This is a genomic window from bacterium SCSIO 12741, assembly GCA_024398055.1.
Classification (GTDB): domain Bacteria; phylum Bacteroidota; class Bacteroidia; order Flavobacteriales_G; family Salibacteraceae; genus SCSIO-12741.
Genome location: CP073749.1, coordinates 3171931 through 3287273, shown reverse-complemented (window position 1 = coordinate 3287273; position 115343 = coordinate 3171931). Strand labels below are relative to the sequence as shown.

General features: G+C 44.3%; 96 protein-coding genes and 1 tRNA gene (2 of these 97 only partly in view). 51 read left to right on the top strand and 46 right to left on the bottom strand.

Going from position 1 to position 115343, the window contains the following annotated elements; translation table 11 throughout:
* On the bottom strand, window positions 1–3159 hold the 5' portion of the coding sequence (locus KFE98_13990; protein UTW61121.1) for a PKD domain-containing protein. Its footprint begins 726 nt before the window's first position; the window shows 3159 of its 3885 coding nt (coding positions 1–3159); its start codon is at window positions 3157–3159; its stop codon lies beyond the left edge, outside the window.
* Between the two features lie 113 nt (window positions 3160–3272).
* Window positions 3273–7625 carry a PKD domain-containing protein gene (locus tag KFE98_13985; protein ID UTW61120.1) on the bottom strand — a complete coding sequence of 1451 codons (4353 nt, stop codon included), beginning with the start codon at window positions 7623–7625 and terminating at the stop codon, window positions 3273–3275.
* A 67-nt stretch (window positions 7626–7692) separates the two neighbouring features.
* Between KFE98_13985 and KFE98_13980 the strand changes: the two genes are divergently transcribed.
* From KFE98_13980 to KFE98_13935, 10 genes are all read left to right on the top strand, one after another.
* Complete coding sequence (locus KFE98_13980; protein UTW61119.1) at window positions 7693–8790, top strand: PorP/SprF family type IX secretion system membrane protein; 1098 nt, start codon at window positions 7693–7695, stop codon at window positions 8788–8790.
* A complete protein-coding gene (locus KFE98_13975; protein UTW61118.1) occupies window positions 8777–10828 on the top strand; it encodes an OmpA family protein in 2052 nt (683 codons plus the stop codon). The genes KFE98_13980 and KFE98_13975 overlap by 14 nt, the downstream gene beginning before the upstream one ends.
* A 59-nt stretch (window positions 10829–10887) precedes the next feature.
* Window positions 10888–11847 carry a PCMD domain-containing protein gene (locus tag KFE98_13970; protein ID UTW61117.1) on the top strand — a complete coding sequence of 320 codons (960 nt, stop codon included), beginning with the start codon at window positions 10888–10890 and terminating at the stop codon, window positions 11845–11847.
* The gene (locus KFE98_13965) at window positions 11844–12602 is read left to right on the top strand and encodes a PorT family protein (protein ID UTW61116.1); all 759 of its coding nucleotides are present in this window, start codon (window positions 11844–11846) and stop codon (window positions 12600–12602) included. The genes KFE98_13970 and KFE98_13965 overlap by 4 nt, the downstream gene beginning before the upstream one ends.
* Window positions 12599–13939, top strand: a complete 1341-nt coding sequence (locus KFE98_13960) for an MATE family efflux transporter (protein ID UTW61115.1) — start codon at window positions 12599–12601, stop codon at window positions 13937–13939. Before KFE98_13965 ends, KFE98_13960 begins: the two co-directional genes overlap by 4 nt.
* Window positions 13940–13967: 28 nt before the next feature.
* A complete protein-coding gene (locus KFE98_13955) occupies window positions 13968–17060 on the top strand; it encodes a hypothetical protein (protein ID UTW61114.1) in 3093 nt (1030 codons plus the stop codon).
* 48 nt (window positions 17061–17108) lie between these two features.
* Window positions 17109–18062, top strand: a complete 954-nt coding sequence (gene fmt, locus KFE98_13950) for a methionyl-tRNA formyltransferase (GenBank protein UTW61113.1) — start codon at window positions 17109–17111, stop codon at window positions 18060–18062.
* Between the two features lie 4 nt (window positions 18063–18066).
* On the top strand, window positions 18067–18474 hold the full coding sequence (locus KFE98_13945; protein UTW61112.1) for a cupin domain-containing protein: 408 nt from the start codon (window positions 18067–18069) through the stop codon (window positions 18472–18474).
* Between the two features lie 213 nt (window positions 18475–18687).
* The gene (locus KFE98_13940; GenBank protein ID UTW61111.1) at window positions 18688–18960 is read left to right on the top strand and encodes an HU family DNA-binding protein; all 273 of its coding nucleotides are present in this window, start codon (window positions 18688–18690) and stop codon (window positions 18958–18960) included.
* 160 nt (window positions 18961–19120) lie between these two features.
* Complete coding sequence (locus KFE98_13935) at window positions 19121–19342, top strand: 30S ribosomal protein THX (protein UTW61110.1); 222 nt, start codon at window positions 19121–19123, stop codon at window positions 19340–19342.
* Window positions 19343–19420: 78 nt separating this feature from the next.
* Here the strand turns inward: KFE98_13935 and KFE98_13930 are convergent, their stop codons facing one another.
* On the bottom strand, window positions 19421–21385 hold the full coding sequence (locus tag KFE98_13930) for a T9SS type A sorting domain-containing protein (GenBank protein ID UTW61109.1): 1965 nt from the start codon (window positions 21383–21385) through the stop codon (window positions 19421–19423).
* A 531-nt stretch (window positions 21386–21916) separates the two neighbouring features.
* Here KFE98_13930 and KFE98_13925 point away from each other — a divergent pair.
* Entirely contained in the window at window positions 21917–22357 is a 441-nt protein-coding gene (locus KFE98_13925; GenBank protein UTW61108.1) for a carboxypeptidase regulatory-like domain-containing protein, read from the top strand.
* Between the two features lie 49 nt (window positions 22358–22406).
* On the opposite strand, the gene KFE98_13920 is transcribed toward KFE98_13925, so the two are convergent.
* The gene (locus tag KFE98_13920) at window positions 22407–24470 is read right to left on the bottom strand and encodes a tetratricopeptide repeat protein (protein UTW61107.1); all 2064 of its coding nucleotides are present in this window, start codon (window positions 24468–24470) and stop codon (window positions 22407–22409) included.
* Between the two features lie 49 nt (window positions 24471–24519).
* Here KFE98_13920 and KFE98_13915 point away from each other — a divergent pair, with 49 nt between their 5' ends.
* The 3 genes from KFE98_13915 to KFE98_13905 all read left to right on the top strand — a co-directional run bounded on the left by KFE98_13915 (window position 24520) and on the right by KFE98_13905 (window position 26036).
* Window positions 24520–25260, top strand: a complete 741-nt coding sequence (locus KFE98_13915) for a response regulator (protein ID UTW61106.1) — start codon at window positions 24520–24522, stop codon at window positions 25258–25260.
* A gap of 121 nt (window positions 25261–25381) precedes the next feature.
* Window positions 25382–25597: a hypothetical protein gene (locus tag KFE98_13910; protein ID UTW61105.1), complete on the top strand. Its 216-nt coding sequence runs from the start codon at window positions 25382–25384 to the stop codon at window positions 25595–25597.
* A 34-nt stretch (window positions 25598–25631) separates the two neighbouring features.
* Window positions 25632–26036 (top strand): hypothetical protein, encoded by a 405-nt coding sequence (locus tag KFE98_13905; GenBank protein ID UTW61104.1) that lies wholly within the window; start codon window positions 25632–25634, stop codon window positions 26034–26036.
* Here the strand turns inward: KFE98_13905 and KFE98_13900 are convergent.
* Genes KFE98_13900 through KFE98_13890 form a run of 3 tightly spaced genes read right to left on the bottom strand, consistent with a single transcriptional unit; the run spans window position 25949 to window position 29257 of the window.
* Complete coding sequence (locus tag KFE98_13900; GenBank protein ID UTW61103.1) at window positions 25949–27202, bottom strand: glycosyltransferase family 2 protein; 1254 nt, start codon at window positions 27200–27202, stop codon at window positions 25949–25951. The two genes, KFE98_13905 and KFE98_13900, sit on opposite strands and share 88 nt — an antisense overlap.
* Window positions 27203–27205: 3 nt before the next feature.
* Window positions 27206–27850 (bottom strand): pyridoxamine 5'-phosphate oxidase, encoded by a 645-nt coding sequence (gene pdxH / locus KFE98_13895; protein UTW64714.1) that lies wholly within the window; start codon window positions 27848–27850, stop codon window positions 27206–27208.
* A gap of 6 nt (window positions 27851–27856) precedes the next feature.
* Window positions 27857–29257 (bottom strand): methyltransferase domain-containing protein, encoded by a 1401-nt coding sequence (locus KFE98_13890; protein ID UTW61102.1) that lies wholly within the window; start codon window positions 29255–29257, stop codon window positions 27857–27859.
* Window positions 29258–29824: 567 nt separating this feature from the next.
* Here KFE98_13890 and KFE98_13885 point away from each other — a divergent pair.
* From KFE98_13885 to KFE98_13850, 8 genes are all read left to right on the top strand, one after another.
* Entirely contained in the window at window positions 29825–34795 is a 4971-nt protein-coding gene (locus KFE98_13885; GenBank protein ID UTW61101.1) for a gliding motility-associated C-terminal domain-containing protein, read from the top strand.
* Between the two features lie 383 nt (window positions 34796–35178).
* Window positions 35179–35478 carry a hypothetical protein gene (locus tag KFE98_13880; protein UTW61100.1) on the top strand — a complete coding sequence of 100 codons (300 nt, stop codon included), beginning with the start codon at window positions 35179–35181 and terminating at the stop codon, window positions 35476–35478.
* The gene (gene mutL / locus KFE98_13875; protein UTW61099.1) at window positions 35478–37349 is read left to right on the top strand and encodes a DNA mismatch repair endonuclease MutL; all 1872 of its coding nucleotides are present in this window, start codon (window positions 35478–35480) and stop codon (window positions 37347–37349) included. The genes KFE98_13880 and mutL overlap by 1 nt, the downstream gene beginning before the upstream one ends.
* Before the next feature lie 17 nt (window positions 37350–37366).
* Window positions 37367–38080 (top strand): rhomboid family intramembrane serine protease, encoded by a 714-nt coding sequence (locus KFE98_13870; protein ID UTW64713.1) that lies wholly within the window; start codon window positions 37367–37369, stop codon window positions 38078–38080.
* A gap of 1 nt (window position 38081) precedes the next feature.
* A complete protein-coding gene (locus KFE98_13865; protein UTW61098.1) occupies window positions 38082–38963 on the top strand; it encodes a rhomboid family intramembrane serine protease in 882 nt (293 codons plus the stop codon).
* Window positions 38964–38972: 9 nt separating this feature from the next.
* Entirely contained in the window at window positions 38973–40058 is a 1086-nt protein-coding gene (locus KFE98_13860; GenBank protein ID UTW61097.1) for an endonuclease/exonuclease/phosphatase family protein, read from the top strand.
* 16 nt (window positions 40059–40074) lie between these two features.
* Window positions 40075–40728, top strand: coding sequence for an ABC transporter ATP-binding protein (locus KFE98_13855; protein ID UTW61096.1), 654 nt, complete (start codon window positions 40075–40077; stop codon window positions 40726–40728).
* Window positions 40729–41496: a TIGR02757 family protein gene (locus tag KFE98_13850; GenBank protein UTW61095.1), complete on the top strand. Its 768-nt coding sequence runs from the start codon at window positions 40729–40731 to the stop codon at window positions 41494–41496.
* 3 nt (window positions 41497–41499) lie between these two features.
* On the opposite strand, the gene KFE98_13845 is transcribed toward KFE98_13850, so the two are convergent.
* Window positions 41500–42924, bottom strand: a complete 1425-nt coding sequence (locus tag KFE98_13845; GenBank protein UTW61094.1) for a toxin-antitoxin system YwqK family antitoxin — start codon at window positions 42922–42924, stop codon at window positions 41500–41502.
* Between the two features lie 92 nt (window positions 42925–43016).
* Here KFE98_13845 and KFE98_13840 point away from each other — a divergent pair, with 92 nt between their 5' ends.
* The 5 genes from KFE98_13840 to KFE98_13820 all read left to right on the top strand — a co-directional run bounded on the left by KFE98_13840 (window position 43017) and on the right by KFE98_13820 (window position 45967).
* Entirely contained in the window at window positions 43017–43601 is a 585-nt protein-coding gene (locus KFE98_13840) for a DUF479 domain-containing protein (protein ID UTW61093.1), read from the top strand.
* A gap of 83 nt (window positions 43602–43684) precedes the next feature.
* Window positions 43685–44356 carry a tRNA (5-methylaminomethyl-2-thiouridine)(34)-methyltransferase MnmD gene (mnmD, locus tag KFE98_13835; GenBank protein ID UTW61092.1) on the top strand — a complete coding sequence of 224 codons (672 nt, stop codon included), beginning with the start codon at window positions 43685–43687 and terminating at the stop codon, window positions 44354–44356.
* 1 nt (window position 44357) lies between these two features.
* Window positions 44358–44816, top strand: coding sequence for an NUDIX domain-containing protein (locus KFE98_13830; protein UTW61091.1), 459 nt, complete (start codon window positions 44358–44360; stop codon window positions 44814–44816).
* 3 nt (window positions 44817–44819) lie between these two features.
* A complete protein-coding gene (locus KFE98_13825) occupies window positions 44820–45230 on the top strand; it encodes a hypothetical protein (protein UTW61090.1) in 411 nt (136 codons plus the stop codon).
* Between the two features lie 128 nt (window positions 45231–45358).
* Entirely contained in the window at window positions 45359–45967 is a 609-nt protein-coding gene (locus KFE98_13820; protein ID UTW61089.1) for a BamA/TamA family outer membrane protein, read from the top strand.
* Here KFE98_13820 and KFE98_13815 read toward each other — a convergent pair.
* Window positions 45964–47502, bottom strand: coding sequence for a glycosyl hydrolase (locus KFE98_13815; GenBank protein UTW61088.1), 1539 nt, complete (start codon window positions 47500–47502; stop codon window positions 45964–45966). The two genes, KFE98_13820 and KFE98_13815, sit on opposite strands and share 4 nt — an antisense overlap.
* Window positions 47503–47511: 9 nt before the next feature.
* Window positions 47512–48081, bottom strand: a complete 570-nt coding sequence (locus tag KFE98_13810; GenBank protein UTW61087.1) for a hypothetical protein — start codon at window positions 48079–48081, stop codon at window positions 47512–47514.
* A 178-nt stretch (window positions 48082–48259) separates the two neighbouring features.
* Between KFE98_13810 and KFE98_13805 the strand changes: the two genes are divergently transcribed.
* The gene (locus KFE98_13805) at window positions 48260–53308 is read left to right on the top strand and encodes a tetratricopeptide repeat protein (protein UTW61086.1); all 5049 of its coding nucleotides are present in this window, start codon (window positions 48260–48262) and stop codon (window positions 53306–53308) included.
* A gap of 4 nt (window positions 53309–53312) precedes the next feature.
* Here the strand turns inward: KFE98_13805 and pepE are convergent, their stop codons facing one another.
* Window positions 53313–54026: a dipeptidase PepE gene (gene pepE, locus KFE98_13800; protein UTW61085.1), complete on the bottom strand. Its 714-nt coding sequence runs from the start codon at window positions 54024–54026 to the stop codon at window positions 53313–53315.
* Window positions 54027–54176: 150 nt separating this feature from the next.
* Between pepE and htpG the strand changes: the two genes are divergently transcribed.
* The 14 genes from htpG (at window position 54177) to KFE98_13730 (ending at window position 67360) form a co-directional block, all read left to right on the top strand.
* Window positions 54177–56069, top strand: a complete 1893-nt coding sequence (gene htpG / locus KFE98_13795) for a molecular chaperone HtpG (protein ID UTW61084.1) — start codon at window positions 54177–54179, stop codon at window positions 56067–56069.
* Between the two features lie 107 nt (window positions 56070–56176).
* Complete coding sequence (locus KFE98_13790) at window positions 56177–56902, top strand: aminotransferase class I/II-fold pyridoxal phosphate-dependent enzyme (protein ID UTW61083.1); 726 nt, start codon at window positions 56177–56179, stop codon at window positions 56900–56902.
* Window positions 56875–57285, top strand: coding sequence for a hypothetical protein (locus KFE98_13785; GenBank protein ID UTW61082.1), 411 nt, complete (start codon window positions 56875–56877; stop codon window positions 57283–57285). The genes KFE98_13790 and KFE98_13785 overlap by 28 nt, the downstream gene beginning before the upstream one ends.
* Window positions 57282–57923, top strand: coding sequence for a dethiobiotin synthase (bioD, locus tag KFE98_13780; GenBank protein ID UTW61081.1), 642 nt, complete (start codon window positions 57282–57284; stop codon window positions 57921–57923). Before KFE98_13785 ends, bioD begins: the two co-directional genes overlap by 4 nt.
* On the top strand, window positions 57916–59190 hold the full coding sequence (bioA, locus tag KFE98_13775) for an adenosylmethionine--8-amino-7-oxononanoate transaminase (protein UTW61080.1): 1275 nt from the start codon (window positions 57916–57918) through the stop codon (window positions 59188–59190). The genes bioD and bioA overlap by 8 nt, the downstream gene beginning before the upstream one ends.
* A 14-nt stretch (window positions 59191–59204) precedes the next feature.
* A complete protein-coding gene (locus tag KFE98_13770) occupies window positions 59205–60401 on the top strand; it encodes a beta-ketoacyl synthase (GenBank protein UTW61079.1) in 1197 nt (398 codons plus the stop codon).
* Window positions 60391–61506, top strand: a complete 1116-nt coding sequence (gene bioB, locus KFE98_13765) for a biotin synthase BioB (protein UTW61078.1) — start codon at window positions 60391–60393, stop codon at window positions 61504–61506. Before KFE98_13770 ends, bioB begins: the two co-directional genes overlap by 11 nt.
* A gap of 3 nt (window positions 61507–61509) precedes the next feature.
* Window positions 61510–62076, top strand: a complete 567-nt coding sequence (locus tag KFE98_13760) for a DUF4178 domain-containing protein (protein UTW61077.1) — start codon at window positions 61510–61512, stop codon at window positions 62074–62076.
* Entirely contained in the window at window positions 62073–62807 is a 735-nt protein-coding gene (locus tag KFE98_13755; GenBank protein ID UTW61076.1) for a hypothetical protein, read from the top strand. The genes KFE98_13760 and KFE98_13755 overlap by 4 nt, the downstream gene beginning before the upstream one ends.
* A 26-nt stretch (window positions 62808–62833) precedes the next feature.
* Complete coding sequence (locus KFE98_13750) at window positions 62834–64375, top strand: polyamine aminopropyltransferase (protein ID UTW61075.1); 1542 nt, start codon at window positions 62834–62836, stop codon at window positions 64373–64375.
* 71 nt (window positions 64376–64446) lie between these two features.
* A complete protein-coding gene (locus KFE98_13745; GenBank protein ID UTW61074.1) occupies window positions 64447–65178 on the top strand; it encodes a TerB family tellurite resistance protein in 732 nt (243 codons plus the stop codon).
* A gap of 194 nt (window positions 65179–65372) precedes the next feature.
* Window positions 65373–66056, top strand: a complete 684-nt coding sequence (locus tag KFE98_13740; protein UTW64712.1) for an FKBP-type peptidyl-prolyl cis-trans isomerase — start codon at window positions 65373–65375, stop codon at window positions 66054–66056.
* A 14-nt stretch (window positions 66057–66070) separates the two neighbouring features.
* Complete coding sequence (locus tag KFE98_13735; protein UTW64711.1) at window positions 66071–66775, top strand: FKBP-type peptidyl-prolyl cis-trans isomerase; 705 nt, start codon at window positions 66071–66073, stop codon at window positions 66773–66775.
* Window positions 66776–66859: 84 nt separating this feature from the next.
* Entirely contained in the window at window positions 66860–67360 is a 501-nt protein-coding gene (locus KFE98_13730; protein UTW61073.1) for a hypothetical protein, read from the top strand.
* A gap of 101 nt (window positions 67361–67461) precedes the next feature.
* Here the strand turns inward: KFE98_13730 and KFE98_13725 are convergent, their stop codons facing one another.
* From KFE98_13725 to KFE98_13680, 10 genes are all read right to left on the bottom strand, one after another.
* Window positions 67462–68859: an NAD(P)H-hydrate dehydratase gene (locus KFE98_13725; protein ID UTW61072.1), complete on the bottom strand. Its 1398-nt coding sequence runs from the start codon at window positions 68857–68859 to the stop codon at window positions 67462–67464.
* Window positions 68856–69440: a dephospho-CoA kinase gene (gene coaE, locus KFE98_13720; protein ID UTW61071.1), complete on the bottom strand. Its 585-nt coding sequence runs from the start codon at window positions 69438–69440 to the stop codon at window positions 68856–68858. The genes KFE98_13725 and coaE overlap by 4 nt, the downstream gene beginning before the upstream one ends.
* 26 nt (window positions 69441–69466) lie before the next feature.
* Complete coding sequence (locus KFE98_13715) at window positions 69467–70426, bottom strand: YbbR-like domain-containing protein (protein UTW61070.1); 960 nt, start codon at window positions 70424–70426, stop codon at window positions 69467–69469.
* A 9-nt stretch (window positions 70427–70435) separates the two neighbouring features.
* Entirely contained in the window at window positions 70436–70771 is a 336-nt protein-coding gene (yajC, locus tag KFE98_13710; protein ID UTW61069.1) for a preprotein translocase subunit YajC, read from the bottom strand.
* 3 nt (window positions 70772–70774) lie between these two features.
* On the bottom strand, window positions 70775–71239 hold the full coding sequence (locus KFE98_13705) for a DUF1573 domain-containing protein (GenBank protein ID UTW61068.1): 465 nt from the start codon (window positions 71237–71239) through the stop codon (window positions 70775–70777).
* A gap of 71 nt (window positions 71240–71310) precedes the next feature.
* The gene (locus KFE98_13700; protein ID UTW61067.1) at window positions 71311–72195 is read right to left on the bottom strand and encodes a GNAT family N-acetyltransferase; all 885 of its coding nucleotides are present in this window, start codon (window positions 72193–72195) and stop codon (window positions 71311–71313) included.
* Window positions 72195–73517 (bottom strand): polysaccharide deacetylase family protein, encoded by a 1323-nt coding sequence (locus KFE98_13695; GenBank protein ID UTW61066.1) that lies wholly within the window; start codon window positions 73515–73517, stop codon window positions 72195–72197. Before KFE98_13695 ends, KFE98_13700 begins: the two co-directional genes overlap by 1 nt.
* A 74-nt stretch (window positions 73518–73591) precedes the next feature.
* Entirely contained in the window at window positions 73592–74275 is a 684-nt protein-coding gene (gene radC / locus KFE98_13690) for a DNA repair protein RadC (GenBank protein ID UTW61065.1), read from the bottom strand.
* A 102-nt stretch (window positions 74276–74377) separates the two neighbouring features.
* Window positions 74378–74629 (bottom strand): 30S ribosomal protein S20, encoded by a 252-nt coding sequence (gene rpsT, locus KFE98_13685; protein UTW61064.1) that lies wholly within the window; start codon window positions 74627–74629, stop codon window positions 74378–74380.
* 24 nt (window positions 74630–74653) lie between these two features.
* A tRNA-Glu gene (locus KFE98_13680) sits at window positions 74654–74725 on the bottom strand.
* Window positions 74726–74946: 221 nt separating this feature from the next.
* Here KFE98_13680 and KFE98_13675 point away from each other — a divergent pair.
* A complete protein-coding gene (locus KFE98_13675; protein ID UTW61063.1) occupies window positions 74947–75147 on the top strand; it encodes a membrane or secreted protein in 201 nt (66 codons plus the stop codon).
* Window positions 75148–75153: 6 nt separating this feature from the next.
* Here the strand turns inward: KFE98_13675 and KFE98_13670 are convergent, their stop codons facing one another.
* The 8 genes from KFE98_13670 to sucC form a co-directional block, all read right to left on the bottom strand.
* Window positions 75154–76230: an FAD:protein FMN transferase gene (locus KFE98_13670; protein ID UTW61062.1), complete on the bottom strand. Its 1077-nt coding sequence runs from the start codon at window positions 76228–76230 to the stop codon at window positions 75154–75156.
* A gap of 67 nt (window positions 76231–76297) precedes the next feature.
* Complete coding sequence (gene nqrF / locus KFE98_13665; GenBank protein ID UTW61061.1) at window positions 76298–77596, bottom strand: NADH:ubiquinone reductase (Na(+)-transporting) subunit F; 1299 nt, start codon at window positions 77594–77596, stop codon at window positions 76298–76300.
* A gap of 22 nt (window positions 77597–77618) precedes the next feature.
* Complete coding sequence (gene nqrE / locus KFE98_13660; protein UTW61060.1) at window positions 77619–78230, bottom strand: NADH:ubiquinone reductase (Na(+)-transporting) subunit E; 612 nt, start codon at window positions 78228–78230, stop codon at window positions 77619–77621.
* Between the two features lie 16 nt (window positions 78231–78246).
* Window positions 78247–78930 carry an NADH:ubiquinone reductase (Na(+)-transporting) subunit D gene (locus tag KFE98_13655; GenBank protein UTW61059.1) on the bottom strand — a complete coding sequence of 228 codons (684 nt, stop codon included), beginning with the start codon at window positions 78928–78930 and terminating at the stop codon, window positions 78247–78249.
* Window positions 78931–78932: 2 nt separating this feature from the next.
* Window positions 78933–79652, bottom strand: a complete 720-nt coding sequence (gene nqrC, locus KFE98_13650; GenBank protein ID UTW64710.1) for an NADH:ubiquinone reductase (Na(+)-transporting) subunit C — start codon at window positions 79650–79652, stop codon at window positions 78933–78935.
* Window positions 79653–79668: 16 nt separating this feature from the next.
* Window positions 79669–80823, bottom strand: a complete 1155-nt coding sequence (locus KFE98_13645; protein ID UTW61058.1) for an NADH:ubiquinone reductase (Na(+)-transporting) subunit B — start codon at window positions 80821–80823, stop codon at window positions 79669–79671.
* Between the two features lie 10 nt (window positions 80824–80833).
* The gene (locus KFE98_13640; GenBank protein UTW61057.1) at window positions 80834–82177 is read right to left on the bottom strand and encodes a Na(+)-translocating NADH-quinone reductase subunit A; all 1344 of its coding nucleotides are present in this window, start codon (window positions 82175–82177) and stop codon (window positions 80834–80836) included.
* A 314-nt stretch (window positions 82178–82491) separates the two neighbouring features.
* Window positions 82492–83682: an ADP-forming succinate--CoA ligase subunit beta gene (sucC, locus tag KFE98_13635; protein ID UTW61056.1), complete on the bottom strand. Its 1191-nt coding sequence runs from the start codon at window positions 83680–83682 to the stop codon at window positions 82492–82494.
* Window positions 83683–83875: 193 nt separating this feature from the next.
* On the opposite strand from sucC, the gene KFE98_13630 reads away from it, so the two are divergent.
* The gene (locus tag KFE98_13630; GenBank protein UTW61055.1) at window positions 83876–85138 is read left to right on the top strand and encodes a gliding motility-associated C-terminal domain-containing protein; all 1263 of its coding nucleotides are present in this window, start codon (window positions 83876–83878) and stop codon (window positions 85136–85138) included.
* A 358-nt stretch (window positions 85139–85496) separates the two neighbouring features.
* Here KFE98_13630 and KFE98_13625 read toward each other — a convergent pair whose 3' ends face one another.
* The 8 genes from KFE98_13625 to bamD all read right to left on the bottom strand — a co-directional run bounded on the left by KFE98_13625 (window position 85497) and on the right by bamD (window position 93686).
* A complete protein-coding gene (locus tag KFE98_13625; GenBank protein UTW61054.1) occupies window positions 85497–86285 on the bottom strand; it encodes a class I SAM-dependent methyltransferase in 789 nt (262 codons plus the stop codon).
* An 82-nt stretch (window positions 86286–86367) separates the two neighbouring features.
* Complete coding sequence (locus KFE98_13620) at window positions 86368–87171, bottom strand: SDR family oxidoreductase (protein UTW61053.1); 804 nt, start codon at window positions 87169–87171, stop codon at window positions 86368–86370.
* A gap of 40 nt (window positions 87172–87211) precedes the next feature.
* Window positions 87212–88867, bottom strand: a complete 1656-nt coding sequence (gene recN, locus KFE98_13615) for a DNA repair protein RecN (protein ID UTW61052.1) — start codon at window positions 88865–88867, stop codon at window positions 87212–87214.
* Between the two features lie 99 nt (window positions 88868–88966).
* Complete coding sequence (locus tag KFE98_13610) at window positions 88967–90376, bottom strand: hypothetical protein (GenBank protein ID UTW61051.1); 1410 nt, start codon at window positions 90374–90376, stop codon at window positions 88967–88969.
* A gap of 65 nt (window positions 90377–90441) precedes the next feature.
* Window positions 90442–91335, bottom strand: a complete 894-nt coding sequence (locus KFE98_13605) for a DUF4835 family protein (GenBank protein UTW61050.1) — start codon at window positions 91333–91335, stop codon at window positions 90442–90444.
* Complete coding sequence (gene coaBC, locus KFE98_13600) at window positions 91332–92534, bottom strand: bifunctional phosphopantothenoylcysteine decarboxylase/phosphopantothenate--cysteine ligase CoaBC (protein UTW61049.1); 1203 nt, start codon at window positions 92532–92534, stop codon at window positions 91332–91334. The genes KFE98_13605 and coaBC overlap by 4 nt, the downstream gene beginning before the upstream one ends.
* Window positions 92535–92550: 16 nt before the next feature.
* Window positions 92551–92886 carry a DNA-directed RNA polymerase subunit omega gene (locus KFE98_13595; GenBank protein ID UTW61048.1) on the bottom strand — a complete coding sequence of 112 codons (336 nt, stop codon included), beginning with the start codon at window positions 92884–92886 and terminating at the stop codon, window positions 92551–92553.
* 2 nt (window positions 92887–92888) lie between these two features.
* Window positions 92889–93686: an outer membrane protein assembly factor BamD gene (gene bamD, locus KFE98_13590; GenBank protein ID UTW61047.1), complete on the bottom strand. Its 798-nt coding sequence runs from the start codon at window positions 93684–93686 to the stop codon at window positions 92889–92891.
* Window positions 93687–93793: 107 nt separating this feature from the next.
* Here bamD and KFE98_13585 point away from each other — a divergent pair, with 107 nt between their 5' ends.
* Window positions 93794–95071, top strand: a complete 1278-nt coding sequence (locus KFE98_13585) for a pyridoxal phosphate-dependent aminotransferase family protein (protein ID UTW61046.1) — start codon at window positions 93794–93796, stop codon at window positions 95069–95071.
* An 84-nt stretch (window positions 95072–95155) separates the two neighbouring features.
* On the opposite strand, the gene KFE98_13580 is transcribed toward KFE98_13585, so the two are convergent.
* The 9 genes from KFE98_13580 to ychF all read right to left on the bottom strand — a co-directional run bounded on the left by KFE98_13580 (window position 95156) and on the right by ychF (window position 107247).
* Window positions 95156–95587, bottom strand: a complete 432-nt coding sequence (locus KFE98_13580) for a VOC family protein (protein UTW61045.1) — start codon at window positions 95585–95587, stop codon at window positions 95156–95158.
* Between the two features lie 70 nt (window positions 95588–95657).
* A complete protein-coding gene (locus tag KFE98_13575) occupies window positions 95658–97202 on the bottom strand; it encodes an OmpA family protein (protein ID UTW61044.1) in 1545 nt (514 codons plus the stop codon).
* Window positions 97203–97211: 9 nt separating this feature from the next.
* Window positions 97212–98741 carry a hypothetical protein gene (locus KFE98_13570; GenBank protein UTW61043.1) on the bottom strand — a complete coding sequence of 510 codons (1530 nt, stop codon included), beginning with the start codon at window positions 98739–98741 and terminating at the stop codon, window positions 97212–97214.
* 78 nt (window positions 98742–98819) lie between these two features.
* Window positions 98820–101849: a DNA gyrase/topoisomerase IV subunit A gene (locus KFE98_13565; GenBank protein UTW61042.1), complete on the bottom strand. Its 3030-nt coding sequence runs from the start codon at window positions 101847–101849 to the stop codon at window positions 98820–98822.
* A 19-nt stretch (window positions 101850–101868) separates the two neighbouring features.
* Window positions 101869–102798: a TonB family protein gene (locus tag KFE98_13560; GenBank protein UTW61041.1), complete on the bottom strand. Its 930-nt coding sequence runs from the start codon at window positions 102796–102798 to the stop codon at window positions 101869–101871.
* Entirely contained in the window at window positions 102795–103496 is a 702-nt protein-coding gene (locus KFE98_13555) for a hypothetical protein (protein UTW61040.1), read from the bottom strand. The genes KFE98_13560 and KFE98_13555 overlap by 4 nt, the downstream gene beginning before the upstream one ends.
* Window positions 103493–103987, bottom strand: a complete 495-nt coding sequence (locus KFE98_13550) for an META domain-containing protein (GenBank protein UTW61039.1) — start codon at window positions 103985–103987, stop codon at window positions 103493–103495. The genes KFE98_13555 and KFE98_13550 overlap by 4 nt, the downstream gene beginning before the upstream one ends.
* Window positions 103977–105830: a type IIA DNA topoisomerase subunit B gene (locus KFE98_13545; GenBank protein UTW61038.1), complete on the bottom strand. Its 1854-nt coding sequence runs from the start codon at window positions 105828–105830 to the stop codon at window positions 103977–103979. Before KFE98_13545 ends, KFE98_13550 begins: the two co-directional genes overlap by 11 nt.
* 319 nt (window positions 105831–106149) lie before the next feature.
* Window positions 106150–107247: a redox-regulated ATPase YchF gene (ychF, locus tag KFE98_13540; protein UTW61037.1), complete on the bottom strand. Its 1098-nt coding sequence runs from the start codon at window positions 107245–107247 to the stop codon at window positions 106150–106152.
* A gap of 249 nt (window positions 107248–107496) precedes the next feature.
* On the opposite strand from ychF, the gene KFE98_13535 reads away from it, so the two are divergent.
* From KFE98_13535 to KFE98_13510, 6 genes are all read left to right on the top strand, one after another.
* A complete protein-coding gene (locus KFE98_13535; protein ID UTW61036.1) occupies window positions 107497–108117 on the top strand; it encodes a hypothetical protein in 621 nt (206 codons plus the stop codon).
* A 68-nt stretch (window positions 108118–108185) separates the two neighbouring features.
* Window positions 108186–108836 (top strand): hypothetical protein, encoded by a 651-nt coding sequence (locus tag KFE98_13530; GenBank protein UTW61035.1) that lies wholly within the window; start codon window positions 108186–108188, stop codon window positions 108834–108836.
* 719 nt (window positions 108837–109555) lie between these two features.
* Entirely contained in the window at window positions 109556–110284 is a 729-nt protein-coding gene (locus KFE98_13525) for a T9SS type A sorting domain-containing protein (GenBank protein UTW61034.1), read from the top strand.
* A 379-nt stretch (window positions 110285–110663) separates the two neighbouring features.
* Complete coding sequence (locus KFE98_13520) at window positions 110664–111422, top strand: response regulator transcription factor (GenBank protein ID UTW61033.1); 759 nt, start codon at window positions 110664–110666, stop codon at window positions 111420–111422.
* A 19-nt stretch (window positions 111423–111441) separates the two neighbouring features.
* Window positions 111442–114363 carry a histidine kinase gene (locus KFE98_13515; protein ID UTW61032.1) on the top strand — a complete coding sequence of 974 codons (2922 nt, stop codon included), beginning with the start codon at window positions 111442–111444 and terminating at the stop codon, window positions 114361–114363.
* Between the two features lie 225 nt (window positions 114364–114588).
* On the top strand, window positions 114589–115343 hold the 5' portion of the coding sequence (locus KFE98_13510; protein ID UTW61031.1) for a transketolase. 91 nt of this gene lie beyond the right edge of the window; 755 of the gene's 846 nt are visible here — the first part of the coding sequence; it begins with the start codon at window positions 114589–114591; the stop codon falls past the right edge of the window.

Here is a 115343-nt window from a genome sequence, read left to right as displayed (position 1 = left end):
AACGGAATCAGGAACAATTGAGTAAGAAGCCCATGGCCCTGTGATGCGAATGTATTGCGGCACCGTAGCAGAGTCTTTACAACCATTGGAGGTTTCTACAATCAGCTTAACATCAAAAATACCGGGTTCTGTGTATACCTTGTTCAATGAATCACGCTGCTGGGTTCTGATGGGCACTTTACCATCTCCAAAATCCCAGGTAAACCACTTCAGCGAATCTCCCACCGATTGATCAAAGAATAACATCGGAGCCGGGTAGCAATTGGTATCTCTAAGATTGGAGTAAAAAGCAACCGTATCAATTCCCTGAACGGTCAAATTCTTGACCATCGTATCGCTACATTGACCATGGGAAACGACATATTTGGTCTGGTACTTACCTGATGTGGGATAACTGTATTTGGGTGAAATAGCCGTCGAGCTATCCCCTGTTCCAAAATACCATTTTATACTCCCTCCATTAGGAATGAGTAAATCTTGAAAGAGAACGCTATCTCCTCTACATATGGTGGAATCGTCGATCGTGTAATTAGCTCGAGGATAGGAAATAAAAATGGGCATGATGAGCGAATCGGCACAACCGCCGTAGAAAGTCTCAATTCGGAGTTTTAATTGATGCGTATCTGCCGTAATCCGATAACCGAACGTAGTATCCGCCTTTAACGGCCATCTTCGCGGCAAAATAGAGTCTTTTGATAAAGAAACGGTATCCAGAAACCATTCATAAGTAGCTCGACTGGAATCGGTGTAAGAAGTACTGCTAAAAACGAGGCTATCACCGGCGCAAATTACGGGCCCCACAAAATCCATAGAAGCCATGGGATCGTGAACGTAAACCGGTTTAATAACCGTGTCAAAACAGCTGTCTTGAGACATTACAATCAATTGGGCATTGTAGATACCTTCCTGGTTGTATTTCACACTTTGCTTGGGATTTAAAATGGGTTTGTATCCATTCCCAAAATCCCAGAAATAATTGATTCCAATATTTCCAATGGAGGACGTGGCATCAAACTCAGCCGTTTCACCTGCACACAAATGACCTTTGTAAGTGAAAGATGCCGCCAACGGTGCAGCCGTCAAATGATGAAAGAAGGTATCTGCACAACCACTGGCATCGTTGTAGGCATAAAACTTGGTCAAGTAAAAACCTTGAGAACCATAGGTATGTACCGGAGTTAAGGTCGTGGAATCCAAGGGTGAACCATCTCCAAAATCCCAGTAATATCTGGTATATCCTCCTTTAATGTGTCCTACAAATGCTTGTTCCAATGGATTGGCGCATCGCGGACTCTGGGTAACACTCACCTTCGGGCCACTTACATAAACGGCCTTGTTGATAGTGGTATCGTCCTTACAGCCATGATCGGAGACCTCCAGTTTCACATCGATCCAGCCAGGTGTATTTCCAAAGGCATATTTGGTTCTCTTTCCAACGCTACCGCCACCAGGAGTAAATGTCCAATCGTAGTCGGTGATTTTGTTGCTATCGGTAGAAAGACTAATGAAATCCACATTTTCTCCCAAACAAACTGTATCGGGATTCCAGGTAAAATTGGCTTGCGGTTTCTCTCCAAATTCAAGGGGCAGGGCCGCAGAGTGCTTACATCCCATTGAATCCGTTACCTGCAAAGTAATATTGAACTTACCACGCTGATTAAACCGAATGGTATCGGCAGGTTGTGGAACGGTACTTCCGTTCGGAGGCGTTCCTGAATTAAAGGTCCATTGCCAGGTAAGAGGTTTAAACCTAAAACAGCTGTTGGAAGTAAAGTGGGCCCAGGAAGGCACACAGGGTCCACCGGATGTATAACCAATTCCAATAAAATCATTCAAAATGGTCACGGTATCTTTAACCATAACGGAATCCTTACAGCCAGCCGTAGTCAAAAACCATTGCTCTACATCATAGGTTTTCTTGGCACAGCTGCTTGGCGGATAAGTGTGGGTGTACTCAAAAAATGGGCGGTAATCTGATCCTTGTGGCAAATAGGGATGCCGGTACATCATCGAATCCAACGATTGAGGTGTCGTGTTCTTGAAACGAACCTTGTTGGGCTGGCAAATGGAATCGTAGTGAACTGTGAATGAAGGATTAACCACCTGTACATACACGGTTTTGGTCACGGAATCCAAACATCCTGGCCCCGAGGAGGCGACCAATTTTACCTGATGATTTCCTGAAGTTGAAAATTTAAAATGAGGATCTCTTAAGGTGGAGGAACCTTGCGTTCCGAAGGTCCATTGAAAGGTATTTGCCCCTACTGACTGATTTACGAATGTATCGAGCATCCCTTTACAGAGTGTATCCGGAAAGGAAAAATCCGCTAAGGTTTGAGCAATGGTGATGTACTTGGTTTGCTTCAAGGTGTCCTTGCATCCATTCGCATCGGTTACGATAAGGGTTACGTCATAAAATCCGGCCGCAGTGTAGGTATGCGTTGGCGAAGTGGCGGAAGATGAATTTCCATCGCCAAAGTCCCAGGCATAGGTTACCGGTGCTGCTCCTCCTACCGAAGAGTTGTTAAATGTAGTGGTAAGTGGTGGGTTACAATCAGAGCGTTTGCTTGCAGAAAAACGGGCCTCTGGAGGATCAACAACAATAATGTTGAGTTTCTGCTCATCTGAAATACAACCGTTGGTATCCGTTACTTGGAGGGACACTGAAAAGGTTCCGCGATTGTTGTATAAATGGGTTGGATTCTGCGTTGTTCCCGGGGTGGTCAGGTCTCCATAATCCCATTTCCAGGTTTTTATGGGAGCGCTTCCTACGGTGGTATTATCGGTAAAATCGACTCGTACAGGCTTACACTTGGTGACCAGGTTGTAGGAAAAATCGGCCACAGGGTTTTGGTGTACGGTGATGTATTGAGTCACTGTTTTAGTTACGGTATCCACTCCATCAGAAACCGTCAGTCGTACAGTATACTGACCTGGATTGCTATAAACTCTGGATGGATTTGCCTGAGAAGAAAAACCGCTGTTTCCAAAATCCCAATCGTAATAGATGATGGGTCTCGGTCCATTCGACAAACTGGTAAAGTTGACCTGAATGGGGGCACAACCTCGGGTTGTATCTGCGGTAAAATCACAGACCAATTGAGCTTGGCCGTAAACAGTAAATAGGCTGAATAAGAGTATAAAAGCGGATCGGAGCATAGTGGATATTGGCCCGGTGAAATTAGCGCAAACCAAGTTGAGAGGCAAACGCTTTTTTGGAGAAACTGGTTTCGGGCATTTAAGTAGCTGTTTTAACTTATTGGGTCATCGGATTAAACTGAACACCCTTGCTTCGTCCTGAGTATGTCGTCATAAGTTCTGGCACTGACCAGATAAATGTAGGTTTCCGCATTTTGCAATTTTCCTTTGTAATATCCATCCCATCCTGGGTCTGCAGGTGTGGCTTCAAATACCTGCTCTCCCCAGCGGTTGAACACCCGAAATTCAACAATATCTTTTATTCCCCAGCCATCAGGATAAATCACATCATTTACGCCGTCTCCGTTGGGTGTAAATGCCTCAGGCACATCCAGTGAGTACTTTTCTTCCACTTCAATACGTAAAGATCGAGTGGTTTCAAAACACCCCATAGAATCTTTCACTGTGAGCTGGTATACGGTATTGACTAAGGGTTGAGCTATAGGGTTGGGGCAATCTGTACACGACAGCCCTGTAATGGGCGTCCAAGACCAGAAGTAGGCATCAAATCCTACCGGGCTCAATTCTATCTGCTCCCCAACTATGATAACCGTATCGGGCGGCATGGTCAACTGAGAAGGTAGCTGCACCCTAATCCAGACGGAATCGGTACCACTGCACCAATTGGAATCACGTCCAATCACCTGGTAATAACTGCTCTGCCTTGGCCAAACATCGGGATTACTCTTTTGTGCGTCGTTAATGTTCTCATTCGGTAACCATTCGTAGGTAATCGCACCCGAGGCTTCTATCCTCAGCGTATCATCCCGACATATTTGTCGATCGGGTGACGCAGTCACTTCCGGACTTGGGTGTACCCTAACCTGTCGAACTACGGTATCCTTACAACCATTGCGACTGTTTTCATAAATCAAGGTGACCGTATGATCACCGGGAGATTGAATCACATAAGTGGGTACCGAATCCGTGGTGGATCCTCCATCGCTGAATTTGTAATTCCAGGTGTCTCCCAACCGGGATTGATTGGTCAATTTCAATTCAAAAGGTTCACACCCCGCGGAGTCTGGATCAAATCCAAATCCAGCAATTACTTCTTCAATGACCACTTCCTGGGTGGTGAATACCTGACAATGGCGGGATGAATCAGTTAAAACCATAACCGCCACCAAATTCCCAGTCTGATTATAGGAATGATTTAAGGTTGTGGTCGATCGATTGGTACTGTCCACTCGACCATCTCCAAAGTCCCAAACAAAGGTCCAGGCCAAATCATTCATACTATCCACCCTCAAAACCACGGGTTCGTTGATGCACAATGAGTCCGGAACGAGTGAAAACTCGGCATAAGGTCCTTTTACATCAATGTAATGACTCCGGGTAGCGGTGGCAGTACAACCAAATGAGGTTTCTACGGTAAGCGTAATATTAAATTCACCGGGGCTAATAAACGTTTTGGTCAAAGAGTCTTTGAGGTCCGTGCGGATTGGGACATTACCATCGCCAAAGTCCCAGGTATACCAGCTTAGAGAATCCCCCTTGGATTGATCAAAAAAGAAAGTAGTTGCGGGATAGCAATTGGTATCCGTTAGCGTAGCAAAAAAGGCTACCGTATCTACACCTTGCACCTCAAGCGGAAGTGCAAATGTATCTGAGCATGGACCGTAGGTGACGGCATATTGGGTTTTGTAAACTCCAGAAGAATCGTAAATGTATTTGGGTGAAGTCAAGCTGGAAGAATTACCATCACCAAAGGACCAATAAACCGATCCTGTATTGTGGTTCAGCGTATCTTCAAAAACCAAGGTATCGCCTCGACAAGCAGTAACATCACTAATCTGATACCTCGCTCTGGGTTTCGCTACAAAAAGGTCTTTGACCAAGGTATCGGCACAGCCAAACACATCTTCTACCCGCAACATGAGTTGGTGGGTATCAATCAATACCCGGTTGTTACCAGAATCAAGATGTTGAATCCAGTGGCTGTAGAAATTATTGGTATCCGGCATTTGAACGGAGTCGAGGTACCACTCAAAGGTCTTAAACACGTAATCGGTAGTGGACTGATTGATGATGACCAAACTATCGTTATCACATACTACGGGCCCAGTAAAATTGTGCGCTGCCACCGGCATGTGTGCCCAAATATCGAGGTGAGCCGTATCCCAACAACTGTCCAACGACATCACTATAAGTTGTGCCGTGTAACGGCCACTGGTATCGTATTTTGTGGTGACCTTGGACAACCGAGATTCGGTTTTACCATTGCCAAAATCCCACCAATAATTGAGTCCGATATTCCCGATGGAACCTCGACCATTTAATATGACTTCCCGATCTACACATACATGCTTAGGTGGATTGGTATGCCTGAATTTGGCTTGCAGAGGCGTTGGAAATACATTGAACTTGACAGAATCCACACAACCCGTGGTATCATTTTGGGCCCAAAATCGAATCTTGAAGAGCTGGGTTGAAGAATAGGTATGCGTGGGGCTTAGGTTGACGGAATCGAGCGGACTACCATCTCCAAAGTCCCAATAAAACTTGGTGTAACCACCGGCAATATTTCCTTTAAATTCTCGGGTTAATGGGTTGGAACAATCTGGTTTTTCTCCTGGAGTAACTACAGGTCCACTCACGTATACGGCCGGAAACAGCGTGTCATGCTCACAGGCGTATTGCCTAACCTTTAGCCGAACAATTTTGGTACCGAGGGAATAGTAGCGGTAGTTAGGGTGAATTTGATTGTCCACTCCCCCATCTCCAAAATCCCAGCTGTGCCCCGTAATCTTGGTCATGTCGGTAGATAAGTTGGTAAATTTGATGGAGTCGCCGTAACAAACCGTGTCATCGCTCACTACAAAATTGGCCTTCTGCTTACTTCCCAGATCAAAGGAGGACGTTTGTTTAAAAACACAACCAGCTGAATCCACTACGGTTACCGTTACAGGATATTTCCCCGGTTGAGTAAAGAGAAAGGTATCGATTGGGTTCTCAAGTATGCTGGTGTCAGCGGGGTTTCCGGTTCCAAAATCCCAAAACCAATTCACCGGCTTATTCTTCAAACAATGGGTCGGTGAATAGGAGGCCAAAGAAGGCGCACAGGGACTGGAATAAGCAATGTTTATGTCCAGGTGATTGGACTCAATCCTAATCGCTGGTCTTCGCACAGAATCCACGCACCCCATAGGCGTGGTAATCGTATGAGTAACATTGTAAGTAGTGGTTCGGCAGACACTCGGTGGAAATTGGATACTGGCCGTCATCCCATTATGAGTGTTGTTGTATTGGATCAAAAAGACCCTAAAACTGGATTTTTGAGGAATACCATTACTATTATCAGCCAGGGTAACAAATTCAGGACGACAGGCCGAGTCGTAGTTAACCGTAAATTCCGGATAAACCGAATCCACTCGAATGTTGTAAGTAACCGAATCTTTACAATTGGCTCCCGCCGATGCAATCAGCGTAACAGGCACAGTTCCTCCCTGGGTAAATGTAAAGGACGGATCCCACTGTGTGGAAGTACCCTGGTTACCAAATCTCCATAAAAAGGTATGAGCACCTACCGATTGATTGGTGAACTGATAGGAAGCATTTCGGCAAAGTGAATCCTGAAAGACAAAATCGGCAACGGTTTGCCCAATGGTAATAAAACGCTTTTCGACCAAGGTATCGTGACAACCGTTGGCATCAGAAATAATGAGCGTTACGTCATAAACTCCCGAATTGGAATAGGTATGACTTGGAGATACCGCAGATGACGTGGTGCCATCACCAAAATCCCATTGATAAGTAAATGGCGCCTGACCACCGGCACTTTGATTAGTAAAGACCGTATTTAATGGCGGTTTACAATCCGATCGACTGGTAGCTGTAAAGGCGGCTTCTGGTGGATCGACCACCACAATATTCTTTTTCTGCACATCGCTTCGGCAACCGTTTGCATCAATTACCGAAAGAATGACCGAATAAGTCCCCCGGTTCAAATAGTCATGGACTGGATTAGACTGCTTAGAGGGAGTAGTTAGGTCTCCAAAATCCCAGGTCCAATCCACAATGGCTGCTCCGCCCTGGCTGGAATTATCCTGAAAGGCGACTTGCACCGGTTTGCACAAAGTCAATTTGGTAAAGGAAAAATCAGCAGATGGATTTTGGTAAACTTCGATGTATTGCTGAATGGTTTTCTTGGCGGTATCAATTCCGTCAGAAACTGTTAGCGTTACAGTATACAGCCCTGGATTGGCGTAGATTCTCGAAGGATTGGACAAGAAGGATGTACCTCCATTGCCAAATTCCCACTTGTGGTAGGTAATTGGGTTGGGGCCGGTGGATAGATCTGTGAACGAAATTTGGATGGGGGAACAACCACGGGTGGTGTCCGCTGTAAAATCACATACCAATTGCCCGAAGGCAGAACCATTCAGCCCCAAAAATAGTACAATTGCAAGCAGTAGTCGCACCATAATTAAGGACCATTAAAGAGGTAAATATCACCATTTTATAGGTAAAACCCAATGCATTTTGTAAGGTTTGGCTATATTTTTACAAACCTTTGTAAGAGATCAAGGTATATCCCTATACTTGTACTACGACATGCTGAACCGATACCTAAATACCTTTTCCACCGTCTGCCTGCTTGTTGGATTGTCTTGTCTTGCCTTATTTCCGGCACAAGCTCAAGATGTGCACTTTAGCCAATTTTACCTCAGCCCTCTCACCACCAATCCGGCCAATACCGGGCATTTTGATGGCGATTGGCGAATTGCGGCTAACCACAGAAATCAATGGAGATCGCTTGGAAATCCGTACACCACTACTTCGCTTAGTTACGACCAAAATGTTTTCGTTTACTCGGAACAAATGGCCTTTGGCCTGCTTTATTTACACGATGAATCAGGCACGGTAGGACTCAAATTTGACAAAATCATGTTGAGCGGAGCCTACCACAAGCAACTGGGTCGCCATAAGTTACGACTCGGCATTCAACCGGGAGTGGTCATCAAGGCAGTAAACCTCAACGGAGTTTCCTTACCCGAGCAGTACGACAGAAGTACGGGTACCTTTAATAGCAGCCTGCCGTCAAGCGAGCCTGCTTATCAAGATCAGCTGACTTATTTTGACTTTAATGCGGGTATTTCCTACTCGGTGAATTTAGGAACCTTTAGGCCGGAAGCTGGACTATCCTTCTTTCACATCAATCAGCCTAATGAGTCGTTTTATGCGCAAACCAACAAACTACCCATGCGGGCTATGTTGACCATCAGAGCCGATATCGACCTGGGTAAAAAACTGGTATTCACCCCCAACTACCTGCACATGATTCACCAAAAAGCATCCGAAATTTTGGTGGGAGCTAATGTGATGGTTCGTTTGAATGACAATAAGATTAAGGCCTCTGGAATATATGGCGGAATGCTCTTTAGAAACGGTATCAATCGAAATACTGATGCTGCCATTGCGGTCGTGGGCATGAAGTTTAAACACCTCGAGGTGGGCTTCAACTATGACTTTACCGTTTCTGACTTACAGGCGGCCAACAACAGCCAAGGAGCCTATGAAATTTCTATCGTGTATACGAGTTTGAGTACCCTTTTGCAAAAAACCACAGTACCTTGTGAACGTTATTAATCGACTACTTCCTATTTCCTTGTTAGCGCTAATTCTTTGGGTTCCCGGAAAGGCCCAAAACCAGAGCTATTTTGCAGATGCGAAAACGGGAATTTTGAAAAGAAACCTTCAAGACGCCTATCGGAAAAACGATTATTACACCCAAATTGACATTCTTGAAGAACTTCTAAAACGCAAACCCGAAAAGGTAAATTGGCAGTTTAAACTGGCTCGAGCCTACGATGAGTCGCGAAACTACCAGCCGGCCATGGATCACTACTCCAAAACCTACTACGCCGATCCTAAGAAGTACGCCGTATGCCTGTTTCACATGGGGCGAATCATGAAAACCCGGGAACAGTACCAAATGGCCGGCGTTTATTTTGACCGATTTATAAAAGAATACCGGGAGCAAAAAGATTCGAAATACTACCGCAATTGGGCCAAAGCAGAATTAGGCGGAATTGAACTGGCGATGGCTGAAGACACCAGCAAACGTCAAGCCAATGTGGTACCCTTGGCCGGAAATATCAATAAGGCGCACATCGAATTTTCTCCGGTGATTCTCGACTCTACCACTTTTTGGTACACCTCTCTCCCATCGGATACGATAGTATACCGGTACGAGAACACCCTTGATCCTCCTGAAGTTCCCTTGCAGCAGGTGTTTCTCGCCCAAAAGCAGGGACAAGAATGGGAAAATGCGGGTTTGGCTCCAATCCCCTTGAATGAGTTGGGGGACAACATTGGTTCTTTGGCCTTATCGCCAGACAAACAGCGCCTTTATTTTACGCGATGTTCCTACAATTGGCAACGAAAAATCAGTTGTAAACTATACGTCTGCCACATGGAAGGTGGTCAATGGGGAGAACCCGAGTTGTTGGATGGCCAGATCAATTTGGACAATTACACAAGCACCCATCCAACGGTAGGACCTTCTTCCAAACCCGATCGGGATGTGATCTATTTTACTTCCGATCGTCCAGGTGGAAAAGGGGGCAATGACATCTGGTATTTCCGCTACCGCATTTCCAAAAACAAATACGAGAAACCACGTAATTGTGGGAATAAGGTGAATACGCCTCAAGACGAAATCACTCCCCATTTTGATGTACCCAGTCACCGCTTGTATTTCAGTAGTGAGGGGCGTCAATCGATAGGTGGGTTTGATGTTTTTTATACCGTTGGTGAACGATCCAAGTGGCTGGGCAAGGCCGAAAATGCCGGAACTCAATTGAATTCACCCCTCGATGACTTGTACTACATGCTATTCGATGATCGGGAGACGGGGCTTTTGGTTTCTAACCGGGATGGAAGTATCGCCCTAAAGCACCCTCATTGTTGCGACGACTTATTTTATGTACAATGGAAAAACCTGATTCGCCTGGCTATCGAAGGGGAAATTACCGACAAAAAAGACAACAAGCTGGCAGGAGTTGAACTGGTTCTCTATTCTCAGGACAGTATTGATGGTGAAGAATTGATCCTAAACCGTGTGACGGCGGATGAAAATGGAAACTTCAACGTTCGCCTGGAAGAAAACATCGACTACCGTATTCAGTTTGAAAAAGAAGGATACTTCTCAGAAGAGGTTAAAGTAAGCACCATTGGCAAAACAGAGTCTGACACACTCTTTCGGAACGTAAAATTGGCTCGCATTCCAGATGAGGAAATTATCATTCCCAACATTCTGTATGACTTTGATGATGCCTCCCTAACCTCTCAGGCCAAAACGGCTATTGACACTTCGATTTATCAAATCTTAATTCATAATCCTCAAATTATCGTAGAGATTAGTTCTCATACCGATTCAAAAGGTACCCATGCCTACAACGAGCACTTGTCTCAACAACGTGCTGAATCAGTCGTGAAATACCTGCGCTCCAAAGGAATTGACAAGGAAAGAATGCAACCCAAAGGGTACGGTGAAACTCAGCCGATAGCCCCCAACGTATTCACCGATGGTTCTGATAATCCAGCCGGGCGAGCCAAAAACCGCCGAACAGCCTTCCGCGTAATCGGGCAAATGCCTGTGGACGTGGAATACGAAGATTTTTAGCTTTCGTCAGAAAGACAAGACTGTTTCTACTTTGAAATTGTTTTGGTAAATTGGCTCCTATGAAAACTTTCTGGAACACCCTACTTTGTTTAGTATGCCTATCTCCCGTTTATGCTCAAGACTATTTGGATAATGGTTTCTTTTGGGACTGGGAGCATTTCGATGAAGTAACCGTAGGAAGTCAAACCTACCCTGCTTTTGATCAGCCCCTTCCCAGTAATTTCTGGACCACCAGCAATATGGGAACAAGGACGATTGCCTTTTCACCAACATGCCTAAAAACCACAGATGCTTATGATGCACCTTATGCCTGCTTGTTACAGTCCACCAGCTTTCCCTTTGGAATTGCTGCGGGTAGTTTAATGGCAGGAGACTACAAGGGTGGTACCGATCCGGCAAAAGCCGTGCACATGGGTAAACCCTGGAATGGTCGCCCAGAACGATTCGTGGGTTTCTACAAATACATTCCTGTAGGTAACGACTATTGTAAAATTGAAGCAACACTTACCCGATGGAATTCAAGTACCAAAAAACAGGAAATCATTGCCACCGCCGCACTACCAACCGCCGATCAAACCAAAACGGTAACGGATTACACCAAGTTCAACCTCTTCTTCGATTACAAATCGAACGATGCCCCTGACTCGATCCAAATAATTTTCACTTCGAGTGGAGATGGAGCCAATTTTCAAGGAGGTAACGGCTCAGCCTTATACATCGATCATGTCAAAATTTTGTACGCCGGTGAAACCGGTATAGCACTCAATGATCAAACCTCTGTTCGCGTGGCAGCCTATCCAAATCCTGCATCAGACTTTGTTTACTTCAATATAGATGGGCTTCACCAAGAAGTCTTTCCCCTGGTGGTTAGAGACCTTCAAGGACGTGAAGTTATGCGAACTGAACTTACCCGAGATCTCTCCAAGATTGAGGTAAGCCATCTGGATCCGGGAATCTACCTCTACGAAATCACGCAGCAGCAAATACCGGTGGGTTCCGGTAGAATTGTCGTTCAATGAAACTTTTAAAGCTTGCTGTACTTCTTCTTTGTTTCTCGTTTTCGGGAAATGACTTAGCTGCCCAAAAAGGTAAATTGACCTTTGGCCCTAAATTGGGCACCATGGTTGGCTTTCCCTTACCCACCGGTGAAATTCCGGATAGCAGTAAGGGAAGTCCGTTGATGGGACCTAATGTAGGAGTCTTCTTTATGTATCAGTTTTCGCCAAAATGGTCCATTTGGATTGAGGGGAATTTTAACCGCAAGGCAGCCGAGTTCAGCTCAAAACTGATCGACTTTGAATACCAGGATGAAGAGACCATTACCACACCCAATGGTACCGTTATCACGGCCACCATTGAAACTGTGTTTAATGGAGAAACCTGGGGCAAATTTGACAACTACTATTTCGAAACGCCGATCATGGCCCGGTATTCCTTCAACAAAAAGTGGCATTTGATGGCTGGTATGTACTATGCCAGTTTGGCCGTGAGCAATTCTGAGGCATACATCAGAGGAAATGTCGGTGCTTCTCAAGAAATAACAGAAGAAGAACGAGATTTGGCCAAGGAAATGAACCTTCATGACTACGGCAGCTTACTCGGATTCCAATACCAATACAAACCTCTTCTGGTAGATTTTAGAATGTCTTATGGCTTCACGTCCATCGTAAAAGAAGACTACACGGCCATTGAATCTCCCTTGCACAATTTGTTTGCTCAACTTTCGGTCAATTTTCAGATATTGCGCCTCCATGCTGAGGAACCGAAACCATGAGTGAATCTCCTGCAAACATTAGTTATAATAACATCTTACGAATTGCTGCACCGATTATGGTCAGTGGTTTGTCGATGACGCTGGTCAACCTCACCGATACTTTATTTCTCAGTAAGTTAGGAGAAAAAGAATTGGGCGGCGTGGGAAACGCAGGACTCATTTTCTTTCTTCTGGTTTTTATTGGAATGGGGTTCAACACCGGATCTCAAATCATGATTTCCCGGCGCAACGGAGAACGGAATTATGCATCCATCGGATCCCTTTATCAGCACGTTTCCTTCTTTTTACTGCTTTGGGGTATACTCATCTTTACCTTTTTGCACACCGGTTTATCCGAAGTATTGCAGTACCTCGTAGAAAGTGATGACATCCGTGATATCAATGTTCGCTTCCTGGAGTCACGAAGTTTTGGGGTCTTCTTTAACTTCATCAACATCACCTTTTTTGCGGTTTACATAGGAACCACCAAGACCAAAATCATTGGCATTGTAACCCCCATAACAGCCTTGATCAACGTAGCCCTGGACTACTGCTTAATTTTTGGAAAATTTGGCTTTCCCGCCTGGGGTGTTGAAGGAGCTGCCTGGGCCTCCAACTTAGCGGAGTTAACGGCAACGCTCATTCTGATCAGTTACACCATTTGGGGCTTGGATCACCGGAAATACAGACTCTTTCAGTGGCAAGGTCTTGATCGCGATCGTTTTATGCGGATGTTCAAAATCAGTACCCCACTGATGATTCAAAACACCATTTCCTTCTCCGCCTGGCTGGGATTCTTTATGATCATTGAGCATTTGGGGACGGATGAACTGGCCGTTTCGCACATGGTAAGAAGCCTCTATATGGTATTGATTATTCCAGTTTTAGGATTAGGCGACACAGCCAATACACTTACCGGAAATCTCATGGGCCAAGGATTATCTAACCACGTGTATACTCTCCTGAAAAGAACCAATGTGGTGGGACTGGCTATTGCCGCCGGACTGCTCCCACTTTACTTCATTTTCGGTGGCAACTTGCTGGCCCCCTTTACCGATCGACCGGAATTGATCGAAATGGGCAAACCGGTATTGAGCATTATTTTTTCGGTGCTGTTTGTATTCGTTGTTGTCATTGTTGGTTTCAGAACCCTATCGGGAACTGGAAAAACCCTGGTTGGTTTAGGGATTGAGAGTATCTCTGTATTCATCTACCTCATCACGGCCTGGTATTTCGCCCATTTTGACAGTGTTGAATTGTATCATCCGTGGTTATCCGAATACGTCTATTTCGGCTTCTTTGCCTCCTTGGTTTACCTCTACCTCTGGAAAGGTAAATGGCAAGATACCAAGGTCTGATCCAATCGTTTCTGTATTTTGGCTCTTGATGAAAAGGGCAGCTCAGGTATTTGGGATCATCATATGGTTGCTATTGAGCAGTTGGTGCGAAGCTCAAAATCACTCGATTCCGTCTAATTATCTCGGTATGAAGGAGGGGCTTTCTTTCCGCCATGTAACCTGTCTTACCCAAGATCATCAAGGAATTATGTGGATTGGAACCCGAGATGGGCTAAATCGTTTTGACGGCTATCAATTCACCCCCTACCTGGAAGAGCCAGAAGGATTGCTCAACAGCTATATTCATGATCTGGAATGCGATACTTCAGGTATCCTATGGATTGCCAATGAAGGTGGACTCAATCTGCTCGATCCTCAAACCGGGGAATTTCAATCTTTCTCGGCTGCCGAAGTTTTTCCCGGGCTCGACGATGTTATAGGTGTTTATGAAATTACTCCAACAGCCTATTCCAGGACTATTTTCCTTCAATCCCGCACTCGCCCCGACCAGGAGTTTTTGTACGACTATGCCATCTATCGCGGTGGAGGAAAATTTGAACGTTTTTTAGTCACCGATGATCAAAACGACACCACCTATCGCTACCTCGCCAATGTATTTGAAGATCGTCAAAGAAGAATTTGGATCCGACCAACGAATACGTTGGAGTTTCTTCAGGTAAATGACCAAGGAAAGGTTATAGACCGAATACAGATTCCTGATGTGGTTGCTGACTTTCGCTTAGCCGATGCCTTACCTGGCAAAACTGAGGAAGCCTATCAAGTCCATGGACCGTATCGGCGCAACCAGGAATTCATTCAGGACACTTCCGTCCAAGACTTTGTGCTCAACGGCTGCTTCTGTGAATCGGAGTCCACGGTAATGTTTGAATGTAACCTGAGTCAACAGGTGTATACCAAAAGAACCCAGCCACGGCTGCTTGGAAAACACATGCCCGTTAATCAGATTTATGATCATCGTGGAAGTTTATGGTATCAACAAGGCTCTTGGGTCAAGATTGAAAGAACATCGGGTACAGACTCCCTGAAAATAGATCAACTCGAAGAAGGCACCAATGTCACCACCTACTTTTACGAGAGTCGAGATCGGACCATGTGGATGGGAACCAATTTTGGGCTTTTTAGACTGTTGGACGATCCCTCACCATTTCAGCTGTCTTTCGTGGGCAAATTGAACCGAAATGGATTTGGAAACAGCATTCGAAGCTTGGAAGAAGGAAGCTCAGGTGAATTATACGCCGGTTTAGTTCATCAGGGAATCTATGTACTGGATCATACAGGTAAAGAATCGCAACTCTTACCTTATAGTTACTTCAGTTCAGGCAAGATATACCAGATCCTTCCCTATGGTATGCACCAACGTGACTCCCTGCTCTGGATTTCGAATTGGTTTGATCCGGGAATATTGGTTTACAACTTGAGCTCTGGTGAAATGGATCACCTTATCCCCTCTGGAAATTCCACGGGTTATGGTTCCTGCCTCTTGCCTTTGAAGGATGGACGAATACTTCAAGGGACCGATCGAGGAATCAATGAAATAAGTCCTGGCGAACAGAGCATTCGTTCCTTGCCCTTTTCCGATTCTGTCATCAACCTTTCCACCCTTCACATCACCGCCTTATGCCAAGATCCGAATGAGATCATTTGGGTGGGCACCAATCAATCGGGGCTTATGGCCATCAATCCACCATCGGGTCAAAAAAGAATGTGGAACAAAAATTCGGGGCTAAGCAGCAATTCCATCCGATGTGTTTTATCCTGGAACGGTTTCCTTTGGATTGGTTCACCAACCGGTATGCATCGCTTAGATCCGGAGTCAGGCGAAATTCAACATTATACCACGCGAAACGGATTACCCAATAACCAGGTACATGCCATACAAGCCCAGGACGATCATTTATGGATTAGCACCAACCAAGGATTGAGTCGTTTCAATCCCGAGGAAGAGAGCTTTAAGAATTTCACCACCCTTCAGGGGCTTCCTCACAATGAGTTTAATTATCGCGCATTTACCGCTGGTTCAAAAGGATTATTTTTTGGAGGTATGAATGGCGTCGTTCATCTTTCAAAATCCAAAAATGAATCCACCCGAAACAACTTCCCGGTTGTACTTTCCGGATTTGAAAAATTCGATGGTGATAAGGGACAAATAAAATCTATCTCTCCTCAAATGGGGGAAATGCTCCACCTCTATCCAGGCGATAAATTTTTCACCTTCCGCTTTGCCTCCACCGATTATTTTAGCGCCGACAACAACCGATATGCCTATCGGTTAAAGGGTCTGGACAATGAATGGACTCCTTTGGGGCCCGATCATCAGGTTCGCTTCAACCGACTTCCTCCAGGAAACTATCAATTTGAAGTAAAGACTCAGGGGCGAGATGGCTTTTGGAGTCAGGCCGAGATTTCACTTCCCTTAAAGGTTCACCAAATCTTCTACAAGACCTGGTGGTTTATATCCTTGGTCATTCTCAGTTCACTGGCCATCGTATATGGTGTATATCGTTATCGGATCAATCAATTTCAAAAACTGGATCGACTTCGCCTAAAAATTGCCAGCGACCTACACGATGATGTCGGCAGTCTTCTCACCCGCATTTCTCTAAAAACGGATCTCATTGGTGAAGGAATCTATAATGAAGAAGAGACTCAAAAAGAGATGGACTCCATCAAAACCACCAGTCGACATGCCGTCAAATCGATGCGTGACATCGTTTGGTCCATTGATTCTCGTAAAGACCGGGCGGAAGATCTCACCGATCGAATGAAAGATTTTGCGGCAGAAATGCTGGGCCCACTCGACATCCAATTTCACTTTGATGAATCCCAATTGAGAAGTCAGCAACGACTATCGCTGGAGTTTAGGCACAACTGCTACCTGCTGTTTAAGGAAGCCATCCACAACATTGCCAAGCATTCGAATGCCACAGAAGTTCATATCTCCATTAGCCAGGAAAAAGGTCAGTTCAAACTGGTCGTTCAGGATAATGGTTCAGCTGCAGAACCAACCAAATCCGATGGGCAAGGATTGAGCAACATGAAAATGCGGGCTAAACAACTCAGTGGTCAACTAAGTATCACTACCGATGCCGGATATCGCTTAGAATTGACTGCTCGCTTGTAGGCGTCCCTGTTCTTATCCGCTATATTTGCCCGCCTAAAAAGTAGACTAATGCGCATTGTATTTCTTGGTACACCCGATTTTGCGGTAGCTTCCCTAAGAGCTTTGGTGGAAGCTAAAAAGAATGTGGTGGGAGTCATAACCGCTCCCGATAGACCAGCTGGTCGAGGACATAAACTTAGACCTTCTGCCGTAAAGGAATACGCCCAATCTGTTGGACTGCCCCTACTTCAACCCACCAACCTCAAGGATCCAGAATTTCAACAAGCCCTTAAAGATTGGCAGGCCGATCTACAAATTGTGGTCGCTTTTCGAATGCTTCCAGAATCCGTTTGGAACATGCCCGCCATGGGTACCTTTAATCTGCACGCCAGTTTGCTGCCCCAATACCGAGGCGCTGCTCCCATCAATAGAGCGGTTATGAACGGAGAATCGGAAAGCGGAGTAACCACCTTTCTTTTACAACATGCCATCGATACTGGAAATATCCTGTTTCGGGAAAAGGAAAATATAAGTCCCGATGATACCGCTGGAGATCTTCATGATCGCCTGATGGATTTGGGCGCTTCTTTGGTGGTAAAAACCGTGGATGCCCTGGAAAACGGAAAAGTAACTCCCAGACACCAGGATGAGTTCCAAAGTGAAGGCGAAGTTCTTCGTGAAGCCCCAAAGTTGTTTAAAGAGGATTGCCAGATCGATTGGAATCGATCCGCTCAGGATATACACAATCATATTCGGGGACTGGCTCCATTTCCAGGTGCGTTTACCCGGGTAAAAGTGGGTGACACCGAAAAACAATTGAAGGTGTACTCAAGCATCTTCGAAGCTCAGGATGACGATACTTCAATAGACCTGCCTCAACAGTTATCTGAAAAAGACCGATTGGGCGTCCGGTTATCAGGAGGAATTCTTTGGCTGACTCAAATACAGTTGGAAGGCAAGAAGCGAATGCCTGTGGCCGATCTGCTTCGTGGTCTCAATGATCAACCCGAATTGCTATTTTAGTAAGATGAAGGCTGTTACACTACTATTCTTATCCTTGGGATTTGTTGCCACCGGTTGGGCACAAGAGGCGATTCATTTACCCACCTCCACTCCAGAAGTCTTTAAAGACAACATCACGGTAGAAAAACTGAGCACCGATGCCAATCAGTCTTCATTTTTGATTTGGGTAAAGGATACCGTACGACCTCATCACCATGCCGAGCACACCGAGTGCATTTATGTTTTGGAAGGCGAAGGCACCTTTTACCTGGGTACCAATAAGATGGAACTAAAGCCCGGCGATTATGTGCGAATCCCCCAAGGGGTGGTACATTCCTTTAAAACCCGATCCCCTGTACCTGCTAAGGTTTTATCCATTCAAACCCCAGAGTTTTTAGGCGAAGATCGAATTTGGTCTGATCACCAACATTGATTTTGTCCCGATTTGGGAATATCGTTGAACGTTCCAAAAAGGGGTTAAAATTGCCCTAAACCCGCATGGACGCTGGCGATTCCGGTAGTTTATTAACAAAATATCCGATTTTTCAACAAAATGGTGCATTTCACCCGGCAACCCTTGACCCGTGTACATTTTCGTATAAATTTGGTATCGAATTATTATTATTAACTAAAAACAAATTACACGATGAACAAGTCGGAATTGGTAGAGGCAATGGCTAATGGAGCTGGGATCTCTAAAGCTGACGCTAAAAAAGCCCTAGATGCTTTGATTGACTCTACTTCAAGCGCACTTAAGAAAGGCGACAGAGTTGCTTTGGTAGGATTCGGTTCTTTCTCCGTGTCCAAAAGATCGGCTAGAACTGGCCGTAATCCTCAAACAGGAAAAGAAATTAAAATTGCCGCTAAAAATGTGGTGAAGTTTAAAGCAGGTGCTGAACTTTCTACTGCGGTAAATTAATCGCCACAATGATTGCATAAAAAAGGCCTCCGCCATTGCGGAGGCTTTTTTTTTGCCCTATACCAAGCTCCTTCCTCCTCATAATCAACCCAATAACCTTGACCCTTTCCTTCAAATTCTTTATATTAGACGTTCGCCTAATTGAAAAATTCAATGATATATGGGAAAAGGAGATAAAAAAACTGCCAAGGGAAAACGTTTTAGAGGTTCCGCTGGCAAAACCCGTCAACCTAACCGTAAGAACCTAAGCTTAGCTGAAATTGAAACCTTGAAACAAGGAAAGAAAAAGAAAAAAGCCCCCGCAAAGAGCTCAGCCAAAAAAGAGCCAGCAAAGGCCAGTGCGAAAAAAACCGCCAAAGAAGAAAAAGAAACTGCCGATTAACGAGAGCGAGCTTTCAGTATAAAAAATCCCCTTCCAAACAGGTTGAAAGGGGATTTTTTTATGCCGTGCCGATTCTGCTTAGTGAATCAGGCTAATTTTCTTTTGAAAGTACTCTTGAGGGGTATTGGCCTCCAAAATGTACATACCGGCCTTCTGATCGCTTAAATCGATCATCTCGCCATAGTTCAACGCTTCCTGAACTTCCTTTTCAAAAACTACCTTACCCTCTAAGTTGTAAATACGAACCGTAAGAGGCGTAGGCTCTGGAGAACTAAAATTGATCAAGAAACTACCTTCCGTTGGATTAGGATACAAAACCAAAGATTGCTCGTTATTAGAGGAGAAGAAACTGTGGCTTTCACCATTATCCGTTCCCAAAGACAAGCAAACCGAATCAGATGCTACAGCCACGTTATCTGGCTTTTTGGTAATACCTGCTCCTACTGAAAAGTTGATGGTCTCAGAACAACCAAAATTGGGGTTAAAAGGGTGAATGATTGTCAAGTCTTTGTTGTGTAGACGAAGAGTACCACTACCTTGCGATTGATTACCAAAGAAGCTCAATCCGTCGCAACGGGTATCGGTAATACGCAATTGGTAACATCCATCCGTCAAGGTTACATTGTCCTGAAAAGATTGACCTGCTCCCATATTTTCCCATCTACGAACTTCTGATCCGTCAGAAGCAGAGAGGATAATTACGTTTTCGCTTGGAGAGTTGTTCATGGTTCCCCATACTACAACCTCGGTGGAATTCGCCTTTTTAACGTGCTCTACTACCGTTGTTTTGCGGTTGTTGTATTCGTACTCATCTACTCCGTTATTTGGGCAAGAAGCCATGGCTACGAATTCAGTTTTGGAAACATCGTTGAACAACCATCCCGCATCTGGCAAGGTGATATCCGTTTCTTCCAGGGCATATAGCTTACCCGTCCATTCGTACACCAACAGGTCTTTTCCTGTTACACCGTAAATGATCTTTACAGACTCCAGGGTTTCGCTTCCGCGGTTACGAATGCGTACCACAGGATTTCCACAAATTGGATTTAAGCGACCATAATCTTCGTAGCTGTTTGGTGCTTTAATATCCAAAAGCTCCACGTCCTTTTCAAAATTGAAATCACCGTAGTTGAAAAGCATTCCAGTAAAAATGTAAGAAGCTCCTCCCGAAGTGGTGTAGCTTTCAAAATCTACATCCAGGGTATGAGTTTGTCCGGGAGTCACCACTCCTCTCAAGTCATAGTCATGTGTTGGAACTTTATCACCGGGACACCAGTTGGCTCGGTTGTACACCCAGGTACCTGTTTGAGGCCAGTAACCGTTTTCACCACAATCGTCTTTCCAAACCGATTTGGTCCAGGTAGGAGTACCATCAATTTTTACTTCATAGGTCTTCGGACAAAATTCCGAGCAATTGGATTGCTGATCAGCTCCGTGTCCAGTTGGAATAAGACGAAGCATAGATGTTTTGTCCTCCGCTTTAAAATCATAACTAATGGGGGTCAACTTATCGTTGATTTCATTGTTTCCATGGCCATATCCGTAGCTCCCCATCCAGAGTTTTTCAACCGAGTTTACATCCCTTGGAGGCGTACCCTCTATGAAAAGAAAATCGAGCGTTACGGTAAATCCATCTTGCCATCCCCCATAACGAGCATTAATCTCTACAGAATCGTGTAGAAGAGGCTCAAAATCGGTGATATCAAAGTACCAATCACGGAACCATCCATTTTGACGGTCTCCCGCATAGGGCGTGATAAAGCGAGCCAATTCGACCAATCTAACTTTCCCCGTATCCATCAAGAAAACCTGTCCGGTATAGTCCCATCCGCTGCAACCTTGGGATGGACAACCGAGTCTAAATCTCAAAACAATCTTCTCGTAAGTCTTGGAATCGTCCGGGAGCAGCCCCTTTTCGTAGAAGTTACCGTTCCAATCCCAATGGGTTTGATCGTGGATCGTTACTTTGGTTGTGTCACCAGTTTTGCTGAATACCTGAGCCAGTGATCCCAGGAATAGCAGGGTAAAAAGGACCTTTTTCATAGCGAATAAAAAAATTTCGTCGAATATACTCATTTTATGAAGTCATTCTTCGAATGACTGGAATGCCAGGATAGCGATTTCTGGCCATAGGGAGAGTTCTGTTTCCCGTTTGACGAAAAATATATTCTTTTGCCGAAAAGCGAGTAACCAGATAATCAAATTACAAAACAATTTATTTAAGTCATGTCGTACAAAAGAAGTTAATATCAAAAGCAAAACTTTTGCAGGCCTTAGACTATAAATAAATAATTCTGCCACCAGCAGAGAAAATCAAGAATTCATAAGGACAATGAAATTGCTGAGCAGTTTCGGAATCAAGTCCAGGGAGCAGGATCTACTGCCCAAATCGTAATTTGAGGAAACAGCCGCTTTGTTGTTTTCACCTTCATGAGATCTCACTCCACTCTGGTCCAATAAATGAGCCCAACTCACAAGGGACTTACTATGCCCCATTTCATCCTGTCTGCTTGAATAAGAGAAACTAAGTCAAAAAAATTAATTATTCGGTATAACTATTTAAAAATTAGAAAGATGAAAAAGGTAATCACAAAATTCGGGTACGTATTCACAATTGTTTCAATCGCTACAATGGCATTCACTTCATGCTCCAAAGAACAAGAGGAATTTACACCTCAGAGCAGCGCCAATGTGGATTCTCAGGAATTGCCTGTTCCTCCGACTATTAATAAAGAAATAAGAACCGGCGTAGATGACGACTTGATGGCAGCAAAAATCAACGTTGGTAAGAATGGATCGGTTATGGTTGGTGTCGAAATCGGAATGCGCTCTGAACCGCAGGGAATTTACAGCGAAGTAAGAACATCAGATTCGTTCGGAGAATGTGTTTTTTCAAATATGCCACAAGGTCAATATGTATTGCAAATTGAAAAGAATGGATTTGATCCAATCGTTGACACATTGATTGTATCAGACAGTCTGGAACTCGTATACAATATGATTGAATCACTTTAAAGAAATACCACACTAGTGAAGCTCTGATTTAATTTGAACAATCGGAGTTTCACTTGGGTGGAATTCTAATAATAAGTTCATTAGGGGAAACTTGACTGATATCACCATTCAATTGTTTAACTTGGAGCTTCACTAACCGCAACCCAAATGATTTTTTACTGCTTTCTTCCCAATAATACCCTGGACCATTGTCTGAAATTTTTAATACAATCTGACTGGAATCGTCTTTATAAATCGAGAGATTCATTTCTGCATTTGAAGTGTTCGGTACCACATGTTTGTAGCAGTTACTGAGCAACTCTGTTAAGATTAACCCGAGCGAAACACCAGCGTCTGCATCCAATTCTATGGGTTCAACTTGATAAACCAAATTAGACTGTGAAGACCATTTGTGGTAGGATATCTTTATCTCTTCAACCATTTCAGTAACGTATTCTTGTAAACTAATTGTTACTGTTTTCGGCTTAGAATATAGCTGTTGATGAAGTAAATTCATGGCCCTTACTCGATTTTCACTATCCACAAGGGCCTCTTTCGCTTCCCCATCTTCCAATTTACCTAACTGCAAACTGAAAAGGCTGGATAACACTTGAAGATTATTCTTTACTCTATGATGCATATCCCTGAGAAGAGTTTCATTCTTTTTACTCAATAGATTCTTATTTACAAATAACCGGTAAATCAGCACCAACAGTCCCAGGAGGATAATCATTCCAACTATTAGCGCTGTATTAAAAGCAATTTGGAGTTTTAATTGCTCATCCTTTTCCTCTTCAATCTGTTTTAGATAATTGATTTCTTTTTGTTTTTGCCTTACATCGAAGCGCGCTTCCAATTCCATAACCGCCCTTTGTTTATCAGCATTAAGCAAAGTGTCACTGATGTTACGCAATAATTCAGAATACATGAAAGCGCTTCCATGCTCATTTCGATTTTGATAGAGCTCGGTCAATAATTCATAAATTGTTCGAAGTTCTTTTAAAGCCTCTTGTTTCTGGGCAAACTTTTCAGATCGAATCAGAGCTTCTTCCGCAACATCATATCTCGCAGTTTTAACCAAAACTCGAGCAAGATTGATATCGCTGACCAAGAGTCCAACACTATCCTGATTTTCTTGACGATATGTATATGATTCCTTATAAAAGTCTTTGGCACTTATAAATTCTCCTTGGAGCAGATGGATATCTCCAATGTTGTCAAGAGTCGAGGTCATATACCTTCCATTTCCAATCTTTCTCTTTATGTTCAATGATTTGCCATAATAATATAGAGCACTATCTAGAATTCCCATATCCTGATAGGTCCGACCTAAGTTATTGAGAGAACCAGCAATTCCCCAATCTTCACCCTCGGCCCTTCTAAGTTCTAATGCTATCCGATGGTATTTAAGTGCTTGATCGAACTGCTTATTTTTAATAAAGATGTTCCCTAATGTATTATAAGAGGAGGCCATTTTCCCATTCAAACCAAGCTCATCAAAAATGTCAATAGCCGTAAACAACACCTTCTGTGCCTCTTCATCGAAGTGAATTCTCTTGTAAATTACACCGATATTGTGAAGCCCGCCAGCATATTGTTCACGGTCACCTAATTCCTCAAAAATTTTCGCCGCATTTTTAAAGGAATTAAGGCTCTCTGAGAAATCACCTTTTAGGGAATAACTCATGGCTATATTGTTATAAATACTTGATATCTCTGCTGAATCCAATGACGCTTTTGATACCTTCAAAGCCTTCTGAAAATAAAAAATTGAAGTGTCAAGCTCTTCAATGACTTGATAACTATAGCCCAACAGTTGATATGAAGTAGATTTATAGGTTTTATTCGCCTCCCAATTTGAAAATTGTAAAGCAGATTTATAACAAATTATTCCCAAAAAATGCTCACCTTCCGATTGATATTGCTGTCCCAATTGAAGCAAGCAAAGAACCTTATCCTCGGAAGAAATATCCTGACTCAAACAATTAATTAACTTTAAACGGAGTTCTTTAGGTAATTCGTTGTTTATAAAAGTATTATCCCCTTCTCGAATAAGGGGATTACCTCTAAATTCTTGACCAAATACCGTCAGTGCGGAAAAAAGAATTAGAAAATTGAGGAAATACTTCTTCATTTGTTGTGTTACCTTCGTATAGGTCTCGCAATTTAGTTATAGTAGGAAGATGAGCAAAATTAAAATATTGATCGTTGAGGATGATTTTTTGATCCAGGAAGATCTTGCTTTGAAACTGGAATCCTCCGGCTACGAGGTGCTCGATAAACTGGATCGCGGTGAAGATGCTATTGTATCGGTGAGCCAGAATGAACCGGATATTATTTTGATGGATATTCAACTGGCTGGCGAAATGGATGGTATTCAAACGGCCAGCACTATCCTGGCAAACCATTCACTTCCGTTGATCTATTTGACGGATTATTCGGACAAGAAAACCATCGATCGGGCGGGAAAAACTAAACCTTCGTCGTACATCTTGAAGCCTTTTAATACGCGTCAATTACTAATCTCGATCGAGATTGCTCTTCAAAATTTTGAAGCAGATCGGGTATTTGAACCGGAGCGTAAATACGAAGACCTGGATGCTCCCAAGGTGTTTAAGGATTCCATCTTTATCAAGGGGAACCTTGTGCATGAGCGTATTCGTATCAAAGACATCTTGTATCTGGAAGCAGACCGCTCCTACTCTATTCTGGTTACTGAAAAACGTTCGTATCAGTTCTCCTATCCGCTTAAGGCCTTACTGGATAAGTTTCCTTCTCAATCCCTTACCCGGGTAAGCAAAAAACATGCGGTAAACCTCAATCAGGTGGATGGTATTAAAGGGAACAATCTAATGCTACGCGAACACGAAATTCCAGTGGCCAAATCCCACAAAGAAATCATCAAAAACCTCTACTTGGTTTAACATTTCCCGTATTTATCCCGGTTTTCAGGATAAGTATTTTTACCCATACGGAAATACCTGGTTTGGCATCGGAAGATAATTTTCCATAAGCCCTTATTCTGTTGTTCCTTTATCTCTGATTATGCAAGAAGCGAACTATAGAATTACCATTTTTCTGTTCCTGTCACTACTGATTGGCATCTCCTTGTTGGGCGATGCTAAAGCTATGGTAGCCAGTTCTGAAATCTCCAATTCATCGGTTAGCTTGCAGCCTCAATCCACCGATTTGTTGAGCACAAGTTTCTCATCAAATCACGTGGACAACACACCTTATACCACTTTTAAGCCGGGTTGCTAACAACGGCCCTGCGGTTGAACTAAACTGTATTACGATGATCTGGGACGAGTCAGATGAACGGGACTGGAGAATTACCGGTACCTGGAAATGGACCCTGAAAGAAGATTGCCTTCAGGTGCCAAATCACCACGGAGTATTCCTATTTGCGGATTCGAAACACCGCATCAAATACATCGGTCTGGTGCAAACGGAAAATTTGGGACAAGAACTGAAAGGTCTTTTTAAGAAGTCACAAGGCTACGGATCCTCCCGATTCAAAATCCTCTTTACTTCAGACGAAGAACAGGCCTATTCCCTAAAACTATCTTTGGAAGGCAAATACGACCCTCCCAATAATCAGGATTTAAAAACTCAACGATTGCGGTCCAGCTTGCGTAAATACAGCAGCCACTCTGAAAACTGGTTGGCTCCTTTGTATTTCAAAACGCCCATTAAGTGAGGTAAGGCCTCTTCCAAGGATTGCTCACCATAATAATGGTCCCGGGCAAAATGAACATATTTCATCGCTCGAAAGGCATTGAACCAGCTGAAAAACCGCTTGGAGAAAGTAAGCTCGGAAGTACCATGGCGCAACCAATCGGCTTTGCGTTGTTCGTAATCAGTGCTCTTTAAAAAGGCCTGAATCGATTCGGGTTGATGATTCATAAAGGCTTCCTTGAAGCCTCCATGATTTCGGTATTCGAGGATAACCGATTGTAGAACCCCCTTTAAATCTTCATAAGCCTGCCAGGGATAAGTCGAGGCAACTTGGCCTGAATTGAGGGTATCGTTCACTGCTTTTCCGGTACCAAAAGGAACCCGATGCGATCCTCGCGGCGAAGGTATCACCTGGGTATCGGTAATCTCACCAAAGGGACTTGCCTGAATGATTTTTTGTAAAAAGTAAAAATCCTCACCAGCCTTTCTGCGGTTCATTCCCCCTTCTTTCTGATAGGTAGTGCTACGAACTGCCATGCTCGATCCAATGGTATGGTAGGCCTGAGGGTGATCAGCATAACGCAATCCATTGAGGTGATAGCGCAAATGAAGCTCGTAGGCCGTGATCGCATCATAAATATCCGAAGGAAACGCACCTCCTTGCAGGGGATGCTCAAAGTGGATGGATGCCCCACCCCATTTCGGATGCTGATCAAAAGCGGTTTCCAGGACCTGAAAATAATTGCTCTCACACCGTGAATCAGCATCAAAGCATACAATAACTCCTTCCGGATTATCCACTTGATCCAATCGATCAACAGCTTCATCCATTCCTATCTTCCGGGCCAAGCCCACTCCAGCATGTTTTCGGGGCAACTCGTTTTGTAAGATGAAATGATACGCCAAACCTTCTTTTTGATGATCCTTAGCCCAGGATTGAGCTTGATTCAGAGATGCCAGATTTCTTTCCTTTAGAAGTGGATCATCGGCCTCTGAAGCATTTATGACCACTATAACCTCCACCGAGCCTTCGGGCAAGGTACAATCTGAAAGGCTGGTAAGTGATCCAATCAAATCCGGCTCGTCATGCGAGGGAATGACCACCACTAAGCTCAAATCAGAAGCCGGCGTACTTGATATTTGTCGGGAAAGGAAACGATTGCGCTCCAGGTATGGATTGAGTCCCATGAATTAGGGAGCTAAGCGCTTAAGGGTCCAGTTGGAAGCTTCTTCCAAGGTATACACCATCCGATCATGCAAGCGAGCAGGACGTCCCTGCCAAAACTCCATTCGATGAGGAACAACGAGATAACCTCCCCAATGTGGCGGACGAGGAACATCGTCACTAAACTTCTGACGAAATTCTTCAAGCCTATTCTTTAAGGTTTGTCGGGAAGCAATTTCCTGGCTTTGTTCAGAAGCCCAAGCTCCCAGCTTACTTTCTACAGGGCGAGCGTTGAAATAGGCATCTGATTCTTCCTCACTCAGTTTTTCAATTCTTCCGTTGACCCGAACCTGGCGCTCAAGCTCAGCATGAAAAAATAAAAGCGCAACCTGATGGTGCGACTCAACATCTTGCCCTTTCCGACTCAGGTAATTCGTATAAAAGCGAAGCCCTTTGTCATCCAATCCTCTTAAGTAAACCACCCTTGAAGTAGGTTCACCATTTGTTGACACCGTACTTACCGACATCGCATTGGGTTCCAACAATTGAGAATCCACCGCTTCGGTTATCCATTTCTCCAATTGGTTGATGGGATTATCCTCCACCGATTCAAGATCCAGACTTTGAGAGGCAAATTCGTGTCGAATTTGATTCAGGTAATTGTTAACCATTCCCATTTACTTCGGCTTTATTGCTTTAACAAACAAAGATCCTTCATTTTTGGTTTCGAGAACCATGCCTGATTTTTTGGCGTATCCAATATGCTTGATCCAGGCCACTTCAAATCCAACATCCTCTAAAGCACTACGAACTTCTTCTTCGGTAAAGTAATGCAGAAAGGCAACAGCCTCTCCTCCGGATTTCTTATAGAACACATCTCCACGCTCATATCCAAAGCGATGAAGGCTCTGCTCCCGGTAATAGGTATTAGCCCTACCGCCCCATTCATTTTTGTCTTCCAGATTGAAAACATCGAAGAAAACGGGTGCCCCTGGACGAATGGAGTTAAGTACTTTTTTCAGCGATCGCCTTCTCACTTCTGAGGATTCCAAATGACCAAAGGCATAAAGAAAAGTTGCGCCGTCGTATAATTCGCCGTTTAGATCTACTTCCAGCCAATCACCAACAAGAGTCTCAATACCCCGATTTTTTGCCACGTTGGCCATCTCGGCACTCAAGTCAACTCCAAGAACAGAGAAGTGAAATCCAACCTGTTCTCTTATCTCCGTAATTCGTCGGCCCGTGCCACATGCCAGGGCTAAGAAGTTTTGGGTATCAGAATGATTGATTCTAATTTCTCGGGCAATGAGTTCATTGATCTTTTCAGTGTACTTCCGGCGCATTTCATGTTGCAGATCAAAAAAGTCATACTGGTGAGCCTGTTCCGAATAATAGGCACTCAACCCCTTTCGAATGGCTTCGGATGCTGGCTTGGGAATTACCGGATGAATGTAGTGTGAAGAGGTTCTATACTCATCGAGAGCCAAAAACTTAAAGGCCTGTTCGGTGATCTTTTTAAAAGAACTCTCTGGTTCCACCCAGGAAGCCGTATTCGCCTGATCGTTTAATATACCTAAACGACAGTTTTCGAGGTCAAAGATTTTCATTCCCTCATAACTCTCCAGCGGAGGATAATAGAAATGAATGGTAACCGCACTTTCAGTAGAACTCGGATTGACCAATTTGTGGATTACTCCATCAGGTTCTTGAAGAAGCGCCCCGGGAATTCCTTCCGTCACCCTCCATTCCTTAAGCTGCCGATTTTCCAGGTGGTATTCATAGTTCTCCAACTTTCCTTGGACGACAGCTACAAAACCCCAAAAGCCTTGGTGCAGGTGGACCGCTGATTCCATTCCCGCCGGCCAATGAATTAGAACCGCCTCAAAGGGATTCATTTGAATGACTCGTTTGGAATAATTATCAGCCGCAGGATCGGGAGGTTCATACCCGGTAATATCTACTTGTGCGAAATCGATTTCCGTCAGCCAATCAAATACTTGATCGTACCCTTCTTGATAGGGCATCTCCTTGAGGGGGAGCTTATTAATTTTTTCTAATGCCTGAAGTACTCTTTTCATAGGTCCGGTATCGCTGCTAAACTAAAAAAATGCCTTCGGGTAGAAGGGATAAGTGAATTTTTTCTTGGTGCTCCCAAAAATTCGGGTTTTGTAAAAAACCGATCTCGTGCCATAAGAAAGCTCTTTCAATGGACGAAAAAACCAAACCCTTGCAATTACTTGATTTTCAGTTAATTACATTTCACAAAACGAGAACTCAAAATAATACATTCACCTCCCGGTTTGAGCAATTGGCCGTCTTCTACCCCTATTGTATAGCGTAGCTTTATCTCCGGAAAGCCAATAAACGAATCGTACTATGTCATTATCATCACCCATTAATTACAGGCGACCCTTGCTGTCGCTTTTTCTATTCATTGCTGGGACGCTGGCTTTTCAAAGCGCCCATGCTACTCACGTTTCTGGGGTAGTATTAAATTTAAGTATGTTGGTCCAGATACCGTTCCGGGAAGATACCTGTATTATATAGAAACAGCCGTTTTCCGCGATTGTTCTGGAGCCTCATATAACTACGCTACCGAAACGGTAACCTACCAATGTTCAAGCGGTGGCCCGTCTAACAATTTCGTGCTTAACCACCTACCCTTTGTAGCTCCCACACCCGTTCCTTTTGCAGGTCCATACCCAGGAGTACAATCTACCACTACCGGTGGAGTACAACTTGTAGCCGAGGAAGTATCGGATTTGTGTGACAATGTGCTAAATCCAGCCACTACGCCACGATCCAACTGCCGAAATGGTACCGCTCAAGGATACCTTCGATTCAAATATTTTGGTATTATTTCTTTAACTCAGTGTAATTACTGGGTGTTCGGCTATAAACCTCGTTGTTGTCGGAATACGGCTAACTCAAACACCAACTCGGGTAATATGTATGTAGAAACCCGATTTGACAACTTGAACTTCCCCCAAAACAGTGCACCTGATTTTGCGGATGAAGTAAAACCTATTCCTTCGGCTTGTGTGGGTAAACGCGTACTTTACGGTTTAGGAACAATTGATGGTGAGGGAGACAGCTTGGTTTATGAACTAACCTGCGCTATGCAAAACGAAACCACCTGTGTAAACTATACCGGTGCATTCACTGCCCAGGCCCCAGGCGCCAACTTTAGTCTAAACACCAGAACCGGATTGATCGATTTCACGCCTGCCTCCGCCGGAAAACGGGTGGTCGCCTTTTGGGTAAAAGAATACGAACGTTGTACGGGTCGCTGGAAGGCTCAAACCTTACGTGATGTTCAGTTCCGGGTGACGGCTTGTGCAAACAACATCCCAATTGATGTTTCGGGTGTCACCAATGTTACCGGTAAAACTGCTCAAAGGCTGTCCAAGTTTACGGTCCAGGTGTGTAATGGTGATACTATCACCTTTGAAGATACCATTGTTGATGCGGATGCAGCGGACACCCTTATTTTCGAATCCAACTACGATAAGGTAATGCCGAATTCCACCATGACAGTTACCCACTTGGCTCGAAACAAGGCCGTGGTCAAATTCAGCTGGGTGGCGAGCATAGGCCTGAATCCTGTAAAAACCTTCTATCTCGTATACAATGATGACCGATGTACCTATCCAGGTAATGGATTTTCGGTATTTGAAGTTCAAGTTCGAAATTCCACCTATGCAGGACCTGATTTAGCCGTATGTATGAATTTTGATACCGTAACCCTTGAGGCTTCGGGCGGCTATAGTTATAAATGGAATACCGTTTATGGAGATACCCTTGAATGGGGGGTCAATGCCTGGGGTGATACCAATGCGAGGGACACGAATAAAATCATACGATTCTTCCCGAAAAAGACAACCTACCTCGAAGTATGGTCAGATATGAAAGAGGGCTGTGTAAAGGCTTCGGCCTGTAAGGATCGAGATTCTGTTAAGATCGTTGCGGCCAAGAATTACAATGTGATCAAAACTTCGGATACCCTGATATGTTTTAGTGATAGCATAGCTAATCTGTTTATTGGTACCGATTCAACCCACTTCTCTTATACCTATGAATGGGATACGAATTCTACCCTGTCTGACGACACCATTCAAAATCCGATAGCCACTCCAATAACGAGTCAGTACTATCCATTTACCATTGTTTCGGATTCTGGATGTACCAAACGAGATTCGATATTCGTGGCCGTTACTCCACCTATGCCGGATAGTATTCTGGTCTCTGCCATGCCGAATCCAGCGTGTCCTGGTACACCTACGCAGATTTCACTATCCCTGGGGGCCATGCCATCCTCTTGTGGTACGACAACGAACTACTGTACCAGTTCTTTCTTGTACAGCACCAGTAACTCGACCGCAAACTCAACTGGTTCGGGTAGCACCGGTGCTTCAAACTGGCCTTGTCCTTATGGAGCTGGTCAGGTTAAGGCACGTCAACAGTTCCTATATACAGCTGCTGAATTGAATGCCATGGGAGTTACCGCCGGAATCATTGAATCCATCGGATTTAATGTGGTGAGCACCAATGGTGCCGGTTCCATTGCAGGGTACACCATCAAGCTCAAATGTTTGCCTGCTACCAAGACAACCTTGACCTCTTGGGAGCAAAATGCAGTAACGGTTTTCAACCCAAAAACGGTAAGTCCCGTTGCTGGTTGGAATACGCACCAGTTAGACAACAACTACAACTACGATGGAAACAGTTCTCTCTTGGTAGAAATCTGCTGGGACAACTCCTCGGGTGCTGCTTCTTCCAATGCGTCAGTGGCCTACGTTTCTACATTGGCACCAACTTGTTTGTCCGATTATGGAACCTTGTCTTCCTGTACCTCTCAAATGTTGAGTTTGAGTAACAACCTGAACCGCCCTACTCTTCAGGTGAACTATTGTGGATCTCGTGACCCCAAAGAGTTTACCTATAAGTGGACGCCTTCAGCAGGGTTGAACTTTGATACCTTGCAAAATCCAGAGGCTACCATCAACACTACTCAGACTTACAACGTATTGGTTACCGATACTTTCGATAAGTGTAGCGATACAGCTTCTATCAAAATCCTGGTTGCGGAATTGGAAATCGGAAACGATACTGCCATCTGTGCCGGAGATAGCTTCCAGCTTAATCCGACCTATTTCACAGGTTGTGGACAAAGTACCTTTAGCTGGACTCCAGCCTCTGCGTTTAGCGATCCAAGTATTCCAAATCCAAAGGTTTCTTTGACGCAAACTACGGTGCTCAAATTGACCTATACAGATACTTGTAGCTGTACCATCGTAGATAGTATTACGGTATTTGCCGATTCGGTTAAGGCCAATGGAGTGCTTACTGACCCGAATTGTCAAACCGGTCAGGGATCAATTGCCTTCTCTCCAACGGGTGGCGTTAAGCCCTACCAGTTTACCATTAATGGTGGTACCAGCTGGTCAACAGACAGCAACTTCACCAATCTTCCTATCGGAACCTACACCCTACAGGTAAAGGACAGCATGGGATGTGTAAGTGATACTTCGGTAGATGTACTGTACAACCAAGGAGCTCCTGTGATCGACTCTATCAATCTTCAAAACTTAGGCTGTTTCAACGACAGCTCAGGTCAAATCACAGTTCATGCTTCAGGTGGTGTTCAACCGTTGTCCTTCAGCATCGACTCTGGAGCGACATGGAGTAACTCTCCAAACTTTACCGGATTGAAAGCAGGCACCTACATCATTTTTGCTCGAGGTGCCAATGGTTGTAAGGCCTTCCCAGAGTTTGATACACTGACTCAACCCAACGCGATGCAATACTCCTTCTCTACTTTCATCGACAGCTGTTACAAGCAAGGTGATGGCTGGGCTGTAGCATCTGCTTCAGGTGGCACCGGACCATATAACTACAATTGGCAAGGTTCCTGGTCGGGTGCAACTCACCCACCTCAAGTAGTTCAGGATTCTGCTTTCACCAAGTTGTTTGCCTACAACGGTTACTCCATGGAAGTAAGCGATGCGAACGGATGTAAATTGGATACCACGTTTACCATTACGGAGGTCCCAGAACTGATTGTGGATTCCCTGGATTATGTAGCTCCAACTTGTTATGGATACGGAGATGCAGAACTACACATCAAGGGTAAAGGTGGAAACGGAATGTTCTTCTTTAGCCTGGATTCAGGATCCAATTACTACCCTCCAACTTCAGGTGCAGATTCTACCTACGCCATGTTGGATAGCTCGGTAACTAAGACCCATGTAGGTGCTAAAACTTACCAGGTGTTTGTACGTGACCAAAAGGGTTGTAAAGGAAACAAAGCCATTACGGTAACTGAACCACCATTGATGGTGTTGACTACTCCACAAGATTCTACAACGGTTTGTGTGTCTACTTGTGCTAAGTTGGAAGTGTTCTCCACCGGAGGAAACAGTCCACAGCACCAGTACCACTGGACTCCATCTGTGAGTTCAACCAATGTGGCTAATGTGTGTCCGGATGCAAATTCGATCTACTCGGTATATGCAACTGACAACCGCGGTTGTGCATCGAACGGACTTTTGATGAAGGTTAACTTGTTTGATTCCTTGTCCATCGAAATGCCAAATGACACCGCTATCTGTAAAGGATCCAACACTAAGCTCAAGGCTAAGGCCCTGGGTGGAAAAGGAGACGGATACAAATACTTGTGGCAACCATTCGTTGGCTTGTCTAATGCCTTCATTGCACAGCCGAATGCTTCTCCTGAGAAAACCACTACTTACTACTTGATGTTAAGCGATGAGTGTGGTACACCAGAAGTAATGGATAGTGTGACTATCGCTGTTATGCCACAACCGGTGGTTGACTTTAGCTCTGATACAGCCGCTGGATGTCCTCCACTTACAGTAGGGTTCCAGAACCTGACCAATGCATCAGCAAAATGTGAATGGTCCTTCGGTGATGAAACCAGTGCTACTACCTGTAGAAGTGTTGACAAGACCTATACCCAGAGTGGTAAGTACGACGTGAAATTGGTGGTAACCAGTACCGATGGTTGTGTGGATTCCTTGGTAAGAAAGAACTACATGGACGTATACGAAGTGCCTACAGCATCCTTCAGCATGAGTCCTCAGCCTACTACTCTACTTGACACCAAAATCAAGTTTAAAGACGAATCTGATGGAAAACTCGTAGAATGGCGCTGGAACTTCGCAGGATTGGATACTTCCATGACTCAGAACGCACGTTTCACTTTCCCTGAAGAGGAAGCAGGCAAATACCCTGTTCGCTTGGATGTGGTCAACAATCTGGGTTGTGAAGATGACACCATCATGTACATCACCATTAGACCTGACTTTACCATCTATGTGCCAACGAGCTTCACGCCTAATGGCGATGGTAAAAACGATACCTGGAAACCGGTTGGTACAGGATTTGAATTGGATTTCTACCACGTAATGGTTTATGACCGTTGGGGTGGATTGGTATTCGAATCCAGAGACTACAATGAATCTTGGGATGGAACCGTTGGTAAGTCCGGCGAGTCTGCTCCAGTAGGCGTTTACACCTGGAAATTAATCACAGGTGATGCCAAAAACGAAAAGAATCGACACGAAGAGCTCGGTTCTCTTTCGATCCTGAAATAGTAAAGTAACCCCCCAGTTCGGATCTCCCACATCCGATATAACAAGTGCTCCCCTTTTTCCTGACGGAGGAAATTGGGGAGCCTTTTTTTGATAAGGCTTCAAGGTTCAATCCTCAAAATCAATCTTGAATCTTCAAAATTCAGAATTCAGAATTCAAGATTCCCTTCTTCTCCCCTCTCTCTCCTCGCTTCTCACTACTCGTTTCTCGCCACTCCCTTCTCACTACTCGCTTCTCGCTACTCACTACTCGCCCCTAAATCTGGTACGGTTCTTGAATTTTTTAAAGACGGGATACGGAGATTATCATTTTTAAACGTTTATTCCCTTCTCCGGTAAGCCCCCTGTGAATTCAAAGTATTTATTTTTGTAAAACTATTTGAGCTATGCGACATCGTTTTCCATCATTACTCAAAACTCCACGGCACCGAAGGTTTAATTACAAACCGATGTACTTCGACGAAGAACAAGAAGAAATTCGTCAACGTATCGAAGAAGCCAAAAGAAGGGTTGCTGCCGAAAATCGGCCTGCCGGGGATGTAGACTCGGAAACCGTTCGATTGAAACTGTCGGATGAATGGAGAAGAAAAAGCCGAAAATCGGCATCCCAGCAGTCAAACATGCGAGTGGCCATGATTGCCGGGTTATTGTTTATCCTGTTCTACTTCTACCTTTTTGTCCTTTAATGAATGACGTGATTAAACTCCTTCCCGATGCAGTCGCCAACCAAATTGCAGCGGGTGAAGTAGTTCAAAGACCAGCCTCGGTGGTAAAAGAATTAATGGAAAATGCCATCGATGCGGGTGCCGACCAGATTACCGTGGTCATTAAAAATGCCGGTAAAAACCTCATCCAGGTTATTGACAATGGCTCGGGTATGTCTCCAACGGACCTTAGAATGTCTATTGAGCGCCACGCCACCTCCAAAATCAATGATGCTCAAGACCTGTTTCGAATTAGAACTATGGGATTTAGAGGCGAGGCTCTCGCTTCGATTACGGCTGTAGCCCAGTGCGAAATCAAATCCCGGCAAGCGGATACAGATATAGGAACCTGCCTGATGATTGATGGATCAGAAATCAAAAGCCAGGAACCCTGCAGCCACAATCAAGGAACATCGATCGCCGTTAAAAATCTTTTCTTCAACATACCGGCAAGGAGAAAGTTCCTCAAATCAAATAGTGTAGAAAGCAAACACATCATTGATCAATTTGAGCGGATTGCCCTGATCTATCCCGCTGTTCAATTCAGACTGTTTTCTGACGACAATGAACTTTTTCACCTCAACAAGGGAAACTACCGTCAACGGATCGTAGCCATTTTCGGAAAAAACTACAACGATCGTTTGGTACCCATGGCCGAGGAATCGAATATCATATCACTCGAAGGATTTATTGGAAAACCCGAGAATGCCCGAAAAACAAGAGGAGAGCAGTACTTTTTTGTGAACGATCGTTTCATCAAAAACAACTACCTGCATCACGCCGTAACTGCCGCATTCGACGAGTTGATACCCGAAAAATACCATCCCTCCTACTTCATCCGGTTTACCTGCGATCCGTCGTTCGTGGATATCAATATTCACCCAACCAAGACCGAGGTAAAATTTGAGGATGACAAATCGGTGTACGCCATTTTGCGATCATCGGTCAAGAAGGCATTGGGAGAACATAACATTGCCCCTACTCTCGACTTTAACCGGGAAACGGCCTTCGACGATTTGACCAATCGTACGGAAGTGGTACCTCCATCTATCACGGTTAATCCTGAATTTAATCCCTTTGAATCCAAATCTGCCAACACAAGTTTCGGTGGATCAAGTGGAGGTGGGTCGATGAGTATGCCCAAAAAGCAATCCATCGATAACTGGGAAACGCTTTACCCCGAAACCACCTTAACTCAGCAAGAGGTAGCTGGGATGCCTATGGAGGAAGAGGAAACTCGAATTACTCAAAAAGAGATTTCAGGGTTGGACCAAGAGAATCCTTTACAAACCGACAAAAAGTTTTTTCAGCTTCACAACCGGTACATTCTTTCGCAAATCAAATCGGGCGTTATGATCATTGATCAGCAACGGGCCCACGAAAGAATTCTGTTTGAACAATTTTTACACGCCCTGGCCCACCGTCAAGGCACTTCGCAGCAAAGCCTATTTCCTGTAACCCTGGAATACGCAGCTGGCGAAAGTGAATTAATCCGAGGATTTCTTCCTGAACTCAACCAATTGGGTTTTGACCTGGAAGAATTTGGAAAGAACACCTTTATCGTACGTGGAGTTCCCGCCGAACTCAGCGATCAGGATGCTCAGGAATTGCTGGATGGTATTTTGGAGAACTACCAACTCAATGCTCAGGAGCTTAAACTGGATGCCCGTGTAAATGTGGCATTTTCGTTAGCCCAAAAAGGTGCCATCAAACGAAACCGTCCTTTGGAGCCTACCGAAATTCAAAATCTTATTGACTCTCTGTTCGCCTGCGAGAATCCCTATGCCACCCCATCGGGTAAATTAGTGATTACTACGCTCTATATGGATGAACTCAACAAACGATTCGATTAATGTTTAATGTTGGAAGAATACCCCAAGTGGTTAAGAACCTGCTCATCATTAATGGCTTGTTTTTCCTTGCCACTTACGTCGTGCAACAGGTATATCATGAGAACCTGAATCAGGTTTTGGGTATGTACTATTTTGAATCTGAGTCTTTCCGCCCTTATCAGTTGGTGACGTATATGTTTATGCATGGAGGTCTCTATCACATTTTGACCAACATGTTTATGCTTTGGATGTTTGGAAGCAACATTGAAAACGTGTGGGGACCAAAACGATTTCTTACCTACTATTTGATCACCGGTGTTGGAGCTTCCCTATTTCATTTTGGAATTGATTTTTACCAGGTGAGCTCGGTTATGTCCAACTTGACCCCGGATATGATTGAGATCGTTAAATCGGAAGGAGCTAATGTTCTTCAGCAAGGCATGAATTATAACAATCCCGATATGGCTGAATTGAACCAGTTGCTCAATGTACCTCTGGTAGGAGCTTCAGGAGCTGTTTTTGGTATTCTACTTGCCTTTGGAATGCTTTTCCCAAATTTGAGAATCATTCCTCTATTTTTCCCCATCCCCATCAAGGCCAAGTACATGGTGATGTTTTTCGGAGCTTTCGAATTGTACGTTGCTTTCCAAAACTCACCTGGCGATAACATTGCTCACTTTGCGCACCTGGGAGGAATGTTATTCGGATATTTGTTGATTAAATACTGGAAGGCGGATACGCCGATCTATTAGTATGGCAAACTTTATATTGGATGACTTAAAGAGTATTGTTCAGGCGAGAAATCCTCTGCATCGCGTCATTCTATATACCACCATCATCTTTTTGGTCCAACGGCTTATCCAGGACTTTGTACCTGTGGTAGAATGGTTGGCCCTGCCCGGAAACATTGGCACCTACATCACTCGTCCCTGGACCTTGGTCACCTACATGTTTCTTCATGGTAGTTTTACCCATTGGTTCTTCAACATGTTGGTCCTTTACATATTTGGTAGGATCATGCTGGAGTTTCAAGGATCGAGAAGATTTGTAGCCGTCTACTTCATGAGTGGAATTGCGGGCGGATTGTTCTTTCTCGTCGCCTATGGATTGATGGTAGTGACCGATAGCAACCTCATGGGTTCCTGGCTACTGGGAGCTTCTGCCGGAGTTACAGGCGTTATGGTTGCCATTACTTTTTTGGTTCCGAATTACCCCGTAAGACTGCTCTTATTTGGCGAAGTTCCAATCAAATACATTGCCCTTGTCCTATTTATCACATCCACGGTTATGGATTTCTCCATCAACACGGGAGGGAAGCTGGCCCATATTGGTGGTGCAGTAATGGGTTATGTCTTTATTAGAAACCTGCAACGAGGTACTGATCTAACCCTAACCTTCAATTCGGTGATCGATCGTTTTATGGGACTATTTACCAAGCGACGCCGAATGCGTGTGGTCAAAAATGATGGCCGCGCACAACGCCGAACTCCCCCTCGTCAAAGAGCGGCGGAACCAGATGCTGGATTTGACCAAAAACGTGTAGATTCGATCCTTGATAAAATTTTGCAGTCAGGGTACGATTCTTTGACTGAAGAGGAAAAAGAATTTCTGTTTAAATCCAGTAACAAAAAGTAATACTCGATTTTGAAAACCCTTGACCGCGTTGCGTATGTTCTGAACTATGTCTTTGCCATAGCTCTGGTCCTTTCCTACATATCTCCTTACGTACGTCCGGGAGATCTTTGGTTCATTTCTCTGTTTGGTTTGCTCTACCCGGTGTGGTTGGCAATCAATATCATCTTTATCATTTACTGGGCTTTTCGATTGAAAAACCGCTTCTTTCTATCCATTTTGGTGATCGCTGCGGGCTACTTTCATTTCAACAAATTCTTTCAGTTTCAGGAACAACCAGAATACCCTCCGGTAGAGTCCATCCGTTTTTATTCGCACAACCTCAAAGCCTTTGGTCTAAACGGACCTGAATTTCAAACCGAGGATGGCGAAAAGATTTTCCGCTACCTGGATCAACATCTATTTGATGTTTACTGCTTTCAGGAATTCTTCGATACGGATAGAAAAGACTTCTCGCCTTACGATTCCATCAAAAAGGTGACCCATGCCAAATATCGCCATGTAGAATACCTGCCCGAATTCCGCGGCAATAAGTTTGGTCTGGCCACTTTGAGTCAGTACCCCATTGTGGAGAAGGGCATGGTGGAATTTGAACGAGAGGGCACCAACATGTGCATCTACACGGATATCGATTTTGATGGTACGGTAGTCCGTGTTTACAACATGCACTTGCAGTCCGTTCACCTTAAACCAGATGACTACGAGTTTCTTCGAAACCCTCAGAATTCAGAAAGCCCAACGGAAGAAACCAAAGGATTAATATCCCGATTGGTTAAAGCCTACGAAAAACGCGAAGAACAAACCTACACGATCGAAGAGCACATGGAACAGTGTCCCTACCCCATCATTGTATGCGGTGATTTTAACGACACTCCCCTATCTCATGCCTACGAAATGATTCGGGCGGGCGGAAACCTAAAAGATGCTTTTCAGGAAAATGGCAGCGGTTTAGGTAGTACCTACAATGGTATGCTTCCCATTCTTCGCATCGACTACATGTTCTACAGTCCTCAAATTGAAAACCACTATTTCGAAATCGTACATGAAGACCTTTCCGATCACTATCCATTGATTGGCTATTTTAGTCTTCCTGAATAAATCCATTTCCCCGCTCTTGATCACAGCTAAAAAAATTACCAAGTCCTACGGAAACCTTCAAGTATTGAAGGGTATTGACCTGCATATTGATCAAGGAGAAGTGGTGAGTATTGTTGGAGCATCGGGAGCCGGAAAAACAACTTTACTTCAGATTCTTGGCACATTGGATTTACCCGATACGGGGGTACTTCAAATAAACCAGGCAGAAGTTAATCGTTTGGATCCAAATGCCCTTTCACGGTTTCGGAACAAGCATATTGGTTTTGTTTTTCAGTTTCATCAATTGTTACCCGAGTTTACTGCATTGGAGAATGTTTGCATCCCCGCTTATATAGCCGGAACGGGTAAAGCCGAAGCCCGTGAACAAGCGCTCAAGCATCTTGAATTTTTAGGGCTTTCACACCGCCTCGATCACAAACCGGCAGAACTATCCGGGGGAGAACAACAGCGGGTTGCTGTAGCACGAGCTCTGGTCAATCAGCCGGCTGTCATCCTGGCCGATGAACCCTCTGGAAACTTGGATTCGAAAAGCAGTGAAGAATTGCACCAATTATTCTTTGACCTGAGAAAAGCTTACAACCAAACCTTCGTCATCGTTACCCACAACCGCGAATTGGCCGACATGGCAGATCGAAAGCTCACCTTGTCTGACGGAATGATCGTGGAATAAATGGGAAGCAGCCTATCCACCCAAGACCTTCGGGAATTTCTGGACGAAAAGTACGATCTGTACAACCGAAACAGCTTTATTGAAACGGACCCCATTAGCATTCCCCATCAGTTTTCGAAAAAGGAAGACATTGAAATTGCCGGATTCCTGGCCGCCTCATTGGCTTGGGGACAGCGCAAAACCATCATCCAAAAATCCAATTTGTTGATCGACTTGATGGATCGTACTCCCTACGACTTTGTCCTGCATGCCGAAGACCGTGACTTACTCCAATTCGAAAAGTTTGTTCACCGTACTTTTCAGGGAGAAGATGCCGTAACCTTTGTTCGTGCCTTGCAACACATTTACCAGAATCACGGTGGATTGGAATCCGTTTTCAGTGCTCGACAAGGAGCCTATGAGGCCATCAATCATTTTCGGGAAGTATTTTTGGGTCCACCTCACCCCAAAAGAAGTGAAAAGCACTTGAGTTCACCAGCCAAGGGTTCTTCTTCCAAAAGACTCAATATGTACCTACGCTGGATGGTTAGGAACGACAAACGCGGAGTTGATTTTGGAATTTGGCCTTCCTTCGATACCGCTGAATTGATGCTCCCCTTAGATGTTCACACGGGAAATGTAGGAAGGAAATTGGGACTACTTCAACGGAAAGCAAACGATTGGAAAGCCGTGGCAGAAATCACAGATAACTTAAGAAAACTGGATGCTAAAGATCCAGTCAAGTACGACTTCGCTCTATTTGGACTGGGAGCTTTCGAGGGATTCTAAATCCTACTTAATCCTACCAATAGGCTCCGGAAGAATACAAAGCCCCTTGTAGCAGCCTTGGCTTTTATCATGAACAAAGCGGATAACAAAATCGGCACGGCAATCATCCATTGCTCCTTGCTCCACCTGCTTGTACACTTCCCCGTTCATAAAGTCATCTTGAAGAAATCCACATAGCACTTCCTCTAAGTACATTTGGTAGGTCCATTCCGAAGCAATCATTCCATTAAGAAAACGTCCTTTTAGCCTGGAGGTACCATCTTCGTTGTATTGATTGTAAACACCATGCGGCCGTCCATTCTCCACAAACCAAGTGCTGTGCAACTGACCCGTTGTGTAGTACTGAGATTGCTTCTCGTTTTGCTTACCGTTTTTAAAGTTTCTTTCACTCTTGAGATTACCATCCGGATAGTAGGCCTTGCATACCCCTTCCTTGACTCCCTTTTTAAACGTTCCCTTTTCGCGTAACGAACCGTCTTCAAAATATAAGGAGTACGAGCCGTCGGGTATTCCTTTGCTGTACGAAAACTCCGCCAAAACCTTTCCTTTTTTGCTATAGGTCCAAGTGCCATTTCGCTCACCATTCTTGTAGGAGCCATTAACCAGCTTAGATTTTACACGGTTCTTTTTTACCGGAAGGTTTTGCCCTCTCATTTCAATAAGGGTTCGGTAAATTGGGGCATCCATTTCGTTGTGAAAAGGATCGTTGATACGAATGTCTGGGTAACCACTCGGCATTACCAAAACCTCACTTCGTTCCAGATCCCAACTTCTCAACCATTTATCGATGGATACAAAGCCGTCTCCTTTCTTCACCTGAAAGCGATTGATTAACTTAGGGTCCATGGTTACGATATCGACCCAAATCGCTGGTCTATCTGCCTTGGGATCGTTGGCATCATAAATTCCATAAGAACGAATAAAAGAACGCAACTGATAATTGGTTGTATCCATATACCACCATTCATACAGGACCATCTTACGGCTGTTTAGCAAGTCGCAGGTATCCTTAATGCTATCCCTTTCGTTTAAGGTTAGGGCTCGAATTCGGCGATGATCTTTGTAATAAGCGCCATAGTTATCACCCAGATAGAGCAAGGCTTCCATCAGATTTACCGTATCGCCGGCTTCAAAAATCAATTCGTATTTGGATTGATTGATCGGATCATCAAAATCGATTACACTAAATGTTTCAACGTTGTAACTGCGTGCATCATGAAACACAGCATCGTTGAATCGAAGAGCGTCGTCTACGTAGTATTCATCGATCCCCACTTTGAGCGCGCCACCGATTCCACTCCACAAAAAAGAGTTCAGGCCATTGTTGTAATAAGCCCATAATTCGTCTTCATACTGTTTTTCAAGCAGCTGTGATTGCCCTTGAAAAGCAATCAAAAAGGCCGCCATCGTCATTACCCATTTAATCATACCGCAAATGTAAGAGTCGATTTGCAAAAGTTAAGCCGCAATTTGACAGATCGGAAACATATTTACCAAACTGGAACCGTATCTTAGCAAAAGTGAATCACCTTGCCCATATATACTTGTCAGGAGATGACGACGATATCATCGTTGGCAATTACATCGCTGATTTTGTAAAAGGCAAAAAGATTTATGACTACTCTTCGGGCGTTCAGAAGGGCATAGTACTTCACCGCGCCATTGATTCCTATACCGACAGTCATCCATTGGTGAAGAACAGCGTGAGCCGCGTAAGAAACTCGCTTGGCAAGTTTGCAGGAATCGCGGTTGACGTCTACTACGATCATTTTTTAGCGATCCATTGGTCCGATTATCACAAAGAAAATTTGGAGGATTATGCCCAGGACATTTATGCCCTGTTACAAGCGAGATACCCCGAGCTTCCCCAATACGCACAAAGGTTCTTTCAGTTCATGATCCAACACAACATCTTGGTCAATTACGGTCGGAAGGATGCCTTACGCAACGTCTTTTATGGATTATCTCAACGTACTCGATTTCCTTCTCAATTGGCCAACTCCGTAGATTATCTAAATGAAAACTACGAAGGGCTTTATGAAGATTTCAAAGCTTTCTTTCAAGATCTAATTCAATTTTCGGAAGAACGAAGACTGGAGCTTTAGGCGGTAAAATGGGTTTCATGTAATTACTTTGCAGCACTTTTGTGCCGATCAAAAATTTATCGTCTTAATACACCCCACTGAATATGCCCTTGGAAATCATTGAATCAGGTGATGGCTCTCATTCACTCTACCACACAGAGTTGGACGAAACCTACCATTCCAGGCACGGATCTATTCAGGAAGCCCTTCACGTTTTCCTAAAAAGCGGGTTAGATGAATTGGCCTCGTTGAAGGAGGTTCGAATTTTTGAAATGGGCTTTGGCACCGGACTCAATGCCCTACTCACTGCCAGAGAAGCTCCTAAGAGGGATCAGCAAATTACCTACTTTGGCTTAGAGCGGTACCCCGTGGAAGAATCGATTTGGCAAAAGCTGAATTACACCGAACAACTGGAAGAACCAGAATTAAGTTCGGTGTTTGAAAACCTACACCAATCGAGTTGGGAGCAACCCGAAAGAATCAATAGCCACTTTATCCTTCAAAAGATGGAAGGTGATATTCGATCCATCTCTTTACCGGAACCAGGACACCTGATCTATTTTGATGCATTTGGTCCCCGGGTTCAACCGGAATTGTGGGATGCCACGGTGTTTGAAAGACTACTGGATTGGTTATTACCGGGTGGAATATTGGTGACCTACAGTTGTAAAGGAGATGTGAAACGAGCCTTAAAACAAGTAGGATTTGAAGTAGAAAAAATACCAGGACCTCCTGGGAAACGTGAAATGCTAAGAGCTCGTAAGCCCCAAAACTAACATGGAAGCACTCAGAGAATTCAACGTTCGTGTTTACGCTTTGTTTATCAATGATCAAAACCAGGTATTGGTATCGGATGAAATCATTCGAGGCAAGTACTTTACCAAATTTCCGGGCGGTGGATTGGAACTTGGAGAATCGCCCGTTGAATGCCTGCACCGCGAATGCCAGGAAGAAATGAACCAACCCATCGAAGTGCTGAATCATTTCCATACAACAGATCAGTTTGTCAGGTCTGCTTTTCGTCCATGGGAACAAGTTATCAGTATCTACCACCGCTGCAAAATCAAAGGGGATAACAAGTTCAAAACGAGTACCAAGCGATTCGATTTTGACCGGGCTATAACTGGGGATCAAGAAGCCTTTCGCTGGGCTGATATTTCAACCCTGGATGCTAAGGAATTTGAATTTCTCATTGACGCTCATGTGGTGGGATTGATCAAAAAACAATTCAGCTGATCCATGCGATTTTGGAGTATAGTATGGGTTCTTTGGATGGGCTTAACTCTCCTTCAAGTGGAAGGGTCTGCTCAATCTCCTACTTCTCCCCAAAATCAGAATAATCAAACCAGCGCTCTGTCCATAGATACGAGCCGGTTTAAACTCAATAAACCCAGAAAGTGGATTCTGCTTCCGTCGGTATATTACACTCCGGAAACAAGGTGGGCATTCGGCGCTATTGGCTTGGGATTTTTCCGGTTCAGCAAGGAGGATACCCTCTCTCCTATTTCCAATGTTGGCCTGTCCTTGGCTTACACCTTAAATGATCAAATTCTATTTTCCCTTCCCTTTAATCTATTCTTGAAGGGAGACCGTTACCGCATTCGGGGGAGTTTTCCTACTACCGCTACCCCTATTTCTTTGCTGGTGTAGGTAACGAATTTCCGCAAGGTTACAGCGAATTGTATCAAGCCAGTTTCCCTCGATTGGCACTCACCGCCACCCATCGGATTAAGAAACATTGGTACACGGGACCCCGGCTTTTTATTCAAAACACCACCATGGATGAAACCGAAGAAGGGGGTTGGCTCAGCTCCGGATTGATTCCGGGAGGAGAAGGTGGCGTTACCTCAGGCCTGGGTTGGGAGTTTCAGTGGGATCATCGCGACAAGGTATATGCTCCCTATAAGGGTCATTTTGTTCGATTGAGCATGCTCTTTTTCGATCCGGCCTTTGCCAGTGACTTTGCCTTCAATCACTTTACCCTGGATATGCGCAAATACTTCAACCTGGGCAACAATCATGTTTTGGCCTTTCAAGCTTATGGGGAATACAATTTTGGAGAAACCCCATTCAACCGAATGGCTCAGCTGGGTGGACAGATTATTATGCGTGGTTATAAAATTGGAACTTACCGCGATCAACACTTGATGGCCGGGCAAATAGAATACCGTACACCGATCTGGTATTTTGTAGGATTTACCGCTTTTTTAGGAAGTGGTGCTGTAGCTCGGAACTTTAATGATTTCCAAACCTCCAATTTTCGACCTACCTATGGTATGGGACTTCGATTGGCACTCAATCGCAAGGAACGCATCAACCTTAGACTTGATTACGCCCGTGGTGAATACGATGGTGAATTCTACCTCACTTTGATGGAATCTTTTTAGCGCTTCAGATGTAAGCTGCTACACTTGCTACCCTTTGCTGTTACCAACTCCAGGCGATATTTGCCTTCTGCCAATTCCATGGTTGGATTAAATGTCAATTCATGAACACCGGCCTCCAAGGACAAGCCCTGGTATACGGTGGAAACCCGATTCCCTTTTTTGTCTTTAATGTAGAGCGATACTTCTCCGGCTTCTTTGAGTTTTACTTTCACGGTATGAGCGGCATATACGGGTTCCTGATCATCAGGTACCTGTGCCGTTTTGGGCGACTGCGAATTCGGTTTGGCCGCCTCTTCATAAAGTGCTGTCCAAACACTGGTTTTCTTTTGATCCATCCGGGCCCAAATAGGTCTTACTCTTCCGTTGTGGGCAACCAGGTTATTGTAATCCCCAAAAAACACCCCATCCTCTGGAGTAAAAGGCTCCTGACTGATTCTTAGGTTTTGAAAGGTGTCTCCACCATCCTTGGATACGGCCAGGTAAACATCGGTTTGATGATCATCGTAATTCCTGCGGTCGTAAAAAACGCAATACACAAAACCGGTTACTTGATCTACCGCTAACCAAGTGAGAAACTGATGGCGTTCGGTCTGGTCGTCATTCACTTTTTTCAAAGCACTCCAGGTGTCACCGCCGTCATCGGAATACTTGAGCCAAATGTCTGTGTTGTTCAATCCATTGCGTTGATCACTCCAGTTGACATAAATACGACCCTGGTATTTTCCTCCGCTCAAATCACTGGTGGTGACAGGTAAACCATTGCAACGAGACAAACCCGGGACTTCATAATCCCAACCCGCCTTATACTCATCCACCAATATATCCTGATCCAGCCAGGTTTCTCCTCCGTCCAACGAACGATCGAATCGCAAACCAGCCGGTCCTGCCCAGGCTACATAAACCTCTCCGTTGGGCCCCATTGTGGGAACTGCTCCTTCGGTTGTTTCCGAACTATCCAGGCAATTTCCAGCTACCTGATTGATGCGCATTGGCTTACTCCAGGTCTCGCCTCTATCGTTGGATTTGGAAAATAGAATGACCGAAGAATCTTGAGGTGCTCTTGAATTGTAGCGATCGAATTGAGTCCAGGTAAGGTAAATGGCATTGGTGTTACGGTCCACAACTGCCCAATGTTTATCCTGAGCTCTTTTTTCATTCAATCCTGTAAAAGTTCCATTGGACCAAGTCTTTCCCTGATCATCAGATCGCTGGCATACAATACGATCAATCCAGGTTCCAAAAGGCGGGTTGGACAGGTGGAAATAATAAAAACTTCCTGCTGTATCCACCACAATTACCGGATCCCCCCAAACACCGAAGCTGGATTGCAAGTGCCCCATGGTCCAGGTTTTCCCACCGTCTCGACTGGTGTACAACTCATCCAAAACGGCCCCTGCTACCAAAACATCCGGATTATTGGGATCTAGGCAAATGGAGGGTTCTACCGACCGTTTGATTTGGCCGATCTTAACATTAGTGACTTGGGCCGAAAGCTGCGAGGCGAGCATCAGTCCCAGAAAAATCAGGATACGCATAGGGCAAATTTATATGCCTATTCGTTTCATCACCAGCTGATCAACCAGATTAAAGACCGTTAGTGGAAGTCTTGTGCGCCAAGCCATATCATTGAGCGAGCCGCCCATGAGGAAATATTGGTCGATGTTTTCCCGAGCAAATTCTTCTTGAACGTGCTCCCTAAAGTTGAGCATTGCGATCCATCCGTCCTCTAAATCCTCATACCACTCCTCGTAGTAGCAATCGTCGGAGGAATGAAAGTTGAGCACGTTTTCTCCGATCAGGATGAACTTGTTGATGCCCTCATACACCATGTGATCGATGATGTTTCGTTTGAGCGTCATAATATCGTTGTACAAGGTATCGTTCCACTCGCCCATCAATTCGAGAATGCAAAAACCCTTGTCATAATCGGCATAAAGAATCTTCATAAAAAGGGTGGTCGACCCCATGTTATCCCATTGAGGATGAATAACATGATCATAGATCCTATCCGTGAAGAAAAACTCCGAATACTCCTTCCCGTAGAAAGGCGAACGTTCATCCTCTTCAGCCGTGTAATAGCTGCGCCAGTTGTAATAGGGTTCCAGGTTATGCATAGACTTTACAAAATTACGGTTATCCACCTTGAATTCGTGTGTTCAATGAGGTATAATTTTTGGACGGCACCAGCGTTTAACACCTCTTGAGGATTGCTTTTCAGATAGCCGGAAGCGAGGGTAGATAATTCGTATATTCGTGGCGCTCGGAAAACCCTTAACAACAAGTTTTTTTTAAATGTCAGCAGAATGGAGGCGATGGATAATGGCAATGGCTTCGGTCTTTTTGATCGCGATAGCCCCAGCAGCCTATGCCCAAGATGACATTTTAGATGAAATTGAAGCTGAACTTCGCAAGGAAGAAGAGGCCAAAAAAGCGGCAGCAAAGGCCGCCAAAAACGAGGAAAAGTATGCCCTCAACTACCGCAAGGCGGTTTCCAAAGGAGATGCTCTCATCAAGTCCAAAAAGTTTGATGAAGCCATAGCAGCCTACCAAGAGGCTAAAAAATGGGGACCTACTGAAAAGTACCCAGACGAGAAGATTACTGAAGCCAAGGAAATGAAGGCCAAGGCAGCCGAAGAAGCTAAACAGGCCGAAATTGACGAAAAATACAAGGCAGTTATAGTCAAGGCCGATGCGTTTTTCGAAAGCAAAAAGTACAAGGAATCGATCCCGCTGTATCAGGAAGCCGTTAAACTCAAACCTGATGAGGCATGGGCACAGGATCAAATAACCGAAGCCAAAAAACTCCAAGCCCAACTGGAAGAAGAAAAACGCAAAGCGGAGGAAGCGGCTAAACTGGAGGCCGAATTTAAGGCTGCCATGAAATCGGGAGATGACAAACTGGCCTCCCAGGATTTTGACGGAGCCATTGCCTCCTACGAGCAAGCTGCCAAACTCAAGCCTGGAGAAGCTGCTCCGAAAACCAAAATTGCCGAAGCCAAAAAGGCCAAAGAAGAGGCTGCTAAACTGGCAGCCCAGCAAAAATTAGACGCTGAATACCAAGCTGCAGTAGGCAAAGCAGATGACCTGTTCAAGCAGAAAAAATGGGATGAATCCGTCACCGCTTACCAAGAAGCCTTAAAGATTAAGCCTGGGGAGACTCATCCCAAAACCCAAATTACCGAAGCTGGTAGACTCAAAGAAGAAGAGAAACAAGCCGCCATTCGTGAAAAGTATGACGCAGTGATCGCTGAAGCTGATGGTTTGCTCAAGTCCAGTGAATTTGATCAGGCCAAGGCTAAGTATGAAGAAGCGTCTAAAATCCTGCCATCTGAAACCTACCCGGGCACGAAGATGAAGGAGTGCGACGATTTGAAATTGCAAGCCGAAAAAGCCAAAATCAAATCTCAATATGACGAACTGGTCAAGGCTGCTGACGCTCTTTTGGAACAAGAAAAATTTGACGAGGCCAAAGCCAAATACCAGGAAGCGCAGAACGTGATGCCTCATGAGTCTCACCCGGCGACCATGATCGCCGAGGCGGACCGAAGAAAGGAAGACAAGGCCAAACAAGCAACCCGAGCCGAATACGATGCTGCTGTTGCCCAAGGAAACGACCTGCTGGCAAACGAAAAGTTTGATGAGGCGATTGCCCAATACAAAGCCGCTGAAAAGATTCTCCCTTCTGAATCAAAGACAACTGAATTGATCGCTGAAGCGGAAAAACTCAAAAGTCAAAAGGCACAAGCTGAAACCCGCTCTCAATACGATGCTGCCATTGCCTCGGCAGAAGCTTTGCTCAAAGAAGAAAAATTTGACGAAGCTATCACCGGATTTGAAGCTGCCGGAAAAATTCTACCCAACGAAAGCAAAACCGCCGAACTCATTGCCGAAGCCAAAAGACTAAAAGAGGCTAAAGCTGAAGGAGAAAAACTGGCTCAGTTTGAATCGATGTTGGCGGAAGGAGAAAAACTTATTGCCGACAAGCAGTATGACGCGGGAATCAAAAAGCTGGAAGAAGCCCATGCCTTTTACCCAAAAGAAAACCGCACTCCGGAGCTCATTGCTGAAGCCAAGAAAATGATTGAGGCGGACAAACAAGCCGAAATTCAAGCTCAATTTGATGCTAAGGTGAAGGAAGGTGAAACCCAAATGCAGGATGGTCAATATGATGTAGCCATAAGTACTTTTAGAGCCGCCGAAGACATCCTTCCAACTAACTCAAAAACCACCGAGCTAATTGCTGAAGCCAACCGCTTGAAGGAAGAAGAGCAAAAGAAAAAAGACGACGATCAATTTGACAGTTACCTGGCTCAGGGCTCTACGCTGATGGCCGAAGAGAAATTTTCGGAAGCCCGTGAGCAATTCAAAATGGCCAAAGAGCTCGTTCCCGGTCGTGCCCTTGAAGCGGATAAGAAAATTGAAGAAGCTACTCGGTTGGAAAAGGAAAAAACCGAGAAAGAACTGGCCGCAGCCGAAGCGGCTGAAAAAGAGGCTAAAGTGACCGCTCTGCTGGGTGAGGCCAAATCCTTGGAAGAGGGCCAGAACTACTCAGGTGCCAAAGACAAACTTGCTGCTGCCCTCCTCATTGATCCTGAGAACGGAGAGGTTAAAACCTCCATGGCTCGGGTTTCTGGATTGCTGGACGAACAAGAAAAGCAACAGCGCGAACAGGAAGAAGCAGAAAAAGCGGCTAAACTCAAGGCTGAACAAGAAGGAAAAGCAGATGCCCTACTCGCTCAAGCCACCACTCAAGCATCGGGAGGTAATCATCGTGAAGCCCTGAATTTGGTAGATGAAGCTTTAGGTCTCGTTCCAAACTACACTCCGGCTTTAGAGAAAAAATCGGAATACCAAACTGCCTTGGATGCGGCCGTGAAAGCGGAAAAAGAAAAAGCGGCTGAGGAAGCCGAGCAACAAGCCGCTCAAGAAGAAAAAGAACGCAAACTGGCTCAGCTAATCGCCCAGGGAGAGCAGTTTGAAAGTGAAGGAAAACTTACCGATGCCAAAGGCAAGTACCAGGAAGCATTGAATTTGGATTCAGGTTCCAGCGAAGCTCAACAAAAACTACAATCGGTTACGGATAAGATGGCCGCTCAGGAAAAAGAAAAAGCTGCTGCCGCCTTAGCCGCTCAACAAGCGGCGGATAAAGCCGAATTGCAGGAAAAAGTTCAGGCTTTCATCGATCAAGGAAACGAAGCCCTGGCTGCTGAAAACTGGGCTGCTGCCAAAAGTGCTTATCAACAAGCCTTGAGCATAGACGATGGAAATAGTACAGCTCAATCTCAAATCGCTCTGGTCGATCAGAAAATGGCGGAACAAGAAGCAGCCGAACAAGCTCGCCTGAAAGCGGAACAAGAAAAGCAGGCTGCTGCTGCCAAGGCACAGGAAGAAGAAGAACTTAAGAAGCAGATTGAGTCGTTGATGAGCGAAGGTGATGCAGCCTTGAACAGTGGAGATTTAACTACGGCAAAAGGCAAGTTTAACCAAGTTCTGACCTTGGATGCGTCTCATGCCTTAGCCGGAACTCGCCTTCAACAAATTAAAGATCGAGAGGCCAAGGAAGAGCAGGATCGTCTGGCTCAAGAAGAAGCTGAAAAGGCTCGACTTCAAGCGGAAAAAGAAAAACAGGAAGCCGCGGCTCTTGCCCAAGCTGCTGAAGAGCGCAAAAAACAAATTCAGACGCTCGTAGATGAAGCTGATGCCGCCTTCAACGGTGGAGATTTAACCACAGCTAAAAGTAAGTTCAACGAAGTTTTGACTTTGGAAGCCGGTCACACTTTGGCAACTACCCGTATCCAACAGATTACAGAACGTGAAGCCAAGGAAGAGCAGGAACGTTTAGCTCAGGAAGAAGCCGAACGAGCCAGACTTCAGGCTGAAAAAGAAAAGCAAGCCGCCGCTGCTCGTGCACAGGCTGCCGAAGAGCGTAAAAAACAAATTCAGACCCTGGTGGACGAAGCTGATGCGGCCTTCAATAGCGGAGATTTAACCACGGCTAAAAGCAAGTTTAATGAGGTCCTTGCCTTAGATGCTGGTCATACTTTGGCCAACACCCGAATTCAACAAATCTCAGAGCGTCAGGCCAAGGAAGAGCAAGAGCGCTTAGCACAGGAAGAGGCTGAAAAGGCCCGATTGCAAGCGGAACGTGATAAGCAGGCGGCAGCTGCACGTGCCGAAGCTGAAGAGAAGAAAAAACAAGAAATTCAAACCCTCGTTGGCGAAGCGGATGCGGCTTTCAACAGCGGAGATTTGGCCACGGCAAAAACTAAGTTTGATCAGGTATTGGCCATGGATGCGGCTCATGCCTTGGCGGGCACCCGAATCAAACAAATTGCTGAGAGACAAGCCAAAGAAGAAAAAGATCGGTTGGCCAAAGAAGAAGCTGCTCGAAAAAAGCAAGCAGACGCCGATCGTGCCAAAGCGGAACAGGAGAAAAAGAATCAAATTGCCAGTTACCTCGATTTGGGTGACCAACAACTGGCGGATAAGAAATTTTCGGAAGCTCTTGATTCCTATGAACAGGCATTGGATCTGGATCCAGCCAGCGCCGTGGTTAAGAGCCGTATTGCCAATGCCAATAAGTTGAAGTCGGCGCACGATCGATTGACCGCCGATCAAAAAGAAAAACTGCGCCAGGAAGAGATTTCAAATTACATGGCTCAAGGCAAGATGCAGGCTATTAAAAAAGAATTCCTGGCGGCCAAGGCGAGCTATGAAAAGGTGCTTAACCTCGAACCTGGACATGCGGGTGCTAAAGAAGCGCTGGCCAGTATTCAAAAAGATGTAGCGCTATTGGAAGCTCAGCAAGCCGAGGAAGAAGAACGTCGTAAAGCTCGTGAAGCCTTGTTGGCCAAAGTGGAAACCATTCTCGATGCAGGAGACAACTACTTTGCAGGAGGCCAATACGCGGAAGCTATTCAGGAATACCAGAAAGGTTTGGAACTGGATCCACTGAATACCGAATTGAAGGAATCGATCCGCAACTGCCGTAAAATGGAAGAGCGGGCCAAACAAATTCACATTGCCAAAACACACCACTTGCCAAGACCTAAACCTGAAGGATTTAAAACCGAGCAGCTCTCTGAATCCTCGGTGCGTAAGGACAAGATCAAATTCCAAAATGAGTTGGGCCGGGCCTATCCAGAAGGGGTAACAGAAGAAATCAGAAAAGGACACCGAAAAAGCCTAACCTACCGCATTGTAGTGTTGGAAGGAATCGGAACGGAGTATGTACAAGCCCGCCACGACTGGGGAGGGGTATACTACTTCAAAAATGGTCACCCGATTACCCCTTATATCTGGCAATTGGAAACCCGTGATCCAGTAAAAGCGACTAACTAATTCCTTACCAGTTCGAAGGGTCAAAAATCCCAGGAGCTACCTCCATTGCCTCTTTTTGTCCAGGCAACCATACCTTCATAGGAAACGCACCCACCAAATTGTATAGGTTTCCTTTAACTTCGATTAAATCACCTTCAGGTAATCCGATCAAGGGTAAATTAGGATGAAGTACGCGGTATTCTGCCAAACGAGTATCTCGGGATTCTCCTCCATGGCCTTCCAGGGTTTTATCGGTGTAATGTACGTTGATTTGAAAGGGCAACAGATTTAAGCCCTCAAAGCTTTCCGGTTGAATAATGGGCATATCGTTGGTCGTATGCAAAAACGGGCAAGCCGTATTAGATCCTGCACTCCATCCGATGTAGGGTACTCCACGATGGCACGCCGCCTGAATCTCACTCATCAAGTTTAGCCGGTGTAACTCATGGAAAAGGTGGAAGGTATTTCCTCCCCCAACAGCAATGGCCTTTGCATTTTGAACCGCTTCCACAGGATTTTCACAAGTGTGTATGCCAATCACCTTTACATCGAATTCCTGAATGGCCTTCTGAAGCATCTCCGTATACTCATCATAGGTGATGGTAACGCCAGCAAAAGGAACAAAGAGGATCTCATCTATCGGTTCAAAAAATTCTCCCAAATAGGGTTTGGGCCAAGCAAAATAAGGTTGACCTGGTAGTGTAGAATTGCTTAATAGACGTAGATTGAGATCGCTCATAGAAATAACATTTTGGCGCCAAATATAGAAGAATTGAAGATGGACTTTGTTCAATTCCGCCATTCTGTCACCCTCCCCTACTCTGGCACAAGGCTTGACTTGGCCCTAACCACACGAAATTCAATTGAAAACAAGATAAAATCTGAAAAAATGGCAAGCGGTAAAATAAACGTACAAGCTGATAACATTTTTCCTATCATCAAGAAGTTCCTCTACTCGGATCACGAAATATTTCTGAGAGAGTTAGTTTCCAACGCAGTAGATGCTACTCAAAAACTTAAAACCCTGAGCAATTTGGGTGAGTTTAAAGGGGAAATGGGTGACACCACCATCCAGGTTGCAGTGAACAAAGAGGCCAAAACCATTACCATCACAGACCGCGGTATTGGAATGAGCGAAGAGGAAGTGGAAAAATACCTAAACCAGGTTGCCTTCTCCGGAGCAGAAGAGTTCGTTCAGAAATACGAAGGACAGGCAGAGCAAATCATTGGTCACTTTGGATTGGGATTCTATTCAGCCTTTATGGTTGCCGACAAAGTAGTGGTCAATACCAAGTCTCATACAGATGCACCTGCCGTTATATGGGAATGTGAAGGAGACCCTGAATTTACGGTTTCTCCATCCGATAAAACGGATCGTGGAACGGAAATCACGCTTCACATTGCTGAAGACAGTTTGGAGTTTTTGGAAGATAACCGCATTTCAGGTATCCTCGATAAGTACTGTAAATTCTTGCCTGTATCCATTCAGTTTGGAGAGAAATCCAATTGGATTGACGATCCAGAAGGAAACAAAGACGAAGAAGGAAATGTAAAGAAGGTAGAGGAAAAAGTAGCCAACGTGGTGAACAATCCTGCTCCTGCCTGGACCAAAAAGCCGATGGATTTGACCTCGGAGGATTACAACAGCTTCTACCGTGAGTTGTATCCAACTACCTTCGAAGAGCCATTGTTCAACATTCACTTGAACGTTGATTACCCCTTCAACCTGACTGGAATTCTATACTTCCCAAAGCTGAGCAATGCGCATAACCTGCAATTGCAGAAAAACAAAATTCAGCTTTACAGCAACCAGGTATTCATTACTGATAGCGTAGAGGGAATTGTCCCTGAATTTTTGACCCTACTTCACGGTGTAATTGACTCTCCGGATATTCCATTGAACGTATCGCGTTCTTACCTGCAGAGCGACGGAAACGTGAAAAAGATCAGTGGACATATTACCAAAAAGGTAGCTGATAAGCTTCAGTCCATGTTCAAAAAAGACCGTGAAGATTTTGAAAGCAAATGGGATGATATCCGCATCTTCATGGAATACGGAATGCTTACTGAAGAAAAATTCTTCGACAAGTCCAAGGCTTCTTACTTGCTAAAAGGCATCGACGATAGCTACCACACGCTGGAAGAATACCAGGAAAAAATCAAAGAAAATCAAACGGATAAAGACGGTAATCAAATCGTTCTTTACACTTCGGATAAAGAAGAACAACATACCTATATCGAGGCTGCAAAAGCCAAAGGTTATGAAGTAGTTCAGCTGGCTGGTCCATTGGTATCTCACCTCATCCAGCAGTTGGAAGGTAAAATGGAAAAACTACGTTTTGCCCGCATCGATTCCGATACCCTTGAAAAATTGATCCAGAAAGAAGAGGTAAGCAAACACAACCTGACCGATGATCAGGAGAAGTCACTTTCTGAATTGATCGAAAAAGTTGCGGGTAAAGAAAAATTCAGCGTAGCGATCGAAAACCTGAATGAAGCGGAAAGTCCCTTGTTGATCACTCGTCCTGAGTTTATGCGTCGAATGAAAGAGCAGAGCGAAGTTGGCGGTGGCATGATGGGTATGGGCAACCTGCCAGAAATGATGAATCTGGTTGTGAATGCCAATCACCCATTGATTAGCAAAATGTTGATTGAATCGGATGAGAGTAAGCAGGAAAACCTGGCCAAACAAGCGGTGGACCTGGCTCTTTTATCGCAGGGAATGCTCACTGGGCAAGCCCTAACCGATTTTATTAAGCGAAGTGTGGATTTGATCGATTAATCCCGAATTTCCCTACTACATTTGTGGCGTCAAAAACAGGAGACTGATTTCTCCTGTTTTCGGCTGCCCGAAGTCTTGCTTAGACTTCTTTTGGATGCACGTTACTTTTGAGAATCCCTACCCACATTGATCGAAAATTGGAAGAACGGGAGGAAGCCAATAAGCTTCGGACCCTTCGCACCGGATTACCCGGACAAATCGATTTTTGCTCGAATGACTACCTGGGTCTGTCTCAGCATCCGGATCGCAACAAAATCAAAAAACAATTTTTTGGGGCAGAGTCCCGAGCAGGTTCCGGTGGGTCCCGGTTGATTTCTGGTAACCATGCCCTGTACATTCAGGCTGAAACCCACATGGCAGCATTTTTCCAATCGGAAGATGCCTTGCTATTTAACTCCGGGTATGACGCTAATCTGGGAATTTTTTCCAGTATTCCTCAAAAAGGCGACACCGTCATTTACGACGAGTGGTGCCACGCTTCCATTCGAGATGGAATTCGACTATCTCATGCCCGATCAGTCAAGTTTAAGCACAACAACTTGATGGATTTGCGCAAAAAAATGGAAGCTGCTGAAGGGAATATCTACATTGCTCTGGAATCGGTGTATTCTATGGATGGCGACCTGGCTCCACTCGCTGGAGTGAATCGATTGGCCGAAGAGTTTGGCGCCTACGTAATTCTTGACGAAGCCCATTCTGCCGGATTAGAATACTTGGATTCGGTATTTGAAAAAGAACAGCAAAATTGTTTTATCCGAATGCTTGGTTTGGGTAAAGCCTGGGGCACACATGGCGGGATGATTTTATGCTCCCCAGAACCAAGGATTACCTGATCAATTTTGCCCGATCGCTCATATACACTACTGCTCTTTCAGAAAGTGCAGTAGCCGATATTCTGGTCAGTTTGGAACTGGTGCAGCGAGATCGTCAAAAGCAAGTGGATTTGTTGCGCAACATCGATCATTACGGAGCATTAGCCCGGTCTTTGAATTTGCCTTTTCAAGACCACTCTCCGATTCAATACTTACCCGTTTCCGGAAACGATCAAGTTCGAGAAGCGGCAGTTGAGCTTACCCGAAATCGATTTCGGGTAGTTCCTATCCTCCACCCGACTGTTCCTGAGGGAATGGAAAGAATACGTGTTTCCCTCCACGCCTATAATCGAACAAAAGACATCGACGACTTGTTGGAAACCTTTCAAAAACACGTCTCATGAAGCACACATTTTTTGTCTCCGGGATCGGAACGGAAATCGGAAAAACCGTTAGCAGCGCCATCTTAACCGAGGCTCTGAAAGCAGATTACTGGAAACCCATTCAGGCTGGAGAACTCGATTATTCAGACAGCCATAAGATTGAAGAATGGGTAAGCCACCCTCAATTACATATTCACCCGGAACGCCATCGCCTGGAACATCCCATGTCTCCTCATGCCGCAGCAGCCCGGGAGAATGTTCAAATTGAGATCAAGGACTTTAAAACTCCAGAACCCGTAAATTCTACCCTGCTCATTGAGGGAGCAGGTGGATTGCTGGTTCCCTTAAACGATACCATTACCCTACTTGATTTGATTCAGGAGCTCCAGGTTCCTGTTATCTTGATCTCTCGGTATTACTTGGGCAGTATTAACCACACCCTGCTTTCTGCCGAAGTATTAAAAAATCGCGGAATTGAAGTCGCGGGTATCGTATTCAACGGAGAAGAAAACGCTGAAAGTAAATCCGTCATTTTGGACATGACTGGATTAAAAGAATTGGGTTGCATTCCTGAGTTAGAGGAAGTAACTCCTGAAACCATCAAACAAGCCGCCGATCAATTGAGACCCCAACTTTTAAAATCGCTTTTCAATGAATGATTTATTAGAACGGGATAAGCGCTTAGTTTGGCATCCCTATTCTCAAGCCAAAACGGCTGGAGACCCTATTGCTATAACCCATGGAAAGGATGAATTTCTGTTTGATGCGGATGGCAAAAAATACATTGACGCCGTATCCTCCTGGTGGGTGACTTTGCACGGGCACTCGAATCAACATATTGCTGATACGATTCACAAGCAGCTTCAAACCCTGGAGCACGTAATCTTCTCCGGTTTCACTCATGAACCAGCCGTAGAACTTTGCGAACGTCTTTTACCTCTTTTACCGAATAGTCAAAGTCGTTTCTTCTTTTCCGACAATGGCTCAACTGCTGTAGAAATCGGGTTGAAGATGGCCATTCAATTCTTCAAGAATAAGGGAGAAAAGCGAACCAAGATTATTGCTTTGGAAGGCGCTTTTCATGGGGAAACGTTTGGAACCATGTCTATCGGAGACTCCGAATTTTTGGCTGGGCTCTACTCCGAATACCTATTCGATGTAATTCATATTCCGGTTCCTTACGAAGGGGATGAAAACCGTTCACTTGAAGCTTTGAAAAAAGTGCTTGACGAACATGAGGTGGCGGCCTTTATCTATGAACCCTTAGTTCAAGGAGCATCAGGTATGCGTATGTATTCTCCAGCTGGGCTGGATGGATTGATTCGCGCTTGTCAAAGTGAAGGTGTATTCTGTATTGCTGATGAGGTGATGACCGGATTTTACCGAACTGGAAAAAAGTTTGCCTCCGATTGGCTCGAAACGGATCCAGATATCATGGCCCTGTCGAAAGGCTTAACGGGAGGAACACTTCCCCTCGCCTTGACCACGTGTACCGAGGAAGTTTTTATGGGCTTCTACTCTGACGACGTGACCAAAACTTTGTACCACGGACATTCCTACACCGGAAACCCGGTAGGGTGTGCTGCTGCGTTGGCCAGTTTAGACCTAATGGTTAAGCCTGAAACAGAGGAAAAGGTGAATCGAATTGCTCAAAAGCATGAAGCCTTTGCTCAAAAACTGGAAAGTCATCCTCGCGTGAAGCACGTAAGAGCCCGAGGAACCATTTTGGCCCTGGAGGTAAAAACCACTGGAGAAACGAGCTACTTCAACTCCATTCGGGATATTCTGTACAACTTTTACCTCGAGCGCGGCGTCCTGCTTCGTCCACTCGGAAATGTGGTCTACATTCTTCCTCCACTGTGCACCTCTAATGAGTCTTTGGAGAAAATTTACGAGACCATCCTTCATTCCCTGGATGAGCTTTAAATTCGCGGCCGATTTTGACCTTGCGATTTGAAAATATAGGGATTCGGAATTGGGGAAGTCTGTCTCCTCTTGGGCATACAGCTGAACAAATTGTTGAAGCTTATAGAAATGGCGAATCAGCTTTGGTTCGCAAAACTTTTGATGACCAAGAATTTTGGGTAGGCTCGCTTGAAGATTCCACAGAAAAGATCGTTTCACAAATTCGGGACGAAAACCGAAATTACGAACGCCTGGATCGGTCGGTTCTTTTGGCACTTTACGCCTCTCGTCAAGCTGCATCTGTGCTCACCGAAGAATCCCGAAAGGAGTGTGGTGTGTTTATTGGGTCCTCAAGAGGCGCTACCGAAACCTGGGAACGTGAGCACGAACGATTTCTCACGCACGAGCAACAGAAAACTCATCCTTTAACCTCTCCACTTACCACCTTGGGAAATCTATCTTATTGGGTAGCCCAGGACTTGAGAAGCCAGCATTACAACAGCTCCTTATCCATTACTTGCAGCACCTCGCTCCACGCTTTGGTCAATGCCTGTATGTGGTTGCAAAATGGAGAGGGGAAATATTTTCTGGCCGGTGGATCAGAAGCGGCGTTAACGCCATTTACCATGGCCCAAATGAAGGCCATCAAAGCGCTTCAGACAGACACCACTCAAGAATTTCCTTGTCAGTCCATGGTTTGGGACAAAACTCAAAACACGATGGTGTTGGGCGAAGGCGCTGCCATGGCCCTACTTGAACGTAATCCTGAACCCGAAAACGTTTTGGCCTACGTAAAACAAATCGGAGTGGCACGAGAATCTATCGACGGACACACTTCCATAGATAGAGACGGCCAAGGCTTATATGAGGCCATGAAAGCAGCCACCGACGGAATACCCTTGAATGAAATTGATGCCGTAGTGCTTCATGCACCGGGAACTAAGGCAGGAGACCTGGCCGAACGAACCGCTATTGAACGCCTTTTTGGCCCTGAGATTCCAGCACTCACCTCCAATAAATGGAAAATTGGACATACGTTTGGAGCCTCAGGAATGCTCAGTCTTGAAATGGCTGTGAATATATTAAGCGAACAATATTTTATCCAAAATCCTTTGTATTCTTGTAATCTAACCGGCCCAATTAATCGAATATTGGTAAATGCAATTGGATTTGGAGGAAATGCAATAAGTGTATTAATCCAAAGAAACTGGGAAAAACTGCATGGAAATTAAAAGAAACTGGTCGAAAGAAGATATATATAAGCTTTATGATACACCCCTTATGGATCTGGTATTCCAGGCCGCTGGAGTGCATCGTCAAATGAATGATCCTAACGAGATTCAGGTAAGTACCCTGCTCTCCATTAAAACAGGTAACTGTTCTGAAGACTGTGGATATTGCCCTCAATCGGCGCGGTACTCTACTGGCATTGAAAACAATGATCTGATGAGCGTTCGCGTGGTTGAAGCCTTGGCCAAAAAGGCACAAAAAGAGGGTTCATCTCGCCTATGTATGGGTGCCGCCTGGAGAAATGTTCGGGATGGAGAAGAGTTTGATCAGGTGGTAGAAATGGTTGAAAAGGTCAATGAACTGGGTATGGAAGTATGCTGCACCCTGGGAATGATTACCGAAAACCAGGCAAAAAGATTGGCCAACGCCGGTTTGTACGCCTACAACCACAATATTGATTCTTCGGAGGAGTATTACAAAAAAGTAATTTCTACCCGTGGTTATGAAGACCGCTTGAATACGATCGAAAACGTTCGAAAAACCGGAGTAACGGTTTGTTCGGGTGGAATTATCGGAATGGGCGAAACGAAGAAGGACCGTTGTGATATGTTGTATACACTTTCACTATTGAATCCTCAGCCTGAGTCCGTACCCATCAATGCACTGGTAGCTGTAGAGGGAACTCCTCTGGAAGAGCAACAGCCGGTAGTATGGCACGAATTGGTGAGAATGGTAGCCACGGCAAGAATGATTCTGCCTAATTCAGTGATCCGTCTTTCAGCGGGTAGAACTGAAATGAGTCAGGAAGCTCAAACGCTTTGCTTTATGGCTGGAGCGTCCTCCATTTTTGCCGGAGAAAAACTGCTTACTACTCCAAACCCGGAAAGAAGCGACGATCAAGTATTGTTCGACATTCTGGACATTCGTCCAAAGGCACCGGTGAAGAAGCAAAAAGAATCGCACGAGATTGAGAACATGCAGGAAAAACCGAAATGGAGTCGTCCTGGTCATGTTATTGATCGCAACGTGAAGGCTGCAGAAAAAGGAAAATTGAACCGCATCCAGGAAACGGTAGAAGCCCCAACCCTGGAAGATAACAAGGCATAACCCATGGGCTGGTTTGGCAATTCTGATAAAGACAAAAGGAAATTTACCCGAACCCATATTCCGGAAAAGACCGTGAGCGATCTAAAACTGGGAGACCAGTTTGATTTCGACGGAAAGACGTGGAAGGTCAAAGAGGAATACGAGTACGATTGGGGGAATGAGTGTTTTACATCAGAATTTAAGATCACCTCTGGTAGCATCGAATCCTTCCTGTATATGGAAGAAAACGACGATGGACTGGAAATAATCTTGAGCCGCAACCTGCCATTAGCCGAATTGGACACCGACTTAGGTACCAAAATTGATTTGACCGGATCTCCGGATGAATCCTATGAATACGAAGGTGAAACCTATCATTTTGATGAAGAGTCCTCTGGCTATTACCGGAACGTTAGCACTACAAGTCCTGAAGAATCAGAAGAATTTATCTCCTGGAGCTATTACGACGAATCAGAAAAACTCGTTCTGATTGTGGAGCAATGGGGAGACGAAGAATTTGAAGCTTCAATTGGTAAAGTGGTATCGGCGGATCAGTTCAAGAATATTAAACCAAAACCCGGTATACGATGAAATACCTGAAAACCATAAGCCTGATGGCCTTGTTGGTAGTTGTTGCTGCCTGTGGAAATCAGAAGAAGTTTGAGAAAAGTCCAATTGACATCATGGTCAAAAAATTGACCGATGACAAAGTGAAGCCCTTTACCATTCTCTTGTACGATATGGAAGAAAAGGGAAGCTTTTCCAAATCGTATCATCATCAGTACAAAATCATTACGCATCTTCCTGACAGTACCGCCAGAGAGGATACTACGCAATGGTATGAAGTATCAAAAAGCTTCTTCGCCCTGCATGAAAATGACATGGGTATGGAAGTGGCGTCTATGAATGATGAGGGTGTTTTGTCCAAAACGGTGGCCCCTCCCGGCTATGGGAACTATGTTGGTAACAGCCGCTACGGCCATTGGCAAACCGATGCTTCAGGGCATTCCTTCTGGGCTTTTTATGGAAAGTACATGTTCTTTTCGAGCATGTTTCACATGTTGGCCTACCCAGCGTATCGTTCTCATTATGGAGATTATCGCTCCAACTACTACGGAAGAAATCGTGGGTACTATGGGCCGAAAACATCCAATGGGCAGTCAACCTACGGCACCTACAGCAAGTACAATCAAACCACCAGCAAAAGTTCCAAGTACACGAGTTCTGGGAACTTCAAACAAAAGGTTCAAAGCCGAACCCAGCGCTCTACTGGCCGATATGGCCGTAGCAGTCGTTCACGTGGTGGCGGTTTTGGAAAATAAAGGAATAACCTGATTTTCGCCCTTGCATGAAATTGCGGTCCAACATCCTGAAACTGGCTTTGTTTGCGACCGGTCTGTCGGGAATTGTAGCCGAGTACATTTTATCCACGTTGGCCACCTACTTTCTGGGTGACAGCGTATTTCAGTGGACCTTAATAGTTTCGGTCATGCTCTTCTCCATGGGACTGGGTAGCCGAATTTCCCGTTGGATCAAAAAGGATTTGCTACACGCTTTTATCCTGATTGAGCTGGTACTCTCCCTACTCTGCTCTTTTTCTTCCTTGTTTGCCTACTCAGCATCCGCTTATACCATGTACACCGGACTCATCATCTATAGTCTGAGCATATTGATCGGTCTGCTAATTGGAATGGAAATCCCCCTGGTAGTTCGGCTCAATGAAACCTTTGAAGAGCTCCGGGTAAACATTGCTTCGGTGGTTGAAAAGGACTATTACGGTAGTCTCGCCGGCGGCTTATTCTTTGCTTTCGTTGGCCTCCCTTATTTGGGGCTCACCTATACGCCCTTTATCATGGGAGCCGTGAATCTGCTTGTAGCGCTGGCTTTGGTTCTCATACTTTGGCAACAATTTACCCGTTTTCGCCGCACCTTATATACAACCGGTGCTATCCTCCTTCTTGGAGTTATTACACTGGGAGGGTTGGGAGCCGAACCCATTATTCAATATGGAGAGCAAAGTCGCTACAAAGATCGCGTGGTACTTACCCAACAAACGGCTTACCAGCGGATTGTAGTCACCCAATGGAAAAAACATTTTTGGTTGTACCTCAACGGGAATCTTCAATTCAGCACATTGGATGAACCGCTTTACCATGAGCCCTTGGTACACCCTGGAGTATTGATGGCAGCTCAACCTCGAAAGATCTTAGTGCTTGGGGGCGGAGATGGCTGTGCGGTGCGGGAATTGCTCAAGCATTCCTCTATTCAGTCCGTTCGACTGGTAGATCTCGACCCGGCGATGACCGAGTTAATGAGTACCCATCCTCTATTCGTTGATCTCAATAAGGGTTCCCTTAGCAATCCTAAAGTGCAGGTAGTCAACCAAGATGCGTATTTGTACATGGACACTACCAGCCAGATTTTCGACTTGATTCTCATCGACCTACCTGATCCAAGAACAGTTGAACTAAACCGGCTCTACAGCTCCGAGTTTTACCAACTGTGCCGACAACATCTTTCTCAACGCGGGGTTTTAGTCACTCAAGCCGGAAGCCCCTTCCTGGCAACTGCGGCTTTTCGTTGCATTGAAAAAACGATGCGGGCCAGCGAATTTGGCACTATTTCCTACCACAACCATGTGCCCACCATGGGTGAATGGGGCTGGGTACTTGGAGCCAAAGGCATGACCTCCCAAGAAGCTTTGAACCGCTTCCAACATTTGAATTTGAATGATCTACCCACCTCCTGGCTAACTGATTCGTGTTTTGTGTCTATGAGCACTTTTGGTAAGGAATCTCTTTTTGTTAGGGAAGACACAGTAAAAGTGAACCGCATTCATGATCCCGTTCTTTACCACTATTTCCTCCAAGGCACCTGGGATTTGTATTGATTTTAGATTTTTTTTCCATTTAATCGCATTCCCATTCGGGTGGATTCAATGAGAGTGTTCAACTTTGTAGCATGAGTAATTTTGGAAAATTCATTGGCCTTGGATTGGGATGGGCATTTATGGGCCCTATCGGTGGAATTATAGGATTGGCCTTGGGCCATTTGGTGGATCGTGAGACCTTTGATTTTGATAAACTTCAACGTCAACCTACCGGTGATACCCGACCTGGTGACTTCAATTTTAGCCTATTGGTGATCACAGCGGCAGTGATGAAAGCCGATGGAACGATCAAAAAAAGTGAGCTCGACTTTGTACGCCGATTTCTGATCAATCAGTTTGGTGAAAACAAGGCCCAGGAAATGTTGTTGGCCCTTCGCGAAATTCTAAAACAAGATATTCCTCTGGAAGAAGTATGCTACCAGATTTCGCAAAACATGTCTCCCGAATTGAGACTCCAATTGCTGCAGTATCTCTTCGGGGTAGCTCGTGCAGATAAGCATGTTCACAAAATGGAGCTTGCCACTATTGAGCGCGTAGCTCAGTTGCTCCGTATAAACCAGTCTGACTTCAACTCCATTAAGGCGATGTACTATACCGATTCTACAAATTGGTATCAGGTGCTCAATTTGTCTTCTGACGCTACCGAATCTGAAATTAAAAAAGCTTACCGCAAATTGGCCACGAAATACCATCCGGACAAAGTGGCTCAGTTAGGAGAGGATTATCAAAAAGCGGCCAAGGAGAAATTCCAGAAAATTCAGGAAGCCTACGAAAACATCAAAAGGGAAAGAAACTTCAAATAATTCCAGGCCAATTGTGCGAATATTTCGCAGCTCGATTCGCTCATTTTTAATTAGTTAGGATAATTAACAGGTTTATCCCTGCGGAAGACAGACTGTACGCAAAATAAAGTTACCTTCGCGCTTTTCATATTTATTTAATGCAATTATCAATGACTTGGAATACCGTTAAACTTTGTGCCTTAGGTACAGTTATGATGGCGGCCTGTAACCCCGAAAGTAACACCGCTGATTCTTCATCAACCTCATCCAGTGATCTCAAGAATTTTACCGACAGCGTAAGCTACAGTTTCGGTGTAAGTGTTGGTTCCGGGTTGAAATCTCAAAAGATTACTGATATCAACACCGATCTCATCGCTAAAGGAATTAGCGACATGTTGGCTGAGCAAGGCAAATTTGATGAGCAACAAGCCAATACCATCATTACCAAGTACATGGATGAAATTCGTGAAAGAAATCTAAGTGCTGCTAAGTCAGAAGGTGATAACTTCTTAGCTGAAAACGGCAAAAACCCTGACGTTATCACAACTGCAAGCGGTCTACAATATACTGTGATTCGCGAAGGAGATGGTCCTAAGCCTATCGCTACTGATCAAGTACGTGTACACTACCACGGTACCTTGATTGACGGAACTGTTTTCGATAGCTCTGTTGATCGCGGTGAGCCAGTTACCTTCCCAGTTCAAGGCGTTATCCCTGGATGGATTGAAGGACTTCAATTGATGAATGTTGGTTCTAAATACAAATTGTTCATTCCATCGGATTTGGCTTATGGCGATCGTGGAGCTGGAGCAAAAATCGGTCCTGGAGCTACTTTGGTTTTCGACGTTGAATTGTTGGAAATCGTAAAAGCAGATCCAAATCAACAACAACCTTACTAACCTTTAGATAAATGATGAAAAAAACGCTATTGCTTCTTTCCCTGTGTGTGATCACGATGGTGGGGTTTGCCGCTAAAAAAGGCAAAAAAGGAAAAGGCGAAAACAAGCAAACTATGGAAATGAAAACAGAAATTGATTCCCTGTCATACTCTTTGGGAATCAGTATTGCCAATAACCTGAAGAGCCAGGGCATCGATTCTCTTAACCCAGATTTCTTTGCAGCTGCTTTGAAGGACGTAATGGCTGGAAATGATACTACCATCTCTTTTGATGATGCTAACAAAATCATCAACGAGTACTTTGGTAAAGCGATGCAGCGTAAGGCTGAAGAAGCTAAAGCTGAAGGTGCCGCTTTCTTAGCCGAAAACGGCAAGAAAGAAGGTGTTGTTACTCTTCCTTCCGGAATGCAGTACCGCATTATCACCGAAGGAACAGGTCCAAAACCTACTGCTCAGAACAAAGTGAGAACTCACTACCACGGAACCTTGATCGACGGAACTGTATTTGACAGTTCAGTAAATCGCGGTACTCCTGCTGAGTTTCCAGTAGGTGGAGTGATTAAAGGATGGCAAGAAGCGCTTCAATTGATGCCAGTTGGATCTAAGTGGGAATTGTTTATTCCTTACGATTTGGCTTATGGTGAGCGTGGAGCAGGACAAAACATTGGTCCTTACACTACCTTGATTTTTGAAGTGGAGCTACTACAAATTGTAGAATAATAGCCCCTTATCTATATTTGAAGCCCTGTTGGAACATCCGACAGGGCTTTTTTTATGGTTCATTTTTTGCCCAATAATCTAACTATGTCGGTTCAGCGTTCCATCATCCTTTCTTTTGTATTTCTTTCTATCCTCCTCTTGGGTTGTGAGGAACGAAGCAAGCCTATACTGCAGGAGGATCCTGTTTTTATGGCCAGTGATAGCATTCGTCAGGGAAGGGAACTTCGAGAAAAACTCACCGGCGAACAAGATCTGGTAATCGACTACTTGATGCAAACCTTTGCTGACGTAGATTCTACCTCGAAGGAAGATTGGGTAGCACTCTTTAAAAAGGATCTTGATCCTGACCGGGAGTTAAAAATCTGGATGGCCATGGCTAAGGCCTTTCGCTCCTACACCGATCAACACCCAAGTGACCTGGAAACTCAAAAAGAGGTTTACGAAGTGGTTCTTATCTTATCCGTCATGGAAGCAGACTCGATTTATCCTTACCTTGATTTGAAATATTTGAGCGAAGAAGATGTCAAGGAAATTGCCAACGCCTACCCCTTTGAACCGCAACCTATTCAGGTATACGATGAGTAATCAGTAATCCTGCATCAGTTGAAAGGCCGCTGGTAAAAAATCAATTAAATCTCCAGCAATAATTCCGGGACCTCCGGTAACTTTCATAGCCAAATCTCCGGCTAAACCGTGCCAATAAGCCCCAAACGAGCAGAATCGAATGCAGAGTACCCTTGAGCTCTTAAGGCTGTTATAATACCCGTTAAAACGTCTCCACTACCACCCGTGGCCATTCCGGGGTTGCCCGTGGAATTGAAAGCTACTTTTCCCTCTGGAGATACAATCCAGCTGTGAGCTCCTTTTAACAAGAGTACACCCCGAGTCAATCGTGCAAATTCTTTGGCTTTTTCCAACCTTTCGGAATCATTCTCACTGGGGCCCATCAATCGATTAAACTCTCCCGGATGTGGCGTATAAATGGTTTCAGCCGGCATGATTTCATACCGATGGGTATGGCGACTTAAGAGATTTAAAGCATCGGCATCCAGAACCAAATGAGGTAAATCCTTGCCTTGAATCAATTGGAGAAACATGGCCTCAGTCTCTTCCTCCGTACCCAAACCAGGTCCAATGGCCATGGCTCGAAAACGTCCCAGACCCTCTGGTCTGTAACTATGCCATCTTTCGGTAGGATCTGTCTCGCACATGGCTTCAGGGACTGCCGATTGAATGATATCATAACCACAGGTGGGTACCCGAACGGTAAGCAAGCCAGTTCCAGCTCGTAAACAAGCCTTGGCTGACAATACAGCCGCTCCAATTTTACCATGGCTACCTGCCAATACCAAGGAGTGCCCAAAAGTGCCTTTGTGTGAAAACTTGGTTCTCGTTTTGAGGATAGCCTCAATCGTTTCACCCGTTGTCAATTCATAAGGAGTTTCGGCTTTTTGAATAAACTCTTGATCAAGTCCAATATCCAGGACTACCCATTCCCCACAAAGAGGAGCTTGCTCAGGAAGCATAAAAGGCAGTTTAGGCAATTGAAAGGTTAACGTAAATTGAGCGTCCACTACCGCTCCAGTTACACCAGACTGCTCCATAAACAGCCCACTGGGAAGATCGACGGCAATCACTATGGCCTTCGATTGATTAATCCGGTTCACACATTCGGCCAACCAGCCTTCAATGGGCCGTGTGAGCCCGGATCCAAAAATCGAATCGATGATAATTTCTTCCGGATTCAATTTCAAACCGTCAGAAGACTGAATGCGAGTTATGGTACCCGTGTAATTTTTGAGGTTAGCTTCAAAATCAGGACTCCCCTTCTGAGTCATTTCTAAAACCGTTACCCGACAAGAATAACCTGCTTGGTGCAATAATCTGGCAATGACCAAACCATCGCCAGCATTGTTTCCCATTCCAGCTACAATGTGAAAATCATGATTGGTATTGAAGGTATCCTGAATCCAATCAAAACATTGGGTGGCAGCTCGCTCCATCAAGTCCAAAGACGAAATGGGCTCATGGGCAATGGTGTACTGATCCGCCTCCCTGATTTGAGCCGAGCTGAGAATTTTCATAAGGTTAGAATTTGCTCGTGGATATTCATCACCTGCTTAATCAATGAGCTTTTGCCGTCATTGATAATTTCGAATTGAGACAACTCCCTTTTTTTATCATCCGACCATTGATTGGCCATTCTTTTCAGCACTTCTTCGCGATTGGTTCCATCCCGATCCATTACTCGTTGAATTCGCAATTCTTCCGGAGCCGTTACTAAAATGACCGCTTTTAGAAAACGATTGGATCCGGATTCAAACAGAATAGCAGCTTCTTTTAGGGTATAGGGAGTTTGCCGTTGGAAACTTACCCATTGTTCATAATCTCGGCCTACAGCGGGATGTATAATGCCATTTAGCTGTTGGAGTTTATCGGGTTGAGAGAATACTTCCCCTGCCAGAAAAGGTCGATTTAGGGTACCTCCATCGTAGGCCTTATCTCCAAAAAGTTGAATAATCTGTTGGCGAACTTCAGGATCCTTGTTCGAAACTTTCTTCGCTCTTGAATCCGCTTCATAAAGGGGAATGCCTAAGGATTGAAAAATGCGGGATACGGTTGTTTTCCCACTTCCAATTCCACCGGTTATGCCTATCTGCTTCAATACTTCAGGGTAAAATCCTAAGGTATCTAATTTCGGATAAAGTACTCCACTTTGTGTGGTGAATATTCCAACAATTTAACCCCTTCAGGAACTTTTTCAGGCTGTACGATCAAAAAACGTTTACCCTCTCCTGCCTGGTTTGGATCCACCGTAAAGGAGAACATTTGGGCATTGATCTTTTTAAAATCGGAAAGTCCGACCAGGTATTTTACTGATACCTTACTGGGTATCAATACTAAATCCAAACTGTCTGCCAAGGAGGATTCCTTCACCGATAAGAACAATTCCAGTTCTCCTTCGGTGTATTGCTCCACCGGAACACTAAGGGTTATTTGTTGGGTTTGAGAGCTTAATCCAGCAGGAAGTTTCACGGCCACGTCCTTAACCAGTTTTTTATCCAAAACTCCGAGATCGATGACTTCGGTCGTAATGGAATCGGTTTTATCCAGTAAAGATCCAGGTCCTTTAACCGTGATATAGGCGGGAGTAGCTTGAATTTTACCCTTGAGAAAAAACTCTTTATCCAGTTCAAAAACCACCTGTGGCTTAACTGGAATTTGTCGTGAGACTTCGCTTTCCACTACCATCCGTATAGTATCCGGGTAAACCCGCACTAAGTTCAAATCACCCGGAACCACGCTTCGCAATTGGGTTTCTATCGTATTTCCATCCAGATAACTGCTTACGTACTTCTTACTGGGACGCAAAGTACCTTCTGAAAAGGATAAAGAAATGGAATCGTGGCTGCTGAACAATGAATAGGAAAGCAACCGGAATCCAAACCCATTCAAGCTTGCCTTGATTTCCTTAGGTGGATTGGAAGTTAAAATCTGATCTTCCGGGATATCGACATACCGAACCGGAAAACTGATCTGGGTAGTGTAATCTTTTGAATAGGCATTTAGCAGCCAGAACAGCACGGCTATAAACAAACAAACCAGGAATACGGATAAATCCTTTCCTGGTTTGATGCGCAAAAATGCCATATAAATGGGTTATTTGTTTTGCTCGATTTCCGCAGAGGCATCTCCTCCGTCTCCAGAGGACATTTCCATGGAAATAGCCGACTTTTCGATACGCATTTTAGCGCCACCATCGGTTTCGAGCATAATGGTAGAATCGTTTTGGTCCTTAATACGACCGTGAATTCCACCTATGGTAACTACTTTGTCGCCTTTCTTTAACGACTCTCTAAAGTTCTTTTGAGCTTTTGCTTTTTTGGATTGGGGACGAATCATAAAGAAATAGAATACTCCTCCAACCAGCACAAACATCATGATCATACCAGTGATGTCTGTACCTCCTTGTGCCTGTAACAAAAATGAATGCATGATTTAGTTTTCTCCAGATTGAGGTGCGATAACCGTACCTGTAAGTGCTACCACATTTTCACTCGGCTGGGTATTGGCACTGATGTACACCTTTTTGTGCATTTTACCTTCCTTGCCGTCAGAGTTAAATACTACGTTGATTTCACCCTTTTCTCCCGGACGAACTGGCTCTTTAGGCCATTCAGGAACGGTACAACCACAGCTACCGTTAGCCGAAGCTATCACCAAATCGTTTTCACCCGTATTGGTAAAGGTAAAGGTAAATTGAACCTTTTCTCCCTGGGTGATTTCTCCAAAATCATACAACTGATCCTCAAACTCCATTGACGCCAAAGCCACTTCTACAGGCTCCGCGGAGGCCGTGTTGTGGTTTTGGACAATATCGGTGCTGATATTATCTCCACTGGTATCGCAGGCCGTAAAAGCCAGGGATAGCGCTGCAATACCCATTAATGTTATCTTCCTCATAGTAAAAAAAATGTGCCCAAAATTAACAATAAACCGTGTTTCGTAAATGTCTTTTAAAGGATATTAATAGTTTATAACGAACGGTTGAATAATCGCCTACGCCGAGTGTGGTAATAGGTTTCGGTTTGTCCGCCAAATGAAAGATAAAATCGAGCAACGCCCGGATTTGTACTTCCCTCAAAATCAAAAAGTAAATCACTTCCTGCCTCCTGAAGGATATAATGCCCTAACAAAAAATGCATGGCTCCGCTCTTTCTGGCCGCTTCATCAGCAGCGGTGAACAATAGGGTGTGTCTGGCTGGAGCCTTAGCAATCACGGCACCGGCAACCAATTTTTTATCATCCCAACATCCAATCAAACCTAACCGGTTTCGTTTGGCTAATTCATGAACCAATCGCTGCAAATCGACAAAGAAATCCTTGGGAAGGCTCTTCAATAAATGGGGTTTGGACTTTTGGAAAATGGAAATCATTTCTGAAAGATGATCTAACGATACTTCGGTATACTGGAGATTCTTGTTTTGAGCCTTTTTGTAGTTTCTTCGGGTATTGCTTGAAAACCCTCTCATCAAATCATCACTACTTGGCTTTAGATCCAAAATCACGTTGGCCATAGCCCTACTCGTGTTCTCCAAGGCAAAGCCTGTAGTTAAATCAATGGAAACAATATCGCTGGGAAGTGCCCTCAAATCCGATAAACTGGGGTGCCCACCGGTTTGACCAAAAGCCTCTAAGCGTTGAATGAAATTGGGTTGATACAGGTACTTTAGTCCCCATTTTTTTCGAACGGGAACGGGAAACACATTTTGGTAATCCTTCCAAACCAATCCTTCCCATCCGGGGGCGGCAATATCCAGGTACCAGGAATAACCGTAGATCAAATTGTTATTTGCACCTTGAACACAGGCATCCCATTTTTCTCGATCAATATTAGCTGAAGGCAGGTATTTCCACATTAGGAATGTGCTTTTTTGATGACTTCTTCCAATAATCCACTCCAGCCAACCCAATCGCCGGTCTCACTCAATGAATCGTTGTGCCAAAGCACACAACATTGGCCATCTACCTGGCGGATGGGTTCCAACAATTTTTCTAACTCAGCCAAGGCCTCCTGAACCGATTGATTTTTGTAGAAACGGGCAGTAGCTTCCATAAAACAAAAGGGCACCACTTGTAGAGGCGTTCGCTGCTCCATTTCCAAATCATAAAAGGAAAACGGCGTACATAAAGAAGCCCTAAAACCATATTCATCTGGAAATCCCATGGTATAATCTGTATGGATTTCGGCATCTAAAAGCTCACGATAACTCCCAGGTAATTGGAGTTTTAAAAAGTGGTTTCTACTAATCCGAACCGGTGAATGGATCACCTGGCTCAAACGCTTGAGCTCCATACGAAGCTTATCTGGATCTTGAGACGAAGCATAACTGGGGTGCAAGCCCACTTCTGCATAATCCCTAATGTGTTTGATCAGAGCCTGAAACTTTCTGGATGAAATAGGCACATTTTTATCATTGATCCCATAATCACCCACCAAAAAGAAGTAGATAGGTTTTAATCCATACTGTTTCTGTAAATCCAACAATTCAGAAAACACATCGAAGGGATCTTTTTTCATACCGAGCAATGCCGATATTCGATTTTTCAAATCTTCAGAATCGAGCGTGACAGCTGATCGAAGCAATGCCCCGAGAGTTCTTACCATGCCTTTTTCCAAGAAAGCAAAAGCATTATCGACATCAACCGTAGGTAAGAATTGATAGGATCTACTCGGAAATGCAAAATCCGGAAAACGCTCTTCAATAAGTTTTTGCAGGCGATCCACCACCAGGTTTATCCAGGGAAGGTGCAAAAACTGACGCTTAAAAGCCACACTTTCCGAGGCCGGAAAACGTCCATGTTTATCCTTTCGATGGGGCCAATACTCCTCGTAACGAGATGCTAAAAAGAATGAAGCCGCAAAGGGATCGAAGGGCCATGTTGAATCGTTTACCCGGAAGAATATGGGAAGACCATCCCAGTCTTCGGTCTGAATATCGAATTCGTTAATTCCCTTTTGACGCAACAATCCGTGTGGTACAAAGTGAAGCGCTGTTTCCAAGGGCTGATAATCATAAACCAAGGTTACTTCCTGCTTGTATTTATCCCAATCATCACGATCAGTAATAAGTTCGAAATTCACCTTTAGAATTTCACGAAAGATCAGATGAAAGGTATAGCGAATTCGTTCCGTTTCTTCGGGAACAAATACATATATCGTTGAAGAATATCCAGCCACTATGGGAATTTACAATGGATTGGCTAAAGTAATTCTTCCCCTCGACAAATCCGAAAAATTGAAACCACCATAGATTAAATGAGGCCTTTATCGGCAAAACTGAAATAGGAATTACCGGCCACAATCAAATGATCGATTACTTGTAGCCCTAAAAGCTGAGCTCCATCTTTGACCTTTTGCGTGAGTTTTTTGTCTTGGATGCTGGGCTTAAGGTTTCCTGAGGGATGATTATGCCCAAGAATAATGGAAGACGCCATTTGATCGATGGCTGCCTTGAAAATCTTGCGGCAATCGACGATGGTGGAATCAATACCTCCGGAACTAACCTTGTGCCGACCGATAACCCGATTGGCCTTGTTGAGCAGGAGAACCCAAAATTCTTCGTAATTCAAATCGACGAGATCGGAGTAAAAATGATGATAGGCATCTTTGCTGCAACGGATCTTTTCGGAAATCGAATCGTCAGACTGACGTTTTCGCCGGCCTAGCTCTAAGGCAGCTACAATACTGATTGCCTTGGCTTCTCCAATTCCATTGTATCGAACAAAATTGGAAACTCCAAGTCGACCGAGCTTGGCCAGGTTGCCGCCATTTTCGGATAGGATTCTTTTGCTTAAATCGACTGCTGATTCGGAGGTACTACCCGTACCAATAAGGATGGCGATTAGCTCTGCATTACTTAAAGCTTGAGTACCTTTTTGAATAAGTTTTTCGCGTGGACGATCATCTTTCGCCCATAGGTAGATTGGTTGTTTCATTTAGATTGGCTTTCCACAAAGGAAATACTACTGCGCCTAAAAAACAAAAAACCCTTGCCGATATTATCAACAAGGGTTCCTTTTAAGTTCTATCTTTTAAAACTATAGAGCGGCTACCTTACGAGTCAATTTAGACTTCAAGTTGGCGGCTTTGTTTTTATGAATGATGTTGCGCTTAGCCAACTTATCAATCATGCTCACCACTTTAGGTAGGCTTTCCTGAGCTGCTTTCTTATCCGTCTCACTTCTCAAGTCGCGGATAGCATTACGAGTGGACTTGTGTACGTAACGGTTACGTAGTCTTCTGGTCTTAATTTGACGAACTCGCTTTAATGCAGATTTAAGATTTGCCATGCAAAACTGTTTTAAAAAAATTAGCAGCCCATAGGAGAATCGAACTCCTGTTTCAAGGATGAAAACCTTGCGTCCTAACCACTAGACGAATGGGCCAAAATTTGAAGGTGCAAATATATAAAAATTGAGCTTCGCTCAGTATTTTTTTTTGCTCCGTCGTTTCAAAGAATGTTGCTTGTGTTTCAAAGCGGATGCAAAAGTAGAAATAAATTTAAACGTCAAAAATTTTTGGGCATTTTTTTTCAATCTTTCCTCCCCTATTCAACAATGAGACCAAAGTCACCTTATATAAGACTACTCTGTTGTATTTTTGCCCCATGAAATTGGTATTGGTTTCGATTGGCATGTTAGCCCTGGCATTTGCAGGGATCGCCATTAAGATTTTGGTTAAGCGGGATGGAAAGTTCGAAGGAACTTGTGCCAGCAACAGTCCTTTTCTTAACGAAGAAGGAAAACCTTGCAGCTTCTGTGGAGCTCTTCCTGATGAGCAATGCAAGAAAGAATCTGAGGCCGCTTAGGCACTTTTACTCTTCCAGGTATTTTATTTGGTTCTCCAGACCTTGTGTCAGGTAAGTCTTCATTTCTCCTGTTGAATCGCTATACACCAACATCGCCTCAAGGTGCCATTCATCTTGACCCAAAAGCGCTTTTGCTTTGGGATAGCCCATTACCATAAAAGCAGTTGCATAGGCATCAGCCAATTGGCAACTTTCCGAAATAACGGTCGCACTGAGTAGCTGATGACGAGCAGGAAATCCGGTATGAGGATCAAAGGTGTGGTGATACTTTACTCCATCAATTTCCACTGACTTTCGGTAATTTCCTGAAGTCGCAATGGCTTTATCCTTCAAAGCAATGGTCGCCATCAACTTTCTATTTCCGGGTTGATTTCCTTCTACGGGTTTATCAATACCAACCACCCAGTCTTTTCCACCTTCTTTATGGCCTTTTACGATCATTTCCCCTCCTAATTCTACCAGGTAGTGATTCAATCCCGCCACATCCAAATAATCGGCGATTACGTCAACGGAATAACCTTGAGCAATAGCATTAAAATCCAATTGGATAGCAGGATTACCTTTTTGAAGGTTTATGGGGAGCTTTAGGCTCTCAAATCTTTTAATGCCAGTAAATGGAAGCGAATCTCCCTGATGCATAACCCACAGCTGATTCCAATCCATGAGCATCATGAGAGAATCCACTTTTGCCGAATCCACTTCCTCAGGTTTGCGCGCATCTGGCCCAAAGCCCCAATAGCTCAGTAAGGGCTTAATTAGGGGATTAAAAGCACCGTCGGTTCTTTGAAATACTTCATGTGAAGCCCAAAGATTCGTGGCAAAATGTTGGTCTACTTGAGCTCCCTCCTCACCAGAGTTAAAATCATCAATAATGGAGCCTTTCACCCAAGTGGATAAGGATTGATCCAAAGCCAATAACAGCGAATCTATTTCCTCTTTTTGAACCTCCGATTTTTCCCATCCCGTTATCTGGTAGGTGGTACCCTGAGCTTCTCCTCGAATAGTCCAGGAGTTATTCTCTTCTTTCGGTTGGCAAGATTGGAGGGTTATTGCTCCCAGCAATATAATGGCCCAATTTTTCATGCTCACGATCTAATTAAAATGGCAAAAAAAATCCCGGAAGTCAGAGACAACCGGGACGTTTTTAATTTTAACCTCCGAAGTCGTCGAAGGATACATTTTCTGGTGGCACTCCCCAGTCGTCGCACATCTTCAGTACAGCCTGGTTCATCATAGGTGGACCACAGAAATAGAACTCAATATCTTCTGGAGCATCGTGCTTGGCCAAGTACTGGTCAATCACTGCCTGGTGAACGAAACCCACAAAGCCATCTCCCTGGCTGTCGGTATCGGCCATTTCCTTCCAGTTATCTTCTTCTAAAGGCTCGGAAAGAACCATGTAGAATTTAAAGTTCGGGAAATCTTTTTCTAATGCACGGAAGTGCTCGATGTAGAACAACTCACGCTTAGAACGACCACCGTACCAGTAAGTCACCTTACGACCAGTTTTGATGGTTCTAAACAGATGGTACAAGTGAGATCTCATTGGAGCCATACCAGCACCACCACCGATGTACAACATCTCAGCATCAGTTTCCTTAATGAAGAACTCTCCATAAGGTCCTGATACGGTTACCTTGTCTCCTATTTTTCTGGAGAAAATGTAAGATGAGGCAATTCCAGGATTTACATCCATCCAGCCGTTCTTCTCACGATCCCATGGTGGAGTCGCAATACGTACATTCAACATGATACGACGACCCTCTGCAGGGTAACTGGCCATAGAGTAAGCACGCTCAACATCATCATCATTAACCATGCGCAAAGGCCATAGGTTAAATTTGTCCCACTCCATTTTGAACTTATCCGGATCGCCAGGATGCTCTTCTGGGTGAGCTGTGATATCAATGTCTTTGTAGTTAACCGTTGTTTGAGGGATTTCAATCTGGATGTAACCACCCGCCTTGTAATCCATATCCTCAGGAATCTCAACGATAAATTCTTTAATAAAAGAGGCCACGTTGTAGTTAGATACTACAGTAGCTTCCCACTTCTTGATACCGAATACCTCCTCAGGTACGGTGATATCCATGTCTTCTTTTACCTTAACCTGACAACCTAAACGCCAGCCTTCAGCAGCTTCTTTACGAGAAAAGTGTGGTTCCTCTGTAGGAAGCATACTTCCACCACCTTTGGTCACCTGGCACTTACATTGAACACAAGTACCACCACCACCACAGGCAGAAGGAAGGAAAATCTTAGCGTTACCCAGGGTACCCAATACGGTTCCACCAGCATCTACTTCAATTTCTTTTTCTCCGTTGATGGTCAACTTCACCTTACCGGATGGGGAAAGTTTTGCCTTTGCAAATAGCAGCAAAAATACCAGCAGCAAAATAACTACCAGAAAGGCGCTAATCGCAGCTAAAAGTGTAATTCCAATTTCCATGTCTTACTGTTTCTTTCTGATTTTACAATTCAATTCCCATAAAACTCATAAAGGCGATACCCATGAGTCCGGTAATGATAAAAGTGATACCCAATCCGCGCAATGGAGCCGGAACGTTGGAGTAACGAATTTTCTCACGAATGGCTGCAATGGCCACAATAGCCAGGAACCATCCCACTCCAGAACCCAAGCCAAAAGAAGTGGCCTCAGCAATGGTAGCGTATTGTCTTTCCTGCATAAACAAGGCACCACCCAGGATGGAGCAGTTTACCGCAATAAGTGGAAGGAAAATACCCAAAGCCCCATAAAGAGCGGGAGCAAATTTTTCTACGATCATCTCTACCAACTGCACCATGGATGCAATTACAGCGATGAACATAATAAAGCTAAGGAAACTCAGGTCCATCTCAGGCAAACCAGCCCAAGCCAAAGCTCCTTCTTTCAATACGTAGTTTTCGAGTAGGTAGTTAATTGGAACGGTAATCCCCAATACGAAGATTACAGCGGCTCCAAGACCTACACCGGTTTTTACTGTTTTGGAAACGGCCAGATAGGAACACATCCCCAAAAAGTAAGCGAAGATCATGTTCTCAATGAAGATCCCCTTGACAAATATGTTAATAAGCTCTTGCATGACTTTTTACTTCTTTTTAGTGTGCTTCAATCAATGATTTGTTTCTGGCACGTTGAATCCAGATAATAATTCCTACAAAGATCAATGCCATTGGAGGCAGAATAACCAGGTTGTTGTTCATGTAACCCATGCCGTACAAACCAGTCTTTTCAGCGGCATCACCCAACAAGGCAATTCCGAAAAGCTTTCCTGATCCAAGGATCTCACGGAAAACACCAACAATGATCAAAATAGCACCATAACCTACGGCGTTTCCAAAACCATCCAATAGAGATGGCCAAGGCTTGTTACCCAAGGCAAAGGCTTCCAATCGTCCCATGATAATACAGTTGGTAATAATCAAACCAACGAATACCGACAACTGCTTACTTACATCATACATAAAGGCTTTAAGCACCTGGTCAACCAAAATTACCAGAGAAGCTACCACCACCAACTGAACGATAATCCGGATACGATCTGGAATTCCGTTTCTCATTAGCGATACAATCACGTTACCAGCCATCAGTACGAACATTACGGAAATGGTCATCACCACCGCATTCATGGCTTGGGTTGTAATTGCCAGGGCCGAACAGATTCCAAGTACCTGAACCGTAATCGGGTTTTGGTCATCCAATGGATCGACCATCAATTGCCTGTTCTTCTTGGAGAACAGAGGCTCTTTTGCTTTTTTCTCAACTACTGCTGTATCGGCCATGATTAAGATTTAATTTTTTCGAAATAAGGTTTGTACACTTCAAAGGTTCTTTGAAGCATTTCTTCTACTCCTTTGGAAGTAATGGTTCCTCCGGTAATTCCGTCAACTCCATTTGGGTTGTCGCTACCGCCACCACCTTTCATAATCACAAAGGCAACTTCACCGTTGGCGTAGATCTGATCTCCTGAAAACTGCTCTTCGAAAATAGATTCCTTGATCTCAGCTCCCAAACCGGGTGTCTCAGTCTTGTGGTCAAAATTGGCTCCGAAAATGGTGTTCAAATCTCCTTTTAGAGAAACAAACCCCCAAATGGGTCCCCAAAGACCTGTACCAACCATTGGCACTACGTAGTAGTCCTCTCCATCTTTGTTACAGACGAACAAGGGGAAATTTAGTTTAGACTCTTCACGAGCACCTGCTTTCCACTCTTTGTATTCTTTCTTTACATCAATTCCAAAAGCTGAACCATCTTCTTCCGAAACTACTTCGCCTTGGTTATTGATCACCACCTGCTTCTTTACATACTCCGAAAACAAAGCATCAGCTTCGCTTCGAGATGTAACCACATTAATGGATGCAAGAATATTTTGTTTTTTCTCCTTTTGGATGTTTTCCTGCTGGAAAGGTTTTAGTGATACCGCTGCCAGCGATAACAGAGATCCCACCACGATAACCATCACGATGGCGAATCCAAAAGTATAGCCGTTACTGTTTTTATCTATTGCCATGGTTCCGACTTTATGCTTTTACTTTAACTCGTTTTAATCGACGGTTGATGTTTCCTTGAACCACGTAGTGATCAATCATTGGAGCCATCACATTCATAAATAGAATCGCCATCATAATTCCTTCTGGATAAGCCGGGTTAACCACGCGAATGAGGATACCCAATACCCCGCAGAAGAATCCGTAAATCCATTTACCAACATTGGTTTGAGCAGCACTTACAGGATCGGTAGCCATAAAGACCAAACCGAACATAAATCCACCCATCATCAATTGGTGTAGCGCATCAATCTTCATGTATTCGTTCAAGGCCAGCAAGTTGAAAGTAAAGGCCATCAAATAACCACCGATCAACATGGACAACATAACTCTCCAACTTGCAATTCCTGTATAGAGCAACAAGGCTGCTCCCAAAAGGATGGCAATAACCGAGGTTTCTCCAATCGATCCGGGAATAATACCGATAAAGCTCTCCATCAAGGATGGGATTCCAGCACCTCCTGATTCAGCCGCAACACCCAGTGCAGTAGCACCGGTGAATCCGTCTACAGTTGGCATTCCTTCAGTAGGAACCCATACCATATTACCTGACATTTGAGTAGGATAAGCAAAGAATAGGAAGGCACGAGCTGTGAGTGCCGGGTTAAGGATGTTCATCCCTGTACCACCGAATACCTCCTTACCGAATACTACGGCAAAGGCTGTAGCCAAACCAACCATCCAAAGAGGAACCTCAACAGGCATAATCAATGGAATAAGCATACCTGAAACCAGGAATCCTTCGTTGATCCCGTGGCCCTTAGCGATACAGAATCCAAATTCAACTCCCAGACCAACGGTGTAGGATACAATTACAAGAGGAAGAACTTTAAGCGCTCCGTATAGGAACATTTCCATCAATTCCCCTTCTTGTCCTGTTGCCATGTAGTGCTGATAGCCTACGTTGTACATTCCAAAAAGCAAACAAGGAACCAATGCAAGCACAACCATAATCATGGTACGCTTCAAGTCGATACCGTCGCGAATGTGTGCTCCTTTCTTGGTAGCATGACCCGGAACGAACAAGAAGGTTTCAAAACCGTCGTATACCGGCCAGTATTTATGTAACTTCCCTCCTTCTTCGAAGTGAGGTTTTACACTGTCTAATAGGTTTTTAAAAAGTTTCATTCTCCTTCTTTTATCCGCATTCTTGTTTAACCAGATCCAACCCGCTTCTTACGATATCCTGAAGATCAATCTTCGATGTACAAGCAAACTCGCACAACGCAAAATCTTCGGGAGCTACTTCGTAAACTCCGAGGTTTTCCATTCCTTCAATATCCTTGGTCAGCATGGCTTTCAATAGGTAAACCGGGTAAATGTCAAAAGGGAATACCTTTTCATATTGACCTGACATTACAAATGCTCTTTCTTCACCATGAAGAGAAGTTCCCAAATCATACGTCTTTCCTGGGGTCAACCAAGAGAAGAATGTTCTTGAGAGGGAGAACTTGTCAAATCCAGGGGCAATCCATCCAAAGAACTCAGGATTCTCATCTTCTGGAATCACTGAAATTTGGTGGTTGTAAAACCCGAGGTAACCTTCCATGGAAACTCGCTCACCGGTCAAAACGTTTCCGGAAATAATACGAGCATCATTATTATCAATCTTACCGCTTACCAAGGCCTCCACTTGAGATCCGATCGTTGCCGATAGATACTTTGGAGCATTCACTTTGGAACCGGTGAGAGCTACTACTCTTTGAGAGTCGAATTGTCCCGATTTTAAGAACTTACCGATGGCGGCCAAATCCTGAGGATTGATCACCCATACTTTCTCGCCTTTGTTGATCGGGTCGATGTGGTGAATTTGAACACCAACGTTTCCAGCTGGGTGAGGACCAGATACCTGGTGAAGCACTGCTCCTTTCAAAGAACCAAATACTCCATTGTCACCTGTACGGGTACTGATGTGTACTTTTCCCGAAGTCAACTTGCTCATCGCTTCTACTCCTGCCTGAAGATCAGCCTGACGATCTTTTAGGATAAATCCATAGTCAGGTGCCATAGGAGCTGAATCGAAAGCAGAAACGAAAATCGCCTTAGGCGTATCAGCGGGATCCGCTACCACATCGTAGGGACGCTGACGAATGCTTGGCCAATTTCCACTCTGTAGCAGTACTTCCTTCAATTGATCTGAAGAGAAAGACTCCCAGCCAGAGGTGGCAAAGCTTTCGTATTTCATTTCCTTGTCGGCCAAAATGCGTACTTCGAGGATACGACGCTTTTCTCCACGAACAATATCAACGAGCTCGCCGCTAACTGGAGCAACGAATTTCATGTTGTTATTGTACTTGTCGTGGAAGAGCGCGGTACCTACTTTGACTTCGGCTCCGACTTTTAATTCGAGTTTGGGGTTAAGCCCGTGAAAATCGGTGGGCTTGACTGCGAAGGTCGTTGAGGACGTAGCTTCGATCGACTGATCTGCCGAACCTTTAAGCTTTATGTCAACTCCCTTTCGAATCTTGACGCTTGCTGCCATTTAACGATTTTTAATAGCTGAAAAAACGGCGCAAATTTATCATTAAAATGTTTGTTTTATATGGTATTGCCGGGTCTATTTGGAATAGGTGTATTGAGGCGGAGATTATCGGCTTTAACCAAATAACACAAAACCCTAATTAACAGCAACTTACAAGTAAATCCCTAAAAATAAGTAAGGATCATAAAATGTAATTTAGACCAATTCTAAATAATAAACAAAGCGCTTTTTGGACTCCATTTTTTTCCAAAAAAAATGCCCTGTGATAAGAGTCACAGGGCACTATAATATTTGTTCCTAATGGAAAGGTCCAATTAGACCAACAATTCCTTCACCTTATCAGCTGCTTCTTGCAACAAGATAGCGGAGTGAACTTTAAGTCCTGAATTGTCGATAATCTCTTTTGCTTCTTCTGCATTGGTTCCTTGCAAACGAACGATGATCGGTACATTGATATCGCCCATGTTATTACAAGCATCAACTACACCTTGAGCTACACGGTCGCAACGAACGATTCCACCAAAGATGTTAACCAGAATGGCTTTTACATTAGGGTCTTTTAGAATCATACGGAAGGCCTTCTCTACTCTTTCAGCATCGGCAGTACCACCTACGTCAAGGAAGTTAGCAGGATTACCACCACTCAACTTAATGATGTCCATAGTAGCCATGGCCAAACCAGCACCGTTTACCATACAACCTACGTTTCCGTCAAGCTTTACAAAGCTCAATCCAGCTTCACTTGCTTCAACTTCAGTAGGATCTTCTTCGGTTACATCTCTCATAGCTGCCAAGTCTGGCTGACGGTACAAGGCGTTGTCTTCCAGGTTCACTTTACAGTCAACCGCAATGATCTTAGAATCAGAAGTTTTAAGAACTGGGTTAATCTCAAACATAGCAGAGTCACTTCCGAGGTAAGCATTGTAAAGAGAGTTTACAAACTTCACCATTTGCTTAAAACCCATACCGCTCAAGCCCAAGTTGAAGGCAATACGGCGAGCTTGAAATCCCTGAAGTCCAACTGCTGGATCAATTTCTTCTTTAAAAATACGCTCTGGAGTCTTTTCGGCTACTTCTTCAATATCCATTCCCCCTTCTGGAGAATACATAATGATGTTTCTTCCTGTCTCCCGGTTGAGCAGAACAGACATGTAATATTCTTCTGGCTCTGATTCACCCGGATAGTATACATCCTGAGCGATAAGCACTTTGTTTACCAACTTTCCTTCAGGACCAGTTTGTGGGGTAACCAAAGTCATTCCAATGATTTGATCTGCAAGGGTGCGAACGTCATCCAGGCTCTTTGCCAGTTTAACACCACCACCTTTACCGCGTCCACCTGCATGAATTTGAGCTTTAACCACCCACCATTCGGTTCCTGTTTCAGCGTTCAAACGTTTAGCGGCCTCAACAGCTTCATCAGCTGTGCTGGCTACATATCCTTCCTGAATGGCTACTCCGTATCCCTTGAGTACAGATTTGCCTTGGTATTCGTGAATATTCATTGTTGCTTTTTGTCTGTTTTGAGGCTGCCAAAAGTAACACTTTACACGTTTTGAAGGATTTAGTTTTACAGCTTTTTTGTGGGAATTCCCCAACCCAAAGTTCAAACTCTCAGTCAACCCTTTTAAATTGCTATATTTACGTGAATTAAAGGATTTAGAAATGAAGGTGGAGAGCTATATTAAAATCCTGACAGTGACTCTATTGAGCCTGCCATTTTGGGCAACACTTCAGGCCGAAACCGACGTCGTTAAACCGCTTACTATCCTAGGCCCCGAAAACGCTGTTTGCGCAGGTAAATCGGTGGAATTGAAAGCTACGGGCGGGCAAAACTTTGAATTCATTTGGTCACCAGGGAACTTATTCAACTTCCCAGATCGCAGTGTGGTTCAAGTTACCGTAAATCAAACGACAACGGTAAAAGTAGTCCGCATTCACAAGATCAATATGAGCCGTGACAGTGCTTATTTCACCATTCGGATTAATGAAAAGAAAACGGAGATTCGTGGAAACACCTACATCTGTTCCGGTGATAGCAGCTTCCTAAAAATTGACACCAAATACACCCGTCCAATTTGGAGTACCGGTGAACGTTCGTACGGCATTTGGGTTAAAACTCCGGGCATCTATTCTGTTGTAGCCAATGAAGGATGTATTGCAGTAAAAGGTGAGCTTTTCGTATCCTCCAAGACCAAGCCTGTTGCCCGTATTATGCCTGACAGAAGTACTGATCTTTGCCTGGGACAAAAGGTGGTATTAACTTCTTTTAGTCCTGACCACCCGAGCTGGTCAACCGGAGAAACGGCCAAAAGCATTGTGGTTTCCACCGATAAAAACATTACCCTCACCAACTCCAATGAATGTGGAGTAGCAACAGAAGAAATTAGCGTTAAGGTGCGCCATGTCAACGCTCACTTCACCACCGATGAATACAAAGGTGAAGCCCCTTTAAAAATCAATTTTTACAACAGTTCTGAAAAAGCCTCTCGCTACAGTTGGTACCTTAACGGTCAATTGTTTTCAGAAGAACAAGACCCTGATCTTCTCCTTTCTGAGCCCGGTTTCTACAAGGTTAGACTAATTGCCTTTAACCAATGGGGCTGCCGTTCGGATATGATTTATGATCACTTCCAGGTTACCGAACCAAGAGACCGTGTTGTTCAAACTCCGGGAGCAATCAACGACCATGTTATCTTTCCAAACAGCTTTTCACCCAATGGTGACGGATTAAACGACGAATTTGCCATTCAAACCCGAGGAGTTTCTCATGTCGAAATCCGAGTATTTGATCGCTGGGGACAACTCATTTATCAAGAGGAAGGATTCAGTCCGATGTGGAGTGGAAAAGACAAAAGTGGTAATGAAGTGTCGAATGGCAAGTACCTATTGCAGGTCAACTACATGGAGCAAAATGGGGATCGAAATTCGATAACCAGCACGATTCATGTGATCCGCTAAAGGAGAGCTACCAATTCAGGCCTCCTAACACGAATTTCAAGAGGACTACTATAAAGGCCAATCCAGTATAAATTACACCTAATCCAATTAGGGCTATCCCGAGGAAATCAAACTTCTCAACCTCATGTCTCTTTGCCTCAATTATTCCCAAAAAAGAGAATAACACAGTCAGTACACCCAAAACAAAATGGAACGATGGCCAACAGCTCAAATAGTCCGCATTAGGCCGACAAATTATTTGAGAAGTATGAATCAATAGATTCAATATTAAGATGCAACAGAAAGTGGTAACCGAAACAAAGAAGTAAATGTAAATCCGTGCTGAGTGCATAGAACCTACCGTTTTAACGATACTCCCCTACTTCAGAACAAAATGTTGTTTGGGGCACTTAATGCCTAAAAATACAATTCCAAGGTGGTAAAGATCGACGGTTACAGGAAAACGTTCATCCTCCACGATTTCTTTCCAAGCCCGCCCCATTTCGGCAGACCAATAAATATCGTCGAAAACCAGCACTCCCTCCTCTCCCATGAAGGGCAAAATCGTATTGAGGTAATCCATGGTCGGCTGATACTGATGATTTCCGTCCAGAAAGACTAAATCCAAAGGCAAGGACAGATTACCCAATAAAGGCTCCAGGGTATCCTTAAACTGCCCTTCAATCAAGCTAATGTTTTTGAGTTTGAGTCGGTCGAAGAGCCTTTGAGCCACTTTGACCTGATGTGGATTTCCTTCCAGGGTAGTCACTCGAGCTGATTTGCTTACCGAGGCGAGATAAGATGTTGCCAGGCCGAGGCAGGTGCCCAACTCCAGCATGTGGCGGCTCGCACAAAAATTGGCCAGTTTAAAAAGGAACTGCCCTTTCCAGGCTGGGGAACTGGATATACGAACCACATCTCCAACGGTACGACTGCCTGCCGTGGATACCGATGACCCAGCCCCATGATCGACTTGAGGAATTGGGGTTTCGCTACCCAACAATCGGTTCCTTTCCCGTTCGATTATGGGAAAAATGTAAAAGGGAGTTTTATCTGTCCATACATCCTGGTAGAAACGATAGACAAAAGGCGAATGCAGACCATGCGCATTTCCGGCCCGTGACCGATACCGCAAGTACTGAATTACCCTGTAGGTTTCTTTACCCATGAACTGCCCTTAAACAAAAAATGCCCGCTGCAGCTCGATTTGAGCCGACAGCAAGGCATTTTTTAATGAGTTTCTTTCGGGATTATCCTTCGAAAATTTCTGGGGCAACACCCATATTCGAAAATCCACCGTCGTGAAACAGATTTTGCATGGTCACCATTTTGGTAAAGTCGGAGAACATTGTCAAACAGTAGTTAGCACAATCGTCTGCCGTAGCATTTCCAAGTGGAGACATCTTGTCTGCAAAATCAATAAAGTCATTAAATCCTTTTACCCCTGTTCCTGCTGTAGTAGGTGTAGGAGATTGAGAAATCGTATTAACACGAACGTTTTTGCTGTTTCCGTAGTGATATCCAAAACTTCTTGCGATAGATTCTAACAAGGCTTTAGCTTCTGCCATATCACTGTAGTCTGGAAAAGTTCTTTGAGCTGCGATGTAGGTCAAAGCCAATACACTTCCCCAATCGTTGATCGCATCCAGCTTCATAGCTGTTTGCATCACCTTGTGAAAAGACAAAGCAGATACATCCAAAGTCTTTTGAAAAAAGTCGTAGTTCAAATCGGTATAAGCACGCTCTTTACGAACGTTAGGTGACATTCCAATACTGTGAAGTACAAAGTCAACCTTTCCACCCAAATGATCCATGGACTCCGTAAAGAGTTTTTCCAAATCTTCAACTGAAGTTGCATCAGCCGGAATAACCGGGGCATCACACTGCGCAGATAGCTCCTTGATTTTTCCCATACGTAGGGCGATGGGTGCATTGGTCAAGGTAAAGCTTGCACCTTCTTCCTTAGCCTTTACGGCCACTTTCCAGGCAATTGAGTTTTCATCCAGGGCTCCAAAGATGATTCCTTTTTTACCCTGTAACAGATTATATCCCATGTATTAAGTGTTTTTTTCGAATGCCAAAGTTAGTCAACCCTTAGTTATTCAAAAGTATCCGGGCATTTTCTTTTGCTATTGAACTTACCTCTTCCCCACTCAGCATTTTGGCCAGTTCCAAAATTCGCTCTTCGGTAGCCAAGGGCTTAATCCGGGTATGTGTTTCCTCCCCGATGTGTTCTTTGTACACCCGAAGGTGTTGAACTCCCTTAGCAGCAATTTGGGGTAAATGAGTAATACTGATTACTTGACGATCGAGTGACATGCCTTTCATCATGTCTCCCATTTTGTTGGCTATTTCTCCACTAACTCCTGTATCAATTTCATCAAATATGATGGAAGGCATCGAGGTTTTCTTACTCAGAATGAACTTAATAGCCAACATAACCCTCGACAATTCACCACCGGAAGCCACTTTATGAACGGGCTGTAAATCGGAACCAGAATTGGCGCTGAACAACACATCAATTTTGTCTTTACCGAACTCGCCCCAATCAGCAGCGTCCTGCACATCCATTTGAATTCGAGCCTTAGGCATACCCAAGTCGCGCAACCAGCCTTCTATTTCCTCAGCCAGCTTCTTGCCAACGGATTGCCTTTTTTTGGACAGCTTTTGGGCTTCTTTTTGATAAACCTCCTGAGCCTTTTCCCACTCTCCTCTCAATTGTTGGATTTCTTCATCCATTTGATCGGTGGAATCAGTGCGTTGCTTCAGCTCCTGCCATTTTTCAATCAATTGTTCCTCCTCAGTCAACTGATGTTTAAACAAGAGGGAATTTAAAGCGTCCACCCGGTCAGATAACTCTGCAATGCGCTGTGGGTCGTGTTCCACTGATTCTTGCTGAGCCTCTACTTCGGCTCTCAAATCTTCCAACTCAATGGAAACGCTTTCCAACCGATTGTACAAATCCATAAAGTCGGAGGAAATATCTTTTAGCCCAGCCAAAAGGTGCTTTACCTGCTCCACTGTCCCAATCAATTGCCCACCAGATTCATCAAAGGCCTCCACTACTCCATGCAGATTAGTCTTGATGTCTTCGGCATGCTGTAAGCGGGCCAATTCAGATTCCATTTGAGAAAGCTCTCCTTCCTTCGGTTGCAGCTCATCCAACTCCTTAAGCAGAAATCGGTAGTAATCCTGATCCAACAACTGACGGGCTTGTTTCTCTTCCAACTCAGCCAACTTTTGCTTGAGTTTTCTTACGGCATAAAAACGAACCTTACAAGCCTCCCTTTGCTCCAGGAGACCAGCATAGGCATCCAAAACGAACAAGCGAAAGGATGCATCGGTTAAGGATAGGTTCTCATGCTGAGAGTGTATATCTATAAGCAGTGCTCCTAAATCTTTTAGCTGATTGAGGTTGGCAGGTGTATCATTGATAAAAGCTCTGGACTTACCCGATGGAGCGATTTCCCGACGGACAATGAGTGGGTTGTCATTGTCAAAATCTTCGCGTTGCAAAAATTCAAAAATGGCCGGCCGACTCACGTCAAACCGAGCCTCAATCACGCATTTCCGCTCGGCGTCCCGCAAAGGAGATGATTGCACTCGACTTCCTAAAACCAAAGACAAAGCTCCTAACAAAATGGATTTTCCGGCACCGGTTTCACCGGTAATGGTAGTAAACCCACTCTGAAGGGATATATCGAGTTGATCGATAAGTGCAAAATTGGATATAGAGAGCTGACAAAGCATATTGAACCTTAAGGCATTAAGAAATACGAATTCGAGACATCGCCTGGCTCAAACATAGGAATTAAGCCCGTTGATTCTGGTAGGGTTGATAAATAAATCTTACTGGATAAAGCGCTCCAAAACATTTTGTGTAATTCTACTCACAGCAGAATCCACAGGCAATGCATGGGTATAGTCAATAGACCCTACTGAAAACACCTGGCCTCCAGATGGATTTTGGTAATAGACCATCCAGGCTCCACCTTCATTTGCATTCGTTCCAATAGCCAGGGTATCAAGCGGAGGTGAATCAGGACCTACCTTATCGGTTTCATGGCCGGAAGCTCCTCCATTGCAGGACATGCAATTCTGTCCAAAGAGGTCACCTTTCTTAAGGCCGGTTCCCTTAAAGATCCAATGATCCGGATCATGAACCTTGTAGGGTGCTCCGGTGTTAAAACCTCGGCTATCATACTCCACTCCAAGCAAGGCGTCCATGGGCTGAGAAAGTTGAGACCACTGTCCGCCAGGGGTGGGAATATAATAATGAATATCCAGGTTTCTTCTTACTTCCAAGACGTTTAGCTCCACGTTATAAACCACTTTCCAATAAACTCCGTTACCTCCCAGGTACATGAGATTTCCTCCTTGATTGAGAAAGTGAACGAGGTTGTCACGCATGGTTTGCGACCAGTACTCAGGATGCACATGTAGAATCAACACCCGGTACCCAGACAAGAGAGTGGGAGAATCGTGCAAATCGCGATCGCAATAAGCATCATAGGCGTAGTTGTTATCCTCCAACCACCCGTGCATAAAACGTTCAGCACTGGCCAAGTGGTTCTTGGTGGCCTGAGCCGTAGGAGATGCCATAAGATTAGGCCGATAAAAGCTCACATTTTCTGAAGTGGGATAATCGTCTTCAACCACCGTATTGTAAAAAGAAGCTCCTCCCCAATAGTTGTACGCTTGCCAGGTATTGGTAGAGGCCAACACGGCTATTTTGTTGGGCAAAGCATTACGTGGCTTTTTGACAATGAAGGTGACCCAAAAGTCTCTTCCATTTTCATTCATCAGGCGAGCAGAATACATACCAGAAGCCCAATGATCAGGAATGGTAAATCGAAAGCTTTCTTTCCATTTACAACCATAAGAGTAGGAATAGCAACTGTAGTTCTGCACACGTCCGGATATTCCTCTGATCTCATAAACCTTCTTTAGGGTGCTGGCACAAGCGTAAAAATCCACATCAAAACGAGTAGTCCGGCAATGGGTAAAAAAGATTGCTTCTTCTCCCGGAAAGTAGCTCTGTTTGTCAGAATACCCCTCCATTTCCGACTCATTTACAATGCTATCGCCGGTATTGCAGTTTACCGAGGAATACTTGTAATAATCCGGATTCTCAACCACCGCTCGATCCATGAGGCTGTACTTCTCTTCACATCCGTAAAAAAGAAGCAACAAGGCAACGACGGGAATTAGTGGAGCATAAAAACTCAATTTCCTGGATTTGAGGATAGTGCTATTCATCTTGGAATGGTTCAGATAGAAGGAGAAAGGTAGTCATTTTCGCAAAACGTCTGGTTGATCTTCCGTCAGTTCAGAATCTCACCGTACCTGATCGTATTGGCAGGATCAATCTTGTTGAGCAACTCCATTACTTTGTCCTGCTCATCTCGATTGGCTTCCTGGTAGATCTTAATTACTTCGTTGACCTTAGAGTCGAAGAAAACACGCATGTTAAACGATACAGGTACATTACGGTGTACATCTTCCAAGAGCATAAGGCTGCGGGTAAGAGCTGCACGTCCGGCATCCACATCTTTGCTCATTTGATCCAAGCCCAGGCGATGGTACTCGTAATAACAACGACGTAGGTTTTTGAATCGGGGGCTCAAGTGATTTTCTACCAACCAATACCGGTTTCTTTTATCGCTTGAAGACCATCCCTTAAAACTCGAGCTTTGAGCGTTAGCCACAATTTGTTGAGCCTTGGTAAAGTAAACCGTACCACCATTGTTTGAAAACGAATCAGAATCGTAATCCAAGACCATATAGCAGTAATAGGCCAAAGTTGAAGTCAGGTTATCGGTAAAGGTGTTTTCAGAAAAATCCATGGTTAGGTTATTCTGATCATACACGAAAGAAAAGTTTTCATCTTTAAAACTGAAGATGGGAGTATAATAGGTAGTGTTGTAAACTGGTCGCCTCACCTGAACTTGGATGGTGGCCTCGTAATTCACAACGTCACTCACGTTGGTCAACTCAATCAAAACACTCCACTCGATCTTTTCAGCCTCCTTGTATACATGATTAGTCCATTTCCGGTTATTGATAAACTCGGTAATAAACACCTCCATGTCTTCAAAAATGGTTTTATCCGTGTTCTCCAAACGCTGGTAGTTGATAGAAACCTGGCATTGCATTTCCTGTGCTTGTGCACTAAAAAAAACAACGAATAAACCTATAGCTGTTAGGATCAACCTCATGACCAATATGATTTCAGGTAGTTGATAATATCAGACGCCACTTCAGTTTTTGATTTGAGGTCAAACGAAGTCTTGTTCTGATTTTTGTCCAATATGGTAATTTTATTTGTATCCACAGAAAATCCAGCACCTGGATCGCGCAAAGAGTTAAGAACGATAAAATCCAGGTTTTTATTTTTCAGTTTTTTCCAGGCATTACTTTCTTCATCATTGGTTTCAAGCGCAAACCCAATTAAGGTTTGACTTTCGGTCTTTTTACCGCCCAATTCGGCCAAAATATCCCGGGTTTTGGTCAACTTCAATTCAGGCGCTCCTGACTCTTTCTTAATTTTTTGATCGGCTACTTGTTCCGGCGTGTAATCGGCTACGGCAGCAGCGAGAATAGCTACATCTGAAGAGTTAAACCGGGAAACGGCCTCTTGATACATTTCAGCTGCGGTCTCCACTGGAACCACTTCAATAGAAGGATGCTCGGCCTTAACTTGGACGGGGCCACTTACCAGCACTACCCTTGCGCCTAAATTGGCGGCGGCCTCAGCCAAGGCATACCCCATCTTTCCAGAAGAACGGTTACCAATAAATCGAACTGGATCAATCGGTTCGTAGGTTGGGCCGGCGGTTATCAAAACCGTTTTGTCTTGAAGAAAGGAATCCACTCCCCACCAATCGACGATGGCCTGAACAATATTTTCGGGTTCTTCCATTCTCCCCTTCCCTTCCAAACCTGAGGCCAATTCACCATCCTGGGCATCAATGACCCGCACCCCACTATTTCTGAGGGTCTCTAAATTTCTTTGCGTGGATGAATGGGCATACATATCCAAATCCATCGCCGGACAAACCCATACGGGACAGCGGGCACTTAAATAGGTAGTCAGAAGAAGATTGTCACTAATACCTGAAGCCATTTTTGCCAAAGTATTGGCCGAGGCCGGAGCAACCAGCATTAAATCAGCCCAGAGGCCAAGGTCTACGTGATTGGTCCAGGTTCCTGAATCTTTGTCGGTATAAAAATCGCTGAGTACAGGATTCTTAGAAAGGGTTGCCAAAGTAGGAGCCGTAATAAACTCTGAGGCAGAATGAGTCATCACCACACGCACTTCTGCGCCGGCTTTAACCAATAATCGAGTAAGCGCTGCCGATTTATAGGCCGCAATACTGCCTGTTACGCAAAGCAGTATTTTCCTACCCTTAAGCATGTAGAGGGAAAAAGAATTAAACCAAATCGCCTTTGTTGTCTCCAGGTTTGCGGAAGTAAATACGATCTTCCATCATTTCCTGGATAGCGATAGCCACCGGCTTTGGCAATTTCTCGTAGAAACGAGAAATCTCAATTTGTTCGCGGTTTTCAAAAATTTCTTCCAGATTGTCGTGGGCAGTAGCAAATTCTTCCAGCTTCTGAGTCAACTCTTCTTTGATCTCCTGGTTAATTTGATTTGCTCTCTTAGATAAAATTACAGCTCCCTCATACACGTTACCTACTCCATCTGTAAGGTCCAAAACGTCTCTGGTAATAGTAGAACTGGAAGCTTTTGTCTTTTTGTAATCCATCTTTAATTATTTATCTGTTCGAGATTTTTATTTGTCTTTTCCAAGATTTCCTGAGCCTCAACGAGGTATTCACTATCTGGAAACGAACTTGCAAATTTAGTATAAGCCTTTTTAGTATTGATAAATCGTTCGTGTTTTTTTGTTTCCACGCTGTTATCGGCCCACATATAGTTGGACTTAACGATCAATAAATAGACTTCTTCCCGGTAGCGCGTATCGGGGTAATCGATCAAAACATTCTCCAAGGCCACCAAGGCCGCCTTATATCTACCTGTGCGGTAGTACTGACGGGCAATTTGATAGGCTTTCTCCTCCAATTTATAGCGCAATTCATCCAGGTGCTGATGGCAGGTTTCTACCCGCTCGCTTTTGGGATACTGCTTAATAAACAGCTCCAACTGCTCTATAGCTGTGTAGGTATCCGATTGATCCAAAGAAAATTTGGGCGAAAGCTGAAAATGGCAATATGCCGCCATGTATTGACACTCCTCGGTGTATTTGCTGTAGGGAAAGGTCCTTACAAAAGTATTGAAGCGGTGCGCGGCCAAAATATAATCACGCATGTTGTAGTCACAATATGCATATATATAATAGAGTCTTTCCGCCTTTTGAGTCCCTCGATAGATTGGAATTAGCTCCTCCAACAGGGGTATAGCCTTGTAATATTGACCCTTTTCGTAGTATTTGTTGGCCATTTCGTATTTGTGGGTCAGATCGGTACTCTTAAGCAATTTCTGATGCTTACAAGAGTAAATCACTGATACACAAATGATAAGAATAAATATTCCAGCTTTTTTCATTCGGGGTGCAAATATAAACTTTAAAAACCGATGAAATCCGATTTTCCATTAACTACCCACTCCGGTAATTATTATAATTTTGCCTCGCTAATTTAATTTCAAGCAACGTGGATATTTTTGAAAAGATAAAAGAGAAAAGAGGACCGCTTGGACAATTTTCGCAAATTGCACACGGGTATTTTACCTTCCCAAAACTTGAAGGTCCCATCTCTAACCGTATGACTTTCCGAGGAAAGGAAATGCTCGTATGGAGTGTGAACAACTACCTCGGGTTGGCTAATCAGCCTGAAGTTCGTGCCGTTGATGAGCAAGCTTCCCGCGATTTTGGACTTTCTAATCCAATGGGTGCCCGGATGATGTCGGGTAACTCTGTTTACCACGAACAACTTGAGGAAGAGCTATCCAAATTTGTTATGAAGGAAGATACCATGCTGGTTAACTACGGTTACATGGGTATGGCTTCCACTATTGATGCTTTGGTGGATCGTAACGATGTGATCGTTTACGATTCTGAATCACACGCCTGTATTATTGACGGTGTGAGAATGCACCAGGGTAAACGTTTTGTATTCCCTCACAACGATATTGATAAGTTGGAAACGCAGCTGGAAAGAGCTACAAAGTTGACCAACAACTCAGGAGGTGGTATCCTGGTAATTACCGAAGGTGTATTCGGTATGGCAGGTGACCAAGGAAAATTGAAAGAAATCGTGGCTCTTAAGGAGCAGTATGATTTCCGCCTATTCGTAGATGATGCTCACGGTATTGGTACCTTAGGTGCAACTGGAGCAGGTACTGGTGAAGAACAAGGTGTTCAAGACGGTATCGATATCTACTTCGGAACCTTCGCTAAAGCTTTTGCTTCTATCGGTGGATTTATTAGTTCTACTGAAGATGTGGTTGAGTACCTACGTTACAATACCCGTTCTCAGATTTTCGCTAAGTCTATGCCAATGCCATTAGTATTGGGTAACTTGAAGCGTTTGGAAATGCTCCGCGATCAACCTGAGCACAAGGCTAAGCTTTGGGAAATCGTTCACGCCCTTCAGAGCGGACTTAAGAAACATGGATTCGATATTGGAAACACTAACTCTTGTGTTACTCCTGTGATGATCAAAGGTGGTATTCCAGAGGCTACGAATTTGATTTTCGACCTACGTGAGAATTTCCACATCTTTACCTCTTTGGTTGTATACCCTGTTGTACCTAAAGATGTGATCATGCTTCGCTTGATCCCAACTGCGGCTCACACCTTAGAAGATGTTAATTACAGTATTGAAACGTTCGAAAAAGTTCAAGCTAAGTTGAACAACAGCGAATATTCAAGAGATCAGTTTACCTGGGCCAATGAGTCACACCTTTGGACTGGAAGAACTCCTGTATAAGAACTTTACAGTACTTTATATAAAAAGAAAGGCTCTCTACTCAGTAGAGGGCCTTTTTTGTTTTGGTCTAGTAAGGAACGGTGATTATCCCTTCATTTCCAACGATCGCCTTTGCATCTCTTCAGAATCTACAATTTCTACCCGAGTAGCTATCCACCAATTGATACCAAAGGGCCCTTTTACTCCGGCATTTCTATCTCCGTAAAACTGATCTCCTGGAGGCATGATGGAAACTCCTCCGCGATCCAATATCTTTTGGTAGGCCGCATCGGTGTCTTCGGTGTAGGTATACAACATAATGTCTTTAGTAGGGTTGCCCCGAGCAGGCCCCATCATTAAAGTGGAATTACCCATGGTTAGCTCGGCATGAAGGATATTACCCTCTCCATCGAGGATCTTTTCGGTAACCTCCCCACCAAATACAAACTGTACAAATTCAATAAATCCTTCAATATCTTCAAGAGAAAGGAATGGAGATATGGTAGGATATCCCTCTGGTTTAAACGAAACGCTCATAGTTTTTTAGGGGTTAAGATAGGAAATTGCGGTGGGAAGCTAAAGCACAATTTAGCGGGCGACATATCCCCTACCTCAGAGGCTTTGGCTTGAACCGAACCAATTTAAAGTTCATCCCCAATTGCAATATGGGGTATACCTTTTGACTAAAGTAATCCGAGTACTCATAAGCCATTCCACCTTGAAGGTACCATTGAACAAACCAGGCATCCAATCGATCGGCTTGAACTGCAAACCCAAGATGAACATTCTGCTCTACAAAATCGAGGCGGTCATCTAAGGGCAATCCGGCTCTAACTTCCGTTCCTGCATACAATCGAATTACCGAATAATTCAGGTTTCCTGACTGCGGACCTTGCCAGGCTAAATTCTGCCGGCTAAAATCGATCCATAGAAGGGTAAACTGAGTTTGCCAGGAAGAATACATCCGCTCCTGGTTATCCAGGCCAAATAACCAGCGACTATAATTTCTTGGCCCACGAAAATTAAAGTTAACTCCAACAAAGGGACTCGGCTGATCGGGCAGCCAAGAATAACCACCCTCCAATTCAAAACCAAATGCCCTGGCTGGGGTTCTAAGCCGCCTGCACTTTACGATTTTGCTATTGGGATTGCCACAGGTATCAAACTGGCAAACTTTCTGTTCCTTCAAAATATTGGACAGGAAATAGCGATTTCCTGGTAAAGTTGTTTTGAAGTACTTTCCTTTTTTTACCGGCTTCCAATGGATGATACTTCCACCCATGCTTCGCCGGTAAACCGCATTTTCATCGATGTATAGAGCCGGAGCTCGAACTTGATATTCTGGTTTGAACCACCTCTTTTTGAACTGTAGATTCCTCATCAAAAAACGATCGATTTCATCGCAGGTCTTTAAAGGCGGGTTCTTATCCTTCGTTAGAGCACAACTATCACATGGAGGCAGGTTGCGGATGAGCAATTTGGAAGAATCATAATATGCCTGTGGCAAGGTGGCTACCATGCGCATTTTCGACCATTTCCCCGATCCAGTTACTCGCCTCTTCCACCTGACCTTGCGAACCTTCCATCCCCCATCTGGCAATCGTTGACCGGTATAATGAGTAACGGTATCCATCCAATCATTTGACTCTATCTCCAATGAAACGGTAGCGCGTCGTTTGCCTTTTGAATAGGAAACATTCGTGTTTCGAAGGGTCTTGTAATCGATTCGGTAACAAAAGTCCCCGGAAGGATCTGGCAATTCTTCCTCTAGGTTGGGGAAATGAAGAACCATATCTACCCGTCTCGATTCCTTCGGCGTAGATCCACTTTCCTCACCAATGGCTTGAATGGACTGTGGGACACTCACCTCCCAGCGATGATTCAAATAGCGCTTTACGGCTACAGCCCGATTGTGGGATAACTTAAGATTTTCAGTAATCCGACCAGTGGTATCCGTGCGCCCGATGAAAGTCACTGAATCCAGGTTTTCCAAATCGTAGTGCTTGGAGAGCTGGTCAATTTTCTGTTTTTCGGCTATCCGAAGCTTTGCATCTCCAATTTCAAAATACAAGGAAATAGTATCCTGCCCCCTTCCTTGAAAACAGAGAAGAGTCAAACTCAAAAACAACATGAGCCGCAAATGGGTAGGCATTTCTTTGGTTTATTTCAATTCGGTAAGAGCGAACTCCAATACCGGATCATTACCCAAAAATAATTCTTCGGGACGTGCCTGAATAAAAACGTCGGGAAATACTCCACGATCAGGACTTTCGCTTTGAGTGGCCAACACGTACATTCCCAATGAAAGGGTGACTCCCAATTGCGAATGAGGCAGACGCATAGACAGGGTTATACCATCGGTACCTTGAGCGGCCACACCACTTTCTTCTCCAATGAAAAGAGCCTGTGTATTTTCCTTAAGCAAAGCCGAAACAACTCCAGCACATGACATGGTGGACCCATTGGTCAATACCACCAATTGCCCTTCAAAATGATTTTCAGCCACTTCACTGATTTTTTGATTCGGGTAATTCTCCCATCGCAAAAGACCACCCGACTGAGCAACAAAATTCATCGTATCCTCTATTCCCGCCGGATTTTGAATCAAGGCTTCAAATGCAAAATCTTCCTTTTTCTTCACATAAACGGCATCAATGTAGTCGATTGGTTGGTTCACCAAATAGGAAACTAAATACCGACCATAGCCGGTCCAACCTCCTGAATTATCTCTTAGATCCAAGATGAGCTTTTGATGCCCTTTATTCTTAATAATGGAAAATGTGCTCCTTAGCTGTTCCTCAAAACGTACACCGGTATAGGTAAGAACCTTTTTGTTGAATGAACCAATCGTTAGTATGGATGTGTTCAATGAATCTATCCAGTCGTAATTGAATGAGACAAAGGGACGGTCTATTCCGGGCTGAAGTTTCGCTACCGAATCCAGATAAGGTTTAGGCATGGCAGGTAATTTCAGAGTCATCTTTTCCCCCTGAGAATTCTGACATAGGATATCAAATACCTCTGGCTGCCCAATAAAATTGGAATAAGCATGGGGAAAATAATCTTGAATGATCTGCCACTTCAACGATTGGTTCTTACCATCCGACGTGATGGACTCCTTCATTTGATTCGCCAATTCGGAAAAGGATTGACCATTAATCTCCAATACCTCAAATCCGGGCTGAATCAAAGTGTCAGCAGAAAGGTTGGATCGAACATACAACCTCTCGTTGCTCACTACAAACTTGAGCGGGATAAACTTCAATTGTTCTTTTCGGAAGGCCTTGTAAGCCTTGCTGTGCCCAACTCCTGAATGCGAGTTTCCCATCAAAGCGAAGACCGGCGCCACTGCGTTGAAAAATTCGAGGTAACTGGCTGAATCCTGGAGGTCTTTTCGAGCCTTTAAAAAGAGGGAATCTATTTGAGCCGGTGTACAAAATCGATACATTCCTGTCTGAGCCTCATCCAATGATCGGCGTAATATGGCCAAATCTTCCAAATAAGCCTTTGACGCTTGCTTCTGATTGGGCGTTTCCCAAATCATTTCCGCATCCAATTGAGCAGATAACCAGTTCCTATATAGTGAATCAGGCATCTGAATAACCTGTTCGTAGGGATCCAAATTCGGACTATTCGATTGACAACCGAAAAGACCAAGTCCAATTAGAACAGCTACAAAGGATCTAAGCATAACGTTTCTTGAAACCGATCGAGCATTGGGCACGGCACATCCATTCCAATCAAACCTACACCCAGCCCACATAAAGGATCAGAAATCCAAGGTAATTTGGACAGGGCCTTCGGGTGGAATTCCTTGATCGTCATCATCACCTTTCGATTCCGGTGCAGACTCAGGCTCCTTGGCTTCCACCACCGGTGGCTCTTCCTCTTTCGGTGTAGGCTTCGGTGTTGCCTTCACCTTAGGGGCTTCTTTTTTTGGAGCTTCGGGCTTCGGAACTGCCTTCTTAGGTACTTCCTTCTTGGGCGCCACTTTTTTGGGTTCTGCCGCCTTAGGCTCTTCTTTCGGAGGTGCTACTTTCGGCGCTTCTGCCTTTGGCGCTGCAGGTTTAGGTACTGCCTTTGGAGTCTCCTTCACCACCTTAGGTTTAGCAGGAGCTTTAGGTTTAACCGGAGTTACTTCCGCCACTGAGTTTTTTAAAGAAGGGGCTTTTTCCTCTTCTGATTCAGGTTTAGCCGCATTGTCTTGCACTTCCGGATTCTCTGGATTATCAGGTACCTCTTCATCAGCTGGCTGCTCTCCCAGGTCTTCTTCCATTTCTATTGGATCTAAACCTACAATCGCCTTTACCTTTTGGGTAGTCAAACGGTTACCTTGAGCTTTCTGGCCTTTAACGCTGATAAACTCATGCAACACCACTTCTTCGTCTTCTTTGGTACTGCTTCGTTTGTCAAACTCTACCTTGACCTTAGCTCCCAGTTTAGAAGAGAAATACTCCATTCGAGAGTCCTCATGTTCAGAAATCAACAAGGTCTTTTTGTCCGTATCCTCCAGGTTAAATCGCTTGACATAATACTGTTCCTTTTCACCATCGTAATAGATGAGTGAGTAAACCCGATTGGGCTCATACTTCTCGATGAGCATCATGTCATCATCAAAGTGGGTGGACAAAGACTGCGGAGATAACTTATAATGCCCCGAATCCATAACAGACAGAATCTTGTCTTCCGGCTTAAATTCGCCCAAGAGCTTTCCTCTACCGTCAGAATTCAAGCGAGAAACGGTATCGTCCCACCAAATTTTGCGGGCACTTAGGGTTGAAATCCCAGCTTCCTTAAGCTCAATTTTGTGCACGAGGTGCTTGGTCAGAATATTTCCTTTAGCTCCCCTACCCTTGATAGCCAGTTCTGCAAAATCAAAATCGAAGCGCAATTTTTTAACATTGGGACGAGGCTTCAGCAATACCTTAATCGATTCTGCCTCTCCATTCGGATTGGCCGTCAGGTAAAGAATTTTGGACGCTTTATCACCGCCCGCCAAATCGTATTCTTTATCCCGGGTAATGGAGGTAACATTGAAGCGCTTCACGTAAGAATACTTCGATTTACCATCAAAATAGATCAAGTTATACGTGGTACGCTGATCCCCTTTTTTCCAAACCTGAATATGTAGAATGTCCTTTCCAAAGAAGGCCTTGTCTGCAATTCGGGAAACCATCATTTTGCCATCTTTTCGAATAACGATGATGTCGTCAATGTCCGAACAATCGCATACGTATTCAGATTCGGTCCGTTTTAAAGCAGTTCCGGCAAATCCTTCTTTTAGGTTCACGTAAAGCTTCACGTTGGCTACGGCTACCTTGGCACGCTCAATGGTTTCGAAACTCTTAATCTCGGTTTTTCTTTCGCGGCCTTCGCTGTGTTTTCTTTTGAGCTCTTTGAAGTAGTTAATCGCAAACTCCACCAAGTGATCCAGGTGATGTTGAACTTCTTTTAGCTGCTCTTCCAGGTTGAGGATAATCTCATCGGCCTTATCGCTATCGTGTTTAGTGATACGACGCATCCGGATTTCCAACAACCTCTTCACATCCTCATCGGTTACTTCCCGCTTAAGGTGCTTTATATGCGGTTTCAATTCTTTGTGGGTTACCACAATGGCCTCATCATAAGTCAGTCCGTCGAATTTGATGTAGATCTTTTGCTCGATGAAAATACGCTCAAGGCTGGCAAAGTGCCATTGTTCCTGAAGTTCGCCTTTCCGAATTTCAAGTTCTAATTGTAATAGATCCTTGGTGTATTCCGTATTGACTTTTAGAATCTCGGTAACCGAAACAAATCGTGGTTTATCATTCTCAATGATAACAGCATTGGGCGAAATGGAACTTTCACAATCCGTAAAAGCGTATAACGCATCAATTGTTTTATCAGGAGAAACACCTGGAGCCAGGTGAATCAAAATCTCCACAAATTCAGCCGTGTTATCCTCAATCTTCTTGATTTTGATCTTGCCTTTATCATTGGCCTTCAAAATCGAATCGATCAGTGAGGTGGTCGTGGTGGCGTAGGGCAATTCATTGATCACCAAGGTCTTTTTATCCAAGGCGTTGATCCGGGCACGAACCCGTACTTTCCCACCTCGTTCACCTTGGTTGTAATTGGCAAAATCGGCCATACCTCCACTAGGGAAGTCAGGATAGATTTTAGGGCTCTTTCCTTGCAGCACCTTGATGGATGCGTCGATCAGTTCAATGAAGTTATGTGGAAGAATTTTACACGAAAGACCTACAGCAATACCTTCTACCCCCTGAGCCAGAAGCAATGGAAACTTAACAGGCAGCGTAACTGGTTCTTTGTTTCTACCATCATAAGAAAGCTGCCATTCGGTGGTTTTTGGATTAAAAACTACATCGTTGGCAAATTTGGACAGTCGGGCTTCAATGTATCGAGGAGCAGCTGCCCGGTCTCCAGTAAGTATGTTTCCCCAGTTACCCTGGGTATCGATAAGCAAATCCTTTTGGCCAAGCGATACCAATGCATCTGCAATGGAAGCATCTCCGTGCGGGTGATATTTCATGGTATTCCCCACCACGTTGGCCACCTTGTTGAAACGGCCATCATCCAACTCCTTCAATGAGTGTAAGAGTCGCCGTTGTACGGGCTTAAGACCGTCATTTACGTGAGGCACGGCACGTTCCAGAATTACATAGGATGCATAATCCAGAAACCAATCCTCATACATTCCTGATACATGAATCACGTTGCCTTCCTCGAGGCTCATGTCACCAGAAGATTCGAATTCTTCGTCTCTTTCTTCGCCGTTTTCGTCCACTATATCTGCCATAGTTCTATTATCTACCCGGTCAGTTTTTTTCTCTTAAATAAAATCGAATGGGAAGGTTGAATTGTACCTTTACTGCCTTTCCCCTTTGTCTACCTGGAGTCCAGGCAGGCATATTGTTAACCACTCTTAGAGCTTCCTTATCCAATGCTTTGCTCACCCCTTTCAGGATTCGGGCATCCACCACCATTCCATCCTGGTCCACTACAAAGGTGACATAAACGGTTCCCTGATCGCCATTTTTGCGGGCCTTTTCAGGGTAGCGGGTATTGCTGCCCAACCACTCAAACATAGCTTGATTTCCCCCAGGAAAATAAGGCATCTCTTCCACAATCGTATACAACTTGGGTTGAGATTTCCCATTCTTCAAATCGGGATAGAGTTTGAATGTACCGTAGGTATCATGGCTTATGGAATACATGACTTGCAATTCGGAAACTACCCGAGCGGAGCGGATGTAAAACTTAACCTTCACCACTGACGGCGCGTTCATTCCAAAACTAAAGCCCGGCTCCCATTCAGTTTCGAGCAAAGCGTTCTTAATCGCTTGATCGGTTTTTACATCACTGCTATCCAGAATCACAACGCTATCTACCTTTCCTTGAGGTGAAATATGAATGGAATAACCAGAATAATCATCCACGGCAGTAAATCCTTCTTCTGTGTTTTGGGATACCCATTCCCACAATTCGTCCGCCGATTTCAATTTTGGCTTTTCGAGTAATTCCTTATTCAGCGATTGCCCAGTTTCGTCCCAGAGGCTGTAATCCTTTTGCTCGCCTTTCTTGTATTGCACCTCAGCTGCCTTTTGGCCATTCGGGTGGTACCAAATCTGCAATCCATCTGCTGCACCCTTTTTGTAATTCAAGGTAAATGCAGTTTGCCCATCCGAATAGTTTTGAGTCCAGATTCCGGTCCGGTCACCTTCATCATAGGCTCCCGATAACTTCACTTTCCCATTTTCAAAGTGCAGCACCCACTCACCATTTCGGTTGGACTCTTCAAACTGAGCAAGAAGGCGTTTGGTCCCATCTTCAAAATAACCGGTAAAAGGTCCATGATAGGCATCTTTTTCGCAACTGTATTCTGATTTAAGAGCACCACTTTCGTAGTAGGTTTTCCAATCTCCGATAAGCTCACCCTTTTCAAAAGCCCCGAGGATTCGATCTGGCCATTGTCATAAAAGTAGGTCCAAATACCCTGGGACTTGCCCTCTAAAAACTCACCCTTACTTTCTACCGCTCCAGAATCGTTGTAGTATTCCCAAACGCCAGTCTTGTTACCTTCCAAAAATTCTCCTTTGGCATATTCACCACCGTGATCGTAGTAATAAATCCACTCTCCAATTCGGTTGTCTTCTTCATATACCCCTATCTCATCAATCTGTCCGTTTTTGAAGTAGAAAACTACCTCACCAAATAAGTGCGTAGGCTCAATGGTTTTGGATCGTCCCTCCATTTGAAGTTCTCCGGAACGGTAGTAATCTTTTATCAGGTAATTCCCTTCTTCTCCTTCCCAAAGGCGATAGTACATCGCATCCTTAGATGTAGGAAGACGGTCCCAATTTCGGTCGAACCAAATTTTACGCTGTGCCAGGGTTGGTGCACACAGAGAAACGAATAGAATAAAAGCAATGAGTGGTCGGATCATTCTTCAGCAACAAATTTTAATTGGGTTTGTAAACCATTTAAGTAGAGGTAATTGCCATCCTCAGCAAACTCATAGGAGGTTATTTTATGGAGGTAGGCGACTAATTTATTCTGCCAGATATTTCGCTGTTCTTCTTCACAATACATTTCCGTGAAGAAACAATTGGTGTTGAATTGAATACTACCCGATTTGGCTGTGTAGCCACAACCACCCGAATTGCAAGGTGATTTGATACCAACGTTGCCTTGGCCTTCAGGAGGAAAATTCAATTTCACTTTCCATTCGGAGTAAGGAATATCCATCAACTCTCCTGCATCCATAACGGCCACAAGTTGCCAGCTCCCATTCGGAAGTGCTATTTCCTTGGGTGTTGAAGTCTCCTTTTCCTGAGAAGTAGCCGTCTGATTAGATTCTGGAGCCACTTCGGTGTTTTTGCAACTCCCCAAAACCAAGGCGAGCATCAACACTATTAGCCCCCATTTACTTTTCATCCACCAGGTCCTTTTCTACTTTGAGGTTTTCGATGATAAATTTCTGACGGTCGGGCGTATTCTTGCCCATGTAGAAAGTTAACAAGGGGTGGATACCGGTATCGTTACCAATGATCACAGGATCCAGTCTTACATCAGATCCAATAAACCCTTTGAACTCGTCTGGCGAAATCTCTCCCAAACCTTTAAATCGGGTAATCTCGGGTTTTCCTTTTAACTCGGCAATGGCCAATTCTTTTTCCTCGTCGGAATAGCAATAGATTGTCTTCTGCTTGTTTCTAACCCGAAACAGAGGTGTTTCCAAAACATACAAGTGCCCGGCCTTTACCAGATCTGGGAAAAACTGGAGGAAGAAAGTGATCATCAACAGGCGAATATGCATACCATCTACATCCGCATCCGTTGCGATAACTACGTTGTTGTAGCGAAGTCCTTCTAAGCCCTCTTCAATGTTGAGAGCGGCCTGCAAAAGATTAAACTCTTCGTTTTGGTAAACAATCTTTTTGGTGAGGCCAAAAGAATTAAGAGGCTTACCCTTGAGGCTAAATACGGCCTGTGTTTTTACATTTCTCGCTTTGGTAATGGATCCGGATGCCGAATCTCCCTCCGTAATGAACAAGGTAGTTTCGAGCTTGAGAGGATCATCTTTTTTATCGTTCAGGTGAACCTTGCAATCCCGAAGCTTCTTGTTGTGCAGAGAAACCTCTTTGGCGCGCTTTCGGGCCAATTTGCGAATTCCCGCCATGTCCTTACGCTCACGCTCACTTTGCAGGATTTTGCGTTGCAGGGGCTCAACCACAGCTGGGTTCTTGTGGAAGAAATTATCCAGTTCCCTGGACATGAAATCAGAAACAAAAGCCCGCATAGACTTTCCACCTGGCTCAATTTCGGTACTTCCTAATTTCGTTTTCGTTTGCGATTCAAATACAGGCTCAATTACTTTTACACTCACGGCCACAACCAGCCCCGAGCGAATGTCCACCGCTTCGTAATTCTTGCCAAAGAATTCGCGAACCACTTTGGCGTAGGCTTCACGGAAAGCCCCCTGGTGGGTACCTCCCTGGGTAGTGTACTGCCCGTTTACGAAGGTGTAGTATTCTTCACCATAAGAATTGGTGTGAGTAATAGCTACTTCAATATCCTCGCCTACCAGGTGAATAACAGGATACAGTGGATCTGCAGAAAGCTTTGTATTCAATAAATCGAGAAGCCCGTTTTCGGAGAAAAACTCCTCTCCATTCATGTGCAGCTTCAGGCCTCTGTTGAGGTAGGCATAGTTCCAGAGCAGGTTACGAACGTACTCCAGTCTGAATTTGTAGTTTTTGAAAATGGAATTGTCGGGAATGAAGGTCATTCGAGTACCTCTGCGCAGGGAAGAGTCTTGGATATTATGGTCCTCTGTCAACTCACCTCGGTTAAATTCAGCACTCTTGATTTTTCCCTCCCGAATGGATTCCACCTTGAAATAGTCTGATAGGGCATTTACGGCTTTGGTACCGACCCCATTCAAACCCACCGACTTTTTAAAGGCCTTGGAGTCGTATTTACCCCCGGTATTGATCTTCGACACACAATCGATCACCTTACCCAGCGGAATACCACGACCATAATCCCGCACCTTTACGGTATTGTCTTTAATGGCAACATCAATATTTTTTCCATTGCCCATGACAAACTCGTCAATCGAGTTGTCCAACACCTCCTTGATCAGAATATAAACCCCATCATCAGCAGCGGAACCATCACCGGTTTTCCCGATGTACATTCCAGGTCGCATTCGAATGTGTTCTTTCCAATCAAGGGATCGTATGTTGTCTTCGTTGTATTGAACTTCCTGAGCCATAAAAGAAAATAATCCAGGTACGAAAAGCACCCGTCGTTGAAACTCTAAATTTAGAAGAAACAGCACTGCCTATAAGGGATTAAGGCATTTTGTTTTCCACAGTGTTATACACCGATTGGAGTGAATTATGAACGTTCAATTTTCAATTCTCAATTTTTAGGAATTCCATTCCTCACCTACGGAAATCGAGGTTCAAAATCACCTTGAATAAGATTCGAATAGCCACCTAAACTCTAAGGTAAAGAGTAATGACTGAAAATTGAAGATTGATGACTGCAGATTAAAGATTAATGACCGCAGATTGAAGATTGAAAATCTCCTACACGTTGAAACGGAAATGCATCACGTCGCCATCTTCCACAACGTATTCCTTTCCTTCCACATTTAGCTTTCCGGCATCTCTACAACCCGATTCAGAACCGAATTCAACGAAATCGTTGTATTTGATCACTTCGGCACGGATAAATCCTTTTTCGAAATCGGTATGGATTACTGCGGCAGCTTGAGGAGCTTTTGTGCCTCTATTGATAGTCCAGGCACGAACTTCTTTGACACCAGCGGTAAAGTAGGTTTCCAAGTCGAGTAACTGGTAAGCCGATTTAATCAGCTTATTTACACCTGGCTCTTCCAAGCCCAATTCTTCCAGAAACATCTGCTTTTCGTCGTAAGTGTCCAATTCAGAAATATCGGACTCAATGGCTGCGCAGAGATAAAGGACCTGGCAATTCTCATCCTTCACCATTTCTTCTACACGTTGGGTATATTCATTCCCATTGGCCGCAGAACTTTCGTCCACATTGCATACGTACAATACGGGCTTATCGGTAAGCAATTGCATATCGCCGGCCAGTTCTTTCTGCTTATCTTCCAAAGGCACACTTCGAGCCGACTTTCCGGATTCCAAATGAGACTTATACACCTCGATAACTTCCACTACTTTCTTGGCATCCTTGTCACCGGTACGAGCCATTTTACGGGCTTTATCCAAGGCTTTGTCTACCGTCTCGAGATCTTTAAGTTGCAATTCCAGATCGATTACTTCTTTGTCGCGAATAGGATCTACGGAACCATCAACGTGAACGATGTTATCATCTTCAAAACAACGCAACACATGGATGATGGCGTTACATTCCCGAATATTTCCCAGGAATTGATTTCCCAATCCTTCTCCCTTGCTGGCTCCTTTAACCAATCCGGCAATGTCAACGATTTCTACGGTAGTAGGAACAATTTTCTCAGGATTAACCAGCTCAGAAAGCTTAGTCAACCGCTCATCAGGAACGGTGATGACACCTACATTTGGCTCAATGGTACAGAAAGGGAAATTGGCCGATTGTGCTTTCGCACTGGACAAACAATTAAACAAAGTTGATTTTCCAACATTTGGAAGTCCTACAATACCACATTTCAAAGCCATACGATCGTCATTTTTATTGGGCTGCAAATTTAAGTAGGCTATCTGAATAAACTGGTGTAAATCTTAAATGTTAAGGGACAATTTCAAATCTTAAATTATCGTCCTTCAAAATTCACCCAATAGCTAAGGGAATCAAAATTCAAAATTCTCAATGGCCCGCATTTTGTTAGGGGGATTCCGTCATTTTATAACCCATGAAAAAAAACTAAATTAGCACCCCCCAATAAACACACGCAAAAACAATAATTGATGAAAAAACTAATTGCACTTTTTACCTTAACCCTTATCGTAGGTGCGGTAAGCGCTCAGAAAATCGCCGTTAAAGAAGGCTCGATGAAAGACATCAAATCCATTAAATCCTGGAATGTAGTATTCAACTACGATGGATGGGTAACCGACAAACACGGAAGTGAAGCGGAATGGATTGAAGAAAAGAAAAAAGAGAAAAACGACAAGGAAGCTGGTACAGGTGATGCTTGGTACCTGGAATGGAATGAAAGCAAAGAGAGCTTGTTTCCACAGAGCTATTGTACCGGGATGAACAAGTCCCTTCAGAAAAAATTTGGTGTAACCTGTGAGCCTGGTACGGGTGACGGAACCATCGAAGTACTAACAACTTGGTCTTACATGGGATGGCGTATGCCAACTGGTGGTGTTAAGCCTGCCAAGATTACGACTACCATCACCTTTAAAGATGCGGATGGCAAAGTACTGTTGGTATTGGAAGTGGACAAAGCTCAAGGGGCTGTTCAAGGTGGCGGAAGCGCATACAGTAGCGCTGGTTACAAAGCAAGCGATCGTTTGTCAGCTTCTTACCGTCAAACTGGATTGGCTGTTGGAAAAATGGTAGCCAAAGGTGCTTACAAATAAGCCTTAGCAATCATAACATGAATTTTGAAAGCAGGCTTCGGCCTGCTTTTTTTAACCCCTATTGAACCATGAAAACAATTCTCACTCTCCTACTTTCTTTAACCATCCTCGGATCGCAGGCTCAAGACGTTGAAGTTTTGTCTGGATCTATTGAAGACATGATGTCCATAAAGTTCTGGGAACTCAATGTGGATTATGCTGATCTTCAGATAACGGAGCGCAAAGTTTCCTTAGGATCGGAATCGGATTACAAGTACAAAATCGAGGAAGAAATAGCCAAAGAATCGGAGCAAAAAGCAGAATCCTGGGAAAAGCAATACGAAGCCAAAAAGGCTAAAACCTACCCTACGAAGTTTAGCGTATCCTTTAATAAGATCCTTCTCGGTAGCCGTCAAATTATGATTGCGACTGAAAGTTATATGGATCAAGTGGAAGGTGAAGTAAGGGTTATTCCTGAGAAACTGGAATTGGGTTGGAAAAAAGGACGCCGCATGGGTGAAGCACTGCTAACCGCCCGAGTGGAGTTCTACAATGAAGCCGGAGACCTGCTTTTCAGCATGCGTTTAACGAACTGTCCTGGAGTTCCTTCGGGATCGGGTTGGATTGATGCTTCGGATTGGTATGCGACCTATCAACGGGTTAATGAATCTTTTGCCAAATGTGGAAAGGAAGCTGCCATCTACATCGATGACAATTTCCCTAAGAAAAAGAAGAAATAACTTCAATAACCCGGTCTTGGATGTTTGCACGTGGATGACTTAGATTGTCCCGCATTCGCGAATGGCCAGAAAACCACCTAACTCATTTCTGCGAAGACCAATTTTCAGGTAGGATTGGTCTTCGTTGTTTTTACCCTCTATAAATGTGGCTCAAAAAAAACCGAGAATTGAGCATTGCATTCCCTCATTTCCAATTTCCCACTTACTCGACCAGAACTACCAAACTAAAAGTTAAAAATACCGCATTCTTGATGGGTATTTTTTCGGTTCCAGGTTACTATCATATTTGACCTATCAGATTATGACGACTGCTACGGAAAATAGCTAAACGTAAATCTTATACTATGAGAAGGAGCCCCAAAGAAGAACAGTACCCGATTTTTATTTTCTTGCTCATTCACCCACCCAGCGAGAACATGAACAAGCATTCCCGTAGACTTCTACCCATCCACTGAATCGTCCATTGATAGCTCATTAGGGCCCAGAACAACTTCTATTGATCTGACACCGGATCTAAAATGGAGATTGTTTCAAATCCCCTACATCCATGAAGCTGTCCACTCCAAAGTTTGCCGGGAATCGATGAAACCCTGACTGAAAGGGAATGATCGACAATCAAAACAGGCGATCATCCTATTCAACGAATAAACACCTTAATGCATTAGCGCAATCTTTTAACCTCAGCAGGCTCTATTTCAGCTTGCTACAAAACTCAAACTATGAAAAGTACCATCAGCATTCTATTATTTTTCCTTCTATTCTCAACAGCCTCTTTTGGCCAAAAAGGATTTGAAGTTGTCCAGGAACATCAAGCCGAAATTGTTTGCGACACCGTGATTATATGTTACGATTGTTGTTTCGAATTTGAAGTTGTTCCTAAATTTTTCCCGGTATGCTTTGATAGCTGCAACGGAAACCTGGATAATGTCTTTGAAATCCTGCACAAACCCTGTAAATCCCAATTGGATCGATCACCGGTCTTCTCTACGGCATTTACCAACATCACCGTAAACTCGGGAGGTACATTGGGCAACTGTCACACTTGCTCTTCTCCGGTTTCTACAGGTACTGGTCCAGTTCCGACTTTTAATATGGCGGTATGCAGTCCGGGATGGCAATCGGCCAACTTTGACATCACGCTATATGATAGTGATGGCAACAAGATCGGCGTATGTGTGAATAAGCGGGTTCAATTCTATGTTCCAGCTTGTCCCGATGATCCATTCCGTGGAATTTCAGTTCACCCTAACCCTACCTTTGATCACATCAGTTGGGAGCAAAGTGAAAACATTAGCAAAGTCGAAATACTAAATAGTGGTGGTCATGTAGTGGTTTCAGATAGTCACCCCTCTGGAAACCTGCAAACCGGAGACCTTGAAAATGGCACCTACTACGTTCGTTTCACCTATACGGACGGAACCTTTAGCTTTACCAAAATCGTTAAATAACACCCTTTAATTAGTTGCTAAGGCATTATGGATCAGGTTGCAGGAGAGCATTTACTCCCAGGTAAAAAGTCTCCTGTAACCTGTTTTTCATTTACCCCCATTCATCAACCCGCTCATAGGCCTTCGAAAAGTCCGAATACTTCCAATGAAACCGCAAGTCCATTGATTATCTGTCAGGTTCAGAAAACAGAGGCATTAAACTCAACCCCCATTCGCCAAAGGAGTTATTCCTCCTACAGCCTTACTCGAAAGTTTACTCTTCAAACAGTATCCATGATTAAGAATTTCCCACCAAAGGATGGATCCTTTCGGAAGACTTCATGGACTTCGAAAAATGGGTTAATTTCACGAACTAAGACCTTAACTACGAGCAGAATCTATGAGAGCCTTATTGGTTGATGACGAAACGCTTTGCAGAAACGATCTATCTTCTTTATTAAAACACAATTGCCCGGAAATTACTGAAATTCAAGTGGCTGAATCAGTGGATCGAGCGGTAGAAATTTGGGATGACTATTGCCCTGAGGTGCTTTTTCTGGACATCCAGATGCCTCAAAAAAATGGTTTCGAGTTACTGGATGCCATTAACCTGAAGGACTTGTTTGTCATATTCGTCACGGCCCATGAAGAATATGCCCTTAGAGCCATTAAAGCCGGCCCTACAGGATATCTAATGAAACCCGTGGATCACGACGAACTGAAGGAAACCGTGAGCCATACCAAAGAACTCTATGATCAGAGAAAACACATTCGATTCGAATACCAGCACGCATTGGAACATTTGATAGAATCCGTTGCTCAAAAAAAGGCTCCTGAAAAAATTTGCCTGCCTCATCTCAACAAATTGAGCATGATTGAAATCCGGCAAATTGTATTGCTTTCAGCAACGAGCAACTACACTACCTTTCATCTGGAAGATGGAACGAGTATCGTATTGGCCAAAACCATTCGATCTTTTGAGTCTGTATTGGGTGACGATTTTATTCGCATTCATCGTTCCTATTGCGTTAACCTCCAGCATATCAAGGAGTTTTCGCACGCCGGAAATGAGCTTAAAATGAGCAATGGAAAGCGTTTGCCAGTTTCTCGGAGAAGGGTCAGCTTTTTGATTCAGAAAATGAAAGGCTACAGCTATTAAACCTCTGAAAATAGGGCTGGTGTTGTTTGCGGTATTGGGATTTCTATCGGGAAATGCTCAACGCCTTATCTCGACGTTGTACTCGACCAACTCAGAACTATCTTCTTCAGAAACCCATTATGTGGTAACCGGAGCCGATGGCTATGTCTGGATCGCATCCGAATACGGATTATCCCGGTACGACGGAAAAGAGTTTAAAACCTATACCATCCAAAACGGCCTCCCGGGAAAATCAAATACCTTGTTGGAATTGAGAAAGGGGCCCAACGATCGAATTTGGATTACCTCCTTGGAAAACGACATCAGCTATATTGAAAACCAGCAAATACATCCCTTCCTTTATTCAAAAGACACCAGCTATAATCCAGGAAGAGGCGAATTCTTTTGCTGCGATACTGAAAATAGAAAATGGATTTTTGACTGGTACTTAAATGCGCTGTATCGAGAAAAAGAGGGCGGAAACTTTGTACGGGTATTCGATCCCTGTAAAAACAGATTGAATGAGGACAGACCGCAACAATTCACACTGATTCGAATTCAGGCATCAGGCACCCTACCCTACCAGAGCCAAAATTTAGACTCCGACGTCGCTCAACCCTCCGTTTCCTGCACGGGTCCTTATATTCAACTCACTTTTCCCGCAAATGAGGAATTGCGTTCCTATACTTTTCATTATTCAGCGCAAAGGGAGGAATATGTAGGCATTGATCAGCACGGGAATTACGTCCGTTTTAATAAAGATTCCATCCTAAGTTACGGTCAGCAGATAATCGACGAAAACGATGCGGTGTCGTTTGTATACGAAGACCGCGAACAGAACTTCTGGTTAGGCGGTTCAAATGGTGTTTATCTGTTTCGCCATGGAAACTTTGCTGAACCTTACGAGCACCTAATGAAGGGCCATTTCCTTACTTCCATGAGTCAAGATTTGGAAGGGAATTACTGGTTTAGTGACTTTCACAAAGGAATTCATAAAACAGCTTCCATCCATTTTAGGCTTCTGGATTACTCAACATCCCTCAACAAAAAGGTATCGGCTTTAAGAAAGCATCAGAACCATCTTTGGTTTTCAACCGACCAGGGAGAGATATGGAAAGTTGATACTCATCATCAAGCCGAACGGGTTTACCCCAAACATTCAGAACCCATCGACTTCTTCCCCTTTGAAGTCTTGGAAAATGAACGGCTACTACTACCCACCCAAAATTCAGAGATTCAAGAATTCCGTTCAACTAGTACCATTGCCAAAGATCCCATTATCTATTCCCGCAGCCACGGAAGTGACATCTATGTTGGTTTTAGACTGGGCTTCTTAAAGCTTCGGTCCGATCCCAAAACGGGTGCTATAACTACCCTTATGGATTCCAAAAATGACTTATTCAATTTTCAGTGGAGAACCAATGCCATTAATGAAGATGGCGATGAGGTATGGGTAGGTAGTACGCATGGACTTTATCTATGGAAAAATGACTCGCTCATCCCTATGGAGCAACATTCCTCTCTGCTGGGCAGCAGAATCATGGCCTTGGAGAAATTGACACCGGAATATCTGGTCATTGGAACCAAGGGCAGCGGCCTTTTATTGCTTAACAAACGCTCGAAAAAAGTCAACTCCATAACGGAGAAAGAAGGATTGCTGAGCAACTATATCAAAACGCTCTTCATTCAGGATCACACCTTGTTTATAGGGACCAATCGAGGGCTGAGCAAACTCACGCTAACCGATCAACTTGAGATCGAAAACCTACAAAACCTCAATATTCATAACGGACTTGCCTCCAACGAAATATGGGACATAATAGAATTCAATGGCAAGATATGGTTGGCCACCACTCATGGCTTGGTGTACTTTGACGACGCTCTGGTTAAACCCAATAATAGCCCTCCACCAATTTACCTAAGTGAGGTTAGAGTGGCTGATTCATTAATCCAAAAATCGGATGGTCCGCCGCAACTTCAAAAGGGCGACAGGAACCTGCTCATCCAGTATCATGGGGTAGGATTTAGAGCCGGAAACAACATTCGATATCGCTACCTTATTCGTCATGAGGATGAAGATTCTGACACGGTTTACACCTCTTCTGAAGAAGCTCGATTTATCAACCTTTCTCCTGGTAACTATACGTTCCGTGTTTGGGCCCAAAACGAAGATGGTTATTGGAGTGAACATCCGGCTGAGTTCTCGTTCAACATTCCGGAAACCTTCCTCGAAACAATTTGGTTTCAACTGATGTTGCTGCTGCTTTCCTTTTTCGCTTTGGTACTTACCTTCTTTCTATACCTGCAGAGAAGAAAACGCATTTTCTCCCAAAAACTGCAAACCGAAGAGCTCAAACAACAGGCCTTGGCAGCGCTGATGAATCCCCATTTTATCTACAACTCTCTGGCAGCTATTCGGCATTTCATCCACAACCACGACATTCAGCAATCGAGTCGCTACCTTGGCCTTTTTTCGCGACTGATTCGGCTTAATTTGCTTTCAGTAAAGAACGGCTTCATCGAATTGGAAGACGAAATAGAACGCTTGAAACTTTATCTTGAAATTGAGCAAATGAGATTTGATAATAAACTGGAGTTTCAAGTGAACATTGATCCGGATCTTGACATTTTCGACATCACGATTCCCGCCATGATTATCCAACCCTATGTTGAAAATGCCATATGGCACGGCATCCTTCCTACCGGAAAACCGGGTAAAGTAACCCTATCCATTGCCATCATACCCGAGCAAATATTGGAAATTCGAATTCATGACAATGGGGTAGGAATTTCCGACGAGCCGAAGCCTAAAAAAACACACCACACTTCTGTTGGTATGTCGATTACCAAAAAGCGCCTGGAACTCCTTTCGAAAAAAACCGGAAAGTCTTATCGCGTTTCGGTGGGAAAAGGTGAACAAAATAGAGGAACCGAAGTTTTGATTCAGCTAGCTATAAGTTGAGCCGTGTTCCATTTAAAACTCAATTTCAAAAACAACCTCGTAATCAAACCAATAGCCCCATAAAACCAACCAAGCTCCCCCGTTTTCAACTTTTCAAGTTGTAGCGATAAAACACTTGATTTTCAGCTTATCAAAAAGGTTAATTTCAGCAAAGCGCCTTTGTTATTAACAAATGGTCTGAGGAACGAGGTAAATACCCTAATTTCGCGGCCAAACATCCCTCAAATGGCAGACTTCGATAACATCAAAAAACTCGCATCTCAAACCCGTCGAGACATTGTGCGAATGGTTCATGCTCAAAGCTCCGGTCACCCGGGTGGTTCTCTGGGTTGCGCCGATTTTTTTGCTACCCTCTACAGCGCTATATTGAAGCACGATCCCAAAGAGTGGGATATGGATGGTGAAGGGCAGGATTTGTTTTTCTTGTCGAATGGACACATTTCTCCGGTTTGGTACAGCACCTTGGCCCGAAGCGGTTATTTTCCAGTTGAGGAGCTTTCTTCATTCAGAAAGATTGATTCTCGCCTACAAGGTCACCCGACTACGCACGAAGGTCTTCCCGGAATTCGGATTGCCTCTGGTTCTTTAGGGCAAGGATTGTCTGCTGCTATTGGAGCCACCTTGGCGAAAAAGCTGAATGGTGATGATCGTTGCACCTATGTATTGATGGGTGATGGTGAATTGCAAGAAGGCCAAGTTTGGGAAGCCGCCATGTATGCCGGTGGAAAAAGCGTTGGCAACCTGGTTGCCGTGGTAGACTGGAACGGTCGTCAAATTGATGGAGATGTAGAAGATGTACTGCCTCTTGGTGACCTGGAAGGGAAATGGAAATCCTTTGGCTGGCACACCCTTCAAATGGATGGACACAATGTAGAAGAAATTTACAATACCTTGGTTCAGGCTCGTGAAATTTCAGCGGAAGGAAAACCCGTTGTTATTTTAATGAAAACCGAGATGGGACAAGGGGTTGACTACATGAT

Excerpts from the sequence above, each read along its gene's own strand:
- KFE98_13985 (UTW61120.1), bottom strand. The coding sequence starts at position 7,625 with ATGGTGCGACTACTGCTTGCAATTGTACTATTTTTGGGGCTGAATGGT.
- KFE98_13970 (UTW61117.1), top strand. The coding sequence starts at position 10,888 with ATGAAAACTTTCTGGAACACCCTACTTTGTTTAGTATGCCTATCTCCC.
- KFE98_13965 (UTW61116.1), top strand. The coding sequence starts at position 11,844 with ATGAAACTTTTAAAGCTTGCTGTACTTCTTCTTTGTTTCTCGTTTTCG.
- KFE98_13960 (UTW61115.1), top strand. The coding sequence starts at position 12,599 with ATGAGTGAATCTCCTGCAAACATTAGTTATAATAACATCTTACGAATT.
- KFE98_13955 (UTW61114.1), top strand. The coding sequence starts at position 13,968 with ATGAAAAGGGCAGCTCAGGTATTTGGGATCATCATATGGTTGCTATTG.
- fmt (UTW61113.1), top strand. The coding sequence starts at position 17,109 with ATGCGCATTGTATTTCTTGGTACACCCGATTTTGCGGTAGCTTCCCTA.
- KFE98_13945 (UTW61112.1), top strand. The coding sequence starts at position 18,067 with ATGAAGGCTGTTACACTACTATTCTTATCCTTGGGATTTGTTGCCACC.
- KFE98_13940 (UTW61111.1), top strand. The coding sequence starts at position 18,688 with ATGAACAAGTCGGAATTGGTAGAGGCAATGGCTAATGGAGCTGGGATC.
- KFE98_13935 (UTW61110.1), top strand. The coding sequence starts at position 19,121 with ATGGGAAAAGGAGATAAAAAAACTGCCAAGGGAAAACGTTTTAGAGGT.
- KFE98_13930 (UTW61109.1), bottom strand. The coding sequence starts at position 21,385 with ATGAAAAAGGTCCTTTTTACCCTGCTATTCCTGGGATCACTGGCTCAG.
- KFE98_13925 (UTW61108.1), top strand. The coding sequence starts at position 21,917 with ATGAAAAAGGTAATCACAAAATTCGGGTACGTATTCACAATTGTTTCA.
- KFE98_13920 (UTW61107.1), bottom strand. The coding sequence starts at position 24,470 with ATGAAGAAGTATTTCCTCAATTTTCTAATTCTTTTTTCCGCACTGACG.
- KFE98_13915 (UTW61106.1), top strand. The coding sequence starts at position 24,520 with ATGAGCAAAATTAAAATATTGATCGTTGAGGATGATTTTTTGATCCAG.
- KFE98_13910 (UTW61105.1), top strand. The coding sequence starts at position 25,382 with ATGCAAGAAGCGAACTATAGAATTACCATTTTTCTGTTCCTGTCACTA.
- KFE98_13905 (UTW61104.1), top strand. The coding sequence starts at position 25,632 with ATGATCTGGGACGAGTCAGATGAACGGGACTGGAGAATTACCGGTACC.
- KFE98_13900 (UTW61103.1), bottom strand. The coding sequence starts at position 27,202 with ATGGGACTCAATCCATACCTGGAGCGCAATCGTTTCCTTTCCCGACAA.
- pdxH (UTW64714.1), bottom strand. The coding sequence starts at position 27,850 with ATGGTTAACAATTACCTGAATCAAATTCGACACGAATTTGCCTCTCAA.
- KFE98_13890 (UTW61102.1), bottom strand. The coding sequence starts at position 29,257 with ATGAAAAGAGTACTTCAGGCATTAGAAAAAATTAATAAGCTCCCCCTC.
- KFE98_13880 (UTW61100.1), top strand. The coding sequence starts at position 35,179 with ATGCGACATCGTTTTCCATCATTACTCAAAACTCCACGGCACCGAAGG.
- mutL (UTW61099.1), top strand. The coding sequence starts at position 35,478 with ATGAATGACGTGATTAAACTCCTTCCCGATGCAGTCGCCAACCAAATT.
- KFE98_13865 (UTW61098.1), top strand. The coding sequence starts at position 38,082 with ATGGCAAACTTTATATTGGATGACTTAAAGAGTATTGTTCAGGCGAGA.
- KFE98_13850 (UTW61095.1), top strand. The coding sequence starts at position 40,729 with ATGGGAAGCAGCCTATCCACCCAAGACCTTCGGGAATTTCTGGACGAA.
- KFE98_13845 (UTW61094.1), bottom strand. The coding sequence starts at position 42,924 with ATGATTAAATGGGTAATGACGATGGCGGCCTTTTTGATTGCTTTTCAA.
- mnmD (UTW61092.1), top strand. The coding sequence starts at position 43,685 with ATGCCCTTGGAAATCATTGAATCAGGTGATGGCTCTCATTCACTCTAC.
- KFE98_13830 (UTW61091.1), top strand. The coding sequence starts at position 44,358 with ATGGAAGCACTCAGAGAATTCAACGTTCGTGTTTACGCTTTGTTTATC.
- KFE98_13825 (UTW61090.1), top strand. The coding sequence starts at position 44,820 with ATGCGATTTTGGAGTATAGTATGGGTTCTTTGGATGGGCTTAACTCTC.
- KFE98_13820 (UTW61089.1), top strand. The coding sequence starts at position 45,359 with ATGGATGAAACCGAAGAAGGGGGTTGGCTCAGCTCCGGATTGATTCCG.
- KFE98_13815 (UTW61088.1), bottom strand. The coding sequence starts at position 47,502 with ATGCGTATCCTGATTTTTCTGGGACTGATGCTCGCCTCGCAGCTTTCG.
- KFE98_13810 (UTW61087.1), bottom strand. The coding sequence starts at position 48,081 with ATGCATAACCTGGAACCCTATTACAACTGGCGCAGCTATTACACGGCT.
- KFE98_13805 (UTW61086.1), top strand. The coding sequence starts at position 48,260 with ATGTCAGCAGAATGGAGGCGATGGATAATGGCAATGGCTTCGGTCTTT.
- pepE (UTW61085.1), bottom strand. The coding sequence starts at position 54,026 with ATGAGCGATCTCAATCTACGTCTATTAAGCAATTCTACACTACCAGGT.
- htpG (UTW61084.1), top strand. The coding sequence starts at position 54,177 with ATGGCAAGCGGTAAAATAAACGTACAAGCTGATAACATTTTTCCTATC.
- KFE98_13785 (UTW61082.1), top strand. The coding sequence starts at position 56,875 with ATGCTCCCCAGAACCAAGGATTACCTGATCAATTTTGCCCGATCGCTC.
- bioD (UTW61081.1), top strand. The coding sequence starts at position 57,282 with ATGAAGCACACATTTTTTGTCTCCGGGATCGGAACGGAAATCGGAAAA.
- bioA (UTW61080.1), top strand. The coding sequence starts at position 57,916 with ATGAATGATTTATTAGAACGGGATAAGCGCTTAGTTTGGCATCCCTAT.
- bioB (UTW61078.1), top strand. The coding sequence starts at position 60,391 with ATGGAAATTAAAAGAAACTGGTCGAAAGAAGATATATATAAGCTTTAT.
- KFE98_13760 (UTW61077.1), top strand. The coding sequence starts at position 61,510 with ATGGGCTGGTTTGGCAATTCTGATAAAGACAAAAGGAAATTTACCCGA.
- KFE98_13755 (UTW61076.1), top strand. The coding sequence starts at position 62,073 with ATGAAATACCTGAAAACCATAAGCCTGATGGCCTTGTTGGTAGTTGTT.
- KFE98_13750 (UTW61075.1), top strand. The coding sequence starts at position 62,834 with ATGAAATTGCGGTCCAACATCCTGAAACTGGCTTTGTTTGCGACCGGT.
- KFE98_13745 (UTW61074.1), top strand. The coding sequence starts at position 64,447 with ATGAGTAATTTTGGAAAATTCATTGGCCTTGGATTGGGATGGGCATTT.
- KFE98_13740 (UTW64712.1), top strand. The coding sequence starts at position 65,373 with ATGGCGGCCTGTAACCCCGAAAGTAACACCGCTGATTCTTCATCAACC.
- KFE98_13735 (UTW64711.1), top strand. The coding sequence starts at position 66,071 with ATGAAAAAAACGCTATTGCTTCTTTCCCTGTGTGTGATCACGATGGTG.
- KFE98_13730 (UTW61073.1), top strand. The coding sequence starts at position 66,860 with ATGTCGGTTCAGCGTTCCATCATCCTTTCTTTTGTATTTCTTTCTATC.
- KFE98_13725 (UTW61072.1), bottom strand. The coding sequence starts at position 68,859 with ATGAAAATTCTCAGCTCGGCTCAAATCAGGGAGGCGGATCAGTACACC.
- KFE98_13715 (UTW61070.1), bottom strand. The coding sequence starts at position 70,426 with ATGGCATTTTTGCGCATCAAACCAGGAAAGGATTTATCCGTATTCCTG.
- yajC (UTW61069.1), bottom strand. The coding sequence starts at position 70,771 with ATGCATTCATTTTTGTTACAGGCACAAGGAGGTACAGACATCACTGGT.
- KFE98_13705 (UTW61068.1), bottom strand. The coding sequence starts at position 71,239 with ATGAGGAAGATAACATTAATGGGTATTGCAGCGCTATCCCTGGCTTTT.
- KFE98_13700 (UTW61067.1), bottom strand. The coding sequence starts at position 72,195 with ATGTGGAAATACCTGCCTTCAGCTAATATTGATCGAGAAAAATGGGAT.
- radC (UTW61065.1), bottom strand. The coding sequence starts at position 74,275 with ATGAAACAACCAATCTACCTATGGGCGAAAGATGATCGTCCACGCGAA.
- rpsT (UTW61064.1), bottom strand. The coding sequence starts at position 74,629 with ATGGCAAATCTTAAATCTGCATTAAAGCGAGTTCGTCAAATTAAGACC.
- KFE98_13675 (UTW61063.1), top strand. The coding sequence starts at position 74,947 with ATGAAATTGGTATTGGTTTCGATTGGCATGTTAGCCCTGGCATTTGCA.
- KFE98_13670 (UTW61062.1), bottom strand. The coding sequence starts at position 76,230 with ATGAAAAATTGGGCCATTATATTGCTGGGAGCAATAACCCTCCAATCT.
- nqrF (UTW61061.1), bottom strand. The coding sequence starts at position 77,596 with ATGGAAATTGGAATTACACTTTTAGCTGCGATTAGCGCCTTTCTGGTA.
- nqrE (UTW61060.1), bottom strand. The coding sequence starts at position 78,230 with ATGCAAGAGCTTATTAACATATTTGTCAAGGGGATCTTCATTGAGAAC.
- KFE98_13655 (UTW61059.1), bottom strand. The coding sequence starts at position 78,930 with ATGGCCGATACAGCAGTAGTTGAGAAAAAAGCAAAAGAGCCTCTGTTC.
- KFE98_13645 (UTW61058.1), bottom strand. The coding sequence starts at position 80,823 with ATGAAACTTTTTAAAAACCTATTAGACAGTGTAAAACCTCACTTCGAA.
- KFE98_13640 (UTW61057.1), bottom strand. The coding sequence starts at position 82,177 with ATGGCAGCAAGCGTCAAGATTCGAAAGGGAGTTGACATAAAGCTTAAA.
- sucC (UTW61056.1), bottom strand. The coding sequence starts at position 83,682 with ATGAATATTCACGAATACCAAGGCAAATCTGTACTCAAGGGATACGGA.
- KFE98_13625 (UTW61054.1), bottom strand. The coding sequence starts at position 86,285 with ATGGGTAAAGAAACCTACAGGGTAATTCAGTACTTGCGGTATCGGTCA.
- KFE98_13620 (UTW61053.1), bottom strand. The coding sequence starts at position 87,171 with ATGGGATATAATCTGTTACAGGGTAAAAAAGGAATCATCTTTGGAGCC.
- recN (UTW61052.1), bottom strand. The coding sequence starts at position 88,867 with ATGCTTTGTCAGCTCTCTATATCCAATTTTGCACTTATCGATCAACTC.
- KFE98_13610 (UTW61051.1), bottom strand. The coding sequence starts at position 90,376 with ATGAATAGCACTATCCTCAAATCCAGGAAATTGAGTTTTTATGCTCCA.
- KFE98_13605 (UTW61050.1), bottom strand. The coding sequence starts at position 91,335 with ATGAGGTTGATCCTAACAGCTATAGGTTTATTCGTTGTTTTTTTTAGT.
- coaBC (UTW61049.1), bottom strand. The coding sequence starts at position 92,534 with ATGCTTAAGGGTAGGAAAATACTGCTTTGCGTAACAGGCAGTATTGCG.
- KFE98_13595 (UTW61048.1), bottom strand. The coding sequence starts at position 92,886 with ATGGATTACAAAAAGACAAAAGCTTCCAGTTCTACTATTACCAGAGAC.
- bamD (UTW61047.1), bottom strand. The coding sequence starts at position 93,686 with ATGAAAAAAGCTGGAATATTTATTCTTATCATTTGTGTATCAGTGATT.
- KFE98_13580 (UTW61045.1), bottom strand. The coding sequence starts at position 95,587 with ATGAGCGTTTCGTTTAAACCAGAGGGATATCCTACCATATCTCCATTC.
- KFE98_13575 (UTW61044.1), bottom strand. The coding sequence starts at position 97,202 with ATGCCTACCCATTTGCGGCTCATGTTGTTTTTGAGTTTGACTCTTCTC.
- KFE98_13570 (UTW61043.1), bottom strand. The coding sequence starts at position 98,741 with ATGCTTAGATCCTTTGTAGCTGTTCTAATTGGACTTGGTCTTTTCGGT.
- KFE98_13565 (UTW61042.1), bottom strand. The coding sequence starts at position 101,849 with ATGGCAGATATAGTGGACGAAAACGGCGAAGAAAGAGACGAAGAATTC.
- KFE98_13555 (UTW61040.1), bottom strand. The coding sequence starts at position 103,496 with ATGATCCGACCACTCATTGCTTTTATTCTATTCGTTTCTCTGTGTGCA.
- KFE98_13550 (UTW61039.1), bottom strand. The coding sequence starts at position 103,987 with ATGAAAAGTAAATGGGGGCTAATAGTGTTGATGCTCGCCTTGGTTTTG.
- KFE98_13545 (UTW61038.1), bottom strand. The coding sequence starts at position 105,830 with ATGGCTCAGGAAGTTCAATACAACGAAGACAACATACGATCCCTTGAT.
- ychF (UTW61037.1), bottom strand. The coding sequence starts at position 107,247 with ATGGCTTTGAAATGTGGTATTGTAGGACTTCCAAATGTTGGAAAATCA.
- KFE98_13535 (UTW61036.1), top strand. The coding sequence starts at position 107,497 with ATGAAAAAACTAATTGCACTTTTTACCTTAACCCTTATCGTAGGTGCG.
- KFE98_13530 (UTW61035.1), top strand. The coding sequence starts at position 108,186 with ATGAAAACAATTCTCACTCTCCTACTTTCTTTAACCATCCTCGGATCG.
- KFE98_13525 (UTW61034.1), top strand. The coding sequence starts at position 109,556 with ATGAAAAGTACCATCAGCATTCTATTATTTTTCCTTCTATTCTCAACA.
- KFE98_13520 (UTW61033.1), top strand. The coding sequence starts at position 110,664 with ATGAGAGCCTTATTGGTTGATGACGAAACGCTTTGCAGAAACGATCTA.